This is a genomic window from Streptomyces tibetensis, from assembly GCF_007655005.1.
Classification (GTDB): domain Bacteria; phylum Actinomycetota; class Actinomycetes; order Streptomycetales; family Streptomycetaceae; genus Streptomyces; species Streptomyces tibetensis.
On sequence record NZ_SZVW01000005.1, the window covers coordinates 1 to 115,343 of the forward strand.

Genomic DNA, 115,343 nt, shown 5'->3' on the forward strand with positions numbered 1-115,343 from the left:
CAAGTACGGCAAGCCGGTCGGCGTCGACGACCCGTGGGGCTACGGCCGCTCCCTGGAGTGGGCGACCTCCTGCCCGCCGCCGCGGCACAACTTCATCACCATGCCGCGGATCCGCAGTGAATCCCCGGCGTTCGACCTGCACCACCCGGAGATCGCAGCTCTCGACCAGCTCGAGAACGTGGGCCACGGCGACAAGGCCCTCGCTGGCGGCAAGGAGGCCGGCAAGTGAAGATCCAGGGCAAGATGTTCATGTGGCTGAGCTTCTTCGTCCTCGTCATGGCGATCGTCTATGGCGTGTGGTCGAAGGAGCCGGCCGGCACCACGGCCCTCTTCCTGACCTTCGGCCTGTGCATCATGATCGGCTTCTACCTCGGCTTCACGGCCAAGCGGGTCGACGTGGGTGCACAGGACAACAAGGAGGCGGACGTCGCGGACGACGCCGGCGAGGTCGGGTTCTTCAGCCCGCACAGCTGGCAGCCGTTCTCCCTGGCCATCGGTGGCGCCCTCGCCTTCCTGTCGGTCGCCATCGGCTGGTGGCTGATGTACTTCTCGCTGCCGGTCATCCTGATCGGCATCTGGGGCTGGGTCTTCGAGTACTACCGCGGTGAGAACCGCACCCAGTAGCACGCGCTGAGCGCCGCAGGGGCCCGGACACTCCGAGAGGAGCGTCCGGGCCCCTGCTGTTGCCGTAATGCGTTTCACTCGTACGAGTCGCTCGGCGTGCCGCTGTTGACGTCGGTTCCTAGCGTGGGGTCATGAGCCACACAGTGATCTCCCGCCCCCGCACCGTCGTCAGCTGCACACTGCTGTTGATAGCCCTCAGCGCGGGCGTCACGGCCTGCGGCTCCGACGGCAACCCGCTGGCCGCCCGCCCCTACGACGCGGCCGACCAGATCTCCTTCAACGCCCCCGACGGGGATCGCAAGAAGGCCGACCCGGACAAGCCCCTGGAAGTCGTCGAGGACTCCGACGGGCGCATCACGGACGTCACGGCCCACGACGCCTCAGGACGCTACGTGGCGGGCGAACTCGCCGCCGACGGCAGCCGCTGGCACAGCACCTCCCCGCTCGCCGCCAACGCCAGCTACACGGTCCGCGTGAGCACCGAGGACGAGGACGGGGCGCCCGGCCGCAAGGTCGTCACCTTCGACACCGGCAAGCCCACCACCAAGAAGCGCCTGGACGTCACCTTCGGCCCCAAGACGGGCACCTACGGCGTCGGGCAGCCCGTCACCGCCGAGCTGAGCCAGCCCGTCAAGGACAGGGCCCAGCGAGCCGTCGTGGAGCGTGCCCTCAAGGTCTCCTCCACGCCCGCCGCGGACGGCGCCTGGCACTGGGTGGACGACAAGAAGCTCCACTACCGCCCGAAGGACTACTGGCCCGCCCAGGCCACCGTCCAGGTCCGCAGCAACCTGCAGGGCATCAAGATCGGCGATCGCATGTGGGGCGGCAAGGCCAAGCCGCTGACCTTCACCACCGCGGACAAGCTCATAGCCGTCACGGACGCCGCCGCCCACCAGATGACCGTCTACAAGAACGACGAGATCATCCGCCAGATACCGGTCACCACGGGCAAGCCCGGCTACGACACCCGCAACGGCGTCAAGGTCGTCCTCGCCAAGGAGGGCACCGTCCGCATGACCAGCGCCAGCATCGGCTCCTCGGACTTCTACGACCTGGTCGTACACCACTCGGTCCGGGTCACCAACAGCGGCGAGTACGTCCACGCCGCGCCCTGGTCGGTCGGTTCCCAGGGCTACGCCAACGTCAGCCACGGCTGCACCGGCATGAGCACCGAGAACGCGGCCTGGTTCTACGACACCGTCCGCGAGGGCGACATCGTGAAGGTCATCAACTCCAGCGGCGACGTGATGGCGCCGTTCGGCAACGGCTACGGCGACTGGAACCTCGACTGGGCGAAGTGGCGCACCGGGAGCGCCCTCCTCGGCGGCACCCCGGACGGCCCCACGGACGCCGACAGGGCCCGCCTGAGGCCCCAGAGCGTCTAGACGCCCCCGGGGACGTCGCCCCCAGGGGCGCGGGGAACTGCGCGACAAGCCACAGATCACCCGCACTCGCGAAACAAGCAGGAGCCCCGAGCCCCTAGGCGTTCAAAGCCGCCTTGTCCCGGAGCAGCGAAGCCAGAGCCGCGGCGAACTCCACCGGCTCCACCGGCAAAGTCACCGCGGCCTCGGCGCGGCTCCACGTCGCCAGCCACGCGTCCTGAGGCCGCCCGATCAGCAGCAGCACCGGCGGACAGTCGAACACCTCGTCCTTGATCTGCCGGCAGAGGCCCATGCCCCCCATCGGCACGGCCTCACCGTCCAGCACGCAGACGTCGATCCCACCCCGGTCCAGCTCGGTGAGCACCGCTGCGGGAGTCGCGCACTCGATGAACTCCACCACGGGGACGTCCGGAGCCGGCCTCCGTCCCGTGGCGAGCCGCACCTGCTCGCGAGTGTTGGAGTCGTCGCTGTAGACCAGCACCGTGGCGGTCGGCTGCATTGTTCCTCCGTGACGTCAACGTCGTAAGGACAGGCCCGTTGGGCCGGATGCTACTCCCTTGAACACCACGTCAACACCGGTACGACCGGCTTAGACACTCCGAACGGCACCCCCCGGAGTGAGGGCGGGATAAGCGACCGACATAATGTCGGTCGTGGCGACAGCAACGACAGTAGAAACCGGGCACGCGCACCCGTCGGTCAATCGGCCGAACCTCACCAGCGTCGGAACGATCATCTGGCTGAGTTCCGAGCTGATGTTCTTCGCGGCCCTCTTCGCGATGTACTTCACCCTGCGATCGGTGACGGGTCCCGATCACTGGAAGGAGATGGCTGCCCATCTCAACTTCCCGTTCTCGGCGACGAACACCACCATCCTGGTGCTCTCCTCGCTCACCTGCCAGCTCGGCGTCTTCGCCGCCGAGCGCGGTGACGTGAAGAAGCTCCGGATGTGGTTCATCGTCACGTTCGTGATGGGCGCGATCTTCATCGGCGGTCAGGTCTTCGAGTACACGGAGCTGGTCAAGGACGCGGGCCTGTCCCTGTCCTCCGACCCGTACGGCTCGGTGTTCTACCTGACCACCGGCTTCCACGGCCTGCACGTGACGGGCGGTCTCATCGCCTTCCTGCTGGTCCTGGGCCGGACCTACGCGGCCCGGAGGTTCACCCACGAGCAGGCGACGGCCGCGATCGTCGTGTCCTATTACTGGCACTTCGTCGATGTCGTCTGGATCGGTCTCTTCGCCACGATCTACATGATCAAGTAGCAGGGCCCGCATCCGCGCGTGCTCGACGAAGCGCGCATCCCAGAAGCATCGACGCAGAAGATCCTGACACCGGGGTAATCCGTGAAAAAGCTCTCCGCACGACGACGCCACCCGTTGGCGGCGCTCGTCGTCCTACTCCTCGCGCTGGCATGCACCGGGGGGCTGTACGCCGTGTTCGCACCCGCGGACAAGGCGCAGGCCGACGAAACCGCCCAGTCCCTCACCATCGAGGAGGGCAAGAAGCTCTACTCGGTCGGCTGCGCCAGTTGCCACGGCACCGGCGGTCAGGGCACCTCCGACGGGCCGAGCCTGGTGGGTGTGGGCGCCGCGGCCGTCGACTTCCAGGTGGGCACCGGCCGGATGCCGGCCGCCACCTCCCAGGGCCCCCAGGTCCCGCAGAAGAAGAACATCTACTCGCAGGCCGAGATCGACCAGCTCGCGGCGTTCATCTCGTCGCTGGGCGCCGGTCCGTCCGTCCCGACGGAGGAGCAGTACGGCCCCGAGGGTGCCGACATCGCCAAGGGCGGTGAGCTGTTCCGCACCAACTGCGCGCAGTGCCACAACTTCACCGGCAAGGGCGGCGCTCTGACGCACGGCAAGTACGCGCCGACCCTCGAGGGCGTCTCCCCGAAGCACATCTACGAGGCCATGCAGACCGGCCCGCAGAACATGCCGTCCTTCCCCGACACCACGCTGTCGGAGAAGAACAAGAAGGACATCATCGCGTACCTCGACGCGGTCAACAGCGAAAAGACCGAGAGCCCCGGCGGCCTCGAACTGGGTGGCCTCGGGCCGGTCAGCGAGGGCCTGTTCGGCTGGATCTTCGGTCTCGGCGGTCTGATCGCCGTCGCCGTGTGGGTCGCCGCCCGGACCGCAAAGGCCAAGAAGTCATGAGTAGCCAAGACATTCCAGAAGAGAACCTGCCTGCCGCGCAGTCCGCAGGACATGACGAGCACGGGCACGGCGCGGTGAGCGTCGCGGACGACAAGAACCCGTTCGCCGACCCGGGCCTGCCGCCTCACGAGCACCGGATCCAGGACATCGACGAGCGGGCCGCCAAGCGGTCCGAGCGTTCGGTCGCCCTGCTGTTCACGGTGTCGATGCTGGCCACCGTCGCCTTCATCGCCTCCTTCGTGGCGATCCCGGTCGACAAGGCGGTCTTCATCTTCCCGCTGGGGCACATCAGCGCGCTGAACTTCGCGCTGGGCCTGTCGCTCGGCATCGCGCTGTTCTGCATCGGCGCCGGCGCCGTCCACTGGGCCCGCACCCTGATGTCCGACGTGGAGGTCGCCGACGAGCGGCACGCGATCGAGGCGTCGCCCGAGGTCCGCGAGAAGGTCTTCGCGGACTTCAAGCAGGGCGCCAAGGAGTCCGCGCTCGGCCGCCGCAAGCTGATCCGCAACACGATGCTCGGCGCGCTGACGCTGGTGCCGCTCTCCGGCGTCGTGCTGCTGCGCGACCTCGGTCCGCTGCCCGGCACCAAGCTCCGCCACACGCTGTGGTCCAAGGGCAAGCTGCTCGTCAACATGAACACCAACGAGCCGCTGCGTCCGTCCGATGTCGCGGTCGGTTCGCTGACCTTCGCCAAGCCCGAGGGCCTGGAGGAGCACGACCACGACTTCCAGAACGAGATCGCCAAGGCCGCCCTGATGATCGTCCGGATCCAGCCGGAGGACATCAAGGACAAGCGCGAGCTCGAGTGGTCGCACCAGGGCATCGTCGCGTACTCGAAGATCTGCACCCACGTCGGTTGCCCGATCTCCCTGTACGAGCAGCAGACGCACCACGTGCTCTGCCCCTGCCACCAGTCCACCTTCGACCTCTCCGACGGTGCCCGAGTCATCTTCGGTCCCGCCGGTCACGCCCTGCCGCAGCTCCGCATCGGCGTGAACGACGAGGGCTACCTCGAGGCGCTCGGCGACTTCGAAGAGCCCGTCGGCCCTGCTTTCTGGGAGCGCGGATGAGCACTGCACAGACACGCCGCAAGGCGCCCGCCGGCGAGCGGGTCGCCGACTGGGCCGACGGCCGCCTCGGGATCTACTCCCTGGCCAAGGCCAACATGCGCAAGATCTTCCCGGACCACTGGTCCTTCATGCTCGGTGAGATCTGCCTCTACAGCTTCATCATCATCATCCTCACGGGTGTGTACCTGACGCTGTTCTTCCACCCGTCGATGAACGAGGTGGAGTACCACGGCAGTTACGTCCCGCTCCAGGGGCAGCTGATGTCGGAGGCGTTCGCCTCCACGCTGGACATCAGCTTCGACGTCCGCGGCGGTCTGCTCATCCGGCAGATCCACCACTGGGCGGCGATCATCTTCCTCGCCGGCATGTTCGTGCACATGATGCGCGTCTTCTTCACCGGCGCGTTCCGCAAGCCGCGCGAGATCAACTGGATGTTCGGCTTCCTGCTGTTCGTCCTGGGCATGTTCACCGGCTTCACCGGCTACTCGCTCCCGGACGACCTGCTCTCCGGCACGGGTGTCCGCTTCACGCAGGGTGCGATCCTGTCCGTGCCGATCGTGGGCACGTACATCTCGATGTTCCTGTTCGGCGGGGAGTTCCCGGGCACCGACTTCGTCGCCCGGTTCTACTCGATCCACATCCTGCTGCTGCCGGGCATCATGCTCGGGCTCGTGGTCGGCCACCTGATCCTGGTCTTCTACCACAAGCACACCCAGTTCGCGGGTCCCGGCCGGACCAACAAGAACGTCGTCGGCATGCCGCTGCTGCCGGTCTACATGGCCAAGGCCGGAGGCTTCTTCTTCCTCGTCTTCGGTGCCATCGCGGCCCTCGCCGGCATCGCGACGATCAACCCGATCTGGGTCCTCGGCCCGTACCGGCCCGACCAGGTGTCGACCGGTGCCCAGCCCGACTGGTACATGGGCTTCGCCGAGGGTCTGATCCGGGCCATGCCGGGCTGGGAGATCAACCTCTGGGGTCACACGCTCGTCCTGGGCGTGTTCATCCCGCTGGTGCTCTTCGGTGTCTTCCTCGGGATCATCGCCCTCTACCCGTTCATCGAGTCGTGGGTCACCGGGGACAAGCGCGAGCACCACATCCTGGACCGGCCGCGCAACGCCCCGACCCGCACCGGTGTCGGTGTCGCGTGGGTCACCGGCTACATCATCATGCTGATCGGCGGTGGCAACGACATCGTCGCCACGCACTTCCACCTGTCGATCAACTCGGTGACCTGGTTCGTCCGGATCGGGTTCTTCCTCGGCCCGGTCATCGCCTTCATCGTCACCAAGCGCATCTGCCTCGGCCTGCAGCGCCGGGACAAGGAGAAGGTGCTGCACGGCCGCGAGTCGGGCATCATCAAGCGCCTGCCGCACGGTGAGTTCATCGAGGTGCACGAGCCGCTCAGCCAGGAGCAGATGTACACGCTCACGGCGCATGAGCAGTACAAGCCGGCCGAGATCGGCCCGACGGTCGACGAGAACGGTGTCGAGCGCAAGGTGAAGGGCTCCGAGAAGCTGCGCGCCAAGCTCAGCGACGCCTACTACGGCGAGGGCTCCCAGATCCCGAAGCCCACCGCCGAGGAGTACCGGGAGATCACGAGCGGCCACGGCCACCACTGATCACTGCTTCGCCACGCCACAGAGGGGCCCCGTCCGATCATCAGACGGGGCCCTTCGCGGTGCTCGCGGCTGGATAGGGTGGACCTGTTGAGACTCTCGTCCCGTAGTACGGGACGCCTGACCCTGGAGCGGCTTATGAGCGCTGTGACCCCCGCTGGAGGCGACACCGCGGCGGGCCGCTCCTGGCCCCTGCTGCTGAACGGCCTGCTGGACGGCAGGCACCTGAGCGCGGACGACACCGCCTGGGCGATGGACCGGATCATGCGCGGCGAGGCGACCGAGGCGCAGATCGCCGGGTTCGTCGTGGCCCTGCGCGCCAAGGGCGAGACCGTCGAGGAGATCAACGGCCTGGTCCGCACGATGTACGCGCACGCCAACGTGATCGAGGTGCCCGGGGCGACGGTCGACATCGTCGGCACCGGCGGTGACGGCGCGAAGACGGTCAACATCTCCACGATGTCCTCGATCGTCGTCGCGGGCACCGGCGCCAAGGTCGTCAAGCACGGCAACCGGGCCGCGTCCTCGGCGTCCGGGGCCTCCGACGTGCTGGAGAAGCTCGGCGTCAACCTGGAGCTGCCGCTGCACCGGGTCGCGGAGGTGGCCGAGGAGGCCGGGATCACCTTCTGCTTCGCGGTGAAGTTCCACCCGGCGCTGCGCCACGCGGGCGCCGCCCGCGGCCAGTTGGGCATCCGCACGGTGTTCAACGCCCTCGGCCCGCTCACCAACCCGGCCCGGGTCCGCGCCCAGGCCGTCGGCGTGGCGGACCCCCGCATGGCGCCGATCGTCGCGGGCGTCTTCGCCGAGCGCGGCAACTCCTCCCTGGTCTTCCGGGGCGACGACGGCCTCGACGAGCTGACCACCACGGCCACGTCCCGGGTGTGGACCGTCCGGGACGGCGAGGTGACCGAGGAGGCCTTCGACCCGCGTGACGTGGGCCTCGAACTGGTCCCCGTGGAGGCGCTGCGCGGCGCGGACGCCTCCTACAACGCCGAGGTCGCGCGGCGGCTGCTGGACGGCGAGACAGGCCCGGTCCGCGAGGCGGTCCTGCTGAACTCCGCGGCGGCGCTGGTGGCCCTGGAGCCCACCGCCGCGCCCCTGGCAGAGCAGATCGGCGCCGGGATGGCGAAGGCGGCCGAGTCGATCGACTCGGGGGCGGCGAAGCGCACGCTGGAGCGCTGGGTGGCCGCGAGCAACGCGTAGCGGCCCTCGTGGGCGAAGGGGCCGGCGTCCCGCGATCCGGACTCGGGTTGCGGGGCGCCGATCTTTTCGCGTACGTTCCTGAACAGGTCATGAGTGACAGTCATGAGGCCCCGGCCGACTGTCCGGCAACCCTCCGTCCGTGGCGGGGTGCCCCGGGTGAAGACCGGGTCGTAGGCAGCGAGGTCTACGGCAAGCGCGTGACGAGGAGTCTTTTCGTGAACCAGCGAATGCGATAGGGCCGCAGAGCCCCGCCTCCGCATCCCCTTTCCTTTCACCCCCGCTCGAGCCGTGCGCGCTCGCGGGCGGATTTCACCTGCCTTCACGGGAGTTCCGTCATGTCTGTCTCCACCCTTGCCGCCGCCCAGTCCGTTTGCGCCCCGCTGCCCGTTCTGGGACGGGATGTCACCGTGCCGCTCGTGACCGGTGGTGAGGTCACCTACGCCGCGCTCGACTACGCCGCCAGCGCCCCGGCGCTCCAGCGGGTCTGGGACGACGTCGCGGCCTACGCGCCGTACTACGGCAGCGTGCACCGCGGTGCCGGGTACCTGTCCCAGCTGTCGACCGACCTGTTCGAGAACGCCCGCCGGACCGTGGCCGAGTTCCTCGACTGCCGCGAGGACGACCAGGTCGTGTTCACCCGGTCCACCACCGACTCCCTCAACCTCCTCGCCGCCGCGCTCCCCGCCGACTGCCAGGTCTTCGTCTTCGAGACCGAGCACCACGCCTCCCTGCTGCCCTGGCAGGACGCCCGGGTCACCTACCTCGACGCCCCGCGCACCCCCAGGCAGGCCGTCGAGACCCTGGAGCGCGCCCTCGCCGACCGGGACCCCTACGGCCCGGCCCTCGTCTGCGTCACCGGCGCCTCCAACGTCACCGGTGAGCTGTGGCCCGTACGCGAGCTCGCGACCGTCGCGCACGCCCACGGCGCGCGGATCGTGCTGGACGCCGCCCAGCTGGCCCCCCACCACCCCGTGTCCGTCGCGGACCTCGACGTCGACTGGGTCGCCTTCTCCGGGCACAAGCTGTACGCGCCCTTCGGTTCGGGCGTCCTGGCCGGGCGGGCCGACTGGCTGCGCGCGGCCGAGCCGTACCTCGCGGGCGGCGGCGCCAGCCGCAAGGTCAGCCGGCGTGAGGACGGGGGAGTGGACGTGGAGTGGCACGACAGCGCCGCCCGCCACGAGGCCGGCTCGCCCAACGTCATCGGCGCCTACGCCCTCGCCTCGGCCTGCAAGGCCCTGAGCGAGGCGGGCTTCGACACCCTCGTCGCGCGTGAGCAGCACCTGGTCCGCACCGTGCGCGACGCTCTCGCCGACGTCCCCGAGGTGCGGTTCCTGTCCCTCTTCGGGGACGACGCGCCGCGCGTCGGCGTGCTCTCCTTCGTCGTCGAGGGCTGGAACAGCTCCCACTTCGCCGCCGCCCTGTCCGCCGAGTACGGCATCGGCGTACGGGACGGGCTGTTCTGCGCCCACCCGCTGCTGCGCACGCTGCTCGGCAGTGACCCGCAGGCGCAGGGCGAGTGCGGGTCCCCCGAGGCCGCGCCCGGGGAGAAGTCCCTCAACGCCATCCGGGTCAGCTTCGGCGCCGGCACGCCGGACGAGCACGTGGAGCGGTTCGTGCGGGCGGTCAGGGAGCTCGTGACGGACGGGGCGAAGTGGAACTACCGCACGCAGGACGGCCGCTGCGTGCCGGACACCTCCGCCTGAGCCGGTCGACGCCGGGCCCGGCGCCACCGGGCCCGGCGACTGCCGGGGACGGGAGTCACCGGGGGCGGCGACTGCCGGGGACGGGAGTCACCGGGGGCGGCGACCACCGGGGACGGGGATCACCAGGGGCTGCGACTGCCGGGGACGGGGATCACCGGGGGCGGCGACCGCCGGGACGGGGACTAGTTGTCCAGCCCGATCGAGAACGCCGCCTCCAGGTCGTGCTGCGAGTACGTGCGGAACGCCACGTGCGTGTCGGTTCCCTCCACCCCGGGGATCTTGCTGATCCGGCCCGGGATGACCTCCGCCAGGTCCTCGTGCTCCTTGACCCGGACCATCGCGATCAGGTCGTAGGTGCCGGTGACGGAGAAGACCTCGCTGACACTGTCCAGCGCCGCGATCGACTCGGCGATCTCGGGGATCCGGTCCACGCTGGTCTTGATGAGGACGATCGCGGTGATCACGGCTGGTTCTCTCCCTCGGGGGCCGGAGCAGGGGCGGCCTTCACTCTAGTGGGGCCGGTGGGGCGGCCGTAGCGGACCGACGCGTAGCCGAAGCCCAGAGCGAATCCGATCAGGTGGGCGAGGTAGGCCACCCCCGGCCCGTCCGGGGCCCGCCCCGCCGCCAGCCACTGCAGCGCCGCCCAGAACGGCAGGACGACCCAGGCCGGGAAGCGCACCGGCAGGAAGAACAGGAACGGCAGGAGACTGGTCACCCGGGCCCGGGGGAACAGGTACAGGAACGCACCGAGGACCGCCGAGATCGCCCCCGAGGCGCCGACCAGGGACTGCTCGGAGTCCGCGTTGGCGACGGCGTAGCCCAGCAGGGCCAGGTAGCCGCAGCCGACGTAGAACAGGGTGAAGTGCACCCGGCCCATCCGCTCCTCGGTCATCGCCCCGAAGACGTAGAGGAAGAGCATGTTGCCGAGCAGGTGGACCCAGCTGCCGTGGACGAAGAGCGCCGTCGCGGGGGTGAGGGCCGACCCCGCGGATACTTCGAACAGTTCTGCGGGGATCACTCCCCAGCGCCGGAAGTAGGCCCGCTGCACGGCGAGCACCTCGTCGCCGGTGCCGTACGCCGGATTGAGTCCCGAGGCGGGGCCGGCCAGGAAGACCGCGCAGCACAGGGCGATCAGTGCGTACGTCACCGGTGCCGAGGACCCCCGGACCGATCGGCCGGCCCGGATGATCGACGCGCTCCACTTGCTGATCATGAACACAGAGCATGACGTAACCGGACGCAACCGCACAGACCGCCTCGCCGCCGTGGACGCGCGGGCGGCGAGGACCCGCCAGGCCGTAGGGTTACGAGCCATACGCGCCGGGGATGCCGGTCGCGTCACGGACACTAGAAGGAAAGAGAACAGGTCACGATGACGGTTCCCCTGCCGACCGCCGAGACGCGGTGGCGCTGCACCCTCTGCGGCAACCTCACGAGGTTCGACGTGACCCGCTCGTCGAAGGTCGTCGAGTACGTCCACCTCGACCTGGCCGGAGAGCCGAAGGTCGAGGAGCGCGAGGTCCTCAGTGAGACCATCGAGTCGGTGCGCTGCCGCTGGTGTAACGCGGTGGACCAGGTGGAACTCGTGGACAGGCCGGGCGCCGGCTCCTGACGGGAGCAGGCCCCGCACAGGCATTGGGGTGTGACGGATGGCGGAGACCACGGGCGGGGGGCCGGGCGACGGCGCCGCCGAGGTGCTCGACCGTCCGCTGCCCGACGGCGTGCGCCGCAGAGTGGTGCAGATCGTCTCCGACGGCTTCGGCTCACTGACGGTCGGCGAGCTGCCCGCGCAGCTGAGGCAGTACGCCCGGTTCGCGCCGAACCGCCGGGCGAAGTTCGCCGGCAACGCGATGGCCGCCGCGCTGGAGACGGATCCGCTGTTCCGGCAGCGCATCGGGGAGAAGCTCAGAGAGGCCCAGCCGGAGCTGACCGGCGCCCTCGACTCAGGCTCCCCGCCCCCGGCCGCGGACCCGCTCGACGTGGCGGCCGCGGCCTACGTACTGCGGCCACCCGGCTGGGTGAAGCTGGTGGCCGCCGCCGGCGAGGAGGCCCAGCGGGCCGACGCCGAGCGCGCCGACGAGGAGAGCCGGGCCGAACTGGAGCGGCTGCGTGCCGAGCTCGACCGGGCCCGTGACCACACCCGGGCCGAGACCGAGCGGCTGCGTACGGAGCTGGAATCGGCCAAAAGGGAAACCGAGGCGCTGCACCGCAAGCTGCGCGCCGCCCTCAGTGACGTCAAGCGTGGCGAGGCCGCCCTGCGCAAGGCGCAGGGCGAGATCGACGCCGTCCGTGCCGAGGGGCACGCCCAGGTGTCCGCCGCCGAGAGCGAGACCCGGCGGGTCAAGTCCCGGCTGAGCGAGACCGAGGCCGCCCTGGAGGCCGCGCGCCGGGCCGCCCGCGAGGGCCGCAGCGTCGAGGACATGCGGGTACGGCTGCTGCTGGACACCCTCCTGGACGCCACCCAGGGGCTCCGTCGCGAACTGGCCCTGCCGCCGGTGTCGGTGCGGCCCGCCGAGACCGTGGACGCCGTCGAGCCGGGCCGGATGTCCCCGAAGGACATCGCCGCCCGCGCCCTGTCCGAGAACGACCCGCAGGTCCTCGACCAGCTGCTGGCGCTGCCGCAGGCCCATCTGGTCGTCGACGGCTACAACGTCACCAAGACCGGCTATCCGCAGATGCCGCTGGAGAAGCAGCGCCTGAGGCTGCTCGGGCAGCTCTCCCAACTGGCCGCGCAGAGCGGCGCCGAGGTGACCTGCGTCTTCGACGGCGCCGAGCTCGCCGCGCCGGTGCTGCTGGCCCCGCCGCGCGGCGTACGCGTGCTGTTCTCGAAGCCGGGCGTCACCGCCGACGAACTCATCCGTCAACTGGTGCGCGCCGAACCGCCGGGGCGTCCGGTCATCGTGGCGTCCACCGACCGTGAGGTCGCCGACGGCGTGGCCCGGGCCGGTGCCCGCCCGGTGGCGTCGGCCATGCTGCTCAAGCGCCTTTCGCGCGCCTAGGGGGCGTACGCCCGCTGTGTAACGTCCGGGCGTGATGCCCGGATTGGTGAGGCCGGCGAGCCACGGAGAGTCAAATGGGACTCACCGCCTGTGAGTCCAGGGGAAAAGATGGCCTACCGTGACGCAATTTTTCATCTGAGGATTTGAACTGATCACAGGAAGGTCACTAGGGTCGGGCCCAACCTCCGCTCGGGTGATCACTCATCGGGAGAGACGGCGGAGGGGCCAGAAGGAGCTTTTCACCCGTGGCGTCCCACCGTCGTCCGAAGCAGCCGAGCCGCGCACGTGTGACCGTGCTGACCACAGCTGCCGCCGCTGCCGTCGCCTTCAGCTCACAGGCCGCCAACGCGGCCCCCAGTGAGAAGCCGAGCAAGGACGAGGTCAAGGCCAAGGTCGACAAGCTCTACGAGGAGGCCGAGCAGGCCACCGAGAAGTACAACGGGGCCAAGGAGAAGCAGGAGAAGCTCCAGAAGGAGATCTCCACCATCCAGGACAACGTGGCCCGCGGCCAGGAGGAGCTGAACGAGCTCCGCGACAGCCTGGGTCTCGCCGCCGCCTCGCAGTACCGCACCGGCTCCATCGACCCCTCCGTTCAGCTGTTCCTCTCCGCCAACCCCGAGGACTACCTCGACAAGGCCTCCACGCTCGACCAGTTGAGCAGCCAGCAGGTCGAGGCGCTGAAGAAGGTCCAGGAGAAGCAGCGCGAACTCGCCCAGGAGCGTGCCGAGGCGTCCGAGAAGCTCAAGGACCTCGCCTCCACCCGGACCGAACTCGGCAACAAGAAGAAGGAAGTCCAGGGCAAGCTCGCCTCCGCGCAGAAGCTGCTCAACAGCCTCACCGCCGCCGAGAAGGCCGCACTCGCCGCCGAGCAGAGCCGCGCCAGCCGGGCCAGCGAGCGCGACGCCCTCGACGTCGACGTCCCGCCCGGCTCGGGCCGCGCCGCGGCCGCGTTCGCCTTCGCCCAGAGCCAGCTCGGCAAGCCCTACGTCTACGGCGCCACCGGCATGAGCTCCTTCGACTGCTCCGGCCTCACCTCCCGGGCCTACGCCTCCGCCGGCATCCAGATCCCGCGCACCTCCGAGGCCCAGGCCCAGATCGGCACCAAGATCTACTCGACCAGCCAGCTCAAGGTCGGCGACCTGGTCTTCTTCTTCAACGACCTGCACCACGTCGGCCTCTACGCCGGCAACGGGCAGATCATCCACGCCCCGCGCACCGGCACGGTCGTCCGCTACGAGTCGATGAGCACCATCGGCGGCCCGTTCATGTTCGGCGTCCGGGTCTGACCCCGGTCCTCGAAGCTCGCGAGCTCGTCCCCAGGTCGGGCAGGCAAGCCGCTCGGCGCCTTCAAGATCAGGACACCGTGTCCGCCGTTCGGGCGAATCACGACCGCCCCGAGTGAGCCCACGCCCCGCCATTGACCTGCGTCAGCGGCGGGGCGCAGTGCTGGACACCCACGGATGGTCGTTGGCGGCCCCCTCTCGCGGGGCTACTGTCTGCCGCGTTCCAAGTCCGCCAGCGGAAGGAGAGCGGCTTCCCGTGGGGTCCCATCGCCGCCTTGCACCGTCCGGGTTCGACCGGGGCGCCGGTGCCGCCGTCAGCATCCTGTCCGTCGCGGCCGCCGCCCTGGGCGCGGTACCCGCCGGCGCCGCACCGCACGACGACACCCGGGCCGACGTGGACCGGCTCTACGAGCAGGCCGAGAAGGCGACCGAGGCGTACAACGAGGCCGACGAGCGCGCCGACGCGCTGCGCGCGGAGGCCGGCACCGCCCGGGACCGCGTCGCCCGACAGCAGCAGCGCGTCAACAACCTGCGCGAGTCCCTCGGTTCGCTCGCCGGAGGCCAGTACCGCTCGGGCGGCATCGACCCGTCCCTCGCCCTGCTGCTCTCCGACGACCCGGACGACTACCTCGACCACGCGTCCCGGCTCGACCGCCTCACCGCCCGCCAGGCCGGTGAGCTGACGAAACTCCAGGACGCCCTGCGCGAACTCGCCCAGGAGCGCGAGGAGGCCGCCGGCAAGCTCCGCGAACTGGAGAAGAGCCGCAAGGCCGTCGCCGCCCACAAGAAGACCGTGGAGCGGAAACTCGCCACGGCCCGGCGACTGCTCAACTCCCTGCCGGACGCCGAGCGCGACGCCTACGGACGCGCCTCCCGCTCCGGCCGCCCGGGCCTGCCCGGCCCCGGCGGCGCCACCGCCGCCTCGGGCCGCGGTTCCGCGGCCGTCGCCGCCGCCCGCAGCGCACTCGGCAAGCCCTACGTCTGGGGCGCCAACGGGCCCACCGGCTTCGACTGTTCGGGCCTGATGCAGTGGTCCTACGCCCAGGCCGGGGTCTCCCTGCCGCGCACCTCGCAGGGCCAGCGGTACGCCGGCCGGCAGGTCCCGCTGTCCGAGGCGCGCCCCGGGGACCTGGTCGTCTACCGGGGCGACGCCAGCCATGTCGGGATGTACATGGGCGACGGCCAGGTCATCCACGCGCCCTACCCCGGCGCGCCCGTGCGCTACGACCCGGTCGGGATGATGCCCGTCTCGTCGGTCACGAGGGTCTGACCGGCGCGGCCGAGCGCCCGTACGATCGGGGACGTGGCTGGTCGAAGGTCGGGGTCCGCGCTGGTGGCGCTCGTCGTGCTGCTCGCCTCCCTGGCCGGGTGCGGCGGGCGGTCCACGGCCGACAGCGCCACGGCCGACGTCCAGCGCCTCCTGGACCGGCGGGCCGCCGCCGTCGTGGACCGCGACGAGCGGGCCTATGAACGGACGGGCGAGGGGACGGACTTCGCCCGGCTGCGGGCGGTGCCCGTGGCCGCGTGGTCGTACCGGGTGACCGCGGTGCGCCGCACCGGCGACACGGCCACCGCCGACGCCGAACTGCGCTACCGCGTCGCCGGGTACGACCAGGCGCCGGTGACCGCGGGGCGCACCCTCCGGCTGGACCGGGACGCGGACGGGCGCTGGTCCGTCGACACCGACCGGCCGGCGAAGAAGTCCGCACAGCAGCTGTGGGACCAGGGGTCGGTGGAGCTGGTCCGCGGACGGCACAGTCTCGTGCTGGGAGTCGGGCAGTCCGGGCAGGCGCTGCGGGACTTCGCGGACCTGGCCGACCGCGCCGTACCGGCCGTGTCGGACGCGTGGGGCACCAACTGGAGCCGGCGGGTCGTCGTGCTCGTGCCGAAGTCGGTGGAGGGGATGGCGGGGCTGCTCGGCTCGCCCGCCTCCTCCTACCGCGGGATCGCGGCGGTCACCACCGGCGAGACGGGGGCACCGGCCCGGGCGCCCGCGGACCGGATCATCGTCAACCCGGACGCGTTCGCGCTCCTCGGCGGTCTCGGCGAGCAGGTCGTCATCACCCACGAGACCACCCATGTCGCCACCCGCGCCCGCACCACGGCCGCCACGCCGCTGTGGCTGTCCGAGGGGTACGCCGACTGGGTCGGCTACCGCGCCGCCGGCCGTACCCCCGTCGAGGCCGCGCCGGAACTGTCCCGGGCCGTCCGTGAGGACCGGCTCCCCTCCGCGCTCCCCGGCGACGAGGACTTCGGGTTCACCGGTGACGCGAGCCGCCTGGCCCGTTCCTACGAGAGCGGCTGGACGGCGTGCCGGCTGATCGCCGACCGCTGGGGCGAGGCCCGGCTGGGCGCGTTCTACCGGGCCGTCGGGGAGCACCGGCAGCGGGCCGGGGCGGTGGAGGACGCGCTGCGGAAGGTCCTGGGAACCACTCCTGATGCCTTCACGAAAGCCTGGCGGGCGTATCTGCGGGACCAGCTGGGCTGAAACGGACCGGGAGGACCGCCCGCGCCCTCACTCCGGCCGCTCCAGCACCTCGACGGCCTCCCGCAGCCAGGCCCGTTCCGCCTCGCCCGTCGCCCGGGCCACGCGCAGCATGCCCTGGCGGAACAGGTCGTCCGCCTCCTCGGCGCGGACCGGTCTGCCGGAGTCGTAGAAGAAGCTCGTCGGCGCATCGAGGAAGTCCAGCCGGCGGCGCAGCACCGCGGCCTGCTCGTGCCGGTCGGGCAGGTGGCGAAGGAACGCGAGGACCGTGTTGAAGCGGACGTGGTCGGTGATCTCGGTCTGCTTGGGGTCGCGCAGCCGCGCCAGCAGTTCCTCCCTGCCCTTCGCCGTCAGAGCGAGGATCCGGCGCGGGGCCGCGCTCGCACCCGGCTCGGTGCGCTGGTCGAGCAGGCCCGCCGTGGTGAGCCGGGTGATCGCCGGGTAGAGCGCGCCGTCGCTCACCGGCCGGACATGCCCGGTCAGCGCCTTGATGCGTTCCTTCAACTCATAGCCGTGCAGCGGCTGCTCGGCCAGGAAGCCCAGGATCGACAGCTCCAGCATGGTCCTCCTTGCGGGTGGTCGACACCGCATGCTACCTCTTAACGAGCTACCTCGAATCGAGATAGCTCGAATCGAGGTTCACCAGGCCTCAGGGGGACCGCCACCGTGAACACCCACCGCATGCAGCTCCTGCTGCTCGCTCGCCCCGTCTACTTCTCACTCCTCGCCTCGGTCGCCGCCGGGATCGTCAACACCGTCTGGGTCGCCCGGCTGGGGGGTCCGGCCGTGGCCGCCGTGGCCGTGGCGACCAGCACGGAGAACGTGCTGCTCGGTGTCGCGCTGATCTTCGGCTCCGGCACCACCGTGCTGGTCGCCCACGCCCGGGGCGCCCGTGATCCGGGGGCCGTACGGGCCGCCGTGCGGGGTGGCTGGGCGCTGTGGGCGCTGGTGACACCCCCGGTGGTGGCGGGCGGCCTGCTCGCCCGCGAACCGCTGGCCCGGCTGGTACTGGGAGGGGCCGACGGCGCCGCCCTCCCACTCGCCGTCGCCTACTTCACGCTCTCCATGCCGGGCATGGCCGTCTTCTTCGCCCAGCAACTCGTCGACGGCCTCCTCAAGGGCACCGGCGACACCCGCACCCCGATGCGGCTCGCGCTGCTGGCCAACGGCCTGATCCTGGTCCTGGACCCGCTCTTCGTCCATCTCCACGGCGTCCGGGGCGCCGCGGCCGCCACAGTGCTGTCCCGGTGCGTGGCCCTCGGGGCGGGACTCCTGGCGCTGCGCCGCAACACCCTGCTGCGCACGGCCCGCCGGGCCGAGCCGGGGGAGACCGTGGCGCTCTCCCTGCGCCGGACGCTGACGACCGGCCTGCCGATGTCCTCCGACTTCACCGTCCGGCAGACGGGCGCCCTGGTCCTGGTCGCGATCGTGGCCCGGCTCGGCGTGACGGCCGTAGCCGCGTACGCGATCGCGTACAAGGCCATGTACGTGGCGACCATGGCCTTCTACGCCGTCCGCCAGGCCGCCGCCATCCACACCGCCCACACGCGCGGGGCGGGGCGTGACGCACGGTGGGCGATCGGGAGGCAGGCCGTGCTCCTCTCCGCGGCCCTCGGCCTCACCGCGGCCGTGCTGCTGGCCGCCGGCGCCCCCTGGATCATGGCCGCCCTCGGCGCCGGACCCGCGGTCGCGCACGAGGGTGTGCTGTTCCTGCGCTGCGTCGGGCCCTACCTCGTGCTGATGGCGTGTCTGATCGCGCTGGGCGGTGTCTTCGAGGGCGGCGGTGACGCCCCTGCGCTGCTGCGCGTCACCGTGCTCGGGACGGTGGTCCAGCTTGTGCTCGCGTACGGACTGACGGGGCTCGGGCTGTACGGGGTGTGCCTGGCGTCGGCGTGCGCGGCGGCTGTGCAGTGCGCCCTGGTGGGGCTGCTGTTCCGGCGGGTCCCGGTTCAGGAGGAGACGGGGGTCTCGTCCGTCCGGGCCGGCTGAGAGGGCACGGGGGCGGGCGGGGTGACGGGCGGTACGGTCGCCCGCCACAGGGCCCGGGCCGCGATCAGCGTGGCGGCCACCAGGAGGCCGTTGCGCAGGAAGAGCAGGGTCAGGCCGAGGCCGTTGCTGGCCACGACGTCGGCGAAGTAGAACGGGAACTCCAGCACCGTCACGAAGCACGCGACCAGCACCAGGGCGACCGGCAGCCGCATCCGGCTGCCGGGGAAGTACAGGCACACCGCCGCGAGCCCCACCAGCCACACCATGTACTGGGGGCTGATCACCCGGCTGGTGGTGGTGAACATCAGCACCGCCACGAAGGCCGCGTCGGCGAACGTGTGCTCCTCGAAGCGCCGCGCCAGCAGCCGCCACAGCACCAGCCAGCCGAAGGCCGCCCCCGTCAGGAACAGCGCGCCGGTGCTCACCTCGCTCACATACGGCCCGAGGAACTCGATCGAGCCGTAGTTCAGCAGCACCGAGCCCTGCCAGCCGAAGTGCCGGGCGACATGGAAGACCAGCGCGCCCAGCGACTCGACCTCGGTGCCCCGGTCGCGCTGGAACGTCAGGAAGGCGAACGCGCCGGGCATGGTCAGCGCGAACGCGCCGGTCACCGCGATGCCGGTCAGCAGGGCCGACACCCAGGCGCTGCGCCGGCGGGCGGCCAGGAGCAGCATCGCCGGCCAGACCTTCAGCAGCGCGCCGAAGGCGGCCAGGGCGCCCATGGCCCTCGGGTGCCGGGCGCCCGCGAGCAGCGCGGCCATGGCCACCGCCGTGACCATCACGTCGTAGCGGGCGTACACCGTCGGCCCGAGCAGCGGTACGCCGATCACCCACACCCAGGCGCCGCGCAGCGACCGGCCCGGGCGGCGTCCCGCGTACGCCATGAGGGCCAGCACGGCCAGGTCGGTGACGCAGACCAGCACGAAGAAGGCCGTCGCGTAGTCCAGGAAGGGCAGCAGGCCGGGGGAGAGGATCGCCAGCGCGGCGGCGGGCGGGTACTGCCAGGTGACGTCGGCCAGCGGGAAGGTCCCGGTGCTCAGCACGTGGTACCAGCCCTGGTAGATCACGTGGACGTCGCTCGTGACGTCCGGGCCCGGGAAGACGTACACCTTCAGGACGAACAGCAGCAGCACCAGCCTCGTGAGACACCAGACCACCGGCAGCCATGCCAGGGACCGCCTCGTGCCCGTCGTCTTCACGTGATCCCTGCCCGTTCGCGCGCGGTGTTGATGAGGCCATGATGGGCCCGCAGGCTGTGAGCGTGCCATATGTGCTTCCGCACAGGGCCGTGAGGGCGGTTCGGTAGGGTCGACGGCGTGCGCAAGACCCTGATCGTGACGAACGACTTTCCGCCCCGGCCCGGGGGCATCCAGGCGTTTCTGCACAACATGGCGCTGCGGCTGGACCCGCAGCAGCTGGTCGTCTACGCCTCGACCTGGAAGCGGACCCGGGAGGGCGTCGAGGCGACCCGCGCCTTCGACGCCGAGCAGCCCTTCACCGTCGTACGCGACCGTACGACCATGCTGCTGCCGACGCCCGGCGCCACCCGGAGGGCCGTCGGCCTGCTGCGGGAGCACGGGTGCACCTCGGTGTGGTTCGGGGCGGCGGCCCCGCTCGGCCTGATGGCCCCGGCGCTGCGCGGCGCGGGCGCCGAGCGGCTGGTCGCCACCACGCACGGCCACGAGGCCGGCTGGGCCCAGCTGCCCGCCGCCCGGCAGCTGCTGCGCCGGATCGGCGACGCCACGGACACGATCACCTACCTCGGCGAGTACACCCGCTCGCGCATCGCCTCCGCCCTGACCCCCGAGGCGGCCGCCCGGATGGCGCAGCTGCCGCCCGGCGTCGACGAGAAGACCTTCCACCCCGGCTCGGGCGGCGAGGAGGTCCGGGCCCGGCTGGGCCTGACGGACCGCCCGGTGGTGGTGTGCGTCTCCCGGCTGGTCCGGCGCAAGGGGCAGGACACCCTGATCCGGGCCATGCCCCGCATCCTCGCGGCCGAGCCCGACACCGTCCTGCTGATCGTCGGCGGCGGCCCCTACGAGCAGGACCTGCGGCGGCTCGCGCACGAGAGCGGCGTCGCCGCCGCCGTCCGCTTCACCGGCGCCGTGCCCTGGTCGGAGCTGCCCGCCCACTACGGCGCCGGCGACGTCTTCGCGATGCCCTGTCGCACCCGCCGCGGCGGCCTCGACGTCGAGGGCCTCGGCATCGTCTACCTGGAGGCCTCGGCGACGGGCCTCCCGGTCGTCGCCGGCGACTCGGGCGGCGCCCCGGACGCGGTCCTGGACGGCGAGACGGGCTGGGTGGTGCGCGGCGGCTCCCCGCAGGAGGCCGCCGACCGCATCACCGTCCTCTTGGGCGACGCGGAACTGCGCCGCAGGATGGGCGAGCGGGGCCGCGAATGGGTCGAGGAGAAGTGGCGCTGGGACCTGCTGGCAGAGCACCTGAAGAACTTGCTGTAGAGCAGTCTGCCTTCTCGGGGGCGCGGGGAACTGCGCGATCAACCACGAACGACCCGCACCCGCCCACGAACAATCAAGCCCCACCCCACTAGGCGGAACCCACCAATCCGCCGATGCTGCGCAACATGACAGCGAAACTGATGCAGCGTCACCTGACAAGACGTCAGATCCTCGGCATGGCAGCCCTGCAGACCGCGGCAGCGCTCGGCTTCACCCGCATCGGCCTCCAAAGCGCCCGAGCCGCCCAGCCCGACGCGGTCGACACCGCCCCCGCCATCGTCGTCGGCTCCGGCTACGGCGGCGCCGTAGCCGCCCTCCGCCTCGCCCAGGCCGGCATCCGCACGATCGTCCTGGAGATGGGCCGCCTCTGGAACACCGCCGGCCCCGACGGCAAGGTCTTCTGCACCACGAGCGCCCCCGACCACCGCTCCATGTGGTTCCGCACCCGCACCGAGGCCCCCCTCGGCACCTTTCTCTGGCTGGACGTCGTCAACCGGGACATCGGCCGCTACCCGGGGGCCCTGGACCGCGTGCACTTCGACCAGATGTCCGTGTACGTCGGCCGGGGCGTCGGCGGCGGCTCCCTGGTCAACGGCAGCATGGCGGTCACCCCGCCCCGGTCGTACTTCGCCGAGCAGTTCCCCACCGTCGACGCCGACGAGATGTACGGCACGTTCTTCCCGCGCGCCCGCGCCGCCCTCGGTGTGAACACCGTCGACCCGGCCTGGTTCGAGTCGACGGAGTGGTACCGCTTCGCCCGCGTCTCCCGCAAGCACGCCGAGAAGACCGGCCTGCGGACCACCTTCGTGCCGAGCGTCTACGACTTCGGCCACATGGAGCGCGAGGCGGCCGGCACCGCCCCGAAGTCGGCACTCGGCGGCGAGGTCATCTACGGCAACAACCACGGCAAGCGCAGCCTCGACAAGACCTACCTCGCCGCCGCGCTCGGCACCGGCAACGTCACCCTCCACACCCTGGAGAAGGTGCGCGCCATCAACCGCGCGCCGGACGGGACCTGGGTCCTGACCGCCGACCGCATCGACGAGACCGGCAAGGTCGTCGAGACCAGGGAGTACGGCTGTACGTACCTCTTCCTCGGCGGCGGCAGCCTCGGCACCACCGAACTGCTGCTGCGCGCCCGGGAGACGGGCACGCTTCCCGGCCTCGACGCCAGTGTCGGCGCCGGCTGGGGCACCAACGGCAACGTGATGCTGGGCCGGGCCAACCACCTGTGGGACACCGTCGGGGCGAACCAGTCGACCATGCCGGTCATGGGCATCGACGACTGGGCGAACACCGAGAACCCGGTGTTCGCCGAGATCGCCCCGCTGCCGACGGGCCTGGAGCACTGGGTGAGCCTCTACCTGGCGATCACCAGGAACCCGGAACGGGCGTCCTTCTCCTACGACACCGGCTCGGACCGGCTGCGGCTCGGCTGGACGGCCGCCCACAGCGCGGTCTCCGTCGCCATGGCCAAGAAGCTCTTCGACCGCATCAACGCGGCCAACGCGACGATCTACCGGTACGACCTGTTCGGCTCGAAGAACAAGGTCTTCGCCGACGACTTCACCTACCACCCGCTCGGCGGCTGCGTGCTGGGCAGGGCGACCGACGACTACGGGCGGGTCAGGGGATATCCCCGGCTGTACGTCACCGACGGCTCGCTCGTGCCCGGGTCGCTCGGGGTGAACCCCTTCGTCACCATCACCGCGCTCGCCGAACGCACGATGGCGCGGGTCCTCACCGAGGACACCGCGCCATAGCCGACCGGCGAGGGGCGCACCACGTGGAGGCCGGCCCCGCGAGAGTCACTTCGCGTAGATCGCCTCGATCTCGTGCGCGTAGTCCTTCGCCACCACGTTGCGCTTCAGCTTCAGCGACGGCGTCAGGTGGCCCGACTCCTCCGTGAACTGGGAGTTCAGAATGCGGAACTTCCGCACCGATTCCGCCTTCGACACCGCGGCGTTGCCGTCGTCGATCGCCGCCTGGATCGCGGCCAGCAGGTCCGGGTCCTCGCTCAGCGACGCCGCGGTGGCACCCGCCGGCTTGCCGTGGTCGGAGCACCAACGGCCCAGGAACTCCTCGTCGATGGTGATCAGCGCGCCCACGAACGGCCGCCCGTCGCCCACCACCATGCACTCCGCGACCAGCGCGTGCGCCCGGATGCGGTCCTCGATCACGGCCGGGGCGACGTTCTTGCCGCCCGCGGTGACGATGATCTCCTTCTTGCGGCCGGTGATCCTGAGGTAGCCGTCCTCGTCGAGGGTGCCGATGTCACCGGTGTGGAACCAGCCGTCGGCCAGCGCCTCGGCGGTCGCGCCGGGGTTGTTCCAGTACTCCTTGAACAGGTGCTCGCCGTGCAGCAGCACCTCGCCGTCGTCGGCGATGCGCACCACCGAGCCGGGCAGCGGCTGGCCGACCGTGCCGATCTTCTGCCGGTCCCAGGGGTTGAACGCGGTGGCCGCGCAGGACTCCGTCAGGCCGTAGCCCTCCAGCACCGTGAAGCCGATGCCGCGGAAGAAGTGGCCGAGGCGCTCGCCGAGCGGGGCGCCGCCGGAGATGGCGTACTCGCCCCGGCCGCCGAGGACCGCGCGGAGTTTGCTGTAGACGAGCTTGTCGAACGTCTTGTACTTGATCTTCAGGCCGAGCGACGGGCCCGAGGGGGTGTCCAGCGCCTTGCTGTAGGCGATCGCGGTGTCGGCGGCCTTGTCGAAGATCTTGCCCTTGCCGTCCGCCTGGGCCTTGGCGCGCGCCGAGTTGTAGACCTTCTCGAAGACGCGCGGCACACCGAGGATCAGCGTCGGACGGAACGCGGCCAGCTCGTCGGTGAGGTCCTTGATGTCCGGGACCGTGCCCAGTTTGATCGGCGCCATCATGGGCGCGATCTGCACCAGCCGGCCGAAGACGTGCGCGAGCGGCAGGAAGAGCAGCACCGAGCACTCGCCCGTGCGGAACAGCGGACGCAGCCGCTCGACGATGTTGCCGCACTCGGCGAAGAAGCTGCGGTGGGTGAGCACACAGCCCTTGGGGCGGCCGGTGGTGCCGGAGGTGTAGACGATGGTCGCCGGGTCGTCGGCCTTGGCGAACGAGCCGCGCTCCTCGACCGTCTCGTCGGTGACGTCCTGGCCGAGCCGGCCCAGCTCGTCGATGCCGCCGCCGTCGATCTGCCACACGTGCTTGAGCGCCGGAAGCCGGTCGCGCACCGACTCGATCGCGGCCGAGTGGGCGTCCGACTCCACGACACAGGCGGTCGCGCCCGAATCGCCGAGGATCCACTGCACCTGCTCCGCCGAACTGGTCTCGTACACCGGCACGGTCACCGCGCCCGCGCTCCAGATCGCGAAGTCCAGCAGCGTCCACTCGTAACGGGTGCGGGACATCAGACCCACCCGGTCGCCCGGCTGTACCCCGGCGGCGATCAGCCCCTTCGCCGCCGTGTGCACCTCGGCGAGGAACGTGGTGGCCGTGACGTCCTGCCAGCTGCCGCCGACCTTGCGGGCGATGACGGCGACGTCCGGGTGCTGCGCGGCGTTTCTGCGGACGATGTCGGTCAGATTTCCGTCCGCAGGGACCTCGTACAAAGCCGGAAGGCTGAACTCGCGCAAGACTGCTGCTCCTCATAGGGCGCCGGCGCCACGACGGTGTGTGCTGCGACGGTGCGGTCCAAGGCTCGGGGAAGTGCTCGCGCATTCACTTGTTGAAATGCAGAGCACGACTGGACTGGCCGGACGTTACCCGCCGGTATGGCTTCTACGACAGGGGGTCCCGTCGAGATGTTCGCTGCGTCACACACTTGGGTATTCCTTTGCGCACAGTAGTCCACCTGCTAACTGACTGGCCAGTAACCGCAGGTAGGGCCGCCACTGTTCACAACCGCAGCGCGCGACCTACGCTTGATCGTCATGGCACCCACACCAGCCGGCAACCACCGGACGCGCGTACACGTGGTCAGCGACGTGCACGGCAACGCCCGCGACCTGGCCAGGGCCGGCGAGGGTGCCGACGCCCTGATCTGCCTGGGCGACCTCGTCCTCTTCCTCGACTACGCCGACCACTCGCGCGGCATCTTCCCCGACCTGTTCGGCGTCGAGAACGCCGACCGCATCGTCGCGCTGCGCACCGCCCGCCGCTTCGAGGAGGCCCGGGTGTTCGGGGCCGAGCTGTGGGCCGGCCTCCAGGGCGACCGCGCCACGGTGATCGAGAAGGCGGTGCGCAAGCAGTACGCCGAGCTGTTCAGCGCCTTCCCCACTCCTACGTACGCCACCTACGGCAACGTCGACATGCCGACCCTGTGGCGGGAGTACGCGGGCCCCGGCACGACCGTCCTCGACGGTGAGCGCGTCGAGATCGGCGGCCGGGTCTTCGGCTTCGTCGGCGGCGGCCTGCGCACGCCGATGCGGACGCCGTACGAGATCAGCGACGAGGAGTACGCGGCGAAGATCGAGGCCGTGGGCGAGGTCGACGTGCTCTGCACCCACATCCCGCCCGAGGTCCCCGAGCTGGTCTACGACACCGTCGCCCGCCGTTTCGAACGCGGCAGCCGGGCCCTGCTGGACGCCATCCGCCGCACCCGGCCCCGTTACTCCCTCTTCGGGCACGTCCACCAGCCGCTGGTGCGACGGATGCGGATCGGGGCGACCGAGTGCGTGAACGTGGGGCACTTCGCGGGCAGCGGGACGCCCTGGGCACTGGAGTGGTGAGGACGCCCCAGGTCGGGTGAGATCCGCGGGTCCCCCTCGCGGTAGCCTTCACGCTGCGCACTCGTGCGCACGACTCATACCGGCCCGCATCTGGAGGAGCCACGGCGATGGCGGAACACACCAGCTCGAGCATCACCATCGAGGCGGCCCCGGCCGACGTCATGGCGGTCATCGCCGATTTCGCCCGCTACCCGGACTGGACCGGCGAGGTGAAGGAGGCGGAGGTCCTCAAGACCGACGCCCAGGGCCGCGCCGAGCAGGTCCGCCTCGTCATGGACGCGGGCGCGATCAAGGACGACCAGGTCCTCGGATACACCTGGACCGGCGAGAACGAGGTGTCCTGGACGCTGGTGAAGTCCCAGATGCTGCGTTCCCTGGACGGCTCGTACGTCCTCAAGCCGTCCGGCGCGGGCGGCACGGAGGTCACCTACCTGCTGACCGTGGACGTCAAGATCCCCATGCTCGGCATGATCAAGCGCAAGGCGGAGAAGGTCATCATCGACCGGGCGCTGGCGGGGCTGAAGAAGCGGGTCGAGTCTGCCTGATCGCATGGCGCCGCCGGGGCACCCGCGCATGGTTCGGTGCGGGCGCACCATGGTCGCTCGCGCCGTTCCCCGCGCCCCTTCAGGGCGTCTGGGTTAGCGTTCATCCCCATGCGCACCATCCTGATCATGGGCCCCGGCGGCAGCGGGCGCACCACACTCGCCGCTGCCACCGCGCTCACCGCCGCCCGCGAGGGCGGCCGCACCCTCGTCCTCGGCACCGACCGTACCGACACCCTCGGTGCCGCCCTGGGCGTGCCCACGGGGCCGAAGCCGGTCGAGGCCGCACCCCGTCTCACCGCCTGGCGCCCCGACCCCGCCGGGGACTTCCGCAGGGACCTCGCCGCCCTCCAGGACCGTGCCTCCTCCGCTCTGGACCTGCTCGGCGCCTCCCACCTCGACCCCGAGGAGCTCACCCCCCTGCCCGGCGCCGGGGAACTCGCGCTGCTGCGCGCCCTGCGCGACGCCGCGTTGTCGGACAAGTACGACACCCTCGTCGTCGACCTCCCCCCGGCCCCCGAGGCCCTCGCCCTGCTCGCCCTGCCCGAGGAACTCCGCCGCTACCTGCGCCGCCTCCTCCCGCCCGAACGGCAGGCCGCCCGCGCGCTGCGCCCCGTCCTGGGCCGCCTCGCCGGCGTCCCCATGCCCGCCGAGTGGCTCTACGAGACGGCAGCACGCTGGGACCTGGAACTGGCCGCCGTCGAAGCGGTCGTCGCCGACCGCGGCACCGTCGTGCGCCTGGTCGCCGAGCCCGGCCCGGCCGGCGACGACATGCTGCGCACCGCCCGACTCGGCCTCGCCCTGCGGGGTCTGCGCACCGACGTCGTGGTCGCCAACCGCGTCCTGCCCGAGGCCTCCCCGGACACCTGGCTCGCCGGCCCGGTCGCCCAGCAGCGCAAGACGCTGGAGGAGTGGCGCGAGACCTGCGCCGTCCGCACCGTCGCCCACCTGGGGCGCGACCCGCGCGGCACCGACGACCTCACCGCCCTCGCCGTGCCCGGCACCGAGCAGGCGGCGCCCGCCGCCGACTGGCCCGTGACCGACCGGCTCGGCGAGGACGGCGTGCTCGTCTGGCGGATCCCGCTGCCCGGCGCCATACGCGAGGAACTCGACCTCGTCCGGCGCGGCGACGAACTCCTCGTCACGGCGGGGACGTTCCGCCGGATCGTCCCGCTGCCCTCCGCACTGCGCCGCTGCACCGTCGACGGGGCCGCCCTGCGCGACGGCGAGCTGTGCATCCGCTTCGCGCCCGACCCGAAGCTGTGGCCGCAGGGCCGGTGAGACGAGGGGACGGAAGGGGGGAGAAGGCAGGGGGAGGAAAGGGGGCGAACACGGCCGGTACGGGCCCGTGAACCCGGTACGCCCGTTCGGGTAACGTCGTAGGGACGAACCGTAGTCAGGAGGCCGTGATGAGCGAAGATCTCCCTCCGTCCGGCGCCGCCCGGGAAGGGGCCGCGGACGACGTGCGGGCGAGCGACGCCGACGCCTGGGCGACCGCGTGCGCCGAGGACCTCCAGGCGGAGAAGGCCCGCCGCCGCGCCGAGCACGGCACGCCCCCCGGCTCCGCGGCCGAGGAACTGAAGAAACTCGTCGACGCCGTCGCCGAGAAGCTGTCCGGCGTCCAGTCCCCGCTGCTCGGCGCGGTCGCGGGACCCGCCGCCCAGCAGGTCGTACGACAGGTCGTGCAGCAGGCCAAGGACGCCGTGGAACCCGTCATCGAGCGCAACCCGGACGTCTTCGACCACCTGGCCGCGGCCGGGAACGAACTGCTCGCCGCCTACCGCTCCGCCGTTCAGGCCCAGGAAGGCCGCTGGACCGGCCGCGACGACCAGCACGACCCCCGTGACCGGGGCGAACGCCGGGACGGCGGCGACGACGCCGGCCCCGGGGAGCGCATCGACCTGGACTGAGTCCCCGGACCCGGCCGAGAGGCGGCCCCGGTACGGCATCCCGGGGTGCCCAGCGTGCGGACGACAGCGAACCCGGTGACATGCCTCGGGTACCGTTGGCCGTAGCGGGGCTCGACCGAAACTGAGGGATTCATGGGACTCACCATCGGCGTCGACATCGGCGGCACGAAGATCGCGGCCGGCGTGGTCGATGAGGACGGCAACATCCTCTCGACCCACAAGGTGCCGACCCCGGGCACGGCTGAGGGCATCGTGGACGCCATCGCTTCGGCGGTGGACGGCGCACGCGTCGGTCACGACATCGTCGGCGTGGGCATCGGTGCCGCCGGCTACGTGAACCGGCAGCGCTCCGAGGTCTACTTCGCGCCCAACATCCACTGGCGCAACGAGCCGCTCAAGAACAAGGTCGAGGCCCGCGTGGGCCTCCCGGTGGTCGTGGAGAACGACGCGAACGCCGCGGCGTGGGGCGAGTACAAGTTCGGGGCCGGCAAGGGCCACCGCAACGTCATCTGCATCACCCTGGGCACCGGCCTCGGCGGCGGCATCATCATCGGCAACAAGCTGCGCCGCGGGCACTTCGGCGTGGCCGCCGAGTTCGGCCACATCCGCATGGTGCCGGACGGCCTGCTGTGCGGCTGCGGCTCGCAGGGCTGCTGGGAGCAGTACGCCTCCGGCCGCGCCCTCGTCCGGTACGCCAAGCAGCGCGCCAACGCCACCCCCGAGAACGCCGAGACCCTGCTCGGCCTCGGCAACGGCACGCCCGAGGGCATCGAGGGCAAGCACATCTCCATGGCCGCCCGCCAGGGCGACCGGGTGGCCGTCGACTCCTACCGCGAACTGGCCCGCTGGGTCGGCGCGGGCCTCGCCGACCTGGCCTCGCTCTTCGACCCCTCCGCGTTCATCGTCGGCGGCGGTCTCTCCGACGAGGGCGAACTGGTCCTGGGCCCGATCCGCAAGTCCTACAAGCGCTGGCTGGTCGGCGGCAACTGGCGCCCGGTGGCGGAGGTCAGAGCGGCGGAACTGGGCAACAAGGCAGGCCTGGTGGGCGCGGCGGACCTGGCCCGCGAGCCCGACCCGATCATGTAAACGCCTCTGATTTGTTCTTGGGGCGCGGGGAACTGCGCGATCAGCCACGTACCACCGGCACTCGCGCACCATCCCCGCGCCCCGCCCGCGTCGGGCGTAAATTGATCACATGTCGCTGCTCCCCAACTCGCGTACAGAACCCGACGGTTCCGCAGTCATCAGGGTCCTCGGCTACAACATCCGCTCCATGCGCGACGACACCGACGCCCTGGCCCGCGTCATCAGGGCGTGCGAGCCCGACCTCGTCCTCATCCAGGAAGCCCCCCGCTTCTTCCGCTGGCGCAAGAAACTCGCCCGCCTGGCCCTCGCCTCCGACCTCGTGATCGTCACCGGCGGCGCCACCACCACAGGACCGGCGATCCTCAGCTCGCTCCGGGCGAGCGTCGAACGCACCGAGGACATCCTCCTGCCCCCCACCCCGGGCCTGCACCGCCGCGGCTTCGCCACCGCGGTCGTCCGTCTCGCCGGCGCCCGCCTCGGCGTCCTCAGCTGCCACCTGTCCCTGCAGAAGGACGAGCGCTACGAGCAGTCCGGCATGCTCCTGGACCGGCTCGCCGGTATGGGAGTGCAGCACGCGATCGTCGGCGGTGACCTCAACGAACGCCCCGACGGCCCGGCCTTCCGCCGACTGGCCGACGCCCTGACCGACTGCCGGGCCGCGGCCCCCTGGGGCGGCGAGCACACCTGGACACCCACCGACCCCTACCAGCGCATCGACGCGATCTTCGCGACGAAGGGCATCGAGGTGCTGGGCTGCGGCGTTCCGTCCGGGCAGCCGGGGGTGTCCGACGCGGACCTGAGGGCGGCCACGGACCACCTCCCGGTCCTGGCCGCCCTCAGAGTCCCGGCTTCCCAAGGCCTGTCGTTCGGATCAGGCCCGAACGACGGGCCCTAGACGACCGCGCCCCGCCCGGGGTCGTCGTCCTCCTCGTCGTCCGTGCGCATCCGCATCACCAGCGTCGCGAACCCGCCGAGGAACCCGCCGATCCCCAGCGTGGCCAGCCACCAGGTCATGTCCCAGCCGAGCAGCACGGCCAGCAGGAGCAGCACCGGCCCGCCGAGCACGCCGAGCCAGGCGAACTTGGCCGTCGGGTCGCCGGTGGGCAGCGGGGGCGGCTCCGGGGGCACGAAGTGGCCTTCGTCGTCCTCGTCGAAGTCGTCCTCGGCGGGCTCGGGCGTGGAGTAGTCACGCGGGCCGACGCCGGGCGCGAAGGAGACCGAGCCGCCCAGGGGCTTCACGGGATCCTGCCCGGGCCCGGGCCTCTCGGCCTCCTCCGACTCGACCGGCTTCACGGCGTCCCCGGACTTCACGGCCGTCTCGCCCCGGTCGCCGTCCAGCACGGTGTCGTTGGTCCCGGTCGCGGGCAGTGCCAGGTCCTCGATGGACTTGAACGGCTTGGCGCCCGGCGGGTCCGGCGGCTCCTCGCCGTACCCGGCGACGATCGCCGCCCAGGCGGCCTCCTCGTCGAAGGGGACGCCCTTGTCGTCCGGCTCCCGGCCTTCGCGGTCGGAGTCGTGCTCAGCCACCTGCGGTCGTCCCTTCCTTGCCGAGCCCGGGCTCCTCGCCGAGGCCGGACGCGATGCGGCCGATGAACGCGAGGCTCTCCTCGTGGATCCGGTCCGCGTCATGGTCCAACGTGGCGACGTGGTAGCTCTGTTCCAGGATGACCTCTTTCACGTCCGTCGAGGAGATACGGCTGAGGATCCGGGCCGAGTCGACGGGCGGCACCACATGGTCCTGCGGGCTGCGCAGCAGCAGCACCGGCTGGGTGACCTGCGGCAGATCACGGTCCGTGGCCTGGAAGAACTGCCGCAGCGAGTGCGCCGCGTGCAGCGGCACCCGGTCGTAGCCGAGCTCCTTGCCGTCCGGCTTGGCGATGTCGCTGGCGATGCCCTTCGTCGCGGGGACGAGGTGGCGCACCACCGGCAGGGCGTGCGCGGCCAGGCCGTGCACCTTGTTCGCGGGGTTGACGACCATGACACCGCGGACGGCGTCGCCGTGCTTCGCGGCCAGCCGCAGGGCCAGCGCGCCGCCCATCGACAGACCGGCCACGAAAACCGTCTCGCGGCGCTCGCACAGCAGACGCAGCTCGCGGTCCACCTCCGCGTACCAGTCCTGCCAGCCGGTGATCCGCAGGTCCTCCCAGCGCGTGCCGTGCCCGGGCAGCAGCGGCAGGGAGACGGTCAAGCCGTGCTCGGCGAGGTGCTCCGCCCAGGGGCGCAGCGACTGCGGTGATCCGGTGAAGCCGTGGCAGAGGAGGACGGCGACCTCTCCGCCCTCGTGGTGAAACGGCTCGGCTCCGGCAAGGACCGGCACCTTCGGCCTCCTGGTCGGTGAGAAGGGACTGGCACGATCACGGAATGTCACGGAACGTCATGGAAGGGGTCGCACGGCGTTCGCGGGACCTTCACCGTACGCGACCGCACTGACACCGACCAGGGCCGTCGGCGCCTTTGACAGCGCTCCGGGTTAAGGTCTGATCGACACCTACAGGAGGCACTCGGTTGTTGTACGGCGCGATGAAGGTCACCATCGGGGGTCCACTGAAGCTCGCCTTCAGGCCCTGGGTGGAGGGCCTGGAGAACGTACCCGCCGAGGGCGCTGCGATCCTGGCGAGCAATCACCTGTCGTTCTCCGACTCGTTCTTCCTGCCCGCCGTCCTCGACCGGAAGGTCACCTTCATCGCGAAGGCCGAGTACTTCACCACGCCCGGTGTGAAGGGCCGGATGACGGCCGCCTTCTTCAAGGGGGTCGGGCAGCTCCCGGTGGACCGCTCCGGTGCGCGCGGCGCGGGCGAGGCCGCCATCAAGAGCGGCATAGAGGTGCTGGAGCGCGGTGAGCTGTTCGGGATCTACCCGGAGGGCACGCGCTCGCCCGACGGACGGCTCTACCGGGGCAAGCCGGGCGGCCTCGCGCGCGTGGCGCTCGCCACCGGCGCGCCCGTCATCCCCGTCGCCATGATCGACACGGAGAAGATCCAGCCGCCCGGGAAGGTCATGCCGAAGCTGATGCGGCCCGGCATCCGGATCGGCAAGCCCCTGGACTTCAGCCGCTACCAGGGCATGGAGCACGACCGGTTCGTGCTGCGCGCCGTGACCGACGAGGTCATGTACGAGATCATGAACCTCTCCGGCCAGGAATACGTCGACATGTACGCCACGGCCATGAAGCGGCAGCTCACGGAAGCGGCGAAGGCGGAGAAGGAAGCCGAGAAGGCGGCCAAGGCCGCCCTCGCACGGGCGGAGAAGGAACAGGCCGAGAAGGAGAAGGCCGAGCGGGAACAGGCCGAGCGGGAACAGGCCGGCGGGCAACAGGCCGAGCGGGAACAGGCGGCGAAGGAACAGGCCGAGAAGCAGAAGCAGACGGAACAGCAGGCGGAGCAGCGGCGGACCGAGCCCTAGCCGGGGCTCGGGTCGGGGGGCGGGGGAGATGGCCAAGCGCGAGCGCGTCATGAGGATGTCGGTCGAGCAGCCCCTGTGGCGTGCGCTCACCGGCTACCGGGTGCTCACGATGCTGTACGCGGTCGGCCTGTTCGCCACCGCCTACGAGGAGTTCGCCCGCCCCTGGGTCGCCGTCGCCTACTACGCCGTGCTGTGCGGCTGGACCCTGGCCACGCTGCCCCGGGTCGCGAACGCGGCCCGCTGCACCAAGGGGTTCCTCGCCGCCGACCTGACCATCGCCCTCACCGGCATCCTGCTCACACCCGTCGCCGACGCGCACGAGCGGGTCCAGTCGGGCGGCCCGACCCTGCCGTCGATATGGACCGCGGGCGCCGTCCTCGCCTTCGCCGTCAAGGGCGGCTGGCGCTGGGCGGCCCTCGCCTCCGGCCTGGTGGCCGTCGCCAACCTGGTCGAGCGCGGCAGCCCGGCCCGTGACACCGTCCACAACGTCATCCTGGTCTGCATCGCCTCCGTCGCCATCGGCTACGTCGTCGAGGTCGCCCGCGCCTCCGAGCGCACCCTCGCCCGCGCCCTGGAGATCGAGGCCACCACCCGCGAGCGCGAGCGTCTGGCCCGGGACATCCACGACAGCGTGCTCCAGGTGCTGGCGATGGTGCAGCGCCGCGGAGCGGTGATCGGTGGAGAGGCGGCCGAGCTGGGCCGGATGGCCGGTGAGCAGGAGGTCGCGCTGCGCACCCTGGTCTCCGGCGGCCTCGTACCCGTCTCCCGCGTGTCGGAGGACGCCGCCCAGGGAGCGGTCGTACGAGCCGTCGACGAGGAGCCGGAGGAGAGCGGACCCATCGACCTGCGCGCCCTGCTCGCGCCGTACGCGGGCGCCCTGGTCAGCCTCGCCGAGCCCGGCGCGCCCGTGCCGCTGGCGCCGGGTGCCGCCCGGGAGGTGGCCGCCGCCGTCGGAGCCGCCCTGGACAACGTCCGCCGTCATGCCGGTCAGGACGCGCGCGCCTGGATCCTGGTCGAGGACGAGCCGGACGAGGTGATCGTCACCGTGCGGGACGACGGGCCCGGCATCCCGGAGGGACGGCTCGACCAGGCCGAGGACGAGGGGCGGCTGGGTGTCGCCCTGTCGATCCGCGGCCGGCTGCGTGACCTCGGCGGCAGCGCGGAGCTGATCTCGGTGCCGGGCCAGGGCACGGAGGTCGAGCTGAAGGTACCGAAGGACGCGACGAGCACACGGGGGAAGGCGGAGCAGCGATGACGGAGACCACCGGAGACGGGCAGGACCCGATCAAGGTCATGGTCGTCGACGACCACCCGATGTGGCGCGACGCGGTCGCCCGCGACCTGGCCGAGTCGGGCTTCGAGGTGGTCGCCACCGCGGGCGACGGCGACCAGGCCGTACGCCGCGCCAAGGCCGCCGCACCCGACGTCCTCGTGCTCGACCTGAACCTGCCGGCCAAGCCCGGCGTGCAGGTCTGCAAGGAGGTCGTCGCCGCGAACCCCGCCCTGCGGGTGCTCGTGCTGTCGGCGAGCGGCGAGCACGCCGACGTCCTGGAGGCCGTGAAGTCCGGCGCGACCGGCTATCTGCTGAAGTCCGCCTCCACCGCGGAACTGCAGGATGCGGTCCGCCGCACGGCCGTCGGCGACCCGGTTTTCACCCCCGGCCTCGCCGGACTGGTCCTCGGCGAGTACCGCCGCCTGGCCTGCGAACCCGCCCCCGCGGCCGACACCGGCGAACCCAAGGCGCCCCGGCTCACCGACCGCGAGACCGAGGTGCTGCGCCTGGTCGCCAAGGGCCTGAGCTACAAGCAGATCGCCGAACGCCTGGTCATCTCCCACCGCACGGTGCAGAACCACGTCCAGAACACCCTCGGCAAGCTCCAGCTGCACAATCGCGTGGAGCTCGTGAGGTACGCGATAGAGCGCGGCCTCGACGACGAGTGAGGCGCACGTCACACTGACCTTTCGTCAGGTACCTGCGGCGAAGGGACTGTTCCATGCGCGTCGGAGTACTGACCGGAGGCGGCGACTGCCCCGGCCTCAACGCCGTCATCCGGGCCGCCGTCCGCAAGGGCGTGCAGGAGTACGGCTATGACTTCACCGGCTTCCGGGACGGCTGGCGAGGACCCATGGAAGGCGACACCGTCCGGCTCGACATCCCCGCGGTGCGCGGCATCCTGCCCCGTGGCGGCACGATTCTCGGCTCCTCGCGGACCAACCCGCTGAAGGTGGAGAACGGTATCCGCCGGATCAAGGAGACCCTCGCCGGACTGGAGGTGGAGGCGCTCATCGCGATCGGCGGCGAGGACACCCTGGGCGTGGCCGCCCGCCTGTCCGACGAGCACGGCGTGCCCTGCGTGGGCGTTCCGAAGACCATCGACAACGACCTGTCCGCCACCGACTACACCTTCGGCTTCGACACCGCCGTCGGCATCGCGACCGAGGCCATCGACCGGCTGCACACCACCGCCGAGTCCCACATGCGGGTTCTGGTCGTCGAGGTGATGGGCCGGCACGCCGGCTGGATCGCCCTCCACTCCGGCCTGGCCGGCGGCGCCAACGTCATCCTCATCCCCGAGCAGCGCTTCGACGTCGAGCAGGTGTGCGCGTGGGTGACCTCCCGCTTCCGGGCGTCGTACGCGCCGATCGTGGTGGTCGCCGAGGGAGCGATGCCGAAGGACGGTGACATGGTCCTCAAGGACCAGTCCCTGGACTCCTTCGGGCACGTGCGGCTGTCCGGGGTGGGCGAGTGGCTCGCCAAGCAGATCGAGAAGCGCACCGGGAAGGAGGCCCGGACGACGGTCCTGGGGCATGTCCAGCGTGGCGGCACCCCCAGCGCCTTCGACCGCTGGCTCGCCACCCGCTTCGGTCTGCACGCCATCGACTGCGTCCGGGACCGCGACTTCGGCCGGATGGTCGCCCTGCGAGGCACCGACATCGTCCGCGTCCCCCTCGCGGACGCGACGGCCCGCCTGAAGACGGTCGACCCCGCGCTGTACGAGGAGGTCGGGGTCTTCTTCGGCTGACGGCCCGGTCCGTGCCGGTCGGGGTGTCCTTCGCTGGCGGCTCCGCCCCCCCGTGCCGGCCGGGATGTCCTTCAGCTGGCGGCCCCGCTCCCCGTGCCGGTCGGGGTGTTCTTCAGCTGGCGGCCCCGCTCCCCGTGCCGGTCGGGGTGTTCTTCGGCTGACGGCCCCGCCCCCCCGTGCCGGCCGGGGTGTTCTTCGGCTGACCGCAGGGCCTCCGGTGTGCGGCCGGGGCCGTGCGGCCCCGACCGGCCCGCGCTACACCGACGGCGCGCTCGTCCCCCGCAGCTGCCCCACCAGCTCCCGCACGATCGCGGCCCCGTTCAGCGTCAGCACCGACTCCGGGTGGAACTGGACCCCGGCGAAGCGCGCGCCGCGCAGGGCGTGCACCTCACCATCGGCCGCGCGCGAGACCTCGACCCCGTGGGCCGACAGCTCGGCCGCCGCCTCGTCGTCGCAGCGCGCCACGAAGCTGTTGTAGAACCCGACGGTCTCCCGCCGCCCGAACAGTCCGACCTCCGTCTGCGCCCCCTGGAAGGGCACGTCCTTGCGCACGATGTCCAGTCCCAGCTCGGCCGCGATCAGCTCGTGCCCGAGGCAGACGCCCAGCACGCCCTGCCGTTCGCCCCTGATCACCTCGGCGGTGAGGAAGCGCAGGAACCGCATCTTCGGATCCGCCAGGTCGGACGGGTCCCCCGGCCCGGGACCCAGCACCACCGGACCCTCGTGCCCGAGCACCGCCTCCCGCAGCCCCGGCTCGTCGTACCGCCGCACACTCACCTCCAGGCCGCTCGCGCGCAGCAGGTGCGCGAGCATCGCCGTGAAGGTGTCCTCGCCGTCGACGACCAGGGCGTGCCCCGCCGGTTCCGGCGAGCGTTCCTGCATCCGCAACCAGAAGGGCGCGAGCGAGGCCCGGCGTCCGTCCAGCGCGGCCCGCACACGAGGGTCGTCGGCGAGGCACGGTCGGGTGTGCTCGGCACGCGGCCGGGACGGCCCCACTCCCAGGGCCGCGAGCACGCCCGCAGCCTTCGCGTGCGTCTCGGCCACCTCGCTCGCCGGGTCCGAGCCGCGCACGAGGGTCGCGCCGACCGGCACCCGCAGCCGCCCGCCCGCGTCGATGTCGGCGGTGCGGATCAGGATGGGGGAGTCGAGGGTCTGGACCCCGCCCGCGTCCCGGCCGATCAGAGCCAGGGCACCCGCGTAGTACCCCCGCCCCCCGCTCTCGTGCCGCTCGATCACCCGGCAGGCGTTCTGCACCGGCGAGCCGGTGACGGTCGCCGCGAACATGGTCTCCTTCAGCACCTCCCGCACGTCCAGCGTGGACCTGCCGCGCAGCTCGTACTCGGTGTGCGCGAGGTGCGCCATCTCCTTCAGCCGGGGCCCGACGACCACTCCGCCCATGTCGCCGACGGTGCACATCATCTTGAGCTCCTCGTCGACGACCATCGACAGCTCCTCGATCTCCTTGCCGTCGGCGAGGAAGTCCAGCAGGTGCTCCGGCGTCGGCCCCTCGGCGGGATAGCGGTAGGTGCCGCTGATCGGGTTCATGACGACCGTGCCGCCGGACATCCGGACGTGCACCTCGGGGCTGGCCCCGACCAGCGTGCGGTCCCCGGTGTGCACGACGAACGTCCAGTACGCCCCGCGCTCACCCTCCAGCAGCCGCCGGAACAGCGCCAGCGCGTCGGCCCGGCCGAAGCCGGGGATCTCGCCCTCGTACGTCCGCCGGATCACGAAGTTCGCGCCCTCGCCCCGCCCGATCTCCTCCCGCAGCACGCGCCCGACGATCTCGCCGTACTCCTCGTCGGCGAGGTCGAAGCCACCGCCCTCGACGCGCACGTCGTGCGCCGGGAGCTGCTGGAGGGCGTCAGCCAGCGGGACGGTGTACGACTCCTCGGGCGTGAGTGCCAGCAGGGGCGTGCCGTCGTCGCGGACGTCGAAGCCGCGCTCGCGGATCTGCCGGAAGGGCACCAGCGCGAGGCTCCGGTCGGGGAGGTCGGCGAGCCGGTGGTACGGGGCGACCGGGCCGATCAGGACCTCGACCAGATCGTGGTCGTGGCCCGGGGTGCGGCGGCGCAGCAGGGCGAACGGACGGGAGTCGTCCGGCAAGCCGAGCAGGTTCATGGTCCGTGCTCCATCTCGGTGAGTCTCGGTGAGAGAGAGGAACGGACCCCGGGAAACACCGAAGGCCGCCCCTCGGGCGGCCTTCGCGAAGTCGTGAGTACGCGCAGTCAGCGGGCCGCCGGATGAGCGGTCCACCACCAGGTCTGGATCGAGTGCGCGAACATGCGACGCACCCTACCGCACGTCCGAGAGGTGTTCGGGGCGTCTCACTTCCTGGGCATGGGTCAGGACGCCCGACACGACCCCGTAATGTTGGTGGTGTGACCGTGAACGCTAAGACCAGCGCGAGTGCTGGCAACACCTGGCGAAACCTGCCCGCGGCGCAGCAGCCCGAGTACCCCGACACCGAGGCTCTGCGCGCAGTCGTTGCGGACCTCGAGTCGTATCCGCCGCTCGTCTTCGCGGGCGAGTGCGACCAGCTGCGCGCCCGGATGGCGGCCGTCGCCAAGGGAGAGGCGTTCCTCCTCCAGGGCGGCGACTGCGCCGAGGCCTTCGACGCGGTGTCCGCCGACCACATCCGCAACAAGTTGAAGACGCTGCTCCAGATGGGCGCCGTGCTCACGTACGCCGCGTCCGTGCCCGTCGTGAAGGTCGGCCGGATCGCCGGGCAGTACTCCAAGCCGCGCTCCAAGCCCACCGAGACCCGCGACGGTGTGACGCTGCCGACGTACCGCGGCGACTCCGTCAACGGCTTCGACTTCACCGAAGAGGCCCGCGTCCCGGACCCCGAGCGGCTGAAGCGGATGTACCACGCGTCCGCCTCCACGCTGAACCTGGTGCGCGCCTTCACCACCGGCGGCTACGCCGACCTGCGCCAGGTGCACGCCTGGAACCAGGACTTCGTGAAGTCGTCCCCCTCGGGGCAGCGCTACGAGCAGCTGGCGCGCGAGATCGACAACGCCCTGAACTTCATGCACGCCTGCGGGACCGACCCGGAGGAGTTCAAGACGGTCGAGTTCTACGCCTCGCACGAGGCGCTGCTGCTCGACTACGAGTCCGCGCTGACCAGGGTCGACTCGCGCACCGGGCAGCTGTACGACGTCTCCGGGCACATGGTGTGGATCGGTGAGCGCACCCGGCAGCTCGACCACGCGCACATCGAGTTCGCCTCGAAGATCCGCAACCCGGTCGGCATCAAGCTGGGCCCGACGACGACGGCCGAGGACGCGCTGCAGTACATCGAGCGCCTCGACCCCGAGCGGGAGCCGGGCCGGCTGACGTTCATCGTCCGCATGGGTGCCGACAAGGTCCGCGACAAGCTCCCCGAGCTGGTGGAGAAGGTCACCGCCTCCGGCGCGACCGTCGCCTGGGTGACCGACCCGATGCACGGCAACACCTTCGAGGCGGCCTCCGGGCACAAGACCCGCCGCTTCGACGACGTGCTCGACGAGGTCAAGGGCTTCTTCGAGGTCCACAAGGCCCTCGGCACCCACCCGGGCGGCATCCACGTGGAGCTCACCGGCGACGACGTCACGGAGTGCGTGGGCGGCGGCGACGAGATCTTCGTCGACGATCTGCACCAGCGCTACGAGACGGCCTGCGACCCGCGGCTCAACCGCAGCCAGTCGCTCGACCTGGCGTTCCTCGTGGCCGAGATGTACAGGGACCAGTAGCAGGTCCGCCTGTTACCCGGGCACGGACTGGGGCGCGGATCACACGATCCGCGCCCCACTCCACTTTTCCGCTCCCGACCCGACGGGTAAGGTTAGGTTAGCCTCACCGATCAACGGGGGTGGCAGATCCGGGAACGACCCGTCGGGAGGTGGACCGCGTGTACGTCTGCAGTTGCTTCGGCATCACCGAGCAGCAGGTCAAGCAGCACGCGGACGGCGGCGCCTGCACCCCCCGCCAGATAGCCTCCGCCTGCAAGGCGGGCACCGACTGCGGCTCCTGTGTACGCCGCATCCAGGCGATCCTGGGCAGGGGAGCCTGCCCGCGCCGCGACCTGACCGACCAGGGCCGGCCGGTGCTCTCGGACCTCGAAGACGCCGCCTGACCCCGGCTAGCTCGGCTGCTCGATCTGCTGCGCGATGTACAGCGCCTCACCCAGTTTGTCGATCAGCTCCAGCTGCGTGTCCAGGTAGTCGATGTGGTGCTCCTCGTCCTCGAGGATGGACTCGAAGAGGTTCGCGGAGGTGACGTCGCCCTTGCTGCGCATCACCTCGATACCGCGCCTGAGCCGGTCGATCGCCTCGACCTCGACCTGCCGGTCCGCCTGGAACATCTCGGTGACCGTCTGGCCGACCCGGACATGGAAGAGCCGCTGGTAATTGGGCAGGCCGTCCAGCATGAGAATGCGCTCGGTGATCTTGTCCGCGTGCTTCATCTCGTCGATGGATTCTTCACGCGTGTACTTGGCGAGCTTGGTCCAGCCGTTGTTGTCCTGGATCCGGTAGTGCAGCCAGTACTGGTTGATCGCCGTCAGCTCGCCGGTCAGCTGCTCGTTGAGGAATTCGAGGACCTCGGGGTCGCCCTGCATCGCAGAGGCTCCTTCCGCGCGGGGGGAACTGGCAGGTTGCGCCGCATGATTCCACTGGTGAAGAAGATCGTCCAGTAAGTCTGCACTTAGTAAGTAAGGGCATGCTTAGTCGAGTTTGTCCGTTCCGGAGTGGCCTCGGTAGGGGGCACCACCCGGGGTCTGTCAGGATGGAGTCATGGGTCAGCCGCTGGAACACGAATCGGGAGAAGGGCGCGATCCAGCAGGAGCGGCGCAGCCGGAGCTGCCCCCGGGCCAGCGGCTGCAGCGCGGCTGGCCGGTCACGCACTACGGGCCCGTCCCCAAGTTCCGGCCCGAGCGCTGGGAGTTCCGGGTCTTCGGCGCCACCGCCGGCGGCGGCAAGCACTGCTGGACGCACGAGGAGTTCACGGCCCTGCCCCACACCACCGTCGTGGCCGATCTGCACTGCGTCACGAAGTTCAGCATGCTGGGCGCCGAGTGGGGCGGCATCCCCGCCCGCACGGTCCTCGACCTCGCCCCGCCCGCGGACGACGTCACCCATGTGATGGTGTGGGCCGAGTACGGATTCAGCTCCAACCTCCGGCTGTCCGACTTCGCCGACGAGCAGGTCCTGTTCGCCACCCACAAGGACGGCGAGCTGCTCACCGCCGAGCACGGCTTCCCGCTGCGCCTGGTCGTCCCCCACCTCTACGCCTGGAAGGGCCCCAAGTGGGTGCGCGGTGTGGAGTACATGACCGCCGACCGGCGGGGCTTCTGGGAGGAGCGCGGCTACCACAACGTGGGCGACCCCTGGCGGGAACAGCGCTACTCCTACCAGGAGCTGCCGGGGGACGGGCCCGACCTCTGAGGACCAGCCGTCGCGGACGGACTCGGTCGTAGCCGGCGGGCTCAGCCGTCGCGCAGCTTCTTCAGCCGCTCCACGTCGGCCGCGTGCCCCTGCTTGCCGCCCGGCGTCTCGATGATCAGCGGCACGCCCGCGGTCGCGGGGTGCGTCATCAGCGCCCGGAACGGGTCCTCGCCGATGTGGCCGACGCCGATGTTCTCGTGCCGGTCCTTGTGCGCTCCCACCACGTCCTTGGAGTCGTTGGCGTGGATCAGCTTCAGCCGGCCCTCGCCGACCGTGTCCACCAGCAGGTCCAGCGTCCGGTGCATACCGCTCGGACCGGTCAGGTCGTGCCCGGCGGCGTAGATGTGGCAGGTGTCCAGGCACACGCCGAGCATCGGATGGGCGTCCAGCGCCTCGAAGTACGGGCCGAAGTCCCACGTCCGTGAGCACAGCGAGGCGCCCTGGCCGGCCGTCGACTCCAGCAGCAGGAGAGGGTCGTCGTCGTGGGTCAGCTCGTCCAGCAGCGGCAGCAGATGCTCGCGCACCTGCTTCAGCGCCACCGACCGCTCCCGGCCGCCGGTCGCGCTGCCGGTGTGCACGACCACGCCCAGCGCCCCGATCTCCCGACCGCGCCGCAGTGAGTGCCGCAGCGACTCCACCGACCGCTCCACGGTCGCCTCGGTGTGCGAACCGAAGTTGATCAGGTAGGGGGCGTGCACGTACGCCGGGATCGACCCGTCCGCGCACGCCGCGCGGAACGCTTCGTCCTGCTTGGGGTTCCCGGTCGGAGTGGCCCAGCCGCGCGGGTTGGCGACGAAGACCTGGACGGCCTCCGCCTGAAGATCACGGGCGTACGACAGGCCGACGGAGTGGAGGCCACCGGCCACGGGGACATGGCCGCCCACGGGGTTGCGGGAGGGGCCGGACAGCTGACTGTTCACCCGTTCAGGGTGTCATGCGTCCGGCCCTGTCCCGTCCGCGGGCCTCACCTGATCTTGATGGTGATCGTCGAGCCCTTGGGCGCGGTCTCGCCGCCCTCGACGGACTGACCCTTGACGGTGTCCCCGAAGATGCCGAACAGCCCGCGGTCCTCGTCGACCTCGAACCCGGCGCCCTCCAGCGCCTGCCTGGCGTCGTCGACGCTGTCGCCGACCACGTCCGGGACCTCGATCATCTCGGGGCCCTTCGACAACGTCAGCGTCACCGTGTCGCCCTCGGCCGCCCGGATGCCGGACTTCGGCGTCTGGCGGACCACCTGGCCCTTGTCGTACTCGGAGGAGTTGACCCGCTCGGTGGCGATCTTCACCTTGAGGCCGGCCTCGGTCAGCTCGGATCGCGCGTCGGCCTCGTCCGAGCCCGTGACATCGGGGATGTCGATGGGGGCGCCCTTGCTGACGACCAGCGCGACGGCCGTGCCCGCGCGCACCTTCGTGCCGTCGGCCGGGCGCGCGGAGACCACCGAGCCGCGCGGCACGTCCTCGCTGAACTCCCGGGTGACCATGCCGGGCTCCAGCCCGTCGTCCCTCAGCTGGTCCTGCGCCGTGCCCAGCTTCCGGCCCGCCAGGGCGGGTACGCGCACGGTATCGGGGCCGTCGGAGATGGTGAACGACACGGAGTCTTTGAGGCGGATACGGGCGCCCGGCTCGGGGTTGGTGCCGATGATCGTGCCGCGCTTGACGGTGTCGCTGTGGGCGTGGCTGACCTTGCCGACCTCGAGCCCGGCGTCCTCCAGCCGGTCCTCGGCCTGCGCCTGGGTCTTCGACAGCAGCGGCGGGACCTTGGTGAACTGGCCGGAGTTGATGTACCAGATCCCGGCGCCGAGGCCGAGCACGAGCAGGACGGCCACGGCGATCGCCGCCGGGCCGCGCCGGAATCCCGGGCGGCGACGCCGGGACGGCGGTGGCGGCGGGGAGGCGAAGCGGGTGGTGCGATTGAGAGCAGGCCCGGAGGCCTCCTCGTCCTCGTCGACCGGCAGCGGGCGGGGCGTGGTCAGGGCGCGCGGGATCACGGTCGTCCGGTCGTCGCCGTTGTCGTGGTCCACCGCGAGCGCCTGCGGCGGCACCGCGTCCAGCTGCCCCTCGTCCAGCCGGCCGCGTCCGTCACGGACCTGCGCGAGCAGCGCCACCGCGTCGTGCGGGCGAAGGGCCGGGGTGCGGGCCGTCGCCGAGGCCACCATCGCGTCCAGCTCGTACGCCATGCCGGGCACGGCGGCCGAGGGCGGGGGCACGTCCTCGTGCAGGTGCTTGTAGAGGATCACGGCGGGGGAGTCCCCGTCGTGCGGCTTGTCGCCGGTCAGCATCTCGTACAGCATCACGCCGCACGCGTACACGTCGACGCGGGGATCGGCGGTGCCGTCCTCTATCTGCTCCGGGGCGAGGTACGAGACCGTGCCGAGCACGGTGCCGGTGGTGTTCGTCACCGTGTCCACGGCCCGGACCAGGCCGAAGTCGGCGACCTTGACCCGCCCGTCGTCCCCGATCAGGACGTTCTCGGGCTTCATGTCGCGGTGCACGAATCCGGCGCGGTGCGCCGCGCCCAGGGCGGCAAGCACCGGCTCCAGGATGTCCAGGGCCGCACGCGGCTGCAGGGCCCCGCGCTCGCGCAGCACGTCCCGCAGGGTGCAGCCCGCCACGTACTCCATCGCCAGGTAGACGTACGAGCCGTCGGTGCCCTGGTCGAAGACCTGCACCACGTTCGGATGGGCCAGCCGGGCCACCGACTTCGCCTCGCGGATGAACCGCTCGACGAACGAGGCGTCGACCGCGAGCGAGGGGTGCATCACCTTGAGCGCGAGGACCCGGTCGAGCCGGGTGTCCACGGCCCGGTAGACCGTGGCCATCCCGCCGACCGCGATCCGCGAATCGATGCGATACCGGCCGTCGAGCACCTGCCCGACCAAGGGGTCCTGAAGGGTCGTGTCCACGCAGGCGAGTGTACGAGCCGCGACCGACAGCCCCGTCCCCCCGGTTGTTTCCGGGGCGGGACTGCAGCCGACCTGTGACGTGTGCCCCCTACTGGAAAGCGGGACGCTCCGGATCCAGCGCGGCCATGCCCTCCGCGGGCGACGACGCCTCGGCGAAATGCCGCCGGGGGATCCGCCCGGCCCGGTACGCCAGCCGCCCCGCCTCCACTGCGTGCCGCATGGCGTCGGCCATCAGCACGGGTTCCTGCGCCCGCGTCACCGCCGAGGCGAGCATCACGCCCGCACACCCCAGCTCCATCGCCAGCGCCGCGTCCGACGCCGTCCCGGCGCCCGCGTCCAGGAGCACCGGCACGCGCGCGTGCTCGACGATCAGCTGGAAGTTGTGCGGGTTGCGGATACCGAGCCCGGAGCCGATCGGCGAGCCCAGCGGCATGATCGCCGCGCAGCCCACGTCCTCCAGCTTCCGCGCGAGCACCGGGTCGTCGTTGGTGTACGGCAGCACCGTGAAGCCGTCGTCGACCAGGGTCTCGGCCGCCTCCAGCGTCTCGATCGGGTCCGGCAGCAGCGTGCGCTCGTCGGCGATGACCTCCAGCTTGACCAGGTCCGTGCCGAGGGCCTCGCGCGCCAGGCGGGCCGTGAGGACCGCCTCGCCCGCGGTGAAGCAGCCCGCCGTGTTCGGCAGCACCCGGATGCCGAGCTTGTCGAGGACGGACAGCACCGAGCCGTGCACCGAGGCGTTCACCCGGCGCATCGCGACCGTCGTCAGCTCCGTCCCGGACACGGCCAGCGACCGCTCCAGCACGTCGAGGCTGGGCGCCCCGCCCGTGCCCATGATCAGACGGGACGTGAACGACGTACCACCGAGGACGAACGGATCGTCGGCCATGGTCAGCCTCCCTGGACGGCGGTGAGGACTTCCACGCGGTCCCCCTCGGACAGGGGCGTGGAGGGCCACTGGGTGCGTGGGACGACGGTTTCGTTGAGGGCGGCGGCCACGCCGGAGGGTGAGGCCGTGAGCGACCTCACCACGGTGTCCAGAGCCGTGCCGGGCCCGACGTCCCGGGGCTCGCCGTTGACGGAGATGTTCATGCGGGCTGCTCCGTGAGTGCGGTGGCGGGGCTGAAGCGTTTCGGGGTGAAGGGGCGCGCCTCCTCGGGGAGTTCGCCCGTCGCCAGGACGTGCGCCATGGCGTCGCCGGTCACGGGCGTGAGCAGGACGCCGTTGCGGTAGTGGCCGGTGGCCAACAGCAGCCCTTGCAGACCGGTCGGGCCCAGCAGCGGTGCGTTGTCGGGGGAGCCGGGCCGCAACCCGGCCCGGGTCTCGGTGAGCGGCAGCTCGGTGATGCCCGGGACCAGCTCGTGCGCGTCCCGCAGCAGCTCGTACACGCCGCCCGCGGTCACGGTGGTGTCCCAGCCCAGCTCCTCGCTGGTGGCCCCGACGACCAGTTCGCCGCTCGCGCGCGGCACCAGGTAGACGTGGCTGCCGCGCACGACCGCGCGCACGGTCCGGCTCAGGAACGGCCCGTGCCGCTGCGGCATGGTCAGCCGCAGGACCTGGCCCTTCACCGGCCGCACGGGAGGCAGCAGGTCCTCCGGGACACCCGCGAGCCGCCCGCTGAGACTGCCCCCGGCGAGCACCACCTGCCCGGCGGCCGCTTCGGTCCCGTCGGCCAGGACGGCCCCCGTGGCCCGGTCCCGGACGACGGTCAGCCGCTCCGCCCACGCCCGGTGGAAGACCACGCCCGCCCGCTCGCACGCGGCGAGCAGGGCCCCGGCCAGCCGCCGGGGGTCGATCTGGTGATCGCCGTCGACCCGCAGCCCCCCGCGCACGCCCGGCGCGAGCATCGGCTCCAGGCGCCGGCACTCGCGCCCCGACAGCCACTGCGATTCCAGCCCCGACTGCTGCTGCAGGGCGTGCAGTTCGCGCAGGTGGGCCCGGTCGTCGGCGTCCAGGGCCACGGCGAGCGTGCCGCAGCGGCGGTAGCCGAGGTCCAGGCCGGTCAGCTCGGTGAGCTCGGCGGCGAAGTCCGGGTAGCGCCGGGCGGAGGCGAGGTTCAGGCCGAGCAGGGTCTGCTCGCCGTAGTGCAGTTCCGTGACGGCGGCCAGCATGCCGGCGGCCACCCGGGCGGCGCCGCCGCCCGGCTCGGGGTCCACGACGGCCGTGGTGAACCCGCGTTGCGCGGACCGCCAGGCCGTGACCAGGCCGATGATCCCGCCCCCGATGACCAGGACGTCTGACGATGCGGACGTGGATGTGGACGTAGGCGACATGGGCGTCCAGCCCCTCCCTTCGCCGGCATGACCCGGATCAGGTTCGTACGGTCGGAGGCCGCCAGCCTCCCTCTCAGCCCGGTGCGTCCGGGCTCCCGCGAGTGCTTTACGTTGGCCACCCTAGCCCGATGTCCGGTCCCGCAGTAAGGGAGCCTCAGTCCATGGCCCGATCCCTCGACGGTCTCGTCCTCGCACCGGTCGCCGACCAGGCCCCGGGCCAGGTGGGCACCCGCACCCGGTTCACGTACCACGAGCGGGAGGGCGAGATCTGGGCCGAGTACACGGGCGGCGACGTCGTACGCGGGCACCTCGTGGGTACCCGGGAAGGTGACCGGCTGGACTTCCGGTACGTCCAGCTCAAGCGGGACGGCACCACGTCCTGCGGGCACTGCGTCTCCTCGGTCGTGGAGCTGCCCGACGGGCGGGTGCGGCTGGAGGAGACCTGGGAATGGGAGTCCCAGCGGGGCAACGGCACGAGCGTTGTGGAGCAGGTCACGGCGCACGAGCACTGACTGACAAAACGTCAGGTGTCTATGGTGATCAGGTGAGCGAGCAGACGCAGGAACCAGGTCCGTCCGCGCCGCGGCGCGTCGTCGTGGCGGGTGCGGGCATGGCCGGGGTGCAGACCGCCGTCGCGCTGCGCGAGCAGGGCTTCGCCGGCGACGTGATCCTCATCGGCGCCGAGCCCCACCAGCCCTACGACCGGCCCCCGTTGTCCAAGGCCGTCCTGCTCGGCAAGTCCGAGGGCTCCGCCTTCGACGTCGACTTCGAGGCCCTCGGCATCGAACTGCGGCTCGGCTGCGAGGTGCTGGGCCTGCGCCCCGCCGACCACGAGCTGGACACCGAGGACGGGCCCGTGCCGTACGACGTCCTCGTCGTCGCGACCGGCGCGGAACCCTTCCGGCTGCCCGGCACCGAGGGCGTGCCGGGCGTGCATCTGCTGCGCACCCTGGACGACGCCGAGCGGCTGCGGCCGGTGCTGGCCCGCCAGCACGACATCGTGGTCGTCGGCGCGGGCTGGATCGGCGCGGAGTTCGCCACCGCCGCGCGCGAGGCGGGCTGCGCGGTGACCGTCGTCGAGGCCGCTGAACGCCCGCTCGCCGGGGCGCTGCCCGCCGAGGTCGCCGCCCCCATGGCCGGCTGGTACGCCGACGCGGGCGCGGTGCTGCGGACGCACGCGCGCGTGGAGCACGTCGAACCCGGAGTCGTCGTCCTCGACGACGGCTCGCGGCTGCCTGCGGGCGCGGTCGTCGTCGGCATCGGCGCCCGCCCCGCCACGGCCTGGCTGGCCGGCTCCGGGATCGAGCTGGGCCCCCACGGCGAGATCGTGGCCGACGAGCATCTGCGCACGGCCGTGCCCGATGTGTACGCGGTCGGCGACTGCGCCTCCTTCCCCTCGGGGCGCTACGGCGAGCGCCTGCTGATCCACCACTGGGACAACGCCCTCCAGGGGCCGCGCACGGTCGCCGTGAACATCGTCGGCGGGGCCACCGGGGAGCCACCGGCGGTGTACGACCCGGTGCCGTACTTCTGGTCCGAGCAGTTCGGGCGGTTCGTCCAGTACGCCGGGCATCACGCGGCCGCGGACACCACCCTGTGGCGGGGCGACCCTTCCGGCCCGGCCTGGACGGTCTGCTGGCTGCGGGGTGAGCGGCTGGTCGCGTTGCTGGCGGTGGGCCGGCCCCGGGACCTGGCGCAGGGCCGTCGCCTGATCGAGTCCGGCGCGCCGATGAACCCGGTGCTGCTGGCGGATCCGGCCAGGCCCATGAAAGCGGCGACGGCCTAGACGTCAGCCCCCGGTGAGGGTCGCGGGACGATGCCGCGGGGCGCGGCGCGTCCGCCCGGGTGGGCCGGTCCGACTTCCGACTGTCAGTGGCAAATGGCAGGCTGGTTTCCGTGACCGAGATTGACGCAAAGATCGATGCTCTCGTCCCCGCCTGGCTCACCCTCCCCGACATCGCCGAACAGTTCGGCGTCGAGGTGACGCGTGTGCGGCAGCTGGTCAAGGACGGCCAGCTCATCGCCGTACGCCGAGGTGAGAACCGCGCGCTGCACGTCCCTGCCGCCTTCATCGACGGGGACAAGGTCGTCAAGGGCCTGTCCGGGACCCTGACGCTCCTGCGGGACGACGGCTTCACGGACGAAGAGATGCTGGAGTGGCTCTTCACCCCGGACGACAGCCTGCCCGGCACCCCCGCGCAGGCGCTCAGCGAGAATCGCGGCACGGAGGTGAAGCGCCGCGCCCAGGCGCTCGCGGTCTGACCCGGCCGCGACGGGACAACCGTCCGGTGCCGTGCGAGCGGCGCCGGACCTGAACAACCGCCCGACATGAGGGCCGTGGCCCGAGGGGTCACGGCCCGGGGCGGCTCGCGCCCTGTGCGGGGCCGCGAGCGTCACCGGCATGGCTGCGGATGTCACCGGCGGGGCTGCGGATATCACCGGCATGGCTGTGGACCTCGCCACCGGCATGGCTGTGGACCTCGCCACCGGGGTCGCGAACGTCATCACCGGGCTGCGCGGACGTCACCGGCACGGCCGGCAGGCCGCTGTGGGCCGGGGCAGGCGTAAGGTGCCCGAGGCATTCGCGGCGGGACCAGTGCGTCGTACGCCCACGCACGCCCACGCACGCCGCCCACGCGGGTCCGCTCGTACGCCCACGAGGCCCGCCCGCACGTCACCGACACCCAGGGGGACACGCATGACCGGCACCGCCGCCACCGCACGGGCCCAGCTCGCCGACGCCCGGGTCTACCTCTGCACCGACGCGCGCAAGCGGCAGGGCGACCTCGGGGACTTCCTCGACGCCGTGCTGACCGGCGGCGTCGACATCGTCCAGCTGCGGGACAAGGGCATGGAGGCCGCCGAGGAACTGGAGCACCTGGCCGTCTTCGCCGACGCCTGCGCCCGGCACGGCAAGCTGCTCGCGGTCAACGACCGTGCGGATGTCGCCCACGCCGCCGGCTCCGACGTCCTGCACCTCGGCCAGGGCGACCTCCCGGTCCCCGCGGCCCGTGCGCTCCTCGGCGACGACGTCCTGATCGGCCGCTCCACCCACGCCGAGTCCGAGGCCGCCGCGGCCGCCGTCCAGCAGGGCGTGGACTACTTCTGCACCGGCCCGTGCTGGCCGACCCCGACCAAGCCCGGCCGCCACGCACCCGGCCTGGACCTCGTCCGTTACACGGCCGCCCTCGGCACCGACCGCCCCTGGTTCGCCATCGGCGGCATCGACCTCTCCAACCTCGACCAGGTCGTGGAGGCCGGCGCCCGGCGCGTGGTCGTCGTACGGGCGATCACCGAGGCCGACGACCCGGGGGCCGCGGCGGCCGAGTTCGCCAAACGGCTGCGGGAGGCGTAGTTACGACGGTTTGTCCAAGGGATGGACAACAAGCGGACAATCCCGGCAAATCCCAGCCTGCGGTTGGGGGACCGACCACCCCTGGCTAACCTGCCGGTATGGCCCTCGGCACCGCATCCATCAGGTCGGACCACGCTCGCACCGTCCGCGACATGCTCGCGGCCGGCAAGACGACGTATTCGTTCGAGTTCTACGCCCCCAAGACCCCGAAGGGCGAGCGGAACCTGTGGAACGCGCTGCGCCGGGTCGAGGCCGTGGCGCCCGACTTCGTCTCCGTCACCTACGGCGCGGGCGGTTCCACCCGCGCGGGCACGGTCAAGGCGACCGAGGCGATCGCCTCCGACACCACCCTCACCCCGATCGCCCACCTCACCGCGGTCGACCACTCGGTGGCCGACCTGCGCAACATCATCGGCCAGTACGCCGACGCCGGGATCCGCAACATGCTCGCCCTGCGCGGCGACCCGCCCGGCGACCCGATGGGCGACTGGGTGCCGCACCCGCGGGGTCTGGCCTACGCCGCCGAACTCGTCGAGCTGATCAAGGCCTCCGGCGACTTCTGCGTGGGCGTCGCCGCCTTCCCGGCGATGCATCCGCGCTCCGCCGACTGGGACGCCGACGTCCGTCACTTCGTAGACAAGTGCAGGGCGGGCGCCGACTACGCCATCACGCAGATGTTCTTCCAGCCCGAGGACTACCTCCGGCTGCGTGATCGGGTCTCGGCCGCAGGCTGTGACACCCCGATCATTCCCGAGGTCATGCCGATCGCGAGCGTGAAGACGCTGGAGCGGATCGGGTCGCTCACCAACGCCGCGTTCCCGCCTGCCCTGAAAGAGCGGATCCTCACAGCAAAAGACGATCCGGCCGCTGTACGCTCCATTGGGATCGAATTCGCCACGGAGTTCTGTGCGCGGCTGCTCGCCGAGGGCGTGCCCGGCTTGCACTTCATCACGCTCAACAACTCCACTGCGACACTCGAGATCTACGAGAACCTGGGCCTGCACCACTCACCGCAGGCCTAGACCGTTCGCACCGGTATACGACACACTGCGTAACGGCCACTGGGAGAGGGGCGTACATGGGCTGGGCGGTCCTCTACATCGCGTTCGGCATCGTCGCGCTGTGGCTGCTGGGCGAGGTGCTCCTGCAGTACAAGGCGCGACTGCGCTGGCGCCTGCTGGCCTTCGCCGGGTTCCTCGGTGTCGTCGTCGGTGTCCTGATCCCGTCGGTCGTCGTGATCGGCCTGGGTGCTGCCGCCTTCGCGGTCGGGCAGACCTACGTCACCCTGTCGTTCCGCAGCGGCTTCGCGGCCGGCTGGGCGATGAACGCGCCCGCGCTGGGCGGCGGCAAGCGCCGCCCCCGTGAGCGCGGCCGCCAGGATCCCACCCTGGAGGTCTCCGGCCTGGAGGCCGAGGGCGGCTACGACGACGAGGCCGGCGCCTACCGCCGCGACCCCGCCCCCCACGCCCAGGACGACGACTACGACCGGGACGACGTCTTCACCCCGGTCCGCCCCGTCCACCAGCCGACGTCCGCCGAGACCACCGCCGTCTACGAGCCGCAGCCCATGCCCGAGGACACCGGCTCCTACGGCGTCTACGACCACGGGTACCAGCCGGAGGGACAGCAGTCCCCCGACCAGTACGCGGCCCAGGCCCCCGGCCAGTCCTACTCCTACGACTACTCCGGCTACGGCCAGCAGCAGGGCTACGACGCCACCGGTCAGCAGCAGTACGCCGCCTACTCCGACCCCTACATCGGCTCGTCGAACTACGGCCAGGGAACGTACGACGGCACGTACGGCGACCAGCAGTACTACGGCCAGCAGAGCTACGGCCAGGACCAGCACTCCGACACCTACGGCGGCGACAGCCCGCCCGGCGGGGTGTGGGTCCCGCAGCAGCGCAACACCGACGAGTACGGGCAGGAACTGCCGCCGGAGCAGCCGTACCCGTACCAGGGCGGCGGGCAGCAGCCGCAGGGGAACGGGTACGACGAGCAGTACCGTTTCTGAGAGCAGTACCGTTTTTCTGAAGCCCGAACCCTGCCGGGGCGCTGTGCTCACTGCGAGCCGCGGAACTCCGGCCCCTCCACGATCAGTCCCGCCACCAGCGCGCCCGACATGCCCGCGTGCGGCAGCCCGCCGCCGGGGTGAGCCCAGCCGCCCACGGTGAACAGACCGGGCACCCGCGTGGTGTTGGACGGATGCAGCAGCCGCCCGCCGCCCGCCGCCAGGGCCGGCACGGGCACCGCGCCACCCTCCGCGCCCGTCGTGTCCACGATGTCGGCCGGGGTGCGCACCTCGTGCCAGAGGAGGCGCTCGCGCAGGCCCGGTACGGCGCGTTCGGCGACGGTGATCATGTGGTCGGCGTGGTCGGCGTGCGTCCGGCCGGGCCGCGCGGGCACCACCGTGGTGAGCGTGACCGCCTCGTGGTCCGCCGGGGCGGTGCGAGGGTCGTCGGGCCGTAGCACCGTGAGCGTGGGACGGAAATCTCCCGCCGTGCCGAACAGGGCCTCCAGCTCGGCCTCGCGGTCCTGGGTGTGCACCACGGTGCGGTGTGCCGTGCCCTCGGGGCGGACACCGCGCAGGGCCAGCAGGAGGGTCAGCCGGGACGCCGCGGCCGGCTGCGGCGGCACCTCGCCGTCGCCCCGTACGACGGTGCCCGCCGTCAGCCGGGCCAGTGCGCCGGGCGCGACACCGGCCACCACGAAGTCCGCCTCCGCGACCGACCCGTCGGCGAGTTCCACCCCCGACGCCCGGCCGTCCTTCTCCAGCACACCGGTGACGTCGGCGCCGAAGTGAAACTCGACCCTCCGTGCCAGACACCGCTCGTACACCGCCCGCGCCAGCTCGCGCAGGCCCCCGCGCACGTACCAGGTGCCGAAGGCGTGCTCCAGGTAGGGCAGGACGGCCGCGCTCGCCGGGGTGACCCGGGGGTCCAGACCGTGGCCGAGGGCATGACTTTCCAGGAGAGCCGCGAGCCGGGGGTCGCGCAGCTCCCAGGCGCCGATCTCGGTGAGTGTGCCGGCCCGGCGGGTGCGCAGCAGTCGCTTGTGGGGTACGGCCGGGTAGGGCTCGCGCTCGGCCAGCACCTGCCAGTTCGGCCAGAGCGGCTCCTCCAGCAGCGGCCGACGGGTCCGGTCCCAGGCCTCGCGGGCCCGGACCAGGAAGTCGCCCCAGCGCTTCCCCGCGTCGGCGCCGAGCCCCTCGTCCAGGGCGGCGACGACGCCCGCGCGCGAGGCGTTCGGAAGTGAGACCTCGGTGCCGTCCGCGAACACGTGCCGGGCCGACGGGTCGACCTGGACCAGCTCGACACAGGACTCCAGCGGCTCCTTGCCGGTCTTGACGAACAGGTCGCGGTAGACGGCGGGCAGCGGCAGCAGGGCGGGGCCCGTGTCGAAGGAGAACCCGTCGCGCTCGAAGCGGCGCAGGGCTCCGCCGTAGGTGTCCGTCCGCTCGTACACCGCCACCCGGTGGCCCGCGACGGCCAGCCGGGCGGAAGCCGTCAGCGCGCCCATCCCGGCGCCGATCACCGCAATCCGTGCCATGCCGGCGACTTTATCGGCCCCCACCGACAGCCCTCGTCGGCGGCCTGCGAGTACAGGACTGAGTACGTATACCTATCCGGGGAGTTGAGTACGCGCACGGATGAGGGACGACCTGCGCGGACGAGAGAGTGGAGGCACGGAAAGGGGCACGGCTCCGGCACCGGCGACACGGGGCGCCGGAACGGAGCCGGCCCGCGATCCGCTCCTTCCGCCGGCGGTGTCGGCGGGAGCGAGACACGGGGGAGAACCGGGGGAACCGGAAGAAACCGGGGGACGACCGCACGGGGGTCCTGCGGGGGGACGCACGGGGGAGCAGGAGAAGGAAAACGGGGGAGTGGGGAAGGCGCCGGTTCGAGGTGGCCCGCGGGGGACGCGGCCACACCGGACCGGCGCTTTCACATGCGCACGCGACGCTGGTCAGCGGCAGCCGCTCACCCGGCCCTGGAGCAGCCGGGACAGCGCCGCGTGCACGTCGTCCAGGGAGCGTTCCGCCTGGAAGGACTTCCAGTCCAGCGCGGCCACCAAAACCATGCCGACCAGCGCGGACGCCGTCAGCGAGATGTCGATCTCCTCGCTGAACTCACCGGCAGCCACGCCGTCGCGCAGCACGTCCTCCACGACCGCGACGGCCTGCTGCCGGACCACCATCAGCGTGGACTGCCAGGTCCGGTTGGTGCGCCACAGCTCGGCCACGTACAGCTGCGTGAAGGCCGGGTAGCGGTCGATGAAGACCAGACCCGCCCGGATCATCGCGTCCAGGGCGTCGACCTTGCCGCCGCCCTCCCGCTCGGTCCGCTCGGCCGCTTCCCGCAGGGAGGCGGTCAGCAGACCCACTCCGTGCCGCAGCAGTTCCTCGAAGAGGACGGACTTGCTCGCGAAGTTGTAATAGACCGTGCCCTTCGCGACTCCGGCACGCTCGGCGATCTCGTCCACGGTCGTGGCGGAGAACCCCTGCTCGGCGATGAGCGTGACGGCCGCCTCGTAGAGTTTCTGCCGGGTGGCCTCGCGGCGCGTGCTGCCGCCCGACGCGGCACTGCTGCTTTCCATGGCCCTGATTGTCACAGGAACCTTTCCGGGGGAAGTGACGGTGGGGCTCACAGGCTCAGCTCCGGGTGCAGCCGGTCCAGCGTCCACACCTGGCGGCGGCGGGCCGCCACAGCGGTCAGCGCCAGGGCGCCCGCGGTGAACGCCGTCAGTACCACGCACGCGTGCCACACCGGTTCGAGTCCACCGCCGGTGATGAGCCGCCTGAGGGCCTCGACGACGTAGCTCATCGGAAGGAACGGGTGGAGCGCGTTGAAGAACCCGGGACTGGTCTGCACGGGGTACGTGCCGCCCGCCGAGGTCAGCTGGAGCATCAGCAGCGCGAGGACGAGGATCCGGCCCGCCGCCCCGAAGCGTGCGTTCAGCCACTGCACGATCGCCGCGAAGCACGCCGTCACCAGGAACAGGAAGCCCACCGTCCCGGCCGCCCGGACCATCTCCAGGCCGACCGCCCAGTGCAGCACCGACATCAGCGCCACCGTCTGCAGCACCCCGATCGCCACCACCGGCAGCCAGCCCGACAGCGCGATCCGCCACGCCGGGGCGCCCGCGGCCAGCGCCCGCCGGTTCATGGGCGCGATCAGCATGTACGCCACCATCGCACCCACCCACAGGGACAGCGGGATGAAGTACGGCGCGAACCCGGTGCCGTAGTTGGGCGCCTTGTGCAGGTCCTGGGAGGCGAGCCGCACGGGGTCAGCCATGACCTCGGTGCGCCGGTCACGGTCCTGCTCGTCGTAGTCGGGGATCTTCTCCGCCCCGTCGTGCAGGCCGCCGGCGAGCTTCCCGGAGCCGTCGACGAGCTTGAAGATGCCGCCGTTGAGGTCGTCCGCGCCCGTCTTGAGTTTGCCTACGCCCTTGTCCAAGCCGACGGCCCCGGTCTTGGCCGTGCCGATCCCCTTGTGCAGCTTCTTCGCGCCGGCGGCGACCTCGGCCGCACCGTCGTTCAGCGCGTTGATCTTCTTGACGGCGTCGGTGAGGTCCTCGGAGAGATGCGGTGCGCGGTTCGCGAGGGCCTGGGACTGCTTCTGGAGGGCGGCGAGGTTCTTGTCGAGCTTGTCGAGGTCGCCGTCCTGGTCCGCGATCAGCGTGTTGACGTCGTCCGCGATGGTGGTCACGTCGGCGGCCGCGTCCTTGGCCTTCTTCAGGTCGGAGCAGGCCGGGTCGGGCAGGACGGGATCGTCGCAGCGCCTGGCGTAGACGTCGTTCAGCGTGCCGGAGGCCGCCCGGGCGCCCTTGGCGGCGGTCGGGGCCGTCTTCACCAGGGTGTCCAGGTGCTTGCGGATCACCCCGGAGGAGTCGGCGACCAGCTGCGCGCTGTCCCCGATGGTCTTCTCGTTGCCCTTGAGGAAGGGGCCGACCTTGTCGGCGGTGCCGTTGACCCGGTCGGCGAGCTTCTGCGTGCCCTCCGCGACCCGTTTCGAGCCGTCCTCCAGGTCGCCCGCGCCCGTGTGGAGCTTCTTCAGGCCGGTGGCGAGCTTGCCACTGCCGCCCTTGGCCTTCTTCAGGCCGTCGGCGAGGTCCTTGGAGCCCTTCTCGGCCTTGCCGATACCGCCGTTGAGCTGATCGGCGCCCTTCGCCGCCTTCACGGTCTTGCCGTGGATGTCGGAGAACGACACGAAGATCTTGTCCAGGAAGGACCGGGAGGTCTTGGTGGACGCCGCCTGCCGTACCTCGCTGAAGACCGTGCGGGAGATCTGGCCGACGATGTAGTTGTTCGCGTCGTTCGTGCGCACCTGGAGAGCGCCGGTCTCCGGGGTGTTCCCGGAGCTGGAGGCGATCCGCTCGCTGAAGTCGGCGGGCAGGGTGAGCGACAGGTAGTAGCTGCCGTCCTCGACGCCCCTGCGGGCCTCGGAGGCGCTCACCTCCTGCCAGTCGAAGGTCTTGCTGTCGTGCAGGCCCTTCGTGATGTCGTCGCCCGCCGTGATCTTCTTCCCGCCGGCGGTCGCCCCCTTGTCGTCGTTCACGAGCGCGACCGGGATCCGGTCCAGACGGCCGTACGGGTCCCAGAACGACCACAGGTACAGCGCGCCGTACAGCAGCGGCAGCACCAGCAGCGCGACCAGCGCGGCGCGCGGCAGCTTCCCCCGCCCGAAGCGGCGCAACTCAAGCGCGGCCAGTCTCGACGATCGCATCGGCCTTCTCCTCTCCCTGGTCCGCCTCGTCCGGCTCGTCCGGGTGGCCCTGCTCGTCCGCCCGGTCCGCCCGGTCTGCCGGGTCCGGCTCGTCGGCCTTCTGGGCCTCGTCCGGCTGGTCGGCCTGGCCGGTCTGGTCCGCCTCGTCCGGCTGGTCCTGCTCGTCCGGCCGGTCGTCCCCGGCGGCCCGGTCGTCATGGCTCTGCGTGGTGGAGACCCTGACGGCACCCTCGGGAGCCTCGCCGAACACCGCCACGACCGTCGTCCCGGCGTCGGCCAGGGACCTGAGCAGTGCCCGGACCTCCTCCCGCTCACCGTCCGAGAGCTTGAGGTCGGCGTCGTCGACGCCGAGCAGTCGCGGCCCGCCGACGAGCGCGAGGGCGATCGACAGCCGCAGCGCCTCCAGGCGCTCCAGATCCCGTACGGCCGTGCGCGGGCCCTTGGGCAGGGCCTCCAGGTCGAGCCCGGCCGCCTCCAGCGCGGCGTCGACGCGCCGTTCGGCCTCGGCCGCCCGCTCGCCGCGGGGCCGCAGCAGTCCGCGCAGCGATGCGCCGAACCGCCGCTGGAGCAGCGCCCGTTCCCGCAGGTGCTCGCCGACGGTCAGTGCCGGGTCGAGGTCGTTGACCCCCGGGACGTGCGCCAGCGCGCTGATGCCGCGCACGGCCGCCATCTGCTTCGGCAGCCTGGCGTCGCCCACGGCGGCCGTCCCCTCCGAGACCTTCATCCGCCCCGTCAGCGCCAGCAACAGGCACGTCCGGCCGGACCCGGACGGGCCCTCGACCGCGACGAGCGCACCCGGCTCGGCGTCGACGGAGATCCCGCGGACCGCCCACCCCCGTGGCCCCTTGACCCCGAGGCCGTCGGCGGCGATCCGCACCCCTCCCGCCTGTTCCCCCACGTGTCTCCCCTGAACTCGCTGAATTTGAACTGACTGGTCAGTGCAAAAACTACTCCGAACCTACGAGCGAAGCAAAATTGCAGGTCAGAACGGATTGTCAGTGCCATACCTCACGATGGGTCACATACGGCACTCCGTGACCGGACGTGCCGTCAACCAGACGACAGGAGGTTCGTCATGGCCAGCTATCACGCAGCAGCCGCCCGTCGGCGCCGCGCCACCGGCCCTGCCCCCTCACTGACCGGCCCGGCGAGCGACGTGCACCCCGTGCTCCGCAGGGCCACGGCCCCGCCCGCCGCCCTCGATCTGCTCGCCCAGGCCCGCGCCAGCCTCGACGAGGCCACATCCCTTCAGACACCGAACGAGCGGTACTCGAGGGCCCACCTCGCCGCCCTGCGCACCGCCGCGGCGGTACTCGCCGCCCGGGGCCGCCCGGAGACCTCGCCCCGGGCCCGGGCCAAGATCCGGAGCGCCTGGGAAGTGCTCCCCGAAATCGCACCCGAACTGACCGAGTGGAGCGCGCTGTTCGCTGCCGGCGCCAGGCGCCGCGCCCGCGCCGAAGCCGGCATCCAGGGCGCGGCAACCGGCCGGGACGCAGACGACCTGATACGTGACGTGGCGATGTTCCTGCGCCTCGTCGAGCGGATGCTGGTCCTCCAGCCGGTCCTCCCACAGCCCCGCCCGGACCACGACCGGCCGGAGGACCCCGGCGGGGGGAGTGACATGCCGGACGCGGGTTGACCGAGCGGCGGCGGTACGGATCCGGCGGCCGTACGGATCCGGCGGCCGTACGGATCCGGTGGTGGTCCGGGTCCGGCAGTTGTCCGGGTTCGGTAGTGGTCCGGGTTCGGCAGTGGCGGGCGGCGTCCGTGCGGGACAAGGCGCCGCGCTGAAAAGACCGGGTCGTGGGCATCCCGGGACCGGGTCATCCGCACGCCGTGGCCCAGGCAATAGGGTGGGGGACGCCTGAAGTCTTCCCTCCCCGTGGCCGGGGCCGGGGGAGACGCCCCGTTCGCGCCGCCGTGCAAGAGGCGGTGCCGCGCCGAGGAGTCAACTGCCGTGTCGGACCCGATGCGCCCCCGCGCCTCACTCCGTACCGCCGTGGTCTGGGAGGTCCTCCAGGACGCCCTGGACCGCCGGGTCAAGGCCGCGGGTCGGGAGTCCCTGGACGTCCTCGACACCGGGGGCGGCAGCGGCAACTTCGCGGTGCCCGTCGCCCGTCTCGGCCACCGGGTCACCGTCGTCGACCCCAGCCCCAACGCCCTGTTCGCCCTGGAGCGCCGGGCCGCCGAAGCCGGCGTGGCCGACCGGGTCAAGGGCGTCCAGGGCGACGCCCACGGCCTCTTCGACGTGGCCGAGCGCGGTGGCTACGACGTGGTGCTGTGCCACGGCGTCCTGGAGTACGTGGACGACCCGGCCGAGGGCATCCGCAACGCGGTGGCGGCCCTGCGCCCGGAGGGCGTCCTCAGCCTGCTCGCCGCCGGACTGGGCGGCGCCGTGCTCTCCCGCGCCCTCGCCGGGCACTTCAAGGAGGCCCGGCAGGCGCTCGACGACCCGAACGGACGATGGGGCGCGGGTGACCCGGTACCGCGCCGCTTCACCACCGAGCAGCTCACGGGACTGGTCGAGGGAGCGGGCCTGCGCGTCGGTGCCGTGCACGGCGTCCGGGTCTTCGCCGACCTCGTGCCCGGCGTCCTCGTGGACACCGAGCCCGGAGCCGTGGAGGCGCTGCTGAAGCTGGAGGAGGCCGCAGCCGAGCTCCCCGCGTTCCACTCGGTGGCCACGCAGCTGCACGTCCTGGGTGAGACCGGTGGGGCCGCTGAGACAGGTGGGGCCGGTGGGACAGGCGAGACCGATGGGGCGGTCGAGACCTGAGCTCCCTCATGGGGCACCGCCGCTGATCAGCGCCTCGGCTGCGCATGGAGTACGCCACAGGCCACCCGAATGGGGGCGGCGCGCCGTATGATCGAGGGAGACCGTTCCGGCATGACGGGTCGGCCGCCGGGGAATGGAAGCCTCAGCGAGCCGGACTCCCATGGCGGGTTCCGGTTGGTCAATTGGCGCAGAGGGGCGGGTTTCACGGGGGCGATTCCCTGCCTATCCTGAAGGGACCCCCCGGGTCGCCCCGGCGACTGCACGATGAGGAGGACTCCGTGCCGCTCTCGGAGCACGAGCAGCGCATGCTCGAGCAAATGGAGCGAGCGCTGTATGCCGAAGATCCCAAGTTCGCGACAGCGCTTGAGGGAAGCGGGCTGCGCACGTACACCCGGCGACGGGTCTACCAGGCGGTCGCGGGCTTCCTCGTCGGTATCGCGCTCCTCATGGCTGGAATGGTCGCCAAGCAGGTCTGGCTCAGTGTCGTGGGCTTCCTCGTCATGCTGGGCTGTGCGGTGCTCGCCGTGACCGGCTGGCGCAAGGCCCCCAAGCCGGGTGAGCAGGCGTCCGGTGCCGCCGGACACCAGGCCCGCCCACAGGGTCGGCAGCGCCGCTCGGTGATGGACCGCATCGAGCAGCGCTGGCAGAAGCGCCGCGACGAACAGGGTGGCCATTAGCCTCCCGCGCAGCCTCTCCAGGACCACGTGAACACGTAGGTCAGGGGGTGACCACCGACCCGGTGGTCACCCCCTGACTGTTTGCGCGTGCGCCCTCACGCGACCGACAGATTCCGGCCGCGTCGAGGCCGACCGTTCCCGGCCGCGGCGAGACTTACCGCTCCCCGCCAAGGAGAGACCCACCGCTCCCCGCCACGGCGCGGGACCCACCGCTCCCCGCCACGGCGGGACCCACCGCTCCCGGCCACGGCGGGACCCACCGCTCCCGGCCGCGGAGAGACCGATGCGGCCTCGGACGCGACAAGGCCGGCCGGCGCATCGGCACCGGCCGGCCCGAGTGCGGCTGCCCTCAGTGCTGCCGCACCCTCAGCCCTGCTGCCCCGAGGCCTTCCGCCACGTCGGCCGCAGCGCCACGGCGCGCTCCCGGACCCTCGTCCACCAGGCCGACGCCGCCCACACCACACGCGCGGTGGAGCGGGGGGCCAGAAGCGCTCGGAGCCTGGCCGCCCGCCCGGCCGCCGCGCCGAGACCCGCTGTGGCACGGCGGACGTCGTCCGTGAGGCCCGCCACGGGACGCGGGTGCGGTGCGTACAGCACCTGCTCCACGGCGTTCGCCACCCGGTGCACCGAGGCCGCGGCCGTCGCGTCGAGATCGCCGAGGCGGACCATACGGGCGGCCGCCTTGCGCGGTGTCTGTGACTCGTCCGGCGTGATGCCGAAGTCCCACGCCGTGTCGGTCAGCTCCTGCCAGACGGCCAGGGTGTACGGCGCCGTGTCCGCCTCGCCGCGGCCGTGCGCCCCCAGCCGTGCCGACCGTGCCCGCAGCCGCCACAGCATCGGTGCCAGGGGGAGTGCGAGGACGGCGAGACCGGCCAGGGCCCACACCAGGAACGCGTACCACTTCGGGCCGTCGCCGTCCGTGGGCAGCGCCGCCTGCGGTGATTCGCTCGCGCAGCCGTCCAGCTTCTTCTGCTGCGGCGTGCAGCTCTCACTCGCCGAAGGCGCCGCGGAGGGCGCGGCCGACACCGACGGGGAGGGACGCGACGGGTCCGGCACCGAACTGCCGGGGTTGTCGGGCAGGGTGTACGACGGTATCGAGCCGCGGTTCGGAGTCGGCTCGAAGCGGGTCCACCCGACGCCCTCGAAGTACAGCTCGGGCCAGGCGTGCGCGTCCCGCAGCCCCACCGACACCGAGCCGTCCGCCTGCGGGGAACCGGGCGCGAAGCCCACCGCGACCCGGGCCGGTATGCCCAGGGAGCGGGCCATCGCCGCCATCGCGAAGGAGAAGTGCACGCAGAAGCCCTGCTTGTCCTTCAGGAAGCGGGCGATCGCCTGTGAGCCGCTGCCGACCTGCACCTGCGTGTCGTACTCGAAGCCGCCGGTCACGGCGAACCAGTCCTGGAGCTTGACTGCCTGGTCGTACGGGTTGGCCGCGCCCGCGGTGACCTTGCGGGCGGTGCGGGCCACCACCGACGGCAGTGAGTCGGGCAGCTTCGTGAAGTCGCGCTCGATGTCCCCGGGCGCCGGTCCCGCCGAGGCGAGCTGCTCCGCCGTCGGCTGCACGTCCAGGCTCGTGACCTGGTACGTCAGGCCGCGTGTGTTCTGCCCGTGGTCGCCGACCAGTGTCATGCCCTGCGGCTCGTACCGCCAGTTGCCGCTGATGCGCACGCGGCTCGGCGGATACGGCATGGGCAGCCAGTCCTGGGCGTACCAGCCGGCCGCCGTGATCGCGGTGTCGAACTCCGTGCGCTTGACGTCCGGGCTGAGGCCGACCGGGGCCGGGAAGGTGCCGTCGGGGACGGCGGTGATGGACCGCCGGGACGGCTTCCACGTGGTGCCGTCGAAGTCGTCCAGGGACACGATCCGCAGATAGAGGTCCGAGACATCCGCCGTCTTGGTCCGCACGGACAGGACCTGCTGGTCCTCGTCCGCGTTCAGGCTGTCCCGCAGCGACACCAGCGGGTTCACGGCGGAGATCGTGCCCCCGCCGCCGGATCCGCCGCCCGCGCCCGCTCCCACGGTGTCCAGCAGGCCGCCGTTCATCGCGGGCAGGCCGAGCGGCACCACCAGGGCTATGCCCAGGGCGACCACGCCGATGCGCCGGCCGGTGCGGACCGGGGCGAGCGCGCCGCTCGGCTCCCCGCCCGCCGTGCGCGGGGCACCGCCGAAGACCCGTCCCCACTGCGAGAGCCGGTCCCGCCCCTCGGCCAGCAGCAGCATCAGATAGCCGGCCGCCGCCACCAGGAACCACAGCCAGTCCGTGCCCCCGTCCGACAGCCCCGCCGCCACGGAGTACAGAGCGAGCAGGGGCAGCCCGGCCGGAGCGGCGCTGCGGAAGGTCACCGCGAGGGTGTCCACCAGCAGCCCGATGACCAGGACCCCGCCCAGGAGCATCAGCCGTATGCCGTCGGACTCCAGGGGCGCCGGGATCGCGTACCGCGCGATGTCGTCACCGCCCTGCTGGAGCAGGAGCGCGAAGCGGTCGAAGGCCTGCGGTCCCGGGATCAGCCCGGCCAGGGCCTGCTCACGGGCGAACACGAAGGTCAGCAGCATCACGGTGACCACGGCCTGCGCCGCCACCGTCAGCGGCCGGGCCAGTGGCACCCGGCGGGCAGCGGCGCCCACGCCCGACTGCAACGCCAGCAGGAAAGCCGCCTGCACGATCCAGGTGGCCGGCCGGACGAGGGGCAGCAGGGCGCACGCGGCCATCAGCGTGGCCGCCCAGGCGCCCAGCGTCAGTCGTACCCGGCCGCTCATCACGGTCCCTCCCCGCCGCTCGCGGCGACCACGCCCCTGCGCTCCCGGTCCGCCAGCCGCCACAGCTCGTCCATGGAGGCGCCCCGCGGCACGCGCAGGGCCGTCCACCCCGCCTCGCGCAGCATGCGCAGCCGGTCTCCGCTCCCGTCCAACGGGCCGGACACATCGCTCGGTTCCCGCACCCAGGTGTCGCTGTCCAGCACGAAGGCGACCGCCCCCGGGCTGCGCTGCCGCATCCGGCCCAGCACGGCCGCCTGCTCCTCGTCCAGGTCGCCGAGGAACGCCACCAGCAGCCCCTCGTTCCCGCCGCGCAGCACGTCGTAGGCCCGGGACAGGCCGGCGCCGTCGGAATGGTCGATCACCGCGAGGGTGTCCATCATCAGCCCGGCCGCGTCCGCCGACTCCTGGCTCGCGCCCGCGAAGCCGTCACCGCCCTCGCCGGGCACCGCGTTGCCGGTGTCCGTCAGCAGCCGTACCGAGTAGCCGCGTTCGAGCATGTGCACCAGGACCGAGGCGGCGCCCGACACGGCCCATTCGAAGGGCGAGTCCGGCCCCGCGCCCTGGTAGGCGATGCCGCGGGTGTCCAGCAGCACCGTGCAGCGGGCGCGTTGCGGCTGCTCCTCGCGGCGCACCATCAACTCGCCGTAGCGGGCGGTGGAACGCCAGTGCACGCGACGCAGGTCGTCGCCGTAGCGGTAGCCGCGCGGGATGACGTCGTCCTCGCCGGCCAGCGCGAGCGAACGCTGCCGCCCGTCGCCGTACCCCTTCGCCTCGCCGCCCAGGCGCACCGGCGCCAGCGGCTCCACGCGCGGGATGACCGTGAGGGTGTCGTACGTCGAGAAGGACCGGGTCAGCTCGCACATGCCGAACGGGTCGGTCAGGCGCAGCTGGAGAGGCCCCAGCGGGTAGCGCCCGCGCAGATCGGAGCGCACCCGGTAGGACACCTCGCGCCGGCCGCCCGCCTCCACCCGGTCGAGCACGAAGCGGGGCCGCGGACCGAGCACGTACGGCACCTTGTCCTGAAGCATCAGCAGGCCCGTGGGCAGCCGCGAGACGTTGTCCATCCGCAGATGGACCCGGGCCTCGCTGCCCGCGGGCACGCGTGAGGGGGAGAGCCGGCGGCTGCCCGCGACCCGGTAGCGGGTGCGGTAGAGCACCGCCGCGCACACCAGCGGCAGCACCGCCAGCAGCAGGCCCACGCGCAGCAGGTCGCTCTGGCCGAGTACGTAACTGCAGATCGCGGCCGCGACGCCGGCGGCCAGGAAGGAACGTCCGCGGGTGGTCAGACCGGCCAGAGCGGTGCGGACGCCGCCCTTCTCGCCCCGGTCGGCTTCCGGCCCGCCCGCCCCCGCGGTGGTCATCACAGCCTCCGCGGCGGCTGCTGGGGATACACCGGAGCCGTACGGCCCGGGCCGCCGAAGCCGCTCTGCTGCTGCGGCCCGGCCGGCACCGGGGTGCGCTGCAGGATCTCCTCGACGACCTGCTCGGCGGTGCGCCGGTTGAGCTGGGCCTGGGCGGTGGGCAGCAGGCGGTGGGCCAGGACGGCGACGGCGAGGGCCTGCACGTCGTCCGGCAGCGCGTACTCCCGGCCGCTGAGGGCCGCGGACGCCTTCGCCGCGCGCAGCAGGTGCAGCGTCGCGCGCGGGGAGGCGCCGAGTCTCAGGTCGGGGTGCGTGCGTGTGGCGCCGACCAGGTCGACGGCGTAGCGCCGGACCGGCTCGGCGACGTGCACCCCGCGCACCGCCTCGATGAGCTTGAGGATCTCGTCCGCGTGGGCCACGGGCTGGAGGTCCTGCAGCGGCGAGACGCCGCCGTGCACGTCCAGCATCTGTAGCTCGGCCTCCGCGCTCGGGTAGCCGACCGAGACCCGGGCCATGAAGCGGTCGCGCTGGGCCTCCGGCAGCGGGTAGGTGCCCTCCATCTCGACCGGGTTCTGCGTCGCCACCACCATGAAGGGGCTGGGCAGCTCGTAGGTCTTGCCGTCGATGGTGACCTGGCGCTCCTCCATCGACTCCAGGAGCGCGGACTGCGTCTTGGGGGAGGCGCGGTTGATCTCGTCGCCGATCACCACCTGCGCGAAGATCGCGCCCGGCTTGAACTCGAAGTCACGGCGCTGCTGGTCCCAGATGGACACACCGGTGATGTCCGACGGCAGCAGGTCGGGCGTGAACTGGATGCGCCGCACCGAGCAGTCGATGGACCGCGCCAGCGCCTTGGCCAGCATCGTCTTGCCGACACCCGGGACGTCCTCGATCAGCAGATGTCCCTCGGCGAGCAGCACGGTCAGCGAGAGCCGTACGACCTCGGGCTTGCCCTCGATCACGCTTTCCACCGACTGCCGCACGCGCTCCACCACGGCGGTCAGATCGTCCCCCACCCGCGAGAAATCCCGGGTTGGGGGACCCCCATGGCTCGCTCGATCGTCATAGGTCGTCACCCGGCGCTCCTCGGCCTTTCCCGTGCCCTCAGGAAGCACGGAATACCCCATTTTCCCGGGCCGACGCCGCACGACGCGGACCGGCCCACCCCGAACCACGGACACCACGCGTGAAAGGTTCCGCGTGACGCCACTCCCGCATTCTTGCTGCCGTTACCGTTTCGTGTCACTCGACTGTGGACAACTGGCCGCGATATGTCGTTCTTGCGGCCATTCGAACGCGTGACTGACAGGATTTCGACAGCTGCGGCGGGTGGTGGGCCGGGGTGGTCGCGTCCCGCCGCGCAGGTCAGGAGGCCGGGTCGACCTCGCGCAACAGGCCGGTCCGCACGTCGTAGACGAATCCGCGCACGTCGTCGGTGTGCGGCAGGAAGGGCGAGGTGCGCACCCGCTGCATGGACTGCCGCACGTCCTGCTCGGCGTCCTGGAAGGACTCCACCGCCCATGACGGGCGCTGTCCGACCTCGGCCTCCAGGTCGCCGCGGAAGTCCTCGGTGAGGGTCTCCATGCCGCAGCCGGTGTGGTGGACGAGGACCACGCTGCGCGTGCCCAGCTTGCGCTGGCTGATGGTGAGGGAGCGGATCACGTCGTCGGTGACCACGCCGCCCGCGTTGCGGATGGTGTGGCAGTCGCCGAGCTCCAGGCCCAGCGCGCCGAGCGGGTCGAGACGGGCGTCCATGCAGGCCACGACGGCCACGTGCAGGGCCGGCGCGCCGTCCAGCCCGGCGTGCCCGAAGGTTTCGGCGTACCGGGCGTTCGCCTGGACGATACGGTCGGTGACCGTGCCTTCGGCCGCTATGGCGCTCTCCGAACCCGTGGGTACCGATGCAGAAGTCGTCATAGGCATGACGTTACTGGTCACACCCGGTCCAGGCCTCCTGTGGAAGTGGACAAAGAATGCCGCCGAGGGGTGGTTGTGAGGTACCCCACAAGGGTGGTGTCCTGGTCGGCGTGCGAACGGCGGCGACGCGCAGGCCGGTTGATTGACCGGGCGACACCGTGGACTAAAGTGACGCGAAGCGGGAGGCGAGACTCTCCCCGCTGGACTGAATTCTTCGGAGACCCCGGCGACGACCGGAGATCTCCCCGCGTGCGCGGCGCGTACGTACGGCTCGGCCTTCTCCCGCTCCCGGTCGGCTGACGCTTCCGGCGCCGGCAGGCCTCATGTCCACGAGCGGGCGGGGACCCGGCGGTGCGTACGGCCGTGCCGGATCTGAGAGGGCCCAGGACAAATGGGGCGCGAAGCGCATTCGATGAAGGGTGGTGGGCGACGGGAGGGAGAGAGTCGACACGTCCCGGTGATGCTCCAGCGGTGCCTGGATCTGCTGGCACCCGCCCTGGAGGGCCCGGACGCCGTGGTCGTCGACTGCACCCTCGGCCTCGGCGGCCACAGCGAGGCGCTGCTCGCGCGATTCCCCGGCACCCGGCTCGTCGCCCTCGACCGGGACAAGGAGGCCCTGCGCCTGTCCGGCGAGCGCCTCGCCCCCTACGGCGAGCGCGCCACCCTCGTCCACGCCGTCTACGACGAGCTCCCCGAGGTGCTCGACAGGCTCGGCATCGCGCGCGCGCAGGGCGTCCTGTTCGACCTGGGCGTCTCCTCCATGCAGCTCGACGAGGCCGACCGCGGCTTCGCCTACGCCCAGGACGCCCCCCTCGACATGCGCATGGACCAGACGACCGGCGTCAGCGCCGCCGAGGTCCTCAACACCTACCCGCCGGGCGAACTCGTGCGCATCCTGCGGGCCTACGGCGAGGAGAAGCAGGCCAAGCGGATCGTGAGCGCGATCGTGCGGGAGCGGGAGAAGGAGCCGTTCAGCAACAGCGCGCGGCTCGTCGAACTGATCCGCGACGCTCTGCCGCAGGCCGCCAAGCGCACCGGCGGCAACCCGGCCAAGCGCACCTTCCAGGCCCTGCGCATCGAGGTCAACGGCGAGCTCTCCGTACTGGAACGCGCGATCCCCGCCGCCGTGAAGGCGCTCGACGTGGGCGGGCGGATCGCCGTGCTGTCGTACCACTCGCTGGAGGACCGGCTGGTCAAGCAGGTCTTCGCGGCGGGCGCCGCCACCACCGCGCCGCCCGGGCTGCCCGTCGTCCCCGAGCGCTACCAGCCGCGGCTCAAGCTGCTCACCCGCGGTGCCGAACTCCCCACCGAAGAGGAGATCGCCGAGAACCGGCGGGCGGCACCGGCGCGACTGCGCGGGGCCCAGCGCATCAGGGAGGACGTCGAGTGAGGCGTGTGCAGGCCGGACCGAGGGAGCGTGCGTGAGCGGCAAACCCGAACTCAAGGGGAGGGCGGCCCGACTCGCGCGGCTCCTCCCGACCGGCCCCGGGCAGGCGGCCCGCACCCCGTTCGTCCTGCTGGTCGTCCTCCTCCTCGGCGGCGGTCTCATCTGCCTCCTGGTGCTGAACTCGGCCCTCAGCGAGGGCGCGTTCCAACTCGACGACCTCCAGCGCGGGACCAAGAACCTCACCGACGAGGAGCAGGCCCTCCAGCGGGACATCGACGCCTACTCCGCCCCCGACGCCCTGCAGCGCCGCGCCCGCGAGCTCGGCATGGTGCCCGGCGGCGACCCGGCCTTCCTCGACCCCGACGGCACCGTCAAGGGCGTCCCCAGCGCCGCTCCCGGCGTCCGGCTGCCCGCCGCGCACACCCCTATGGTCCTCGCCCCGGAGGCCATGCCCAACGGCCTCGCCCCGACCCCCGGCAGGTGACGGAAGTGTCCGACAGGCAACCGCCGCGCCGCCGCGTGCCCGGCCCCGCAAGGCCCGCCCGCCCCGACGCCCGGCGCCGCCCCGCCCCCGGTGCCCGTCCGGCCCGGCGCCCGGGACAGAGTCGCCCGGCGGCGACCAAGCCGCTGCGGCTGGGCAGCCCCCGCCCCCGCCTGCGGCTGGTGGGGCTCGCGCTGACCCTGGTCCTGGCCGCCTTCGTCGTACGGCTGTTCCAGGTGCAGGCCGTCGACGCGAGCACGTACGCGGCCAAGGCCGAGCAGAACCGGTATGTCGGGCAGGTGCTCGCCGCGGACCGGGGCGAGATCACCGACCGGTCCGGTGTGGCCCTCGCGACCAGCGAGGACGCCTACGACATCACCGCCGACCCCACGATGTTCGCCCCCGGCATGCTGAAGATCGCGGACGGGCCCGAGCAGGCGGCCGCACTCCTCGCCCCCATCCTCGGTCAGGAGCAGGAGGACCTGGTCGAGAAGCTGCGGCCGAAGAACCCCGCCCTGCGCTACGTCAAGCTGGCCTCCCGCCAGACCCCGCAGGTCTGGAAGCAGATCAAGGACCTCAAGTCGGCACTCGCCAAGAAGGCCGAGACCGACAAGTCCACGCCCAACGTCCTGTCCGGCGTCTTCTCCGTCGCCACCAGCAAGCGCGTGTACCCCGGCGGCGATCTGGCCGCAGGGATACTGGGCTGGGTCAACGGCGAGGGCAAGCCCGGCGGCGGCATCGAACTGCAGCTGAACAAGCAGCTCGCCGGCAAGGACGGCAAGATCCGCTACGCCCAGTCCGGCGGCCGTCTCGTGCCCACCGCGGGCTCCACCGAGACACCCGCCGTCCCCGGCAGCGACGTCGAGCTCACCATCGACCGCGACATCCAGTGGGCCGCCCAGAACGCCATCAGCGACCAGGTGAAGGAGTCCGCGGCCGACCGCGGCTACGTCATCGTCCAGGACACCCGCACCGGGCAGGTCCTGGCCATGGCCAACTCGCCCGGCTTCGACCCGAACGACCTGTCCGACGCCGACCCGGCCGCCCTCGGCAACGCCGCCGTCCAGGACGCCTTCGAGCCCGGCTCCACCGCCAAGGTCATGTCGATGGCGGCCGTCCTCCAGCAGAACGTCGCCACACCGGGGACCCACGTGGTCGTGCCCAACCGGCTGCACCGCGGCGACCGGCTCTTCAAGGACGACATCGACCACCCGACCTGGTACCTCACGCTCAACGGCGTCCTCGCCAAGTCCAGCAACATCGGCACCATCCTCGCCACCGGACAGCTCGGAAAGACCCAGGCCCAGGCCAACAAGGTCCTCTACGACTACCTGCGCAGGTTCGGCCTCGGCAGCTACACCGGGCTCGGCTTCCCCGGCGAGACCAAGGGCATCCTCGCCCCGCCCGACAAGTGGTCGACCTCGCAGCAGTACACGATCCCTTTCGGCCAGGGCGTCTCCATCAACGCCATGCAGGCGGCCTCCGTGTACTCGACCATCGCCAACGGCGGCGTCCGCATCCAGCCGACCCTCGTACGCGGCACCAGGGGCCCCGACGGCCAGTTCACGCCCGCCCCGAAACCCGAGAGGAACCGGGTCGTCAGCGAGGCAACGGCGAAAACCCTCGCCCACATGCTGGAGTCCGTCGTGGACGACGAGGAGGGCACCGGCACCAAGGCGCGCATCCCCGGCTATCGCGTCGCGGGCAAGACGGGCACGGCCAACCGCGTGGATCCGGCCACCGGCAAGTACCACGGCTACACCTCGTCGTTCGCCGGGTTCGCGCCCGCCGACAAGCCCCGTATCACCGTCTACTGCGCCATCCAGAACGCCACCCAGGGCAGCTACTTCGGCGGGCAGATCTGCGGACCCGTGTACAAGAAGGTCATGGAGTTCGCACTGAAGTCCCTCCAGGTCCCGCCGACCGGCGCCAAGGCCGCGAAACTGCCCGTCTCCTTCAAGCAGTGATCAGGGCCGACCCGCCCTGATCAGCACTCAGCCCCACCGAGCCACCAGGACCGCCTCCGTGACAACGATCACCCCCGACCCCGGCAACCAGAGCAGCACCGGCCCCTCACTTCGCCCGGAGGCGGGTACGCCCGGTACGCTCACCGCCGTGCCACACGCTGATCAGTCCCAAACCACCCAGAAGGGCCATCCCGTGACATACCCCGGGCCGCCCAGGCCGGTTCAGGTCTCCGCCACACCCCTCGCGGAACTCGCCGGTCAGCTGGGTGCCACCGCGCCGGAGAGCGCCGCCGAGGTCACGGGCATCACCCACGACTCGCGTGCCGTGCGCCCCGGTGACCTGTACGCCGCCCTCCCGGGGGCCCGGGTGCACGGCGCCGACTTCGTCAACCAGGCCGCGGGTCTGGGTGCCGCCGCCGTGCTGACCGACCCCACCGGCGCCGAGCGCGCCGCCGCGTCCGGCCTGCCGGTCCTGGTCGTCGACGACCCGCGCGCGCAGATGGGCGAGCTGGCCGCCACGATCTACGGCCACCCCGGCCGGGACCTGCTCCAGATCGGCATCACCGGCACCTCCGGCAAGACCACCACGGCCTACCTCGTCGAAGGCGGCCTGAAGACGGTTCGGTCCACCGGCCTGATCGGCACGGTCGAGATGCGCATCGGCGAGGAGCGCATCAAGTCCGAGCGCACCACCCCCGAAGCCACCGACCTCCAGGCCCTGTTCGCCGTCATGCGCGAACGCGGTGTGGACGCGGTCGCCATGGAGGTCTCCAGCCACGCCCTGGTCCTCGGCCGGGTCGACGGCTGCGTCTTCGACATCGGCGTCTTCACCAACCTCAGCCCGGAACACATGGAGTTCCACTCGGGCATGGAGGACTACTTCCAGGCCAAGGCGCAGCTCTTCACGCCGAAACGCGGCAAACTCGGCGTGGTCAACGTCGACGACGAATACGGACGCCGGCTGGCGAACGAGGCCACCGTCCCGGTCGTCACCTACTCCGCCGAGGGCCACCCCGACGCCGACTGGCGCGCCGAGGACGTCGAGGTCGGCCGGCTGGACTCGACGTTCACCGTCGTCGGTCCCAAGGGCGAGCGGATCAGTGCCAGGTCGCCGCTGCCGGGTCCCTTCAACGTGGCCAACACCCTGGCCGCGATCGTCGCCCTCGCCGTAGCCGGGCTCGACCCGCAGGCCGCCGCCGACGGCGTCGCCGCCGTCCCGGGCGTCCCGGGCCGCCTGGAGCGCGTGGACGCCGGGCAGCCCTACCTCGCGGTCGTCGACTACGCCCACAAGACCGACGCCGTCGAGTCCGTGCTGCGCGCCCTGCGCAAGGTCACCGAGGGCAGGCTGCACATCGTCCTCGGCTGCGGTGGCGACCGGGACAAGACCAAGCGCGAACCCATGGGCGCCGCCGCGGCGCGGCTCGCCGACACCGCCGTACTGACCTCCGACAACCCGCGTGGCGAGGACCCTCTCGCGATCCTCGCCACGATGCTCCAGGGCGCTGCGTCCGTGCCCGCGCACGAGCGCGGCGAGGTGCAGGTCTTCGAGGACCGGGCCGCGGCGATCGCCGCCGCCGTGGCCCGCGCCGAGCCCGGCGACACCGTGCTGGTCGCGGGCAAGGGCCACGAGCAGGGCCAGGACATCGCCGGGGTGGTCCGTCCCTTCGACGACCGCCAGGTGCTCCGCGAAGCCATCCAGAAGACCCAGGGATGAAAATCCAGAAGACCCAGGGGATGAACTTGTGATCGCCCTCTCCCTCGCCGAGATCGCAGAAGTCGTCGGCGGGCAGACGCACGACATACCGGATCCGTCCGTCCAGGTCACCGGCCCGGTGGTCCGGGACTCCCGAGAGGCGGGGCCGGGCAGCCTGTTCGTGGCCTTCGCCGGGGAACGCGTGGACGGCCACGACTTCGCGGCGGCGGTCGTCGAGGCGGGAGCGGTGGCCGTGCTCGGCACCCGGCCCGTCGGCGTCCCCGCCATCGTCGTGGACGACGTCCAGAGCGCCCTCGGCGCCCTCGCGCGGCACGTCGTACGCCGGCTCGGCGCGACCCTCGTCGCCCTCACCGGCTCGGCCGGCAAGACCAGCACCAAGGACCTCATCGCGCAGGTGCTGCAGCGCAAGGCGCCGACGATCTTCACGCCCGGCTCGCTCAACAACGAGATCGGGCTGCCCCTGACAGCGCTCAGCGCCACCGAGGAGACGAAGTTCCTCGTGCTGGAGATGGGCGCCCGCGGCATCGGGCACATCCGCTACCTCACCGGCCTGACGCCCCCGAAGGTCGGTCTCGTCCTCAATGTCGGCAGCGCCCACATCGGCGAGTTCGGCGGCCGCGAGCAGATCGCGCAGGCCAAGGGCGAGCTGGTGGAGGCACTGCCGTCCGAGGCCGACGGCGGCACCGCGATCCTCAACTCGGACGACCCCTACGTACGGGCCATGGCCTCCCGAACGAAGGCGAAGGTGGTCTATTTCGGAGAGTCCGGCGAAGCGGACGTTCGGGCCGAGAACGTGCGACTCACGGACACCGGACAGCCTTCGTTCAGGCTTCACACACCCTCCGGTGCAAGCGATGTGACCATGCGCCTGTACGGTGAGCACCACGTGTCGAACGCGCTCGCCGCGGCCGCCGTCGCCCACGAGTTGGGCATGTCCGCTGACGAGATCGCCGTCGCGCTCTCCGAGGCGGGCTCCCTCTCCCGCTGGCGGATGGAGGTCACCGAGCGCCCGGACGGCGTGACGGTCGTCAACGACGCCTACAACGCGAACCCCGAGTCGATGAAGGCCGCGCTGCGCGCGCTCGCGGCCATGGGCAAGGGGCGTCGTACGTGGGCGGTGCTCGGCAAGATGGCCGAGCTCGGGGACGAGGCTCTCGCCGAGCACGACGCGGTCGGGCGGCTCGCCGTCCGGCTCAACGTCAGCAAGCTCGTCGCAGTCGGTGGCAGGGAAGCCGCCTGGCTGCAACTGGGCGCATATAACGAGGGTTCGTGGGGTGAGGAGTCGGTGCACGTGTCCGACGCACAGGCGGCGGTCGACCTGTTGCGCAGCGAGCTGCGCCCGGGGGACGTCGTGCTCGTGAAGGCGTCCCGTTCGGTCGGTCTGGAGAGCGTGGCGCAGGCGCTCATCGAGACCGGTGCCGAGGGTGAGGTTTCCGCCCGATGATGAAGCAGATCCTGTTCGCAGGAGTCATTGGCCTCTTCCTGACCCTGGTCGGGACCCCGCTGTTGATCAAGCTGCTCGCCCGCAAGGGCTACGGCCAGTACATCCGCGACGACGGCCCGCGCGAGCACGCCAGCAAGCGCGGTACGCCGACCATGGGCGGCATCGCCTTCATACTGGCCACGGTCGCCGCGTACTTCCTGGCCAAGGTGATCACGGGCTATCTGGACCCGGACGTCGACGCGGCGCCGACCTTCTCGGGCCTGCTGGTGCTCGGCCTGATGGTCGGCATGGGCCTGGTCGGCTTCCTCGACGACTACATCAAGATCGTCAAGCGGCGTTCGCTCGGTCTGCGGGCCAAGGCGAAGATGGCCGGCCAGCTGATCGTCGGCATCAGCTTCGCGGTGCTGTCGCTGCAGTTCGCGGACAACCGCGGCAACACCCCGGCCTCCACGAAGCTGTCGTTCATCACGGACTTCGGCTGGACGATCGGCCCCGTGCTGTTCGTGGTCTGGGCGCTGTTCATGATCCTCGCCATGTCGAACGGCGTGAACCTGACCGACGGTCTGGACGGTCTGGCCACCGGCGCCTCGGTCCTGGTCTTCGGCGCCTACACCTTCATCGGTGTCTGGCAGTTCCAGGAGTCCTGCGCCAACGCGCGGACGCTGACGAACCCGGGCGCCTGCTACGAGGTGCGCGACCCCCTCGACCTCGCGGTAGTGGCCTCCGCGCTGATGGGCGCCTGTCTCGGCTTCCTGTGGTGGAACACCTCACCGGCCAAGATCTTCATGGGTGACACCGGTTCGCTCGCGCTCGGCGGTGTGCTCGCCGGCCTCGCGATCTGCTCGCGCACCGAGCTGCTGATGGCCATCCTCGGTGGCCTCTTCGTCCTCATCACCATGTCCGTGGTGATCCAGGTCGGTTCGTTCCGCCTCACCGGGAAACGCGTCTTCCGGATGGCGCCACTCCAGCACCACTTCGAACTCAAGGGCTGGTCCGAAGTGCTCGTCGTGGTCCGCTTCTGGATCATTCAGGGTATTTGTGTCATCGTCGGACTCGGCCTCTTCTACGCGGGATGGGCAGCGGACAAGTGACCTCCTCGGAGCCCTTCGACTTCCAGGGCAAGCACGTCACCGTCGCCGGGCTCGGCGTCTCCGGCGTCCCGGCGGCCAAGGTGCTGCACGGCCTCGGCGCGATCGTCACGGTCGTCAACGACGGCGCCGACGAGCGCGCGCGGGCTCAGGCGGCCGACCTGGAGGCGCTCGGCGTCACCGTGCGCCTCGGCGACGGCGAGACTCTGCCGGAGGGCACCGACCTAATCGTCACCGCCCCCGGCTGGCAGCCGGACAAGCCGCTGTTCGCGGCGGCGGGGCAGGCGGGCGTCCCGGTCTGGGGCGACGTCGAACTGGCCTGGCGCCTGCGCGGCCCCGACGCCGCCGACTGGCTCGCCGTCACCGGCACCAACGGCAAGACCACCACCGTCCAGATGCTGGCGTCGATCCTCAAGGCGGCAGGCCTGCGCACCGCAGCCGTCGGCAACATCGGCGTCTCCCTGCTGGACGCGGTGCTCGGCGAGGAGCAGTACGACGTCCTGGCCGTGGAGCTGTCCAGCTACCAGCTGCACTGGGCGCCCTCCCTGCGCGCCCACTCGGCCGCCGTGCTGAACCTCGCCCCCGACCACCTCGACTGGCACGGCTCCATGGAGGCGTACGCCGCCGACAAGGGCCGCATCTACGAGGGCAACCGCGTCGCCTGCGTCTACAACGTCGCCGACAAGGCGACCGAGGACCTGGTCCGCGAGGCCGACGTCGAGGAGGGCTGCCGCGCCGTCGGCTTCACCCTCGGTACGCCCGCGCCCTCCCAACTCGGCGTGGTGGAGGGCATCCTGGTCGATCGTGCCTTCGTCGAGAACCGGCAGAAGAACGCCCAGGAGCTCGCCGAGGTCGCCGACGTCAACCCGCCGGCCCCGCACAACATCGCCAACGCCCTCGCCGCGGCGGCCCTCGCCCGCGCCTACGGCGTGCCCGCCAAGGCCGTACGGGACGGCCTGCGGGCGTTCACCCCGGACGCGCACCGCATCGCGCACGTCGCGGACGTGGACGGCGTCGCCTGGATCGACGACTCCAAGGCCACCAACACACATGCCGCAGAAGCCTCGTTGGCGGCGTACGAACCGATCGTGTGGATCGCGGGCGGACTGGCGAAGGGCGCGACCTTCGACGAGCTGGTCGCCAAGTCGGCGAAGCGGCTGCGGGGTGCCGTGCTGATCGGCGCGGACCGCGCGCTCATCCGACAAGCCCTGGCGCGACACGCCCCGGAGGTACCCGTCGTCGACCTCGACCGGACCGACACTGGGGCGATGCGCGCGGCGGTCCAGGAGGCGCGGAAACTCGCTCAACCGGGCGACACAGTGCTGCTGGCACCGGCCTGTGCCTCCATGGACATGTTCGCCAACTACAACAAGCGCGGGGACGCCTTCGCGGACGCCGTCCGTGAGCTCGGCTCCGCCGACGGCTGACCCGGGTCCGCCTCGCCCGGCGGCGACGCCGGGCGTACCTGGGAGGGACGCGTGACACGGATGTGGCTGGTGCCCGAGCGGCCTGGGGGCGTGCACCGCGCACCGTTCCCCTCCGGCACGGCAGGGTGAGCCGCGATGCCCACCAGCCGCACCGGACGGCCTCCGACCCCCCGCGCCCCCAAACGCCCCGTCGCGCCACGGCTTGCGCGTGAGAACCGCGTCCTGAGCCTCTACGCCCGCGCGCGCAGGGGCTGGGACCGGCCGCTGACCGCCTACTACCTGATCCTCGGCGGCAGTCTGCTGATCACCGTGCTCGGGCTGGTGATGGTCTACTCGGCCTCCCAGATCACCGCACTGCAGATGTCGCTGCCGGGTTCGTACTTCTTCCGCAAGCAGTTGCTCGCGGCGGGCATCGGCACCGGACTGCTGTTCGCGGCCTCGCGGATGCCGGTGAGACTCCACCGGGCGCTCGCCTACCCCATCCTCGCGGGCGCCGTCTTCCTCATGGCCCTGGTGCAGGTCCCGGGGATAGGGGTGTCGGTCAACGGCAACCAGAACTGGATCTCCCTCGGCGGCTCCTTCCAGATCCAGCCCAGCGAGTTCGGCAAGCTCGCCCTGGTGCTGTGGGGCGCCGACCTGCTCGCCCGCAAGCAGGACAAGAGGCTGCTGAACCAGTGGAAGCACATGCTCGTGCCGCTGGTACCGGCCGCCTTCATGCTGCTCGGCCTGATCATGATCGGCGGCGACATGGGCACCGCCATCATCCTCACGGCCATCCTGTTCGGCCTGCTCTGGCTGGCCGGCGCCCCCACGCGGCTGTTCGCCGGGGTGCTGTCGATCGCCGCCGTCCTCGGCCTGATCCTCATCAGGACCAGCGCCAACCGCATGGCCCGTCTGCAGTGCCTGGGCGCCACGGAACCCCAGTCGGGGCCCGTCGACTGCTGGCAGGCCGTGCACGGGATCTACGCCCTCGCCTCCGGCGGAATCTTTGGCTCCGGACTGGGCGCCAGTGTGGAGAAATGGGGCCAACTCCCCGAAGCCCACACCGACTTCATCTTCGCCGTCACCGGTGAGGAACTGGGCCTGGCGGGGACGCTGTCGGTACTCGCCCTCTTCGCGGCTCTAGGCTATGCGGGTATCCGCGTGGCCGGACGCACGGAGGACCCCTTCGTCAGGTATGCCGCGGGAGGTGTGACCACCTGGATCACGGCGCAGGCCGTGATCAACATCGGTGCGGTGCTCGGTCTGCTGCCGATCGCCGGCGTCCCCCTCCCGTTGTTCTCCTACGGGGGATCCGCCCTGCTGCCGACCATGTTCGCCATCGGGCTGCTGATCGCCTTCGCGCGTCAGGACCCCGCTGCGCGGATGGCGCTTGCGATGCGGCAACCCCGCTTTGGTAGAAAGCGGGGGGCGGGGGGCACCGGTTCCGGTCGGAGTCCCCGGAGATGGAACACGATGCGACGGCGTGCCTCGGTGGTGCGCTCGTCCGGAGAGCGGTGAATTTCGGTGCATGTCGTACTCGCCGGCGGAGGAACCGCGGGCCACATCGAGCCCGCGCTCGCCCTCGCGGACGCCCTGCGCAGGCAGGACCCGAGCGTGGGCATCACGGCCCTGGGCACGGAGCGCGGCCTCGAGACCCGTCTCGTACCCGAGCGCGGGTACGAACTCGCGCTGATCCCCGCCGTTCCGCTGCCGCGCAAGCCCACCCCCGAGCTGATCACGGTCCCCGGCCGGCTGCGCGGCACCATCAAGGCGACCGAGCAGATCCTGGAGCGCACCAGGGCGGACGCCGTGGTCGGCTTCGGCGGCTACGTCGCCCTGCCCGGCTACCTCGCGGCCAAGCGCCTGGGTGTGCCGATCGTGATCCACGAGGCCAACGCCCGCCCGGGCCTGGCCAACAAGATCGGCTCGCGGTACGCCAGCCAGGTCGCCGTCTCCACGCCCGACAGCAAGCTGCGGGGCGCCCGCTACATCGGCATCCCGCTGCGCCGCTCCATCGCCACCCTGGACCGGGCCGCCGTACGCCCCGAGGCCCGGGCCGCGTTCGGGCTCGACCCGAACCTGCCCACGCTGCTGGTCACCGGTGGCTCCCAGGGCGCCCGCCGCCTGAACGAGGTCGTCCAGCAGGTCGCACCCTGGCTCCAGCAGGCCGGGATCCAGATCCTGCACGCGGTCGGCCCGAAGAACGAACTGCCGCAGGTCCACCAGATGCCGGGGATGCCCCCCTATGTCCCGGTAAGTTACCTGGATCGGATGGACCTCGCGTACGCCGCGGCCGACATGATGCTCTGCCGCGCGGGCGCGATGACCGTCGCCGAACTCTCCGCCGTCGGGCTCCCGGCCGCCTACGTCCCGCTGCCCATCGGCAACGGCGAACAGCGGCTCAACGCCCAGCCGGTGGTCAAGGCCGGCGGCGGACTGCTCGTCGACGACGCGGAACTGACTCCCGAGTGGGTCCAGCAGAACGTGCTGCCCGTGCTCGCCGACCCGCACCGGCTGTACCAGATGTCCCGCTCCGCCGCCGAGTTCGGCCGCCGGGACGCCGACGACCTGCTCGTCGGCATGGTGTACGAGGCGATCGCCGCCAACCGTGCACACCGATAGGACTGTATGACGGAAGGCAGGGGAGCGTGGCCGGATCGACCACCGCCGAACGCGGTGAACGCCAGCAGGAGTCGTCCGGCCCGCCGCCCCGCCTGCGGTCGAGGCGCGCCCGGCTCCGCGCGATCGTCCTCCTGGGCCTCGCCCTGGTCTTCCTCGGCATCCCGACGGTCTGGCTGTTCTACGGCTCCGACTGGCTGCGCGCCGAGCACGTCTCCGTCTCTGGTACCCGCGTCCTGACACCGGCTCAGGTCGAAGCGGCGGCCGAGGTTCCGTTCGGGAAGCCGCTGATTTCCGTCGACACCGATGCGATCGAGACGCGACTGCTCCGGAAATTGCCCCGAATTGACTCGGTTGACGTGGTCCGCTCCTGGCCCCATGGAATCGACCTGAAAGTGGTTGAGCGGACTCCGGTTCTGGTTGTCCAAAAGGGCGGAAAGTTCGTCGAAGTGGACGATGACGGTGTCCGCTTCGCCGCGGTTTCCGAGGCCCCGAAAGGCGTCCCGGCACTGGAATTGACGCTTCCCCGGTCCGGCTCCGCCGCCGCGAGCCTGCGCCGCTTCGGCGAGCCCCGGCTGGTGCGCGAGGCCGTCGGCGTCGCCCGCGCGCTTCCGGCCGCCGTCGCACGCGAGACACAAACCGTCAAGGTCCGTTCCTACGACGCCATCTCGCTTCAGTTGAGGGACGGCCGCACGGTCGTCTGGGGAAGCAGCGAGAAGGGTGCCGCGAAGGCCCGTACGCTCACCGCTCTGATGAAAGCCTCGCCCGATGCGGGGTACTTCGACGTGAGCGTCCCCACCGCGCCCGCGTCATCAGCGAGTTGACGCACATCTGCGCAGGCCAGCACCCTGGTTGGGCAGCGCTACGGCTGATCACATAGGGTGAAAAGAAAAACGGGAGGTTCGGCGTGTTCGTTGAACGTGCGCCACTTGTCGACTTAGTGTCCTGTTCAGAAGACTCCAAGGAACGGACACACTGGTAACCCTAAACTTCAGGGTTAGGGTTCGGGTCGGCGATACGGACCGTCCCATTCGGCATCAGTCGTCGGGTCGCGGGGCGCAGGGCGTCACGCTGATTCGGCGACACGTAACTCGAGGCGAGAGGCCTTCGACGTGGCAGCACCGCAGAACTACCTCGCAGTCATCAAAGTCATCGGTGTCGGCGGCGGTGGTGTCAATGCCATCAACCGGATGATCGAGGTCGGTCTCAAGGGCGTCGAGTTCATCGCCATCAACACCGACGCGCAAGCTCTGTTGATGAGCGACGCCGACGTCAAGCTGGACGTCGGCCGTGAACTCACCCGCGGACTCGGCGCCGGAGCCAACCCGGACGTGGGCCGCAAGGCCGCCGAGGACCACCGCGAGGAGATCGAGGAGGTCCTCAAGGGGGCCGACATGGTCTTCGTGACGGCCGGTGAAGGCGGCGGCACCGGCACCGGCGGCGCGCCCGTCGTGGCCAACATCGCGCGCAACCTGGGTGCCCTCACCATCGGTGTGGTCACGCGCCCGTTCACCTTCGAGGGACGGCGCCGCGCGAACCAGGCCGAGGACGGCATCGCCGAACTGCGCGAAGAGGTCGACACCCTCATCGTCATCCCGAACGACCGGCTGCTGTCCATCTCGGACCGCCAGGTCTCGGTGCTGGACGCCTTCAAGTCGGCCGACCAGGTCCTGCTCTCCGGTGTCCAGGGCATCACCGACCTCATCACCACCCCCGGCCTCATCAACCTCGACTTCGCCGACGTCAAGTCGGTCATGTCCGAGGCCGGCTCCGCCCTCATGGGCATCGGCTCGGCCCGCGGCGACGACCGCGCGGTGGCCGCCGCCGAGATGGCGATCTCCTCGCCCCTGCTGGAGGCGTCCATCGACGGCGCCCGCGGTGTGCTGCTCTCCATCTCCGGTGGCTCCGACCTCGGCCTGTTCGAGATCAACGAGGCCGCCCAGCTGGTCAGCGAGGCCGCCCACCCCGAGGCCAACATCATCTTCGGCGCGGTGATCGACGACGCCCTCGGCGACGAGGTGCGGGTCACCGTGATCGCGGCCGGCTTCGACGGCGGCCAGCCGCCGGCCAAACGGGACAACGTCCTCGGCTCGTCCTCGGCCAAGCGCGAGGAGCCGGCCCCGGCACGGCAGACCGAGAGCCGTCCGTCCTTCGGATCGCTCGGCAGCGTGACCCCGAAGGAGGACCCGGAGCCCGCTCCGAAGCCGGTCGAGGACATCCCGGTCGCCCCGCCGGTACCGCCGGCGCCGCGGACCTACTCGGACAGCGCGGCCGAGGAACTGGACGTACCGGACTTCCTCAAGTGATCCTTCAGTCGTGATAGGACAGCGCGAAAGCGCGAGCGGCGCGCACTTCGGCTTCACCGACCGGTGGGGCGGGGTGAGCGCCGCTCCGTATGAGGAGCTCAACCTCGGTGGAGCGGTCGGTGACGATCCCGACGCCGTACGCACCAACCGGGACCTGGCCGCCAAGCACCTGGGGATCGAGCCGGACCGTGTCGTCTGGATGAACCAGGTGCACGGGGCCGACGTGGCGGTGGTGGACGGGCCGTGGGGATCGGCGGCCCAGATCCCGTCCGTCGACGCGATCGTCACCACGCGCCGGGGGCTCGCCCTCGCCGTGCTCACCGCCGACTGCGTGCCGGTGCTGCTCGCCGACCCCGCCGCCGGAATCGTCGCCGCGGCCCACGCGGGCCGGCCCGGCATGATCGCCGGGGTCGTGCCGGCCGCACTGCGCGCGATGACGGAACTGGGCGCCGAGCCTTCCCGGATCGTCGCCCGCACCGGGCCCACCGTCTGCGGCCGGTGCTACGAAGTGCCCGAGGCGATGCGCGCCGAGGTGTCCGCCGTCGAGCCGGCGGCGTACGCCGAGACCAGTTGGGGCACACCGGCGGTCGACGTGAGCGCCGGAGTGCACGCCCAGCTCGAGCGGCTCGGAGTGCGTGACCGGGAGCAGTCGCCGGTGTGCACGCTGGAGTCGCGCGATCACTTCTCGTACCGCCGCGACCGCACCACCGGTCGGCTCGCGGGTTATGTGTGGCTGGACTGACAGGACATGACGGACCGTAAGGACGAACTCGCCGCGAATCTGGCGAAAGTGGAGCGGCGCATCGCCGACGCGTGCGCGGCCGCGGGGCGGGCACGCGACGAGGTGACCCTGATCGTGGTCACCAAGACCTATCCCGCGAGCGACGTGCGGATCCTCGCGGAACTCGGGGTGCGGCACGTCGCCGAGAACCGCGACCAGGACGCGGCCCCCAAGGCCGCAGCCTGCTCGGATCTGCCCCTCACCTGGCACTTCGTGGGTCAACTCCAGACCAACAAGGTGCGCTCGGTGGTCGGTTACGCGGATTTCGTGCAGTCCGTCGATCGTTCCAAGCTCGTCACAGCTTTGTCGAAGGAGGCCGCCCGGACCGGACGGGAGCTGGGATGCCTCATCCAGGTCGCACTCGATGCCGGTGAGAGCGCCCGGGGCGAGCGGGGCGGCGTCGCGCCCGGCGGGATCGGGGAGTTGGCCGATCTCGTGGCCGCCGCGCCGGGGCTCCGGCTCGACGGACTGATGACCGTAGCACCGCTGACCGGCGAGTACGCCGGGCGCGAACGGGCGGCCTTCGAGCGGTTGGTGGTTTTGTCGACCGACCTGCGCAGGAGTCATCCGGCTGCCACCATGGTCTCGGCAGGGATGAGTACGGACCTCGAGCAGGCCGTGGCGGCCGGAGCGACACATGTGCGCGTCGGCAGCGCGGTACTCGGAGTCCGCCCCAGGCTCGGGTAACGTCGCCAAGAAGTCGGACCACAGCAGAAAATATGGTCATTGCCGCCGAAAGGCGGATTCAAGGACCACGTGGATCGCGGGCACTTGGCAGTCGTCAGCCGATCCACCACAGAGCGGAGGACTCAGAGCATGGCCGGCGCGATGCGCAAGATGGCGGTCTACCTCGGCCTCGTGGAGGACGATGGGTACGACGGCCGCGGATTCGACCCCGACGACGACTTCGAACCCGAACTGGACCCGGAGCCCGAGCGGGACCACCGACGGCACGAGCCGTCCCACCAGCCGCACGTCTCACATCAGCCCCAAAGGGACGAAGAGGTACGAGTCGTACAGCCGCCCGCGCCCCGCGAACCGGCCGCCCGCTCTGCTTCGCTACCCGCGGAATCCAGCCGCCCGGCGCGCATCGCGCCCGTGGCGTCCATCACACAAGAACGCGCAAATCTGGAGAAGAACGCACCGGTGATCATGCCCAAGGTCGTGTCCGAACGAGAGCCTTACCGGATCACCACGCTTCACCCACGGACCTACAACGAGGCCCGTACCATCGGGGAACACTTCCGTGAGGGCACCCCGGTGATCATGAATCTGACTGAGATGGACGACACAGATGCGAAGCGACTTGTCGACTTTGCGGCAGGTTTGGTGTTTGGTCTTCACGGCAGTATCGAGCGGGTGACGCAGAAGGTGTTCCTGTTGTCGCCTGCTAACGTCGATGTCACGGCGGAGGACAAGGCCCGCATCGCAGAGGGCGGGTTCTTCAACCAGAGCTGAGACGCACCACCGGAACAGCAGTACCGAGCAGGGCACAGGGGAGAGGGAAGCAAGAGGTCATGAGCGTGGTTTTGGATGTCGTCTACATCGCGCTGATGTGCTTCCTCATCGTGCTCATCTTCCGGTTGGTCATGGACTACGTCTTCCAGTTCGCCCGCTCGTGGCAACCCGGCAAGGCGATGGTGGTCGTTCTGGAGGCCACTTACACTGTCACCGATCCACCACTCAAGCTTCTGCGGCGGGTCATCCCGCCGCTGCGTCTCGGGGGCGTGGCGCTCGACCTGTCCTTCTTCGTACTGATGATCATCGTCTACATCCTGATCACGCTCGTGCGGAACGCGATGTGAGCGATGTGACAGCTACGGTCTTGCCGACTGCCGACGACAACGTTGAGGTGAAGAAATGCCGTTGACCCCCGAGGACGTGCGGAACAAGCAGTTCACGACCGTCCGCCTCCGAGAAGGCTATGACGAGGACGAGGTCGATGCCTTCCTCGATGAGGTCGAAGCCGAACTGACCCGCCTGCTCCGAGAGAACGAGGACCTGCGCGCCAAACTGGCCGCGGCCACGCGCGCTGCTGCGCAGAACCAGCAGAACATGCGCAAGCCTCCGGAGCCGCAGCAGGATCAGCAGCAACAGCAGCAGGGCATGCGCGGTCCGGGTGGTCCCGTCCCCGCCGGCATATCGGGCCCGCCGCAGCAGCAGATGGGTGGCCCCATGGGTGGCCCGCCCCAGCTGCCGAGCGGTGCCCCGCAGCTGCCCGCCGGCCCCGGCGGTCAGGGTGGACCCCAGGGTCCCGGTCCGATGGGCCAGGGTCCGGGTCCGATGGGCCAGCCCCCGATGCAGCAGCAGATGGGCGGCCCGATGGGCGGCCCCGGCCCCATGGGCGGCCCGATGGGCGGCCCCGGTCAGCAAGGCCCCGGTGGCGACAGCGCCGCCCGTGTCCTCTCGCTGGCCCAGCAGACCGCCGACCAGGCGATCGCCGAGGCTCGTTCCGAGGCCAACAAGATCGTCGGCGAGGCGCGTTCGCGTGCCGAGGGTCTGGAGCGTGACGCCCGTGCCAAGGCCGACGCCCTGGAGCGGGACGCGCAGGAGAAGCACCGCGTCGCGATGGGCTCCCTGGAGTCCGCCCGCGCCACGCTGGAGCGCAAGGTCGAGGACCTGCGCGGCTTCGAGCGCGAGTACCGCACGCGCCTGAAGTCGTACCTGGAGTCGCAGCTGCGCCAGCTGGAGACCCAGGCCGACGACTCGCTGGCTCCGCCGCGCACCCCGGCGGCCGCGTCCCTCCCGCCGTCCCCGGCGCCTTCCATGGCTCCGGCCGGCGCGAGCGCCCCGTCCTACGGTGGTGGCAACCAGACGATGGGCGGCGCACCCTCGCCGTCCGGTCCGTCCTACGGCGGTCAGCAGCAGATGTCGCCGGCGATGACCCAGCCGATGGCGCCGGTCCGTCCGCAGGGCCCGTCCCCCATGGGTCAGGCGCCCTCGCCGATGCGGGGCTTCCTGATCGACGAGGATGACAACTGACGGCCTGATGGCCAGTAGTACGGCATAGACGTCGGCAGCGTTCAGGGCGAGGCCCCGGGTTCCCACCCGGGGCCTCGCCCTTTTGCTCCGTGTGTTCGTCGTCACCGCGCACCCGTGTTCGTGCGTACGCAACGCCGAAGGCCCGGGCCCGCCAAGATCTTTGGCGGGCCCGGGCCTTCGGGTGGTTCGGCCTGAGTCCTAGGCCTTGCGCAGGCGGAAGGTCAGGGACAGGCCCTCGTCGGTGAAGGGCGAGCCGTAGGTGTCGTCCGCCTCGCCCTGGGCGAAGTCCGTTGCCAGGACCTCGTCGGCGATCAGACCGGCGTGCTCGGCCAGGGCCTCGGTGACGGCGGGGTCGGTCGCCGTCCAGCGCAGCGCGATGCGGTCGGCCACGTCGAGGCCGCTGTTCTTGCGGGCCTCCTGGATCAGGCGGATCGCGTCACGGGCCAGGCCCGCCCGGCGCAGTTCCTCGGTGATCTCCAGGTCCAGGGCGACCGTGGCGCCCGCGTCGGAGGCCACCGACCAGCCCTCGCGGGGGGTCTCGGTGATGATGACCTCGTCGGGGGCCAGCGTGATGGTCTCGCCGTCGACCTCCACCGACGCGTTGCCCTCCCGCAGGGCCAGGGACAGGGCGGCCGCGTCCGCGTTCGCGACGGCCTTGGCCACGTCCTGGACGCGCTTGCCGAACCGCTTGCCCAGCGCGCGGAAGTTGGCCTTCGCCGTGGTGTCGACCAGGCTGCCGCCGACCTCGCTCAGCGTCGCCAGGGACTCGACGTTCAGCTCCTCCGTGATCTGCGTGCGCAGTTCGGAGCCCAGTGCGTCGAAGCCGGTCGCCGCGATCAGGGCGCGGGACAGCGGCTGACGCGTCTTGACGCCCGACTCCGCGCGCGTGGCACGGCCCAGCTCCACCAGCCGGCGCACCAGCACCATCTGCTTGGACAGCTCCGGGTCGATGGCGCCGAGGTCCGCCTCCGGCCAGGACGACAGGTGGACCGACTCGGGGGCGCCCGGCGTGACCGGGACGATCAGGTCCTGCCAGACCCGCTCGGCGATGAACGGGGTCAGCGGGGCCATCAGCTGCGTGACCGTCTCGACGACCTCGTGCAGGGTGCGCAGGGCCGCCTTGTCGCCCTGCCAGAAGCGGCGACGGGAGCGGCGCACGTACCAGTTGGACAGGTCGTCGACGAACGCGGACAGCAGCTTGCCGGCGCGCTGGGTGTCGTAGGCGTCCAGCGCCTGGGTGACCTGGTCGGTGAGCGCGTGCAGTTCGGACAGCAGCCAGCGGTCCAGGACCGGGCGGTCGGCCGGGGCCGGGTCGGCCCCGGAGGGGGCCCAGCCCGCCGTACGGGCGTAGAGGGCCTGGAAGGCGACCGTGTTCCAGTACGTCAGGAGCGTCTTGCGGACGACCTCCTGGATCGTGCCGTGGCCCACGCGGCGGGCCGCCCACGGGGAGCCTCCGGCAGCCATGAACCAGCGGACCGCGTCGGCGCCGTGCCGGTCCATCAGCGGGATCGGCTCCAGGGTGTTGCCCAGGTGCTTGGACATCTTGCGGCCGTCCTCGGCCAGGATGTGACCGAGGCAGACCACGTTCTCGTACGACGACTTGTCGAAGACCAGCGTGCCGACGGCCATCAGCGTGTAGAACCAGCCGCGAGTCTGGTCGATGGCCTCGGAGATGAACTGGGCCGGGTAGCGGGACTCGAACAGTTCCTTGTTCTTGTACGGGTAGCCCCACTGCGCGAACGGCATCGAACCCGAGTCGTACCAGGCGTCGATGACCTCCGGCACGCGCGTGGCCTGCTTCTGGCACTGGGGGCACGCGAAGGTGACCGCGTCGATGTACGGGCGGTGCGGGTCAAGGCCGGAGTGGTCCGTGCCGGTCAGCTCGGTGAGTTCCGCGCGGGAGCCGACGACCGTGAGGTGGTCGTCCTCGCAGCGCCAGATCGGCAGCGGGGTGCCCCAGTAGCGGTTGCGCGACAGCGCCCAGTCGATGTTGTTCTGGAGCCAGTCGCCGAAGCGGCCGTGCTTCACCGTCTCCGGGAACCAGTTGGTGCCCTCGTTCTCCGCGAGGAGGCGGTCCTTGAGCGCCGTGGTGCGGATGTACCAGGAGGGCTGCGCGTAGTAGAGGAGCGCGGTGTGGCAGCGCCAGCAGTGCGGGTAGCTGTGCTCGTAGGGGATGTGCTTGAAGAGCAGGCCGCGGCCGTCGAGGTCCTCGGTGAGCTTCTCGTCGGCCTTCTTGAAGAAGACGCCGCCGACGAGGGGGACGTCCTCCTCGAAGGTGCCGTCCGGGCGGACCGGGTTCACGACCGGCAGGCCGTAGGAGCGGCAGACCTTGAGGTCGTCCTCACCGAAGGCGGGGGACTGGTGGACCAGACCCGTGCCGTCCTCGGTGGTGACGTACTCGGCGTTGACCACGAAGTGGGCCTCGGCCGGGAACTCCACCAGCTCGAAGGGGCGCTGGTACGTCCAGCGCTCCATCTCGGCGCCGGTGAAGGACTGGCCGGTGGTCTCCCAGCCCTCGCCGAGCGCCTTGGCGACGAGCGGCTCGGCGACGACGAGCTTCTCCGAACCTTCCGGGCCCTTCGTCGCGACGACGTAGGTGACCTCGGGATGGGCGGCGACGGCGGTGTTGGACACCAGGGTCCACGGGGTCGTCGTCCACACCAGGAGTGCGGCCTCGCCGGCCAGCGGGCCGGAGGTGAGCGGGAAGCGGACGAAGACCGACGGGTCGACGACCGTCTCGTAGCCCTGCGCGAGCTCGTGGTCCGACAGGCCCGTGCCGCAGCGGGGGCACCAGGGGGCGACGCGGTGGTCCTGGACCAGCAGGCCCTTGTCGAAGATCTCCTTCAGCGACCACCAGACGGACTCGATGTACTCGGGGTCCATCGTGCGGTACGGGTCCTGGAGGTCGGTCCAGTAGCCCATGCGGGTCGTGAGCTCTTCGAAGGCGTCCGTGTGCCGGGTCACCGACTCACGGCACTTCGCGTTGAACTCCGCGATGCCGTACGCCTCGATGTCCTGCTTGCCGGAGAAGCCGAGCTCCTTCTCGACGGCGAGCTCCACCGGCAGGCCGTGGCAGTCCCAGCCGGCCTTGCGGGCGACGTGGTAGCCGCGCATGGTGCGGAAGCGGGGGAACACGTCCTTGAAGACGCGCGCCTCGATGTGGTGGGCACCGGGCATGCCGTTGGCGGTGGGCGGGCCCTCGTAGAACACCCACTCGGGGCGGCCCTCGGACTGCTCCAGGCTCTTGGCGAAGATCTTCTGCTCGCGCCAGAAGTCGAGCACGGCGTGCTCGAGGGCGGGCAGGTCGACCTGGGCGGGCACCTGGCGGTACGTCGGCGATGTCATCAGCGGGCTTCCTCCGGCGGACTTGCTGCCTTCCGTCCGGAGGGACGAGAGCTACGTCTGCCTGCGCCGCCTTCGGCGCGCTCCCGCGGTACCACCCTCCTTGGCCCTCCGGCACGGGGTGTGCACCGACGAGCCCCCTCATTGGGGTCGCGATACCGGGTCTACCGGCCGTCGCTCACTGGCTCCGGCTTTCTTCCGGCGGCTCCGGGGTGATCTTCACGTCGCGCTCGCCCCCGGGCTTCCACCGTCCCCGGGTCGCTCTGGGCTGCGTACGCCGCTACTCGTCCCCATCCACGCTTTTCGCTCCGCCCAGTGTACGGCGCCGCGCGGACAACGGCCGACCGGTTTTCGGGGCGGCCGGGGATGGGGTGCCGCGTGGGGTGCGATATGAGTTTTATGACCCGAATAGCACGGTATAGGTGTTCGGATCCTGGGACGTCCGGCTCGGCGGATTACCGGGCGAGGAGCTGGGCACAACGGATGCATGCTCGCCGCGCGGCGTGCGCGAGGCGGGCGAATCGAGCGGTGTGCCCCGTTGCCGCGGGACTCGAGTCGATTTATCGTCCCAGCACGATTCGCGAGCAAGATCACAATATGTGAAGGGGCCGCGGCCATGGTGGCGAAGAAGACCGCCGTACAGCAGCCGGCGTCCGGCAGGTCCGCGAAGGCCTCCGGCGGCGCTGCGAAGGACGTGGGCGGGAAGAAGTCCACGCAGGGGGGCTCGGCGGGGCGGGCGGCGAAGGAGGACGCGGGGAAGGCGGCCGAGGGGACGAGGGCGCCCAGGAGGAAGGCGGCAGAGGCGAGAAAGGCCACCGCGAAGGCATCTGTGGAGCCGGGATCGATCGAGCGGGCGGCGGGGAAGAAGGCGGCAGGGAAGAAGCCGTCGGCCGGGAAGACCACTCTGGCCGGAGAGACCACCCTGGCCGGGAAGACCGCCCCCGCCGGGAAGACCGCCCCCGCCGGGAAGACCGCCCCGGCCGGGAAGACGAGCAGCGGGAAGGCGGCAGGCGTGAAGGCTGCCGCCAAGAAGGCCGCGGGCGAGAAGGTCGCCGGAGGCAAGAGCACCACCACGAAGAGCGCGGCCGGGAAGGGCGCTGCCCGGACCGGCGCGCTCACACAGGACACGGCCGCGACCAGCACGGCCAAGAAGGCGGGTGCGGCCGAGGCCGCGCAGCAGACGGGAGCGACGACGGTGGTTGCGAAGAAGACTCCTGGCCCGGTCACGGCGGCGAAGACCGCCGTTCCCAAGGCACGGGTCGCCGCGGCGGAGCCCGGCGAGCTCGCGGTACGCCCCGGCGAGGACCCCTGGACGGCGGAGGAGGTCGAACAGGCGCGGTCCGAGCTGACCTCCGAGGAGACCCGGCTGCGTGAGGAGATCACGTCGTCGGAGCGGTCCCTCGCGGGCCTGATGCGGGACTCCGGGGACGGCGCGGGCGACGACCAGGCGGACACCGGCACCAAGAACATCACCCGCGAGCACGAGCTGGCCCTGGCCGCCAACGCGCGCGAGATGCTCCTCCAGACCGAGCGCGCCCTGGAACGCCTGCACGCGGGCACCTACGGCCTGTGCGAGAACTGCGGCAACCCCATCGGCAAGGCCCGTATGCAGGCCTTCCCGCGGGCCACGCTCTGCGTGGAGTGCAAGCAGAAGCAGGAGCGCCGGTACTGACCGGCGCCGAATGCCTCCTGAGCACGTGGGACGCACCGGGCGTGTCGTACCCTCGTCCTCAGTCAGGCACCTAGGTTGAGGGACTCACGTGGCAGAGGCGGAGCGCATCATCGGTACGCCGGACACACCGGACGCGGCCGGGGGCGGCAAGGAGCGGCCCGACGCCGAGGGCACCCCGGCCGGGAAGCCCGGTACCGACCCGGCGGCCGTGGCGGGAGAGTCCGGTACCGGCGAGCCGGAGGCCACCGCCGAGCGGCCCCGGGGCAGGCGCCGGATCGCGGTGCTGTTCGCCGTCGCCACGTTCGCCTACGCGATCGACCTGATCAGCAAGTTGATCGTGGTCGCCAAGCTGGAGCACCACCCGCCCATCGAGATCGTCGGGGACTGGCTGAAGTTCGAGGCGATCCGCAACGCGGGCGCGGCCTTCGGCTTCGGCGAGGCCTTCACCGTGATCTTCACCATGATCGCGGCGGCGGTGATCGTGGTGATCGCCCGGCTCGCCCGCAAGCTCTACAGCCTGCCCTGGGCGATCGCGCTCGGCCTGCTGCTCGGCGGTGCGCTGGGTAACCTCACCGACCGGATCTTCCGGGCACCGGGCGTCTTCGAGGGCGCGGTCGTGGACTTCATCGCGCCCAAGCATTTCGCCGTCTTCAACCTGGCCGACTCGGCGATCGTGTGCGGTGGCATCCTGATCGTGCTGCTGTCCTTCCGGGGTCTCGACCCGGACGGGACCGTCCACAAGGACTGAGCGCGCGTACGGCCCCGTCGTGGCCGTCCGGCATACTCGACGGGTGAGCACGATTCCCGAGATCCGTACCCTGCCCGTGCCCGACGGCCTGGAGGGCGAGCGCGTCGACGCCGCCATCTCCCGCATGTTCGGCTTCTCCCGTACCAAAGCGGCCGAGCTCGCCGCCGCGGGGAAGGTCACGGTCGACGGGTCGGTGGTCGGCAAGTCGGAGCGCGTGCACGGCGGCGCCTGGCTGGAGGTCGAGATGCCGCAGGCGCCCGCGCCGGTGCAGATCGTCGCCGAGCCGGTCGAGGGCATGGAGATCGTGCACGACGACGACGACGTGGTCGTGATCGTCAAGCCGGTCGGTGTCGCCGCGCACCCGAGCCCGGGCTGGACCGGGACGACCGTGATCGGTGGGCTCGCCGCCGCCGGGTACCGCATCTCGACCTCCGGCGCCGCCGAGCGCAAGGGCATCGTGCACCGGCTCGACGTGGGCACCTCGGGGCTGATGGTGGTCGCCAAGTCGGAGCGGGCGTACACCTCGCTCAAGCGCCAGTTCAAGGAGCGCACGGTCGACAAGCGGTACCACACGCTCGTCCAGGGCCACCCCGACCCGACCAGCGGCACCATCGACGCGCCCATCGGCCGGCACCCCCAGCACGACTACAAGTGGGCCGTCACCGCCGAGGGCAAGCCGTCCGTCACGCACTACGACCTCATGGAGGCGTTCCGCGCGGCTTCACTGCTGGACGTGAAGCTGGAGACCGGCCGCACGCACCAGATCCGCGTCCACATGGCCGCACACCGGCACCCCTGCGTCGGCGACCTCACCTACGGCGCCGACCCGACGCTCGCCAAGCGCCTCGGCCTGACCCGGCAGTGGCTGCACGCGGTGCGGCTCGGCTTCGAGCACCCCGGGGACGGGCAGTGGGTGGAGTTCTCCTGCGACTACCCGGAGGACCTGCAGAAGGCCCTGGAGCAGGTCCGCGAGGAGACCTGGGCGTGAGCACCCCGTACGTGGTGCGGGTCGCCGAGGACCCGGCCGATCGGGAGGCGTGCTTCGCGGTGCGCAAGGAGGTCTTCGTCGGCGAGCAGGGCGTGCCGGAGGACCTCGAGTACGACGCGTACGACGCCGGCGCGGTCCATGTGCTGGCGGTCCGTGAGGACGGTGTGCCGCTCGGGACGGGGCGGCTGCTGCACGGGGAGGCGGCCGTCGCGCAGACCGGCGGGGACCCGTCCGTGGGCTCCCTCGGCAGGCTCGCCGTGGCGGGCCCGGCGCGCGGACTCGGTGTCGGCGCCGCCCTGGTGCGGGCCATCGAGGACGCGGCACGCGCGCGAGGGCTCGTGGCCGTGGACCTGCACGCGCAGACGCACGCGCTGGGCTTCTACGAGCGGCTCGGATACGAGCCCTATGGGCCCGAATACTTGGAGGCGGGCATTCCGCACCAGGGGATGCGGCGTTCGCTTTAACACCACGTGGTGGGTGCCGAAACGGTTTGTCCCGGGAGTTGCGTGGCAGGCTTGAGGTCAGTCGTGTGAACATTTGACCTTTCCGGAGCGCTGACCGTGGATCAGTTGGCCCTGCTGTTCGTGCTGCTGCTCGGGGCCGTGATCAGTGTCCCCGTGGGGGACCGCTTCAAGGTGCCCGCCCCGGTGCTGATGACGCTCCTGGGGATAGTCCTCGCGCTGCTGCCGTTCGTGCCGAACGTCGAGATCGCGCCGGACCTGATTTTGCCGCTGCTGCTGCCGCCCCTGCTGTACGCCGCCGTGCGGCGCACGTCCTGGCGGCAGTTCGCGGCGAACAAGAGGCCGATCTTCCTGCTCGCCGTGGCGCTGGTGTTCGTCACCATGGCCTGTGTGGCCGCCGTGGCCGACGCGATCGTGCCGGGCCTGCCGCTCGCGGCGGCGTTCGCGCTGGGCGCGCTGGTGGCCCCGCCGGACCCGGTCGCGGCGACCGCCGTGGCCGGGCAGTTGGGCCTGCCGCGCCGGCTGGTGTCGATCCTGGAGGGCGAGGGGCTGTTCAACGACGTGACGGCCATCGTCCTCTACCACGTGGCGATCGCCGCGGCCGTCAGCGGCACGTTCTCGCCCTGGAAGGCCGGGCTCGACCTGGTGCTGTCGGCCGTGGTGGCGGTGGCGGTGGGCCTCGCGCTGGGCTGGGGCGCCAACAAGCTGATGGAGGTGCTCGGCGACGCGACCCTGCAGATCGGGCTGACCCTGCTGGTGCCGTACGCCGCCTATGTCATGGCCGAGGAACTGCACGGGTCCGGGGTGCTCGCCGTGCTCACCACCGCGTTGTTCCTCGCGGAGTACGGCTCGGACGCCGACGACGTCATGACGCGGCTGGCCGGGCACACGTTCTGGAACATCGTCGACACCCTCGTCACCGGAGTGGCCTTCGGGCTGGTCGGGCTGGAGCTGCACAACGCGATCCGCACGGCTTCCGGGCGGTGGGGCGAGCTGCTCTGGTGGGCGGCGGTGGTGGTGGTCGTCGTCGTGCTCGCCCGGCTGCTGTGGCTGCTGCCGGCGACCTGGCTGACGAAGCGGCTGCACGCGCGGCGGGACTACGACGAGGACATCCCGGTGAGCTGGCGCGAGACCGTGGTGATGTGGTGGTCGGGGATGCGCGGGGTGGCCTCGGTCGCGCTGGTGCTGGCGATTCCGCTGGAGACCGACGCGGGGGCGCCGTTCCCCAGCCGGGACGAGATCATCTTCATCGCGTTCGGGGTGATCATGGCGACGCTGGTGCTGCAGGGGCTGACGTTGCCGTGGCTGGTGCGGCGGCTCGGGGTGAAGGCCGACACGGACCAGGAGAAGGAGTTCGCCAAGGCGCTCGCGATCAGGGCGTCCAAGGCGGCGAAGCAGCGGCTGCGGGAGATCGAGGGGAACGAGGAGCTGCCGGAGGAGCTGTCCGAGCAGATGCTGCGGCGGGCCTACGACATCGGCGTGCGGATCAGCCCCGAACTCGCCGAGGACGAGCGCCGGGAGGCGTACCGGGAGGGGGCCCGGCGGGTGAAGCGGCTGCGGCGGATCCAGCAGGAGATGCTGAGCGCGGCGCGGCACGAGGTGCTGGCGGCGCGCAGCGAGCCCGGGGCGGATCCCGAGGTGGTCGACCGGGTTCTGCGGCATCTCGACGTCCGCAGCCTGCGGTGAGGCGGCGTCGGCTCCGGATGCCGGTTTGACGGCGGGCGGCCGGAGAGTCGTAGGGTCGTTCGTATGGCACGGAACGTGGTAATCAGTGGTGGAGGTACGGGAATTGGGCTCGCGGCGGCCCGGGTGTTCGCCGCCGGCGGGGACCGGGTGGTGCTGCTCGGGCGGCGGCCCGAGGTGCTGGAGAAGGCCGAGGTGCCCGGCGCGCTGACGTACGCGGCCGATCTCGCCGAGCCGGAGGAGGTGCGCGGTGTCGCCGCCTTCGTGGAGCGAGAGCTGGGGACCGTGGACGTGCTCGTGCACAACGCCGGGGGCAACGGACTGCTCGAACCGGAAGCCCCGGGTGACGATCCGCTCGCCGCCGTCGCGCACAGCTGGAACGTGAACTTCAGGATCAACACCCTGACCGCGGTCCTGCTCACCGAGGCGCTGAAGCCGCGGCTCGCCGAGCCCGGCGGACGGGTGCTGTTCCTCAGCTCCATCGCCGCCTACCGGGGATCGGGAAGCGGCGCGTACGCGGCGTCCAAGGCGGGGCTGCATCCCTACGCCCACGATCTGGCCCGGGAGCTGGGGCCGCGCGGCATCACCGCGAACGTGGTCGCGCCCGGGTACATCGAGGACACCGAGTTCTTCGGCGACGCGATGGCCGAGGAGCGCCGCAACCGGCTCATCGGCGAGACCTCGAACGGGCGGGCCGGGACCCCGGGGGATGTCGCCGAGACCCTGCACTGGCTGGCCTCCCCGGGCGCCGGTCACGTCACCTCGCAGATCATCCAGGTCAACGGCGGCGCCGAGCGCGGCCACTGACCCGACAGCCAGGTCATCGGTCGCCGGGTCCGGCCGGTGACCCGACAGCCAGGTCGTCGGTCGCCGAGTGCGGCCGGTGACCCGACAGTCAGGTCGTCGGTCGCCGAGTGCGGCCGGTGACCCGACAGCCAGGTCAACGGCGGCGCCGAGCGCGGCCACTGACCCGACAGCACGGAGGAGGGCTGCCCGCGTCGCGGGCAGCCCTCCGGTCGTCCGTGCCGGCGTCGGTCCGTGCGGTCAGTGCCCCGGTCGTCCGGAGCCGTTTCCGTGATAGCGGCGCTGCTGGGCCGGTACGGCCTCCGAGGACGGTCGGTGGCCGTTGCCGCGGGAGGACGGCGGCAGGATCGCGTCCGCCGTGTTGACCCGGGGCAGCGCGTACGGGTGCTCCTCGGCCAGCCAGCTGAGCATCTGCTCGCGGACCGTGACCCGCACCGTCCAGATGTCGTCCGCGTCCTTGCCCGTCACCAGGGCCCGCACCTCCATGGTGCTCGGGGTGCTGTCCGTGACGGTCAGGTTGTAGGCGCGGCCGTCCCAGGCGGGGCACTCGCGCAGGATGTCGCGCAGTTTCTCGCGCATCGCCTCCAGTGGCGCGGAGTGATCGACGTGCCAGAAGACGGTGCCGGTCATCTGCGGGGTGCCGCGCGACCAGTTCTCGAACGGCTTGGACGTGAAGTACGACACCGGCATGGTGATGCGGCGCTCGTCCCAGGTGCGGACGGTCAGGAACGTCAGCGTGATCTCCTCGACCGTGCCCCACTCGCCGTCCACGACGACGGTGTCGCCGATGCGCACCATGTCGCCGAAGGCGATCTGCAGCCCGGCGAACAGGTTGCCCAGCGTGGACTGGGCGGCGACACCGGCGACGATGCCGAGGATGCCGGCCGAGGCCAGGAGGGAGGCGCCCGCGGCCTTGAACGCCGGGAACGTCAGCAGCATCGTCGCCGCGGCCACCACGGCGACGATCGCGGATACCACCCGCATGATCAGCGTCACCTGGGTCCGCACCCGGCGTACCCGGGCCGGATCACGCTGGGCGTGCGCGTTGGCGTAGCGGCTGTAGGACGTCTCGACGACCGCGGCCGCGATCCGGATGACCAGCCAGGCGGCGGAACCGATCAGCAGCAGTGTCAGCGTCTGACCGATGCCGTCACGGTGGTTCTCCAGCAGTCGCACCTCGTCGTACGACCCTCTCAGCAGGGCCGCGAACAGCACGAGCTGGTAGGGGATGCGGCCACGGCGGAGGGACCCCCACAGGGGGGTCTCGTGGTGCCGGGCGTCGGCCTTGCGCAGCAGGAAGTCGGTCGCCCAGCCGATCACCAGCGTGAGCACGACCGAGCCACCGACCACGATCAGCGGTCGTAGCAGGTTCTCCATGCCACCGAACCTAACCGGCTCCCGGGGGGCATGAACATGTGACTTCCGTTGCGTGACGGGTAGTGCCGCGATCCCGGCTCGTCACACCCGGCTGGCACCATGGCCTCATGAACATCATGCTCTTTCACTCGACCTTCGGGCTGCGGCCCGCGGTACTCCGGGCCGCTGACCGACTGCGCTCGGCCGGACACGAGGTGTGGACGCCCGACCTCTTCGAGGGGCGCACCTTCGAGGAGGTCGAGGAGGGCATGGAGCACAAGGAGAAGATCGGCAAGGAGGAGCTGCTGAAGCGGGCCGTGCTGGCCGCCGCGCCCTACTCCGAGCGGGGGCTGGTGTACGCAGGGTTCTCGCTCGGCGCCTCCATCGCCCAGACCCTCGCCCTCGGCGACGACAAGGCGCGCGGCCTGCTCCTCCTGCACGGCACGTCGGACATCGCGCCGGACGTCACCGCCCAGGACCTGCCCGTCCAGCTGCACGTGGCGGAGCCCGACCCGTTCGAGACGGACGACTGGCTGAGCGCCTGGTACCTCCAGATCGGCCGCACCGGCGCCGATGTCGAGGTGTACCGGTACGCCGGGGCCGGCCACCTCTACACCGACCCCGACCTGCCGGACTACGACGAGGAGGCCGCCGAGGCCACCTGGCGGGTGGCGCTCGGCTTCCTCGACACCCTCTGAGAGGGCCGGCCGGCTCAGACCGGGTCGTAGGTGCGCTCGACCTTCTGCGTGCCGCTGCGGGTGCGGTACGAGCGGGACCACTTGGCGCTCGCGTCGCGCTTCGTGCGGTCGGAGACGACGTAGAAGTCCATCTGCGCGCGCTCGGCCGTGATGTCCAGTACGCCGAAGCCGTGCCGGTCGGTGTCGACCCAGTGGACATGGCGGTTGGCGGCCCGGATGACCGGTGAGGCGACCGCGGAGACCGTGCCCTCCGGGACCTTCACGATGTCGTCGAGGTTGTCGGAGGTGACCGACGTGACGACGAACTCCGTGGCGGCCGAGGGGGACAGCGGATACGTTCCGGCGTCCACCGGCACGTCGTTGGCCCAGGCCATGTGGATGTCGCCGGTGAGGAAGACCGTGTTGCGGATCGCGTTCGTCCGCAGATGCGCCAGGATCTCGCGGCGGTCGTCGGTGTAGCCGTCCCACTGGTCGGTGTTGAGGGCGAGACCCTCCTGCGGCAGGCCCAGCAGCTTGGCCAGCGGCTTCAGCAGGTCGGCGGAGAGCGAGCCGATGGCGAACGGCGAGATCATCACCGAGTTGCCGACCAGCCGCCAGGTGGTGTCGGAGGACTTCAGCCCCGCCTTGAGCCAGTCGAGCTGGGCGCGGCCGGTGAGGGTGCGGTCCGGGTCGTCGACCTCGCCGTTGCCGACCTTCACCTGCTGTGAGCGGAAGGACCGCAGGTCCAGCAGCGAGAGGTCGGCCAGCTTGCCGAAGCGCAGCCGGCGATAGGTGGTGCCGGCGATCGCCGGGCGCACCGGCATCCACTCGAAGTAGGCCTGCTTGGCGGCGGCCTGGCGTGCGGACCAGGCGCCCTCGGCGCCCTCCGTGTGGTTCTCCGCGCCGCCCGACCAGGCGTCGTTGGCGAACTCGTGGTCGTCCCAGATCGCCACGACCGGGGCCGTCGCGTGCAGCGCCTGGAGGTCCGGGTCGGTCTTGTAGCGCGCGTGCCGGATGCGGTAGTCGGCGAGCGTGACGATCTCGTGCGCCGGGGCGTGCGGGCGGACGACCGTGCCGCGGGTGGCGTACTCGCCGGTGCCGTACTCGTAGATGTAGTCGCCGAGGTGCAGCCAGGCGTCCAGGTCGCCGCGGGCCGCGAGGTGCCGGTACGAGGAGAACCAGCCGGCCTCCCAGTTGGCGCAGGAGACCACGCCGAAGCGCAGGCCCGTGACGGCCGCGTCGTGCGCGGGGGCGGTGCGGGTGCGCGCCGCCGGGGAGTCGGTGCTGCCGGCGGAGAAGCGGAACCAGTAGTCGGTACCCGGTTCCAGGCCGCGGATGTCGGCCTTCACGGTGTGGTCGGAGGCCGCCGTCGCCGTCGTGGAGCCCTTGGCGACGACGGTGGTGAACGCCTTGTCCCTGGCGACGACCCAGCTCACCTCGGTGTCCGGGCCGACTCCGGAGCCGGGTATCGCCTCCGGCACCGGCGTGACGCGGGTCCACAGCAGGATGCCGTCCGGCAGCGGGTCACCGGAGGCGACGCCGTGCAGGAAGGCGGGTGCCTGGTCGACGGCGCGCGCCGGCAGGGTCGCCGCCAGCGGCCCGGCCAGGACAGCGGTCGCCGCCGCGGCCTTGACGACCGTACGGCGGCGCGGAGTGAGGGAGTTGAGGCCCTCTGACGTCTTCGATGATCTGTATCGACTGGTCACGACCGATCAGGTTACTGGTCGGTATGCACCAGAGCGGGCGAACTCCCGAAGTTCGCCCGCTCTTCATGTGGTGACCGGTCCCTGACCTGCCGTCACTTCTTGAGGGCCTCGCCCACGACCTTGTTGAAGTCGTCCACCGTCATCAGCGGGTTGCCGCCGTTCAGCTGCTTGCCGTCCATCACGAAGCCCGGGGTGCCCTGCACGCCTTCCTTGTTGTCGTCGAAGGTCTTCGACATGGCCATCGCCCAGGCGTCGTAGGTGCCCTTCTCGACCGCGTCCTGGAACTTCTTGTTCCCCTTCAGCTCGGGGACGGTGTCCGCGACCTTGACGAGGTAGCTGTCGTCCTTGAACTTGTCGGTCGTCTCGTCCGGGTGGTACTTCGCCGAGTACAGCGCGGCCTTGTAGTCGAGGAACGCCTTGTCGCTCACGTTCAGCGCGGCGCCCAGGGCGCTCAGCGCGTTCTTGGAGCCCTCGCCGTTGTCCTTGTTGTCGATGAACGTGGCGCCGACGAACTGCATCTTGAACTTGCCGTCGTCGATGTCCTTCTTCACGGTCGGACCGACGGTCTGCTCGAACTGGGCGCAGACGGGGCAGCGCGGGTCCTCGTAGATCTTCAGCGTCTTCTTGGCCGAGGCCTTGCCGATGACGACCGTGGTGCCGTCGGTGCCCGTGGTGTTGGCGGGGGTGACGACCTTCTCGTCCTTCACCGCCTCCCAGTGGGTGGGCTTGTTGGCCTGGACGACCGCGTACCCGATGCCGCCGGCTATCGCCAGGACACCGACGATGGAGCAGGCGACGATGACCTGCCGCTTCGTCTTCGCCCGCTTGGCCTCGCGCTCGCGCTCGATGCGCAGCCGCTCACGGGCCGCCGTCTTCGCCGTCTGGCTGTTGCGCTTGCTCATGGTGATGTTCTCCACAGGGGACGCGCACACGTGTGTGTGCGCGATGCGTAAGGGGGACTGCTGGTGCTCGAAAGTGCCGCGGGGGGCGAAGGTGCCTCACGCGACGGCGGGTGCCGTGCGTGAAGGCGGACGCCTCAGGCGACGGTGGGTGCCGTGCGTGAAGGCGGGTGCCTCACGCGACGGAGGACGCCTTAGGCGAAGGCGGGTGAGCACGGCGGTCCACGCCGTCCCAGGGAGTACGCGAGGATCCGGTCGCGGGCGGTGGGCGTGCGGTCGGCGGCACGCGCCGGCAGGCGCCGCCCGGCCGGGGCCCGCTCCACCGCGACCGCGGCGACCGCCAGCAGCAGCGGCCGGAACGTGGTCGCCGTCACCGCCCGCAGCAGCTGGGCCAGGGCCCGCTCGCCGCGGCGCAGCCACACGGCGGCCAGGAGGCCGACCCCGATGTGCGCACCCAGGAGCAGCCAGGCGGTGGCCGGGTCGGCATGGGCGACCGCGGTCGCGAGCCGTTCCGTGCCGGTGGCTCCGGCCATCCGGGCCAGGGGCGTGCCGACCTCGCCGCCGCCGCACAGCACGTCCAGGCCGACCGAGCGCAGCGGGCCGGCGACCGGACCGCCCGCCCGGCCGTAGCAGGCGTGCTGGCCCGTGGTGAACACCGTGTCGGCGGCGAGTTCCAGCGGGATCAGCAGGGCCGCGATCCTCCCGAAGGAGCGCTCGCGGCCCGCCAGGGCGAACGCGATCACGAACACGGCGGTGGTGACCGCCGCCACCGTGCCCATCGGCAGCGGGGCCCGGGACAGCAGGACGTGCGACGCGGTGCTGAGCGTCACGACCACGGCCGTGAACAGCGCCGCGCGTACGGCTCTGAGCTGGATCCCGGATATGTCCATAGCGATAGGAGAGTGTGTCACGGGGGCCTGTAAGGGACCCCTAAAGGATGCCTGTGAGAGGCCTTACGTCACAGGCCCGGGATCCGTCCGTTGCGGAACAGGTCCACGAAGGTCTGGTGGTCGGCACGCGCGCGGGCGCCGTAGCTGTGTGCGAAGTCGACCAGCAGGGGCGCGAAGCCCTCCTCGTCGGCCGCGATCGCCGCGTCGATGGCCCGCTCCGTGGAGAACGGCACCAGGGACTCGCCGGACTGGTCGTCCGCCGCCGCGTGCATCGTGGCCGTGGCCCGGCCGAGGTCGGCCACCACCTGGGCGATCTCCTCCGGGTCGTCGATGTCGCCCCAGTCGAGGTCCACCGCGTACGGCGAGACCTCGGCGACCAGCTGGCCCGCGCCGTCCAGCTCGGTCCAGCCCAGCCACGGGTCGGCGTGCGCCTGCAGGGCGCGCTGCGAGATGACCGTGCGGTGTCCCTCGTGCTGGAAGTAGTCGCGGATCGCCCGGTCCGTGATGTGCCGGGAGACCGCCGGGGTCTGGGCCTGCTTGATGTAGATGACGACGTCGTTCTCCAGGGCGTCGCTGTGCCCCTCCAGCAGGATGTTGTACGACGGCAGCCCCGCCGAGCCGATGCCGATGCCGCGCCGGCCGACGACGTCCTTCACGCGGTAGGAGTCAGGGCGCGTCAGCGAGCTGTCCGGCAGCGTCTCCAGGTAGCCGTCGAAGGCGGCGAGCACCTTGTAGCGCGTGGCCGCGTCCAGCTCGACGGAGCCGCCTCCCGCGGCGAAACGGCGTTCGAAGTCGCGGATCTCCGTCATCGAGTCCAGCAGGCCGAAGCGGGTCAGCGAGCGGGCGTCACGCAGCGCGTCCAGCAGCGGGCCCTGCGCCGTGTCCAGAGTGAAGGGCGGCACCTCGTCGCTCTTCGCGCCCGTCGCCAGGGCGTGGATCCGCTCGCGGTAGGCGACCGCGTAGATCGTCACCAGCTCGGAGATCTGCTCGTCGCCGAGCGCCTTCGCGTAGCCGATCAGCGCGATGGAGGCCGCCAGGCGCTTGAGGTCCCAGGTGAAGGGGCCGACGTAGGCCTCGTCGAAGTCGTTGACGTTGAAGATCAGGCGGCCGTTGGCGTCCATGTACGTGCCGAAGTTCTCCGCGTGCAGATCGCCGTGGATCCACACGCGCGAGGTGCGCTCGTCCAGGTACGGTCCGTCGAGCCTCCTCCCGCCACCCCGCCCGGCGTTCTCCTCGTCGAGATCGTGGTAGAAGAGGCCCGCCGTCCCCCGGTAGAAGGCGAAGGCCGAGGCCGCCATCTTGCGGAACTTCACGCGGAACGCGGCCGGGTCGGCGGCCAGGAGCTCGCCGAAGGCGGTGTCGAAGACGGCGAGGATCTCCTCGCCGCGGTGCTCGTCGTTGAGCTGCGGGAACGACATCGCTGGGTGCCTCCTGGTGCATGCGTTTCGGGGCGGCAGGTCCGCCCTCTCCCTAACGTCCGGCGGCCCGCGGGAGTGCCCGCGAACCCTCGCACGAAGGTACGCGGGTCGGCCCTCCGGGTGTCAGTGCCGAGGCATAGACTTCGACGCTGTCCCCCAGACTGTCAGCAGCCTGCCGGACCCCATTGGACCGACGCCCACCCGTCACCCGACCACCACCCCTCAACGAGGCGCTTCGCGCCGCACCCACTCACCTGGAGGCCGCAACCGTGTCGAAGCCGCCGTTCACGCACCTGCACGTCCACACCCAGTACTCGCTGCTGGACGGTGCCGCGCGGCTGAAGGACATGTTCAACGCGTGCAACGAGATGGGCATGACGCACATCGCCATGTCCGACCACGGCAACCTCCACGGCGCCTACGACTTCTTCCACACGGCCCAGAAGGCCGGTGTGACCCCGATCATCGGGATCGAGGCCTACGTCGCCCCGGAGTCCCGGCGCAACAAGCGCAAGATCCAGTGGGGCCAGCCGCACCAGAAGCGGGACGACGTCTCCGGTTCCGGCGGTTACACCCACAAGACGATGTGGGCCGTGAACAGCACCGGCCTGCACAACCTCTTCCGGCTGTCCTCCGACGCGTACGCCGAGGGCTGGCTGCAGAAGTGGCCCCGGATGGACAAGGAGACCATCGCCCAGTGGTCCGAGGGCATCGTCGCCTCCACCGGCTGCCCCTCCGGCGAGGTCCAGACCCGGCTGCGCCTCGGCCACTTCGACGAGGCCCTGAAGGCCGCCGCCGACTACCAGGACATCTTCGGCAAGGACCGCTACTTCCTGGAGCTGATGGACCACGGCATCGAGATCGAGCACCGCGTCCGCGACGGCCTGCTGGAGATCGGCAAGAAGCTCGGCATCCCCCCGCTGGTCACCAACGACTCGCACTACACCTACGCGCACGAGGCGAGCGCCCACGACGCGCTGCTGTGCATCCAGACCGGCAAGAACCTCTCCGACCCCGACCGCTTCCGGTTCGACGGCACCGGCTACTACCTGAAGTCCACGGACGAGATGTACGCCATCGACTCCTCGGACGCCTGGCAGGAGGGCTGCGCCAACACCCGGCTCATCGCCGAGATGGTCGACACCACGGGCATGTTCCAAAAGCGCGACCTCATGCCCAAGTTCGACATCCCCGAGGGGTACACCGAGGTCAGCTGGTTCCGCGAGGAGACCCTGCGCGGCATGAACCGCCGCTTCCCGGACGGCATCCCGGACGACCGCATGAAGCAGGTCGAGTACGAGATGGACACCATCATCTCGATGGGCTTCCCGGGCTACTTCCTCGTGGTCGCCGACTTCATCATGTGGGCCAAGAAGCAGGGCATCGCGGTCGGCCCCGGCCGAGGCTCCGCGGCCGGCTCGATCGTCGCCTACGCCCTCGGCATCACCGACCTCGACCCCATCCCGCACGGCCTGATCTTCGAGCGGTTCCTCAACCCCGAGCGCATCTCCATGCCCGATGTCGACATCGACTTCGACGAGCGCCGGCGCGTCGAGGTGATCCGGTACGTGACGGAGAAGTACGGCGCCGACAAGGTCGCCATGATCGGCACGTACGGCACCATCAAGGCCAAGAACGCGATCAAGGACTCCGCGCGCGTGCTGGGCTACCCGTACGCGATGGGCGACCGCCTCACCAAGGCCATGCCCGCCGACGTCCTCGGCAAGGGCATCAACCTCGACGGCATCACCAACCCCGAGCACCCGCGCTACTCGGAGGCGGGCGAGATCCGGGCGATGTACGAGAACGAGCCGGACGTGAAGAAGGTCATCGACACCGCCAAGGGCGTCGAGGGCCTGGTCCGGCAGATGGGCGTGCACGCCGCCGGCGTGATCATGTCCAGCGAGACCATCACCGACCACGTGCCCGTCTGGGTCAGGCACACGGACAAGGTCACCATCACCCAGTGGGACTACCCGAGCTGCGAGTCGCTCGGCCTGCTGAAGATGGACTTCCTGGGCCTGCGCAACCTGACGATCATGGACGACGCCGTCAAGATGGTGAAGTCCAACAAGGGGGTCGACATCGACCTCCTGAGCCTCCCGCTCGACGACCCCACGACCTTCGAACTGCTCCAGCGCGGCGACACCCTCGGCGTCTTCCAGTTCGACGGCGGGCCCATGCGCTCCCTGCTCCGGCTGATGAAGCCGGACAACTTCGAAGACATCTCCGCCGTGTCGGCCCTGTACCGCCCGGGCCCCATGGGCATGAACTCCCACACGAACTACGCGCTGCGCAAGAACGGCCAGCAGGACATCACGCCCATCCACCCCGAGCTGGAGGAGCCGCTCAGGGAGGTCCTGGACGTCACCCACGGCCTGATCGTCTACCAGGAGCAGGTGCAGAAGGCCGCCCAGATCATCGCCGGCTACTCGCTCGGCGAGGCCGACATCCTGCGCCGCGTGATGGGCAAGAAGAAGCCCGAGGAACTGGCGAAGAACTTCGTCCTCTTCCAGGCGGGCGCCCGCAAGAAGGGCTTCAGCGACGAGGCCATCCAGGCCCTGTGGGACGTGCTGGTCCCCTTCGCCGGCTACGCGTTCAACAAGGCGCACTCCGCCGCGTACGGGCTCGTCTCCTACTGGACGGCGTACCTCAAGGCGAACCACCCCGCCGAGTACATGGCCGCGCTGCTCACGTCCGTGAAGGACGACAAGGACAAGTCGGCCGTCTACCTCAACGAGTGCCGGCGCATGGGCATCAAGGTCCTCCCGCCGGACGTCAACGAGTCGATGTCCAACTTCGCGGCCCAGGGCGACGACGTGATCCTCTTCGGCCTCTCCGCCGTCCGCAACGTCGGCACGAACGTGGTCGAGTCGATCATCAGGTGCCGCACGTCCAAGGGGAAGTACGTCTCCTTCCCGGACTACCTCGACAAGGTGGAGGCGGTGGTCTGCAACAAGCGCACCACCGAATCGCTGATCAAGGCCGGTGCCTTCGACGCCATGGGCCACACCCGCAAGGGCCTCACCGCGCACTACGAGCCGATGATCGACAACGTGGTCGCGGTCAAGCGCAAGGAGGCCGAGGGACAGTTCGACCTCTTCGGCGGCATGGGCGAGGCCGAGACCAGCGAGCCGGGCTTCGGGCTCGACGTGGAGTTCTCGCCCGACGAGTGGGACAAGACCTATCTGCTCGCCCAGGAACGGGAGATGCTCGGTCTGTACGTCTCCGACCACCCGCTGTTCGGGCTGGAGCACATCCTGTCCGACAAGGCGGACGCGGGCATCTCCCAGTTGACCGGCGGTGACTATTCCGACGGCTCCGTGGTCACCATCGGCGGCATCATCTCCGGCCTGCAGCGCAAGATGACCAAGCAGGGCAACGCCTGGGCCATCGCCACCGTCGAGGACCTCGCCGGTTCGATCGAGTGCATGTTCTTCCCCGCGACCTACCAGCTCGTCTCGACGCAACTCGTCGAGGACGCCGTGGTGTTCGTCAAGGGCCGCCTCGACAAGCGCGAGGACATCCCCCGGCTGGTCGCGATGGAGCTGATGATCCCGGACCTGTCGAACGCGGGCACCAACGCACCCGTGGTCCTCACCATCCCGGCCACCCGGGTCACCCCACCGCTGGTCAGCCGCCTCGGCGAGGTCCTCAGCCACCACAAGGGCGACAGCGAGGTCCGGATCAAGCTCCAGGGGCCGACCAAGACGACCGTGCTGCGGCTGGACCGGCACCGGGTGAAGCCGGATCCGGCGCTCTTCGGCGACCTGAAGGTGCTGCTCGGACCGTCCTGCCTGGCCGGGTGAGGCAGGGATCTTGACGCGTTCGAGGGGCGTACCCGGCATCGGGTACGCCCCTCGTGCGTGTGCGTGGTGCGTGGGCTCAACAGCCCGTCACGCAGACGTCAGTTGTGGCCGAAGCTGCGCTTTCGCTTGGCCGACGCCATCTCGCCGGGCGTCGCCTCGACCTCGGGCTGGGGCTCCGTCTGCGAGGCGGGGCTGCGGTCGGCCCGCTGGCCACGCTCGGTGGGACGCTGCTGCTTACGGTCACGGTTCTTGTTCTTGGCCATGGTGATGCCTCCTGTGGGGGACTAGGGGCCAGGGCCGGGACCAGATTCACACAGGCCGACAACGATCGCATGTCGGACAATTACCGTGCGTGACAGGGGTGGTCGGAGCGGGAGCGCCCGAAACGCCACGCCGAAGATCGAGTTCCGGCCGTTAACCTCCGCGCCGTCGGGCAGACTCGAAGCGAGCCCGAAGCAAACCTCCTGGGAAGAGGGTGAGTCGCGTGGACCGCTGCATCGTCCTGGTGGACGCTGGATATCTGCTGGGAGCCGCGGCGAGTCTCCTCGCCGGGGAGCCCTCGCGGTCCCGCATCACCGTCGACCACACTGCCCTCATCCAGGGGCTGCGTGAGCGCGCCGAGTCCGACACCCAGCAGCCGCTGCTGCGGATCTACTGGTTCGACGGCGCCCCCGACCGTGTCCCGCAGCCCGAGCACCGCAGGCTGCGCGTGATGCCCCGGGTCACCGTCCGGCTCGGCGCCCTGACCCGCAGCGACGGCCGCTGGGCGCAGAAGGGCGTGGACGCGGCGATGCACGCCGAGCTCACCGAGCTGGCGCGCAACCGCGCCTGCTCCGACGTCGTCCTCGTCACCGGCGACGGCGATCTGCTGCCCGGCATGATGGCCGCCAAGGAGCACGGCGTCGCCGTCCACCTGTGGGCCGTCCAGGCCGCCGACGGCGACTACAACCAGTCCGAGGACCTCGTCGCCGAGGCCGACGAGCGGCGCGTCCTGGACCGTACGTGGATCACCAAGGCCGTCCGTGCCAAGGACTTCACCGGGGTGTGCGCGCCGCAGCCCGCGCCCCGGCCCGAGATCGCCGCCATCCTCTCCGCGCCGCTGCCCGAATCCGCGCTCGGCGCCGCGACCGACCGGTCCGCCCCACAGCCCCGGCACCAGGAGGCCGGCGCCGGGCAGAACGGCACCGAGGAGCGGCCGCCCGCCCCCAAAGGCGTTCCCACGCCCAAAGACCTGGCCGCCCTGCGCGCCCCCGGCGCCCAGCCCGCCCAGCACCCCACCTCCGCCACCCTCCGGTGGTCCTCCGACAAGGGCTGGGTCGACCGGCCCACGGCCGAGCCCCCCGAGGCCGCCTCGATGCCGACGCTCGCCCAGCTGACCACGGCCGAGCAGCGCTGGGCCGACCGCGAGGAGGACATCACCACCGTCGGCGGTGACCCCTTCGAGGTGGGGCAGGTCTTCGCCCGGCGCTGGGTGGAGCGCCTCGGCGACCAGACCCACCTGCCGAAACTGTCCGGGATGTACCCGCGCATCCCGCACCGCGTCGACGGGGAGCTGCTGCGCTACGCGGCCCGCTTCGGCCTGCTCGCCCACAAGGACGACCAGATCGACGAGCGGGACCGGTACGCCATCCGGGCCGGTTTCTGGCGGGAGATCAGCGTGCGCACGGGCGTGGAGCACCCGCCCGTCGAGGCCTGAGTTCTTTGCCGACGGATTTCCCGGTATGGACCGACCCGAGAGCGGACCGGGGTCGCCGACCCCGTAGTCTCGTCCCTTGTGAGTAAGCGCGCGGCACAGGCATTTCGGCACGATGGTGACGTCGTGTGCGCGGTGCGCGGGCTGACCAAGACCTATCCGGCGGTCCGGGGCCGGCGCGGCACTCCCGCGGCGCCCGAGGTCCGGGCCACGGACGACGTGACGCTGGACATCCGCCGCGGCGAGATCTTCGGTCTGCTCGGTCCGAACGGCGCCGGCAAGTCCACCCTCGTGCGCCAGCTGACCGGGCTGATGCGACCCGACCGCGGCAGTGTGGAGATCCTCGGCCACGACATCGTGCGCCACCCCGAGCGGGCGGCGCGGATCCTCGCCTACCTCGGGCAGGAGTCGACCGCCCTCGACGAGCTGACCGTGTCGCTCGCCGCCGAGACCACCGGGCGGCTGCGCGGCCTGGACGTGCGGCAGGCGCGGGCCGAGCGGGACGCCGTCCTGGACGAGCTGGGCCTCGCGCCGCTCGCCGGGCGGCCGCTGAAGAAGCTCTCCGGGGGCCAGCGACGTCTGGCGTGCTTCGCGGCGGCCCTGGTGGGGGAGCGGCCGCTGCTGGTGCTCGACGAGCCGACCACCGGCATGGACCCGGTGGCGCGGCGGGCCGTGTGGTCCGCCGTCGACCGGCGCAGGGCCGAGCGCGGGACGACCGTGCTGCTCGTGACGCACAACGTCATCGAGGCGGAGACGGTGCTGGACCGGGTGGCCGTCCTCGACCGGGGGCGGGTGATCGCCTGCGACACGCCCGCCGGGCTCAAGGAGCAGGTCGCCGGAGAGGTGCGCGTCGACCTGGTGTGGCGGGACGCGGCTCCGCTGCACGTACCCGAGGTGGCCGCGCTGAAGGACCGTGTCGTGGAGTCGGGCCGCCGCTGGACGCTCCGGCTCGGGCCCGAGGAGGCCCGGGCGGTCGTCGCGACCGTCACCGGCGGGGCCGCCTTCGCCGCTCTGGACGACTTCACCCTGGCCACGCCGAGCCTGGAGGACGTGTACCTCGCCCTCGGCGGTGCCGTGCAGCAAGGGCTGGTGAAGGTGTGAGTACCAGGGTGCCGGACGCGCGGGCCGTGAGCACACCGGCCGCCGGATCCGTACCGAACAGGCGACTGCAGCAGTGGACCCGAGCGAAGGGGAGCAGCGCGACGTGAGTGTCGTACCCGCCGATGTCCTGCCGGGCAGTGCCCTGGCCGCTGAGAGGCCCGCCGCGGGCGCGGCCGAGCTCGGGCCCCGGGCGCGGCTGTGGCCGTCGCTGGCTGCCGTGTACCGGGCCCAGCTGTCCAGGGCGAGGGTGGCACGGATCCCGCTGCTGTTCGTGGCGACCTTCCAGTCGGTCGGGATCATGATCCTGATGCGCGGGGTCGTGGACGACGGGGCGGAGGCACAGGCCGTCGTCGCGGGGGCGTCGGTCCTGGTGGTCGCCTTCGTCGCGCTGAACCTGCTCGCGCAGTACTTCGGGCAGCTGCGGGCCAGTGGCGGTCTCGACCACTACGCGACGCTGCCCGTGCCGCCGGCGGCGGTGGTGCTGGGCGCGGCCGGCGCGTACGCGTCGTTCACCGTGCCCGGGACCGTCGTGACCGCGCTGTTCGGCTGTGTGCTGTTCGGGCTGCCGATGGCCCATCTGTGGGTCCTCATGGCCGTGATCCCGCTCGCGGGCGCCGCTCTCGCCGGCCTCGGCGCGGCGCTGGGGCTGCTCGCGCCCCGGCCGGAACTGGCCACGCTGCTCGGGCAGCTGGGCATGTCGGCGGCGCTGCTGCTGGGTGTGCTGCCGGCGGACCGGATGCCGGAGGTCGTGCGCTTCGCGCGGGACCTGCTGCCGTCGACGTACGGCGTGGAGGCCTTCGCGCGCACGTTCGGGCCGCATCCCGACTGGGCCTTCGTGCTCGGGGACCTCGCGGTGTGCGGGGCCGTGGGCGTCGTCTCGCTGGCCGTGGCGACCTGGGCGTACCGCCGGGCGGCCGTCCGTTGAGCGCGCAGCGGTCGTCCGGTGACGCGGCACACAGGCGGGCCTGGCACGATGGCAGGGTGACCGCACCACTGACTCCGCCCCCGCCGCCGCATGGACACTCCGCACAGGGTTCGTGGCAGCCGCCGGACGCCGGTCCCGTGGCGCCCGGATCCCAGCACGCCGAGTACGCCGGCCCCGGCTGGTACGGACAGGACGGCCCCGGGATGAAGACGGAACTGCGGGAGTCCGCGGTGATCGCCCTGGCCGTGGCGCTCGGCGGGGTGCTGCTCGGAGCGCTGTGGTGGTGGCTCGCGCCGCACGTGCCGCTGGTCGGCGACGTGGTGGAGAAGAACTGGGTCGTCTTCCTCAAGGACACCGAGGGGGAGCAGGCGATCGGCGTCGACGGCACGTTCACGCTGCTCGGGCTGGTATTCGGGGCGGTCAGCGCGGTGGTCGTCTTCCTGCTGCGGCGGCGCGGGGGCGTGCCGCTGGTGGTGGGGCTGGCCCTGGGAGGGCTGCTCGGATCGCTGCTTGCCTGGCGGCTCGGCGTGTGGCTCGGTCCCGCCGAGGACGTGATCGCGCACGCGCGGGAAGTCGGGCGGGGCGTGACCTTCGACGCGCCGCTGAAGCTGGGTGCGAAGGGCGCGTTGCTGGCCTGGCCGCTGGCCGCACTGGTGCTCCACCTCGGGCTCATGGCGCTGTTCGGGCCCCGCGACCCGGAGCCGGAGTTCCCGTCCGGGCCGTATCCGGAACCGCCGACCGGCAACGAGCGATAGTCGCAGCCAACCGACCGGTACACCCAGCCAACCGACCGATAGAGGCAGCCGACAGGCACCGGGGCCGGCCGCCGCTGCGGCTAGTGGGTGCCGGGGGCCTGTCGGCGGCGGTCGTCGGGACGCCCCCGAGCGCCGATGGACGCCGCCACCGCCCGCCGCTACCGGCCGATAGGGGCCAGAACCGCCTCGGTCAGCTTCTGCAGGTCCTCCGGGGTGAGTTCGACCTCCAGGCCCCTCCTGCCCGCCGACACGCAGATCGTCGCGTGTGCCGACGCCGAGGCGTCGAGGACCGTCGGCAGCTTCTTGCGCTGGCCCAGCGGGGAGATGCCGCCGCGGACGTAGCCCGTCGTGCGCTCCGCCAGCGCCGGGTCGGCCATCGCCGCGCGCTTGCCGCCCACGGCCGCTGCCAGGGCCTTCAGGTCCAGTTGACCCGCCACCGGGACCACCGCGACCGTCAGGGTGCCGTCCACGTCCGCGACCAGGGTCTTGAAGACGCGGTCGGGGGAGACGCCCATGGCCTCGGCCGCCTCCTCGCCGTAGGAGGGGTGCGCGGGGTCGTGGTCGTAGGAGTGGACCGTGTAGGCCGCTCCCGCCGCCGTGAGGGCCACCGTCGCCGGAGTGCCGCCCGGCTGCTGCTTCTTCGACTTCTTCGCCATGCCGATCCGCTCAGTTGAGGCTCATCGGGCCGCGCGTCAGCTCCGACGCCGGCAACGACGGCAGATTACGGATGATCGCCGTCTCGGAGCGAAGGAGTTTCAGCTCGTCGCGCAGGCGGGACGCGGTGTCCGGGGACTGGAGCAGGCGCTGTTTGGTCGGGGTGTCCAGCATCATGGCGGCCGCCACGAGGTACGACACCACGCCCGGCTCGTCCGGCAGTTCGGCCCCCGTCGCCAGGGACCTCTCCCGCGCCCCGGCCAGCCGCTTCTGGTACTGGCGGAAGGACCGCAGCACCCCCTCCGCCAGGGGCGCGGCCTCGTCGCCCGGTTCCTCTTCCAGCGGCTCCAGCTCGGCCGTCAGGAAGGGCCCGGACGCCTCGACCGACAGCAGCTTCACCCGGGTCGTGCCGGTCGCCAGCACCTCGAAGGAACCGTCGGTGCGCTCCCGGATCGTGGCCGCGTCCGCGATACAGCCCACCTTGTGGAACGCCTTCACCGGGTCCGTGCCGAAACCGGCCGTCGGTCCCAGCTCGGGCACGGCCGTCGGATCGGGCATGCCGGGGGCGCTCGGGGCCACCTCGTGGCCGTCGCGGATCGCCACGACGGCGAACCGGCGCGGCTCGTCCTCAGGCGTCTTCAGCAGCTCGCGCATCATGGCGCGATACCGCTCCTCGAAGACGTTGAGCGGGAGCACGAGCCCCGGGAACAGCACCGAGTTCAGGGGGAAGAGGGGGAGCCGGACGGTGGTCACGACGCAAAAGCCTAATGGTCGCCGGGACGGACGCGTCCGCCCCGTTCACTCCGTGGATGCCCGGACCGGCTTCCGGCCGCCCCTGCCGCCCCGGCCAGGATGTCCTCGCGCAACCGCAGGAAGTGACCGAGCGGGTCGTCCGACACCTGGTCCCACGGGAAGGAGGTGGCGTACGGGCCGTTCAGGCGCAGCTGCTCGGCGGCGTCGGGCCAGCGCTCCAGGCCCGCCAGGACGAAGATCAGCAGATTCCGCATGCGGGCCGGCCAGGGGTCGGCCGCAGGCAGCAGCGGGGACAGCGCGATCGCCCGGTCGGCCGCCCCGTCCAGTCGCTCGCGCGGCACCTCGGGCCCGCACCGGTCGGTGAGGTAGCCGAAGGCCGCCCGCAGCGGCAGGGCCTGGACGAGCGTGTCGGCGGGCGCGTCCTGGGCGGCCCGGTCGGCGAAGTCGAAGCACTCGTGGTGCGAGCCGTGCCAGTAGGTGGCCAGGTAGCGCAGGGCCGCCACATGGCAGCCGTAGTGGTGCGGGGCACGGCGTACGGCCGCCGCCCACAGCTCCTCGAAGTACGTGTGCCCGGCCTGTGCGCCCCGGGCGTGGTCGAGTGCGAGCCGCCAGGGCACGGGGTCCCGCTGGTCGCCCCGGGCGGCCGCCGTGATCAGCGGGCTCACCTCGCGCAGCAGCTCGGCCCGGGCCGGTGACCGCCAGGCCCGGTCCACCGCCAGCTGGGCCCCGACCAGCAGTGCGTCGGGATCCTGCGGGGCGATGGCGAGCCAGGCGTCCAGCCACTCCGGCCGCGAGTGGGCGAACGCGGCCAGCCGGGTCACGTACCGGTCGCGCCGCTCCCACTCGGCGGACGTGCGGGTGGCGAAGAGCAGGGTCGCGGCCGGCCCGTGCTCGCCCCGGGCGGCGGCGACCAGCGCCGGACTCAGCCGGGCGTCGGGCGCGTCGAGCAGCACCTCGTCGTCGGCGCACGGCTCGCCGACGAGGTGGGGGGAGGTCCTTGCCATCCGGCTCGCGCGGATGAACGGCAGCTGCATTGCCATGGTGCCGACCATTGAAAGTCGGCTGGTCATGACGGCGCCAGAGACTTCATGGAACCTACGGAAAGTTGTACATCTGATGGTCAAGAGAGCGTAAAACCGGGACAGTTCAATAACTGTGGTCACACCAGCACCATCAGTTGCGCCGCAGCAGCCGCGTCGCCCCCGCCGCCACCGTCGTCGCCAGGATCCAGCCCAGCAGGATCATCGCCGTCGCCAGCCACTGCCAGGCCCCCCGCAGCTGCCAGAAGCCCACCTGGCCCAGGTCGATGACCGGCAGCAGCAGATCGAGGGTGAAGAGCGTGGGGTTCCACTCCGGATGCTCGCCCCGCTTCATCGGCGGATGGCCGGCCTGCGCGAAGGCGAAGGAGCCCGCCGCCCACAGCACCGCCATCCACACCGCGGCCCGGCCCGGCCGGTATCCGTAGGCGACCGTCCAGTCCTGCGCGTAGCCCCACAGCTTGGCCGCCATCGGCAGGCTCTCCCGGTGCCGGCGCTGCTTGGCGAGCAGTACCTCACGGGCGTCCTCGTCCTCCCCGCCGGCCCGCAGCACGGACGCGAGGCGCTCGTACGGCTCCGGGTTGTACTCGGCGGTCGCCGCGGCCACCCAGTCCAGCCGCTCGGCCAGGGGGAACGGCCCGCGCGGCACCAAATTCTCGTAGGCGAAGCCGCCCATGTGCAGCCGCCCGGGGCCCGGCCAGGCGTCCGCCCGGTCCATCAGGTTGACGACCTTCGCCCCGGACAGCACCACCCGCCCGCGCACCGGCTGCTCCCCGAGGAAGCGCAGCTCCGGCGTCTGCACCCGGCGCAGCGACAATTCCTGGTCGTCCGTGAGGGTGAACCGGGCCCGCTCGAAGTCGACGGCGTCGCCGAACCGGCCGTCGTCCAGTCGGATGCCGCCCTCGCAGGCGAAGCGCTGGATCCGTACCCCCTGCGCCGGGGTCATTCCGCTCATCGCCTGGGCGCCGACCCCCGCCGGCGTCAGATAGAGGCTGCGCTCGACGGTCAGCTGCGGGGCGTTCAGCGCGAGCCGCTCGTAGGGGTTGGACAGGCGCGCCCCGCGCAGGCTCAGGGAGACACCGACGGTGGCGGCGCGCAGGCTGAGCTCGCCGTGCGACGCCAGCAGCTCGGCCTGTAAGTCCTGGCCGACGGTCATGCCGTCCGCGGCGATCGACCGGCCGCTGTGGTCCCGGTGCACGATCGCCTGGTTGAGCATCAGGTCCGTCCCGATCTGCGCGTCCGTGAGCCGGATGCCGTGGTGGAAGCGGCAGCGCGGCAGATGCAGATCGCCCTCGGTGTGCACCCGGGCCGCCTCCAGCCGGGGCACCGAGCAGTCCACCATCCGCAGGGTCGTGAAGCGGGCCTCCGGCAGCAGCACGTCCTGCTCGAAACGGCACCGGCGCATCTCCACGTACGGCACCACCGTGCCACCCGCGAGGTCCAGGGAGCCGCTGATCTGCACGCCCATCAGCTTCAGCGACGACACGCGGCCGGCCAGGGCGGGCGGGCCGTCGAGCAGCAGCCAGCACACGATCCGGGCCCGCACGGTCCGCTCCGCGCCCCAGGGGTGGCCGCCGTGCGGATCGTCCACCACGGCGTCGCCGCTGCTCAGGTCGTACACGGTGCCGTTGCGGAAGGCCTGCCACATGCCGGCCTCGGCCGCGGTCAGGTCCTCGGGCAGCTCCCCGGCACGCACGCCTGCCCCCTCGGTCACAGCGCTTCCCTCCCTCCCCGGGTACTCGCGGGTCACTTCTTCGTACACCTGTTCATGCCCGCTGCGTGACCCTCCGAACACACCACGTAAGGGTGATCCTCCGTCTTCCTGCGGCGTTCTGTATCAGCCATTGATACGCGCGAACGACGCCTCACCCAGGTCTGAGAGAATTGAGCACGTGATCTCCCGAATCGATCTGCGCGGCGACGCCCTCGTCGAGGGCCCCGCCCTGCGTGACCTGCTGCCCCGAGCCGACTTCGACGTAGCGGCCGCCCTGGAGAAGGTGCGTCCGATCTGCGAGGACGTGCATCATCGGGGCGATGCGGCGCTGATCGACGCCGCCGAGCGGTTCGACGGGGTCAGGCTCGACCAGGTGCGCGTGCCGGCCGCCGCGCTCACCCGTGCGCTGGAGGAGCTCGACCCGGCCGTGCGCGCGGCCCTGGAGGAGTCCATCCGCCGCGCCCGGATCGTCCACCGCGAGCAGCGCCGCCAGACGCACACCACCCAGGTGGTGCCCGGCGGCACCGTGACCGAGAAGTGGGTGCCGGTGGACCGCGTGGGGCTCTACGCGCCCGGCGGCCGGTCCGTGTACCCGTCCTCCGTGATCATGAACGTGGTGCCCGCGCAGGAGGCCGGCGTCGGGTCCGTCGCGCTCGCCTCGCCCGCCCAGGCCGACTTCGGCGGCCTGCCGCACCCCACGATCCTCGCCGCCTGCGCGCTGCTCGGCGTCGACGAGGTGTACGCGGCCGGTGGCGCGACCGCCGTCGCCATGTTCGCCTACGGCACCGAGTCCTGCGCGCCCGCCACCATGGTCACCGGCCCCGGCAACATCTGGGTCGCCGCCGCCAAGCGCTACTTCACCGGCCGGATCGGCATCGACGCCGAGGCCGGCCCGACCGAGATCGCGGTCCTCGCCGACGACACGGCCGACCCGGTGCACGTCGCCTCCGACCTGATCAGCCAGGCCGAGCACGACCCGCTGGCCGCCGCCGTCCTGGTCACCGACTCGGTCGACCTCGCCGACGCGGTCGAGAAGGAACTGGAGCCGCAGGTCGCCGCCACCAAGCACGTCGACGACCGGATCGTCCCGGCCCTGTCGGGCAGGCAGTCCGCGATCGTCCTGGTCGACGGCGTCGACGAAGGCCTCAAGGTGGTCGACGCGTACGGCGCCGAGCACCTGGAGATCCAGACCGCCGACGCCGCCGCCGTGGCCGACCGCGTCCGCAACGCCGGTGCGATCTTCATCGGCCCCTGGGCCCCGGTCTCCCTCGGCGACTACGCGGCGGGCTCCAACCACGTCCTGCCCACCGGCGGCTGCGCCTGCCACTCCTCGGGCCTGTCCGTCCAGTCCTTCCTGCGCGGCATCCACATCGTCGACTACACGCAGGACGCGCTGGCCGAGGTCGCGCACCACGTGGTGACGCTGGCGGAGGCGGAGGACCTGCCCGCGCACGGCGCGGCGATCAAGGCGAGGTTCGACTGGAAGGTTCCCCAGGGCAAGTGAGCGACGTACGCATCGACGATCTCCCCGTACGGGACGAGCTGCGCGGCAAGTCCCCCTACGGCGCGCCCCAGCTGGACGTCCCCGTACGGCTGAACACCAACGAGAACCCCTACCCGCTGCCCGAGCCGCTGGTCGAGCGGATCGCCGAGCGGGTCCGTGAGGCCGCCCGCACCCTCAACCGCTACCCCGACCGGGACGCGGTCGAGCTGCGCACACGGCTCGCCGAGTACCTCACCGACACCTCCGGCCACGAGGTCGGCGTGGCCAACGTCTGGGCGGCCAACGGCTCCAACGAGGTCCTCCAGCAGCTGCTGCAGACCTTCGGCGGACCGGGCCGCACCGCCATCGGCTTCGAACCGTCGTACTCGATGCACGCCCTCATCTCGCGCGGCACCGGCACGGGCTGGATCTCCGGCCCCCGCAACGAGGACTTCACGATCGACCTCGCCGCCGCCGAGAAGGCCATCGCCGAGAACCAGCCGGACGTCGTCTTCATCACCACCCCCAACAACCCCACCGGCACGGCCGTCCCGCCCGAGACGGTCCTCGCGCTGTACGAGGCCGCGCAGGCGGCGAAGCCGTCGATGGTCGTCGTCGACGAGGCGTACATCGAGTTCAGCCACGGCGACTCGCTGCTGCCCCTGCTTCAGGGCCGCCCGAACCTCGTCGTCTCCCGCACGATGTCGAAGGCGTTCGGCGCGGCGGGCCTGCGCCTGGGCTACCTCGCCGCGCACCCGGCCGTCGTCGACGCCGTCCAGCTGGTCCGGCTGCCCTA

Annotated in this window: 103 protein-coding genes, 1 pseudogene and 2 riboswitches (1 of these 106 running past the window's edge); of the genes and pseudogenes, 69 read left to right on the top strand and 35 right to left on the bottom strand. The window is 71.4% G+C overall.

Annotation, left to right across the window (positions count from 1 at the left end; translation table 11 throughout):
- From FDO69_RS09350 to FDO69_RS09360, 3 genes and pseudogenes are all read left to right on the top strand, one after another.
- Positions 1-229: pseudogene (locus FDO69_RS09350) on the top strand (aa3-type cytochrome oxidase subunit I); the annotation flags it as partial.
- A complete protein-coding gene (locus tag FDO69_RS09355; RefSeq protein ID WP_104779295.1) occupies positions 226-624 on the top strand; it encodes a cytochrome c oxidase subunit 4 in 399 nt (132 codons plus the stop codon). The pseudogene FDO69_RS09350 and the gene FDO69_RS09355, both read left to right, overlap by 4 nt.
- Before the next feature lie 131 nt (positions 625-755).
- Positions 756-2,009 (top strand): L,D-transpeptidase, encoded by a 1,254-nt coding sequence (locus FDO69_RS09360; protein WP_104779296.1) that lies wholly within the window; start codon positions 756-758, stop codon positions 2,007-2,009.
- A 94-nt stretch (positions 2,010-2,103) separates the two neighbouring features.
- Here FDO69_RS09360 and FDO69_RS09365 read toward each other — a convergent pair whose 3' ends face one another.
- A complete protein-coding gene (locus FDO69_RS09365; RefSeq protein WP_104779297.1) occupies positions 2,104-2,505 on the bottom strand; it encodes a response regulator in 402 nt (133 codons plus the stop codon).
- A gap of 145 nt (positions 2,506-2,650) precedes the next feature.
- Here FDO69_RS09365 and ctaE point away from each other — a divergent pair, with 145 nt between their 5' ends.
- The 6 genes from ctaE (at position 2,651) to FDO69_RS09395 (ending at position 9,757) form a co-directional block, all read left to right on the top strand.
- Positions 2,651-3,271 carry an aa3-type cytochrome oxidase subunit III gene (ctaE, locus tag FDO69_RS09370; protein ID WP_020272940.1) on the top strand — a complete coding sequence of 207 codons (621 nt, stop codon included), beginning with the start codon at positions 2,651-2,653 and terminating at the stop codon, positions 3,269-3,271.
- An 81-nt stretch (positions 3,272-3,352) separates the two neighbouring features.
- On the top strand, positions 3,353-4,165 hold the full coding sequence (gene qcrC / locus FDO69_RS09375; RefSeq protein WP_104779298.1) for a cytochrome bc1 complex diheme cytochrome c subunit: 813 nt from the start codon (positions 3,353-3,355) through the stop codon (positions 4,163-4,165).
- Positions 4,162-5,235 carry a cytochrome bc1 complex Rieske iron-sulfur subunit gene (gene qcrA / locus FDO69_RS09380; protein WP_104779299.1) on the top strand — a complete coding sequence of 358 codons (1,074 nt, stop codon included), beginning with the start codon at positions 4,162-4,164 and terminating at the stop codon, positions 5,233-5,235. Before qcrC ends, qcrA begins: the two co-directional genes overlap by 4 nt.
- A complete protein-coding gene (qcrB, locus tag FDO69_RS09385; protein WP_104779300.1) occupies positions 5,232-6,854 on the top strand; it encodes a cytochrome bc1 complex cytochrome b subunit in 1,623 nt (540 codons plus the stop codon). The genes qcrA and qcrB overlap by 4 nt, the downstream gene beginning before the upstream one ends.
- A 135-nt stretch (positions 6,855-6,989) precedes the next feature.
- Entirely contained in the window at positions 6,990-8,054 is a 1,065-nt protein-coding gene (gene trpD, locus FDO69_RS09390; RefSeq protein WP_104779301.1) for an anthranilate phosphoribosyltransferase, read from the top strand.
- 85 nt (positions 8,055-8,139) lie between these two features.
- Positions 8,140-8,256, top strand: a riboswitch (SAM riboswitch).
- Positions 8,257-8,389: 133 nt separating this feature from the next.
- Complete coding sequence (locus tag FDO69_RS09395) at positions 8,390-9,757, top strand: aminotransferase class V-fold PLP-dependent enzyme (RefSeq protein WP_104779302.1); 1,368 nt, start codon at positions 8,390-8,392, stop codon at positions 9,755-9,757.
- 182 nt (positions 9,758-9,939) lie between these two features.
- Here FDO69_RS09395 and FDO69_RS09400 read toward each other — a convergent pair whose 3' ends face one another.
- Positions 9,940-10,221, bottom strand: a complete 282-nt coding sequence (locus tag FDO69_RS09400) for an Lrp/AsnC family transcriptional regulator (protein WP_030848030.1) — start codon at positions 10,219-10,221, stop codon at positions 9,940-9,942.
- Positions 10,218-10,970: a rhomboid family intramembrane serine protease gene (locus FDO69_RS09405; RefSeq protein ID WP_104779661.1), complete on the bottom strand. Its 753-nt coding sequence runs from the start codon at positions 10,968-10,970 to the stop codon at positions 10,218-10,220. The genes FDO69_RS09400 and FDO69_RS09405 overlap by 4 nt, the downstream gene beginning before the upstream one ends.
- 159 nt (positions 10,971-11,129) lie before the next feature.
- On the opposite strand from FDO69_RS09405, the gene FDO69_RS09410 reads away from it, so the two are divergent.
- The 5 genes from FDO69_RS09410 to FDO69_RS09430 all read left to right on the top strand — a co-directional run bounded on the left by FDO69_RS09410 (position 11,130) and on the right by FDO69_RS09430 (position 16,527).
- Positions 11,130-11,369, top strand: a complete 240-nt coding sequence (locus FDO69_RS09410; RefSeq protein WP_003989675.1) for a hypothetical protein — start codon at positions 11,130-11,132, stop codon at positions 11,367-11,369.
- Positions 11,370-11,406: 37 nt separating this feature from the next.
- On the top strand, positions 11,407-12,756 hold the full coding sequence (locus tag FDO69_RS09415) for an NYN domain-containing protein (protein ID WP_104779303.1): 1,350 nt from the start codon (positions 11,407-11,409) through the stop codon (positions 12,754-12,756).
- 245 nt (positions 12,757-13,001) lie between these two features.
- Positions 13,002-14,042 carry a C40 family peptidase gene (locus FDO69_RS09420; RefSeq protein ID WP_104779304.1) on the top strand — a complete coding sequence of 347 codons (1,041 nt, stop codon included), beginning with the start codon at positions 13,002-13,004 and terminating at the stop codon, positions 14,040-14,042.
- Between the two features lie 253 nt (positions 14,043-14,295).
- Complete coding sequence (locus FDO69_RS09425; protein WP_104779305.1) at positions 14,296-15,309, top strand: C40 family peptidase; 1,014 nt, start codon at positions 14,296-14,298, stop codon at positions 15,307-15,309.
- 33 nt (positions 15,310-15,342) lie between these two features.
- A complete protein-coding gene (locus tag FDO69_RS09430) occupies positions 15,343-16,527 on the top strand; it encodes a hypothetical protein (RefSeq protein ID WP_104779306.1) in 1,185 nt (394 codons plus the stop codon).
- Positions 16,528-16,554: 27 nt separating this feature from the next.
- On the opposite strand, the gene FDO69_RS09435 is transcribed toward FDO69_RS09430, so the two are convergent.
- A complete protein-coding gene (locus tag FDO69_RS09435; RefSeq protein ID WP_104779307.1) occupies positions 16,555-17,085 on the bottom strand; it encodes a PadR family transcriptional regulator in 531 nt (176 codons plus the stop codon).
- A gap of 105 nt (positions 17,086-17,190) precedes the next feature.
- On the opposite strand from FDO69_RS09435, the gene FDO69_RS09440 reads away from it, so the two are divergent.
- Complete coding sequence (locus FDO69_RS09440; RefSeq protein WP_104779308.1) at positions 17,191-18,513, top strand: MATE family efflux transporter; 1,323 nt, start codon at positions 17,191-17,193, stop codon at positions 18,511-18,513.
- Here the strand turns inward: FDO69_RS09440 and FDO69_RS09445 are convergent.
- Positions 18,474-19,712, bottom strand: coding sequence for a glycosyltransferase family 87 protein (locus FDO69_RS09445; protein ID WP_104779309.1), 1,239 nt, complete (start codon positions 19,710-19,712; stop codon positions 18,474-18,476). The genes FDO69_RS09440 and FDO69_RS09445 overlap by 40 nt on opposite strands.
- 117 nt (positions 19,713-19,829) lie before the next feature.
- On the opposite strand from FDO69_RS09445, the gene FDO69_RS09450 reads away from it, so the two are divergent.
- Positions 19,830-20,972: a glycosyltransferase family 4 protein gene (locus FDO69_RS09450; RefSeq protein WP_104779310.1), complete on the top strand. Its 1,143-nt coding sequence runs from the start codon at positions 19,830-19,832 to the stop codon at positions 20,970-20,972.
- A 125-nt stretch (positions 20,973-21,097) separates the two neighbouring features.
- Positions 21,098-22,735, top strand: coding sequence for a GMC oxidoreductase (locus tag FDO69_RS09455; protein ID WP_478131762.1), 1,638 nt, complete (start codon positions 21,098-21,100; stop codon positions 22,733-22,735).
- Positions 22,736-22,780: 45 nt separating this feature from the next.
- Here the strand turns inward: FDO69_RS09455 and FDO69_RS09460 are convergent, their stop codons facing one another.
- The gene (locus FDO69_RS09460) at positions 22,781-24,577 is read right to left on the bottom strand and encodes an AMP-dependent synthetase/ligase (protein WP_104779311.1); all 1,797 of its coding nucleotides are present in this window, start codon (positions 24,575-24,577) and stop codon (positions 22,781-22,783) included.
- Between the two features lie 297 nt (positions 24,578-24,874).
- Between FDO69_RS09460 and FDO69_RS09465 the strand changes: the two genes are divergently transcribed.
- The 6 genes from FDO69_RS09465 to FDO69_RS09490 all read left to right on the top strand — a co-directional run bounded on the left by FDO69_RS09465 (position 24,875) and on the right by FDO69_RS09490 (position 30,105).
- Entirely contained in the window at positions 24,875-25,672 is a 798-nt protein-coding gene (locus FDO69_RS09465; RefSeq protein WP_104779312.1) for a metallophosphoesterase family protein, read from the top strand.
- A gap of 107 nt (positions 25,673-25,779) precedes the next feature.
- Positions 25,780-26,217 carry an SRPBCC family protein gene (locus FDO69_RS09470; protein WP_104779313.1) on the top strand — a complete coding sequence of 146 codons (438 nt, stop codon included), beginning with the start codon at positions 25,780-25,782 and terminating at the stop codon, positions 26,215-26,217.
- Positions 26,218-26,325: 108 nt separating this feature from the next.
- Positions 26,326-27,495 carry an ArsA family ATPase gene (locus FDO69_RS09475; RefSeq protein ID WP_104779314.1) on the top strand — a complete coding sequence of 390 codons (1,170 nt, stop codon included), beginning with the start codon at positions 26,326-26,328 and terminating at the stop codon, positions 27,493-27,495.
- Between the two features lie 128 nt (positions 27,496-27,623).
- Positions 27,624-28,124 (top strand): DUF5304 domain-containing protein, encoded by a 501-nt coding sequence (locus tag FDO69_RS09480; RefSeq protein WP_104779315.1) that lies wholly within the window; start codon positions 27,624-27,626, stop codon positions 28,122-28,124.
- A 132-nt stretch (positions 28,125-28,256) separates the two neighbouring features.
- A complete protein-coding gene (locus tag FDO69_RS09485; protein WP_104779316.1) occupies positions 28,257-29,210 on the top strand; it encodes an ROK family glucokinase in 954 nt (317 codons plus the stop codon).
- 109 nt (positions 29,211-29,319) lie between these two features.
- Complete coding sequence (locus FDO69_RS09490) at positions 29,320-30,105, top strand: endonuclease/exonuclease/phosphatase family protein (RefSeq protein ID WP_104779317.1); 786 nt, start codon at positions 29,320-29,322, stop codon at positions 30,103-30,105.
- Here the strand turns inward: FDO69_RS09490 and FDO69_RS09495 are convergent.
- Both FDO69_RS09495 and FDO69_RS09500 read right to left on the bottom strand, forming a co-directional pair.
- The gene (locus FDO69_RS09495; protein WP_104779318.1) at positions 30,102-30,737 is read right to left on the bottom strand and encodes a hypothetical protein; all 636 of its coding nucleotides are present in this window, start codon (positions 30,735-30,737) and stop codon (positions 30,102-30,104) included. The two genes, FDO69_RS09490 and FDO69_RS09495, sit on opposite strands and share 4 nt — an antisense overlap.
- Positions 30,730-31,527 carry an alpha/beta hydrolase gene (locus tag FDO69_RS09500; RefSeq protein ID WP_104779319.1) on the bottom strand — a complete coding sequence of 266 codons (798 nt, stop codon included), beginning with the start codon at positions 31,525-31,527 and terminating at the stop codon, positions 30,730-30,732. Before FDO69_RS09500 ends, FDO69_RS09495 begins: the two co-directional genes overlap by 8 nt.
- Before the next feature lie 203 nt (positions 31,528-31,730).
- Between FDO69_RS09500 and FDO69_RS09505 the strand changes: the two genes are divergently transcribed.
- The 4 genes from FDO69_RS09505 to FDO69_RS09520 are packed head-to-tail and all read left to right on the top strand — an operon-like array spanning position 31,731 to position 35,635.
- Positions 31,731-32,612: a lysophospholipid acyltransferase family protein gene (locus tag FDO69_RS09505; protein ID WP_234387896.1), complete on the top strand. Its 882-nt coding sequence runs from the start codon at positions 31,731-31,733 to the stop codon at positions 32,610-32,612.
- A 28-nt stretch (positions 32,613-32,640) separates the two neighbouring features.
- Positions 32,641-33,867 carry a MacS family sensor histidine kinase gene (gene macS, locus FDO69_RS09510; RefSeq protein WP_104779320.1) on the top strand — a complete coding sequence of 409 codons (1,227 nt, stop codon included), beginning with the start codon at positions 32,641-32,643 and terminating at the stop codon, positions 33,865-33,867.
- Complete coding sequence (locus FDO69_RS09515) at positions 33,864-34,553, top strand: response regulator (protein ID WP_104779321.1); 690 nt, start codon at positions 33,864-33,866, stop codon at positions 34,551-34,553. Before macS ends, FDO69_RS09515 begins: the two co-directional genes overlap by 4 nt.
- A 53-nt stretch (positions 34,554-34,606) precedes the next feature.
- Positions 34,607-35,635: a 6-phosphofructokinase gene (locus tag FDO69_RS09520; protein ID WP_104779322.1), complete on the top strand. Its 1,029-nt coding sequence runs from the start codon at positions 34,607-34,609 to the stop codon at positions 35,633-35,635.
- A gap of 255 nt (positions 35,636-35,890) precedes the next feature.
- Here the strand turns inward: FDO69_RS09520 and FDO69_RS09525 are convergent, their stop codons facing one another.
- Positions 35,891-37,756, bottom strand: coding sequence for an anthranilate synthase family protein (locus FDO69_RS09525; RefSeq protein ID WP_104779323.1), 1,866 nt, complete (start codon positions 37,754-37,756; stop codon positions 35,891-35,893).
- A 107-nt stretch (positions 37,757-37,863) separates the two neighbouring features.
- A complete protein-coding gene (locus tag FDO69_RS43005; RefSeq protein ID WP_078602827.1) occupies positions 37,864-37,920 on the bottom strand; it encodes a trp operon leader peptide in 57 nt (18 codons plus the stop codon).
- Positions 37,921-38,016: 96 nt separating this feature from the next.
- Between FDO69_RS43005 and FDO69_RS09535 the strand changes: the two genes are divergently transcribed.
- Positions 38,017-39,369: a class II 3-deoxy-7-phosphoheptulonate synthase gene (locus FDO69_RS09535; RefSeq protein ID WP_104779324.1), complete on the top strand. Its 1,353-nt coding sequence runs from the start codon at positions 38,017-38,019 to the stop codon at positions 39,367-39,369.
- A 158-nt stretch (positions 39,370-39,527) separates the two neighbouring features.
- A complete protein-coding gene (locus FDO69_RS09540; protein WP_170320859.1) occupies positions 39,528-39,752 on the top strand; it encodes a (2Fe-2S)-binding protein in 225 nt (74 codons plus the stop codon).
- A 6-nt stretch (positions 39,753-39,758) separates the two neighbouring features.
- Here the strand turns inward: FDO69_RS09540 and bfr are convergent, their stop codons facing one another.
- Complete coding sequence (bfr, locus tag FDO69_RS09545; protein WP_104779326.1) at positions 39,759-40,235, bottom strand: bacterioferritin; 477 nt, start codon at positions 40,233-40,235, stop codon at positions 39,759-39,761.
- Positions 40,236-40,410: 175 nt separating this feature from the next.
- Between bfr and FDO69_RS09550 the strand changes: the two genes are divergently transcribed.
- Positions 40,411-41,061, top strand: a complete 651-nt coding sequence (locus FDO69_RS09550) for a sulfite oxidase-like oxidoreductase (RefSeq protein ID WP_104779327.1) — start codon at positions 40,411-40,413, stop codon at positions 41,059-41,061.
- 41 nt (positions 41,062-41,102) lie between these two features.
- Here FDO69_RS09550 and FDO69_RS09555 read toward each other — a convergent pair whose 3' ends face one another.
- The 5 genes from FDO69_RS09555 to thiO all read right to left on the bottom strand — a co-directional run bounded on the left by FDO69_RS09555 (position 41,103) and on the right by thiO (position 46,233).
- The gene (locus FDO69_RS09555) at positions 41,103-41,981 is read right to left on the bottom strand and encodes a deoxyribonuclease IV (RefSeq protein WP_104779328.1); all 879 of its coding nucleotides are present in this window, start codon (positions 41,979-41,981) and stop codon (positions 41,103-41,105) included.
- A 44-nt stretch (positions 41,982-42,025) separates the two neighbouring features.
- Positions 42,026-43,963, bottom strand: coding sequence for a Stk1 family PASTA domain-containing Ser/Thr kinase (pknB, locus tag FDO69_RS09560; protein ID WP_167526558.1), 1,938 nt, complete (start codon positions 43,961-43,963; stop codon positions 42,026-42,028).
- 88 nt (positions 43,964-44,051) lie between these two features.
- The gene (locus tag FDO69_RS09565; RefSeq protein ID WP_104779330.1) at positions 44,052-44,849 is read right to left on the bottom strand and encodes a thiazole synthase; all 798 of its coding nucleotides are present in this window, start codon (positions 44,847-44,849) and stop codon (positions 44,052-44,054) included.
- Between the two features lie 2 nt (positions 44,850-44,851).
- Positions 44,852-45,052, bottom strand: coding sequence for a sulfur carrier protein ThiS (thiS, locus tag FDO69_RS09570; protein ID WP_053671923.1), 201 nt, complete (start codon positions 45,050-45,052; stop codon positions 44,852-44,854).
- Positions 45,049-46,233 carry a glycine oxidase ThiO gene (gene thiO / locus FDO69_RS09575; protein ID WP_104779331.1) on the bottom strand — a complete coding sequence of 395 codons (1,185 nt, stop codon included), beginning with the start codon at positions 46,231-46,233 and terminating at the stop codon, positions 45,049-45,051. The genes thiS and thiO overlap by 4 nt, the downstream gene beginning before the upstream one ends.
- Positions 46,231-46,342, bottom strand: a riboswitch (TPP riboswitch). (Overlaps the previous gene by 3 nt.)
- Positions 46,343-46,394: 52 nt before the next feature.
- On the opposite strand from thiO, the gene FDO69_RS09580 reads away from it, so the two are divergent.
- The 6 genes from FDO69_RS09580 to FDO69_RS09605 all read left to right on the top strand — a co-directional run bounded on the left by FDO69_RS09580 (position 46,395) and on the right by FDO69_RS09605 (position 51,602).
- Entirely contained in the window at positions 46,395-46,745 is a 351-nt protein-coding gene (locus FDO69_RS09580) for an avidin-fold protein (RefSeq protein ID WP_104779332.1), read from the top strand.
- Positions 46,746-46,777: 32 nt separating this feature from the next.
- The gene (locus FDO69_RS09585) at positions 46,778-48,019 is read left to right on the top strand and encodes an NAD(P)/FAD-dependent oxidoreductase (protein ID WP_104779333.1); all 1,242 of its coding nucleotides are present in this window, start codon (positions 46,778-46,780) and stop codon (positions 48,017-48,019) included.
- A 110-nt stretch (positions 48,020-48,129) separates the two neighbouring features.
- Complete coding sequence (locus tag FDO69_RS09590; RefSeq protein WP_030848153.1) at positions 48,130-48,495, top strand: Rv2175c family DNA-binding protein; 366 nt, start codon at positions 48,130-48,132, stop codon at positions 48,493-48,495.
- Between the two features lie 436 nt (positions 48,496-48,931).
- Complete coding sequence (gene thiE, locus FDO69_RS09595) at positions 48,932-49,588, top strand: thiamine phosphate synthase (RefSeq protein WP_104779334.1); 657 nt, start codon at positions 48,932-48,934, stop codon at positions 49,586-49,588.
- A 98-nt stretch (positions 49,589-49,686) separates the two neighbouring features.
- Positions 49,687-50,610, top strand: coding sequence for a methylenetetrahydrofolate reductase [NAD(P)H] (gene metF, locus FDO69_RS09600; protein ID WP_031111288.1), 924 nt, complete (start codon positions 49,687-49,689; stop codon positions 50,608-50,610).
- A 56-nt stretch (positions 50,611-50,666) separates the two neighbouring features.
- Complete coding sequence (locus tag FDO69_RS09605; protein WP_104779335.1) at positions 50,667-51,602, top strand: SCO2102 family sporulation regulator; 936 nt, start codon at positions 50,667-50,669, stop codon at positions 51,600-51,602.
- Positions 51,603-51,649: 47 nt separating this feature from the next.
- Here FDO69_RS09605 and FDO69_RS09610 read toward each other — a convergent pair whose 3' ends face one another.
- The 4 genes from FDO69_RS09610 to FDO69_RS09625 all read right to left on the bottom strand — a co-directional run bounded on the left by FDO69_RS09610 (position 51,650) and on the right by FDO69_RS09625 (position 57,214).
- A complete protein-coding gene (locus FDO69_RS09610) occupies positions 51,650-53,137 on the bottom strand; it encodes a phytoene desaturase family protein (protein ID WP_104779336.1) in 1,488 nt (495 codons plus the stop codon).
- A gap of 417 nt (positions 53,138-53,554) precedes the next feature.
- Positions 53,555-54,184 carry a TetR/AcrR family transcriptional regulator gene (locus FDO69_RS09615; RefSeq protein ID WP_104779337.1) on the bottom strand — a complete coding sequence of 210 codons (630 nt, stop codon included), beginning with the start codon at positions 54,182-54,184 and terminating at the stop codon, positions 53,555-53,557.
- Between the two features lie 47 nt (positions 54,185-54,231).
- Entirely contained in the window at positions 54,232-56,316 is a 2,085-nt protein-coding gene (locus FDO69_RS09620; protein ID WP_104779338.1) for a YhgE/Pip family protein, read from the bottom strand.
- Positions 56,288-57,214 (bottom strand): ATP-binding cassette domain-containing protein, encoded by a 927-nt coding sequence (locus FDO69_RS09625; protein WP_234387885.1) that lies wholly within the window; start codon positions 57,212-57,214, stop codon positions 56,288-56,290. Before FDO69_RS09625 ends, FDO69_RS09620 begins: the two co-directional genes overlap by 29 nt.
- 177 nt (positions 57,215-57,391) lie before the next feature.
- On the opposite strand from FDO69_RS09625, the gene FDO69_RS09630 reads away from it, so the two are divergent.
- From FDO69_RS09630 to FDO69_RS09640, 3 genes are all read left to right on the top strand, one after another.
- Positions 57,392-57,955: an SAV_6107 family HEPN domain-containing protein gene (locus FDO69_RS09630; RefSeq protein WP_104779340.1), complete on the top strand. Its 564-nt coding sequence runs from the start codon at positions 57,392-57,394 to the stop codon at positions 57,953-57,955.
- Positions 57,956-58,273: 318 nt separating this feature from the next.
- Entirely contained in the window at positions 58,274-59,089 is an 816-nt protein-coding gene (locus FDO69_RS09635; protein WP_104779341.1) for a methyltransferase, read from the top strand.
- A 278-nt stretch (positions 59,090-59,367) separates the two neighbouring features.
- Positions 59,368-59,766, top strand: a complete 399-nt coding sequence (locus FDO69_RS09640; RefSeq protein WP_104779342.1) for a DUF3040 domain-containing protein — start codon at positions 59,368-59,370, stop codon at positions 59,764-59,766.
- A 366-nt stretch (positions 59,767-60,132) separates the two neighbouring features.
- Here FDO69_RS09640 and FDO69_RS09645 read toward each other — a convergent pair whose 3' ends face one another.
- The 4 genes from FDO69_RS09645 to FDO69_RS09660 form a co-directional block, all read right to left on the bottom strand.
- Entirely contained in the window at positions 60,133-62,523 is a 2,391-nt protein-coding gene (locus FDO69_RS09645) for a transglutaminase TgpA family protein (RefSeq protein WP_167526559.1), read from the bottom strand.
- Positions 62,523-63,884, bottom strand: coding sequence for a DUF58 domain-containing protein (locus FDO69_RS09650; protein WP_104779344.1), 1,362 nt, complete (start codon positions 63,882-63,884; stop codon positions 62,523-62,525). The genes FDO69_RS09645 and FDO69_RS09650 overlap by 1 nt, the downstream gene beginning before the upstream one ends.
- On the bottom strand, positions 63,884-64,960 hold the full coding sequence (locus FDO69_RS09655; protein ID WP_389829444.1) for an AAA family ATPase: 1,077 nt from the start codon (positions 64,958-64,960) through the stop codon (positions 63,884-63,886). The genes FDO69_RS09650 and FDO69_RS09655 overlap by 1 nt, the downstream gene beginning before the upstream one ends.
- Positions 64,961-65,249: 289 nt before the next feature.
- Positions 65,250-65,801 carry a beta-class carbonic anhydrase gene (locus FDO69_RS09660; protein WP_104779346.1) on the bottom strand — a complete coding sequence of 184 codons (552 nt, stop codon included), beginning with the start codon at positions 65,799-65,801 and terminating at the stop codon, positions 65,250-65,252.
- A 412-nt stretch (positions 65,802-66,213) separates the two neighbouring features.
- Here FDO69_RS09660 and rsmH point away from each other — a divergent pair, with 412 nt between their 5' ends.
- The 16 genes from rsmH (at position 66,214) to FDO69_RS09740 (ending at position 83,979) form a co-directional block, all read left to right on the top strand.
- Positions 66,214-67,191, top strand: coding sequence for a 16S rRNA (cytosine(1402)-N(4))-methyltransferase RsmH (gene rsmH, locus FDO69_RS09665; protein WP_104779347.1), 978 nt, complete (start codon positions 66,214-66,216; stop codon positions 67,189-67,191).
- Positions 67,192-67,222: 31 nt separating this feature from the next.
- Positions 67,223-67,672 carry a cell division protein FtsL gene (gene ftsL, locus FDO69_RS09670; protein ID WP_104779348.1) on the top strand — a complete coding sequence of 150 codons (450 nt, stop codon included), beginning with the start codon at positions 67,223-67,225 and terminating at the stop codon, positions 67,670-67,672.
- A 5-nt stretch (positions 67,673-67,677) separates the two neighbouring features.
- Entirely contained in the window at positions 67,678-69,636 is a 1,959-nt protein-coding gene (locus FDO69_RS09675; protein ID WP_276616046.1) for a peptidoglycan D,D-transpeptidase FtsI family protein, read from the top strand.
- Between the two features lie 193 nt (positions 69,637-69,829).
- The gene (locus FDO69_RS09680) at positions 69,830-71,350 is read left to right on the top strand and encodes a UDP-N-acetylmuramoyl-L-alanyl-D-glutamate--2,6-diaminopimelate ligase (RefSeq protein WP_104779350.1); all 1,521 of its coding nucleotides are present in this window, start codon (positions 69,830-69,832) and stop codon (positions 71,348-71,350) included.
- 28 nt (positions 71,351-71,378) lie between these two features.
- Positions 71,379-72,794: a UDP-N-acetylmuramoyl-tripeptide--D-alanyl-D-alanine ligase gene (locus tag FDO69_RS09685; protein WP_104779351.1), complete on the top strand. Its 1,416-nt coding sequence runs from the start codon at positions 71,379-71,381 to the stop codon at positions 72,792-72,794.
- Positions 72,794-73,885, top strand: coding sequence for a phospho-N-acetylmuramoyl-pentapeptide-transferase (gene mraY / locus FDO69_RS09690; RefSeq protein ID WP_104779663.1), 1,092 nt, complete (start codon positions 72,794-72,796; stop codon positions 73,883-73,885). The genes FDO69_RS09685 and mraY overlap by 1 nt, the downstream gene beginning before the upstream one ends.
- Entirely contained in the window at positions 73,867-75,309 is a 1,443-nt protein-coding gene (murD, locus tag FDO69_RS09695) for a UDP-N-acetylmuramoyl-L-alanine--D-glutamate ligase (protein ID WP_170320860.1), read from the top strand. The genes mraY and murD overlap by 19 nt, the downstream gene beginning before the upstream one ends.
- Before the next feature lie 135 nt (positions 75,310-75,444).
- Positions 75,445-76,809, top strand: a complete 1,365-nt coding sequence (gene ftsW, locus FDO69_RS09700; protein ID WP_104779353.1) for a putative lipid II flippase FtsW — start codon at positions 75,445-75,447, stop codon at positions 76,807-76,809.
- 6 nt (positions 76,810-76,815) lie between these two features.
- Positions 76,816-77,913: an undecaprenyldiphospho-muramoylpentapeptide beta-N-acetylglucosaminyltransferase gene (murG, locus tag FDO69_RS09705; RefSeq protein WP_104779354.1), complete on the top strand. Its 1,098-nt coding sequence runs from the start codon at positions 76,816-76,818 to the stop codon at positions 77,911-77,913.
- A 26-nt stretch (positions 77,914-77,939) separates the two neighbouring features.
- Positions 77,940-78,734, top strand: coding sequence for a cell division protein FtsQ/DivIB (locus tag FDO69_RS09710; protein ID WP_104779355.1), 795 nt, complete (start codon positions 77,940-77,942; stop codon positions 78,732-78,734).
- Between the two features lie 288 nt (positions 78,735-79,022).
- On the top strand, positions 79,023-80,216 hold the full coding sequence (ftsZ, locus tag FDO69_RS09715) for a cell division protein FtsZ (RefSeq protein ID WP_104779356.1): 1,194 nt from the start codon (positions 79,023-79,025) through the stop codon (positions 80,214-80,216).
- Positions 80,217-80,226: 10 nt separating this feature from the next.
- Positions 80,227-80,958 carry a peptidoglycan editing factor PgeF gene (pgeF, locus tag FDO69_RS09720; RefSeq protein ID WP_104779357.1) on the top strand — a complete coding sequence of 244 codons (732 nt, stop codon included), beginning with the start codon at positions 80,227-80,229 and terminating at the stop codon, positions 80,956-80,958.
- 6 nt (positions 80,959-80,964) lie between these two features.
- A complete protein-coding gene (locus FDO69_RS09725; RefSeq protein ID WP_104779358.1) occupies positions 80,965-81,684 on the top strand; it encodes a YggS family pyridoxal phosphate-dependent enzyme in 720 nt (239 codons plus the stop codon).
- A 129-nt stretch (positions 81,685-81,813) separates the two neighbouring features.
- Positions 81,814-82,455, top strand: coding sequence for a cell division protein SepF (locus FDO69_RS09730; RefSeq protein WP_062926338.1), 642 nt, complete (start codon positions 81,814-81,816; stop codon positions 82,453-82,455).
- A gap of 59 nt (positions 82,456-82,514) precedes the next feature.
- Positions 82,515-82,802: a YggT family protein gene (locus FDO69_RS09735; protein WP_062926337.1), complete on the top strand. Its 288-nt coding sequence runs from the start codon at positions 82,515-82,517 to the stop codon at positions 82,800-82,802.
- A gap of 55 nt (positions 82,803-82,857) precedes the next feature.
- The gene (locus FDO69_RS09740) at positions 82,858-83,979 is read left to right on the top strand and encodes a DivIVA domain-containing protein (protein ID WP_104779359.1); all 1,122 of its coding nucleotides are present in this window, start codon (positions 82,858-82,860) and stop codon (positions 83,977-83,979) included.
- 198 nt (positions 83,980-84,177) lie between these two features.
- Here the strand turns inward: FDO69_RS09740 and ileS are convergent, their stop codons facing one another.
- Positions 84,178-87,324: an isoleucine--tRNA ligase gene (gene ileS / locus FDO69_RS09745; protein WP_104779360.1), complete on the bottom strand. Its 3,147-nt coding sequence runs from the start codon at positions 87,322-87,324 to the stop codon at positions 84,178-84,180.
- A gap of 613 nt (positions 87,325-87,937) precedes the next feature.
- Between ileS and FDO69_RS09755 the strand changes: the two genes are divergently transcribed.
- From FDO69_RS09755 to FDO69_RS09780, 6 genes are all read left to right on the top strand, one after another.
- The gene (locus FDO69_RS09755) at positions 87,938-88,993 is read left to right on the top strand and encodes a TraR/DksA family transcriptional regulator (protein WP_104779361.1); all 1,056 of its coding nucleotides are present in this window, start codon (positions 87,938-87,940) and stop codon (positions 88,991-88,993) included.
- 88 nt (positions 88,994-89,081) lie between these two features.
- Positions 89,082-89,741, top strand: coding sequence for a signal peptidase II (gene lspA / locus FDO69_RS09760; protein WP_104779362.1), 660 nt, complete (start codon positions 89,082-89,084; stop codon positions 89,739-89,741).
- A gap of 43 nt (positions 89,742-89,784) precedes the next feature.
- Positions 89,785-90,729, top strand: coding sequence for an RluA family pseudouridine synthase (locus FDO69_RS09765; protein ID WP_104779363.1), 945 nt, complete (start codon positions 89,785-89,787; stop codon positions 90,727-90,729).
- Positions 90,726-91,193: a GNAT family N-acetyltransferase gene (locus FDO69_RS09770; protein ID WP_104779364.1), complete on the top strand. Its 468-nt coding sequence runs from the start codon at positions 90,726-90,728 to the stop codon at positions 91,191-91,193. Before FDO69_RS09765 ends, FDO69_RS09770 begins: the two co-directional genes overlap by 4 nt.
- 96 nt (positions 91,194-91,289) lie before the next feature.
- Positions 91,290-92,876, top strand: a complete 1,587-nt coding sequence (locus FDO69_RS09775; protein ID WP_104779365.1) for a Na+/H+ antiporter — start codon at positions 91,290-91,292, stop codon at positions 92,874-92,876.
- 63 nt (positions 92,877-92,939) lie between these two features.
- Positions 92,940-93,680: an SDR family NAD(P)-dependent oxidoreductase gene (locus FDO69_RS09780; protein ID WP_104779366.1), complete on the top strand. Its 741-nt coding sequence runs from the start codon at positions 92,940-92,942 to the stop codon at positions 93,678-93,680.
- A gap of 237 nt (positions 93,681-93,917) precedes the next feature.
- Here the strand turns inward: FDO69_RS09780 and FDO69_RS09785 are convergent, their stop codons facing one another.
- Entirely contained in the window at positions 93,918-95,054 is a 1,137-nt protein-coding gene (locus FDO69_RS09785) for a mechanosensitive ion channel family protein (protein ID WP_104779367.1), read from the bottom strand.
- 62 nt (positions 95,055-95,116) lie between these two features.
- Between FDO69_RS09785 and FDO69_RS09790 the strand changes: the two genes are divergently transcribed.
- The gene (locus FDO69_RS09790; protein ID WP_267896220.1) at positions 95,117-95,731 is read left to right on the top strand and encodes a dienelactone hydrolase family protein; all 615 of its coding nucleotides are present in this window, start codon (positions 95,117-95,119) and stop codon (positions 95,729-95,731) included.
- 14 nt (positions 95,732-95,745) lie between these two features.
- Here the strand turns inward: FDO69_RS09790 and FDO69_RS09795 are convergent, their stop codons facing one another.
- The 4 genes from FDO69_RS09795 to FDO69_RS09810 all read right to left on the bottom strand — a co-directional run bounded on the left by FDO69_RS09795 (position 95,746) and on the right by FDO69_RS09810 (position 100,623).
- The gene (locus FDO69_RS09795) at positions 95,746-97,416 is read right to left on the bottom strand and encodes an alkaline phosphatase D family protein (protein WP_104779368.1); all 1,671 of its coding nucleotides are present in this window, start codon (positions 97,414-97,416) and stop codon (positions 95,746-95,748) included.
- Between the two features lie 92 nt (positions 97,417-97,508).
- Positions 97,509-98,318 (bottom strand): thioredoxin domain-containing protein, encoded by an 810-nt coding sequence (locus FDO69_RS09800; RefSeq protein WP_104779665.1) that lies wholly within the window; start codon positions 98,316-98,318, stop codon positions 97,509-97,511.
- Positions 98,319-98,509: 191 nt separating this feature from the next.
- Entirely contained in the window at positions 98,510-99,205 is a 696-nt protein-coding gene (locus tag FDO69_RS09805) for a hypothetical protein (RefSeq protein ID WP_104779369.1), read from the bottom strand.
- Positions 99,206-99,273: 68 nt separating this feature from the next.
- Positions 99,274-100,623 carry a DUF2252 domain-containing protein gene (locus tag FDO69_RS09810; protein ID WP_104779370.1) on the bottom strand — a complete coding sequence of 450 codons (1,350 nt, stop codon included), beginning with the start codon at positions 100,621-100,623 and terminating at the stop codon, positions 99,274-99,276.
- Between the two features lie 269 nt (positions 100,624-100,892).
- Here FDO69_RS09810 and dnaE point away from each other — a divergent pair, with 269 nt between their 5' ends.
- On the top strand, positions 100,893-104,432 hold the full coding sequence (gene dnaE / locus FDO69_RS09815; RefSeq protein ID WP_104779371.1) for a DNA polymerase III subunit alpha: 3,540 nt from the start codon (positions 100,893-100,895) through the stop codon (positions 104,430-104,432).
- Positions 104,433-104,530: 98 nt separating this feature from the next.
- On the opposite strand, the gene FDO69_RS41105 is transcribed toward dnaE, so the two are convergent.
- A complete protein-coding gene (locus FDO69_RS41105) occupies positions 104,531-104,695 on the bottom strand; it encodes a hypothetical protein (RefSeq protein WP_167526560.1) in 165 nt (54 codons plus the stop codon).
- A gap of 221 nt (positions 104,696-104,916) precedes the next feature.
- On the opposite strand from FDO69_RS41105, the gene FDO69_RS09820 reads away from it, so the two are divergent.
- The 4 genes from FDO69_RS09820 to FDO69_RS09835 all read left to right on the top strand — a co-directional run bounded on the left by FDO69_RS09820 (position 104,917) and on the right by FDO69_RS09835 (position 108,906).
- Positions 104,917-106,128: an NYN domain-containing protein gene (locus FDO69_RS09820; protein ID WP_104779372.1), complete on the top strand. Its 1,212-nt coding sequence runs from the start codon at positions 104,917-104,919 to the stop codon at positions 106,126-106,128.
- Between the two features lie 123 nt (positions 106,129-106,251).
- Positions 106,252-107,226 carry an ABC transporter ATP-binding protein gene (locus FDO69_RS09825; protein WP_104779373.1) on the top strand — a complete coding sequence of 325 codons (975 nt, stop codon included), beginning with the start codon at positions 106,252-106,254 and terminating at the stop codon, positions 107,224-107,226.
- Positions 107,227-107,329: 103 nt separating this feature from the next.
- Positions 107,330-108,151: an ABC transporter permease gene (locus FDO69_RS09830; RefSeq protein ID WP_167526561.1), complete on the top strand. Its 822-nt coding sequence runs from the start codon at positions 107,330-107,332 to the stop codon at positions 108,149-108,151.
- Positions 108,152-108,207: 56 nt separating this feature from the next.
- Entirely contained in the window at positions 108,208-108,906 is a 699-nt protein-coding gene (locus tag FDO69_RS09835; protein ID WP_104779375.1) for an AAA family ATPase, read from the top strand.
- Positions 108,907-109,064: 158 nt separating this feature from the next.
- Here the strand turns inward: FDO69_RS09835 and ybaK are convergent, their stop codons facing one another.
- From ybaK to FDO69_RS09855, 4 genes are all read right to left on the bottom strand, one after another.
- Positions 109,065-109,562 carry a Cys-tRNA(Pro) deacylase gene (gene ybaK / locus FDO69_RS09840; protein WP_104779376.1) on the bottom strand — a complete coding sequence of 166 codons (498 nt, stop codon included), beginning with the start codon at positions 109,560-109,562 and terminating at the stop codon, positions 109,065-109,067.
- Positions 109,563-109,572: 10 nt separating this feature from the next.
- Entirely contained in the window at positions 109,573-110,313 is a 741-nt protein-coding gene (locus FDO69_RS09845) for an LON peptidase substrate-binding domain-containing protein (protein ID WP_104779377.1), read from the bottom strand.
- 11 nt (positions 110,314-110,324) lie between these two features.
- On the bottom strand, positions 110,325-111,365 hold the full coding sequence (locus FDO69_RS09850; protein ID WP_104779378.1) for a hypothetical protein: 1,041 nt from the start codon (positions 111,363-111,365) through the stop codon (positions 110,325-110,327).
- A 121-nt stretch (positions 111,366-111,486) separates the two neighbouring features.
- Positions 111,487-113,064 carry an oxidoreductase gene (locus FDO69_RS09855; protein ID WP_104779379.1) on the bottom strand — a complete coding sequence of 526 codons (1,578 nt, stop codon included), beginning with the start codon at positions 113,062-113,064 and terminating at the stop codon, positions 111,487-111,489.
- A gap of 178 nt (positions 113,065-113,242) precedes the next feature.
- Between FDO69_RS09855 and hisD the strand changes: the two genes are divergently transcribed.
- Both hisD and FDO69_RS09865 read left to right on the top strand, forming a co-directional pair.
- Positions 113,243-114,568, top strand: coding sequence for a histidinol dehydrogenase (gene hisD / locus FDO69_RS09860; protein ID WP_104779380.1), 1,326 nt, complete (start codon positions 113,243-113,245; stop codon positions 114,566-114,568).
- Positions 114,565-115,343, top strand: partial view of a histidinol-phosphate transaminase gene (locus FDO69_RS09865; protein ID WP_104779381.1) — the 5' portion only. It continues 334 nt past the right edge of the window; the window shows 779 of its 1,113 coding nt (coding positions 1-779); it begins with the start codon at positions 114,565-114,567; the stop codon falls past the right edge of the window. Before hisD ends, FDO69_RS09865 begins: the two co-directional genes overlap by 4 nt.

What these genes read in the sequence shown, in the direction of transcription:
- trpD (WP_104779301.1), top strand. Translation starts at nt 6,990, where the DNA reads ATGAGCGCTGTGACCCCCGCTGGAGGCGACACCGCGGCGGGCCGCTCC.
- FDO69_RS09525 (WP_104779323.1), bottom strand. Translation starts at nt 37,756, where the DNA reads ATGAACCTGCTCGGCTTGCCGGACGACTCCCGTCCGTTCGCCCTGCTG.
- FDO69_RS09365 (WP_104779297.1), bottom strand. Translation starts at nt 2,505, where the DNA reads ATGCAGCCGACCGCCACGGTGCTGGTCTACAGCGACGACTCCAACACT.
- FDO69_RS09800 (WP_104779665.1), bottom strand. Translation starts at nt 98,318, where the DNA reads ATGAGCAAGCGCAACAGCCAGACGGCGAAGACGGCGGCCCGTGAGCGG.
- thiO (WP_104779331.1), bottom strand. Translation starts at nt 46,233, where the DNA reads ATGTCGCCTACGTCCACATCCACGTCCGCATCGTCAGACGTCCTGGTC.
- FDO69_RS09465 (WP_104779312.1), top strand. Translation starts at nt 24,875, where the DNA reads ATGGCACCCACACCAGCCGGCAACCACCGGACGCGCGTACACGTGGTC.
- FDO69_RS09410 (WP_003989675.1), top strand. Translation starts at nt 11,130, where the DNA reads ATGACGGTTCCCCTGCCGACCGCCGAGACGCGGTGGCGCTGCACCCTC.
- FDO69_RS09615 (WP_104779337.1), bottom strand. Translation starts at nt 54,184, where the DNA reads ATGGAAAGCAGCAGTGCCGCGTCGGGCGGCAGCACGCGCCGCGAGGCC.
- FDO69_RS09470 (WP_104779313.1), top strand. Translation starts at nt 25,780, where the DNA reads ATGGCGGAACACACCAGCTCGAGCATCACCATCGAGGCGGCCCCGGCC.
- ctaE (WP_020272940.1), top strand. Translation starts at nt 2,651, where the DNA reads ATGTCGGTCGTGGCGACAGCAACGACAGTAGAAACCGGGCACGCGCAC.
- FDO69_RS09630 (WP_104779340.1), top strand. Translation starts at nt 57,392, where the DNA reads ATGGCCAGCTATCACGCAGCAGCCGCCCGTCGGCGCCGCGCCACCGGC.
- FDO69_RS09810 (WP_104779370.1), bottom strand. Translation starts at nt 100,623, where the DNA reads ATGTCGTTCCCGCAGCTCAACGACGAGCACCGCGGCGAGGAGATCCTC.
- ybaK (WP_104779376.1), bottom strand. Translation starts at nt 109,562, where the DNA reads ATGGCGAAGAAGTCGAAGAAGCAGCAGCCGGGCGGCACTCCGGCGACG.
- FDO69_RS09520 (WP_104779322.1), top strand. Translation starts at nt 34,607, where the DNA reads ATGCGCGTCGGAGTACTGACCGGAGGCGGCGACTGCCCCGGCCTCAAC.
- FDO69_RS09475 (WP_104779314.1), top strand. Translation starts at nt 26,326, where the DNA reads ATGCGCACCATCCTGATCATGGGCCCCGGCGGCAGCGGGCGCACCACA.
- FDO69_RS09725 (WP_104779358.1), top strand. Translation starts at nt 80,965, where the DNA reads ATGACGGACCGTAAGGACGAACTCGCCGCGAATCTGGCGAAAGTGGAG.
- FDO69_RS09645 (WP_167526559.1), bottom strand. Translation starts at nt 62,523, where the DNA reads ATGAGCGGCCGGGTACGACTGACGCTGGGCGCCTGGGCGGCCACGCTG.
- FDO69_RS09515 (WP_104779321.1), top strand. Translation starts at nt 33,864, where the DNA reads ATGACGGAGACCACCGGAGACGGGCAGGACCCGATCAAGGTCATGGTC.
- FDO69_RS09735 (WP_062926337.1), top strand. Translation starts at nt 82,515, where the DNA reads ATGAGCGTGGTTTTGGATGTCGTCTACATCGCGCTGATGTGCTTCCTC.
- FDO69_RS09565 (WP_104779330.1), bottom strand. Translation starts at nt 44,849, where the DNA reads ATGGCCGACGATCCGTTCGTCCTCGGTGGTACGTCGTTCACGTCCCGT.
- FDO69_RS09785 (WP_104779367.1), bottom strand. Translation starts at nt 95,054, where the DNA reads ATGGAGAACCTGCTACGACCGCTGATCGTGGTCGGTGGCTCGGTCGTG.
- bfr (WP_104779326.1), bottom strand. Translation starts at nt 40,235, where the DNA reads ATGCAGGGCGACCCCGAGGTCCTCGAATTCCTCAACGAGCAGCTGACC.
- FDO69_RS09730 (WP_062926338.1), top strand. Translation starts at nt 81,814, where the DNA reads ATGGCCGGCGCGATGCGCAAGATGGCGGTCTACCTCGGCCTCGTGGAG.
- FDO69_RS09580 (WP_104779332.1), top strand. Translation starts at nt 46,395, where the DNA reads ATGGCCCGATCCCTCGACGGTCTCGTCCTCGCACCGGTCGCCGACCAG.
- FDO69_RS09850 (WP_104779378.1), bottom strand. Translation starts at nt 111,365, where the DNA reads ATGGTCGGCACCATGGCAATGCAGCTGCCGTTCATCCGCGCGAGCCGG.
- FDO69_RS09550 (WP_104779327.1), top strand. Translation starts at nt 40,411, where the DNA reads ATGGGTCAGCCGCTGGAACACGAATCGGGAGAAGGGCGCGATCCAGCA.
- FDO69_RS09395 (WP_104779302.1), top strand. Translation starts at nt 8,390, where the DNA reads ATGTCTGTCTCCACCCTTGCCGCCGCCCAGTCCGTTTGCGCCCCGCTG.
- macS (WP_104779320.1), top strand. Translation starts at nt 32,641, where the DNA reads ATGGCCAAGCGCGAGCGCGTCATGAGGATGTCGGTCGAGCAGCCCCTG.
- FDO69_RS09455 (WP_478131762.1), top strand. Translation starts at nt 21,098, where the DNA reads ATGACAGCGAAACTGATGCAGCGTCACCTGACAAGACGTCAGATCCTC.
- FDO69_RS41105 (WP_167526560.1), bottom strand. Translation starts at nt 104,695, where the DNA reads ATGGCCAAGAACAAGAACCGTGACCGTAAGCAGCAGCGTCCCACCGAG.
- FDO69_RS09780 (WP_104779366.1), top strand. Translation starts at nt 92,940, where the DNA reads ATGGCACGGAACGTGGTAATCAGTGGTGGAGGTACGGGAATTGGGCTC.
- FDO69_RS09605 (WP_104779335.1), top strand. Translation starts at nt 50,667, where the DNA reads ATGGGCTGGGCGGTCCTCTACATCGCGTTCGGCATCGTCGCGCTGTGG.
- FDO69_RS09660 (WP_104779346.1), bottom strand. Translation starts at nt 65,801, where the DNA reads ATGACGACTTCTGCATCGGTACCCACGGGTTCGGAGAGCGCCATAGCG.
- ileS (WP_104779360.1), bottom strand. Translation starts at nt 87,324, where the DNA reads ATGACATCGCCGACGTACCGCCAGGTGCCCGCCCAGGTCGACCTGCCC.
- FDO69_RS09405 (WP_104779661.1), bottom strand. Translation starts at nt 10,970, where the DNA reads ATGATCAGCAAGTGGAGCGCGTCGATCATCCGGGCCGGCCGATCGGTC.
- FDO69_RS09650 (WP_104779344.1), bottom strand. Translation starts at nt 63,884, where the DNA reads ATGACCACCGCGGGGGCGGGCGGGCCGGAAGCCGACCGGGGCGAGAAG.
- murD (WP_170320860.1), top strand. Translation starts at nt 73,867, where the DNA reads ATGGGCAGCGGACAAGTGACCTCCTCGGAGCCCTTCGACTTCCAGGGC.
- FDO69_RS09360 (WP_104779296.1), top strand. Translation starts at nt 756, where the DNA reads ATGAGCCACACAGTGATCTCCCGCCCCCGCACCGTCGTCAGCTGCACA.
- rsmH (WP_104779347.1), top strand. Translation starts at nt 66,214, where the DNA reads ATGAAGGGTGGTGGGCGACGGGAGGGAGAGAGTCGACACGTCCCGGTG.
- FDO69_RS09610 (WP_104779336.1), bottom strand. Translation starts at nt 53,137, where the DNA reads ATGGCACGGATTGCGGTGATCGGCGCCGGGATGGGCGCGCTGACGGCT.
- qcrB (WP_104779300.1), top strand. Translation starts at nt 5,232, where the DNA reads ATGAGCACTGCACAGACACGCCGCAAGGCGCCCGCCGGCGAGCGGGTC.
- FDO69_RS09435 (WP_104779307.1), bottom strand. Translation starts at nt 17,085, where the DNA reads ATGCTGGAGCTGTCGATCCTGGGCTTCCTGGCCGAGCAGCCGCTGCAC.
- FDO69_RS09620 (WP_104779338.1), bottom strand. Translation starts at nt 56,316, where the DNA reads ATGCGATCGTCGAGACTGGCCGCGCTTGAGTTGCGCCGCTTCGGGCGG.
- FDO69_RS09415 (WP_104779303.1), top strand. Translation starts at nt 11,407, where the DNA reads ATGGCGGAGACCACGGGCGGGGGGCCGGGCGACGGCGCCGCCGAGGTG.
- thiE (WP_104779334.1), top strand. Translation starts at nt 48,932, where the DNA reads ATGACCGGCACCGCCGCCACCGCACGGGCCCAGCTCGCCGACGCCCGG.
- metF (WP_031111288.1), top strand. Translation starts at nt 49,687, where the DNA reads ATGGCCCTCGGCACCGCATCCATCAGGTCGGACCACGCTCGCACCGTC.
- FDO69_RS09490 (WP_104779317.1), top strand. Translation starts at nt 29,320, where the DNA reads ATGTCGCTGCTCCCCAACTCGCGTACAGAACCCGACGGTTCCGCAGTC.
- FDO69_RS09755 (WP_104779361.1), top strand. Translation starts at nt 87,938, where the DNA reads ATGGTGGCGAAGAAGACCGCCGTACAGCAGCCGGCGTCCGGCAGGTCC.
- mraY (WP_104779663.1), top strand. Translation starts at nt 72,794, where the DNA reads ATGAAGCAGATCCTGTTCGCAGGAGTCATTGGCCTCTTCCTGACCCTG.
- qcrA (WP_104779299.1), top strand. Translation starts at nt 4,162, where the DNA reads ATGAGTAGCCAAGACATTCCAGAAGAGAACCTGCCTGCCGCGCAGTCC.
- thiS (WP_053671923.1), bottom strand. Translation starts at nt 45,052, where the DNA reads ATGAACATCTCCGTCAACGGCGAGCCCCGGGACGTCGGGCCCGGCACG.
- FDO69_RS09805 (WP_104779369.1), bottom strand. Translation starts at nt 99,205, where the DNA reads ATGGACATATCCGGGATCCAGCTCAGAGCCGTACGCGCGGCGCTGTTC.
- FDO69_RS09740 (WP_104779359.1), top strand. Translation starts at nt 82,858, where the DNA reads ATGCCGTTGACCCCCGAGGACGTGCGGAACAAGCAGTTCACGACCGTC.
- FDO69_RS09505 (WP_234387896.1), top strand. Translation starts at nt 31,731, where the DNA reads ATGAAGGTCACCATCGGGGGTCCACTGAAGCTCGCCTTCAGGCCCTGG.
- FDO69_RS09480 (WP_104779315.1), top strand. Translation starts at nt 27,624, where the DNA reads ATGAGCGAAGATCTCCCTCCGTCCGGCGCCGCCCGGGAAGGGGCCGCG.
- ftsW (WP_104779353.1), top strand. Translation starts at nt 75,445, where the DNA reads ATGCCCACCAGCCGCACCGGACGGCCTCCGACCCCCCGCGCCCCCAAA.
- FDO69_RS09485 (WP_104779316.1), top strand. Translation starts at nt 28,257, where the DNA reads ATGGGACTCACCATCGGCGTCGACATCGGCGGCACGAAGATCGCGGCC.